A 111,366-nucleotide genomic window follows, 5' to 3' on the forward strand; every position below is an offset into this window, starting at 1 on the left:
CTACGACAAGACCGCAACCAGCTACCTCGCCGGACTCCACCTCGCCGCCATCTTCATCTGGTCGGCGAGATGATCCGGAAGAAACGCCCTAGCCGCCTCACCCGCCGTGCCAACGAGCAACAGACACAGTGAAGTGCGGCATCGGGGGACTGACGCGGGGATGGGCGCGCCGCACGGAGGTTCGTCGTCTGCTCAACCGGTTTTGGAGAGGCAGGTCGCGTCGTGCCTACTCACGACGGGGCGCCGTCCACCTGGTACGGGATGCGGGGGTGGCGGTCCGGGTCCGGGGTGAGGTGGCCGGCGGCCGGGGGGCGGGCGCGCTGGGGGCAGTCGCGGCGTTCGCAGATCGCGCAGCCCAGGCCGATCGGGGTCGCGGCGCGGGGGTCGGTCAGGGCGATGCCCTCCGCGTACACCAGGCGGTGCGCGTGGCGCAGTTCGCAGCCGAGGGCCACCGCGAACTCCGCGCGCGGGGCGTGGTGGCCGAAGCCGCCGCGGGTGATCGTGCGCGCCACCCAGAAGTAGCGCTTTCCGTCCGGCATCTCCGCGACCTGGGTCAGGGTGCGGCCCGGGGCGGAGAACGCCTCGTACACCGTCCACAGCGGGCAGGTGCCGCCGAGGCGGGAGAAGTGGAAGTCGGTGGCCGACTGGCGCTTGGAGATGTTGCCCGCCCGGTCCACCCGCAGGAAGGAGAACGGGACGCCCCGGCGGCCGGCGCGCTGGAGGGTGGACAGGCGGTGGCAGATCGTCTCGAAGCCCACCCCGAACCGCGCCGACAGCAGCTCGATGTCGTAGCGCACCTCCTCGGCGGCGGCGTGGAAGGCGGTGTACGGCATCAGCAGGGCGCCGGCGAAGTAGTTGGCCAGGCCGATGCGGGCCAGCGTCACGGCCTCCGGCGAGGTCAGCTCGGGGGCGCCGCCGGCCAGCAGGTCGAGCAGCGGGGCCTGCTCCAGCAGCGCCAGCTGGGTGGCGAGCTGGAAGGCCCGCTGGCCCTCCGTCAGCCAGGGGGAGAGGAACAGCAGCCCGGCCGACGCGTCGTAGCGGCGGGCGTCGGTGGTACGTCCCGGGGCGGCGCGCAGGACCCGGACGCCGTGGTGGCGCGCGAGGCGGGCGGTGAGCGGTTCGGCGGCGCCGCCGGGGCGCAGTTCCAGGGCGGTGGCCGTGCGCTCCGCCTCGGCGTCCAGCTGCTCGACGTGGTTGTGGTGGGCGTAGAAGAAGTCGCGCACCTCCTCGTGCGCGCCCCCGCCGCCCGGGCCCGGGCCCGCGAGGGCGGCGGCCTGTTCGGCGGCGTCGCGGTAGCGGCGGTGCAGCGACACCAGCGCGCGGGCCACCTCCGGGTGGTCCCGCGCCGCCTCCGCGATCTCCTCGGCGGACGGCGCCGGCACCCCGCACGCCTCGTCCGCGAGCGCCGCGCGCAGCGCGGTCGCCAGCCGGTCCTCGTCGGCGCCGGAGAAGAACTCCGGGTCCACCCCGAACACCTCGGCGATCCGCAGCAGTACGGGCGCGGTCAGCGGGCGCTGGCCCTGTTCGAGCTGGTTGGCGTAGCTGGTGGAGATGCCCAGCGCGCGGGCCAGCTCGACCTGGTTCAGTCCGTGCGCGCGGCGCAGCCGGCGCAGCTTGCCGTGGGCGTAGACCTTGCGGTGGCCGGTGCCGCGGGCCATGGCGCGCCTCCTCCTGATGCGGCAGCAGCTGCGAACGTAGCATCCGCATCGTTCGCAGCTTTCGCCGATTCGCAGCGCGGCGCGGTACGGATTCCGCAGATTGGCCCGCTCGTGCCGGACGCGTTCCCCGGGCAGCATCGGGGACATGATCGACCATCGCGTCCGAGTCCGTCCCAGCGCCGACCGGCTCGCCCCCGAGGACCAGCTCGCCTGGAAACTCGCCGCCGTGGCCACCGCCACCGGCGAGCCCACGGCGGAGGCCGCCGCCATGGCCGTCAACCGGGTGATCGACAACGCCGCCGTCGCCGTGGCCGCCCTGCTGCGCCGCCCCGTCGCCGTCGCCCGCGCCCAGGCCACCGCGCACGGCGCGGCCGGCCCGGGCGCCTCGGTGTTCGGCAGCGGCCTGCGGGTCTCCCCGGAGTGGGCCGCCTGGGCGAACGGCACCGCCGTACGGGAACTCGACTTCCACGACACCTATCTCGCCGCCGACTACTCCCACCCCGGCGACAACATCCCGCCGCTGCTCGCCGTCGCCCAGCACACCGGCCGCACCGGCGCCGATCTGCTGCGCGGCATCGTCGCCGCCTACGAGGTGCACGTCGCGCTGGTGCGCGGCATCCGCCTGCACGCCCACCGCATCGACCACGTCGCGCATCTGAGCGCCGCCACCGCCTGCGGCCTCGGCGCGCTGCTGCGGCTGCCGACCGCGACCGTGTACCAGGCCGTGCAGCAGGCGGTGCACACCACCACCGCCACCCGGCAGTCCCGCAAGGGCGAGATCTCCAGCTGGAAGGCGTACGCCCCGGCCTTCGCGGGTAAGGCCGCCGTCGAGGCGGTGGACCGGGCGATGCGCGGCGAGAGGTCCCCCTCGCCCATCTACGAGGGCGAGGACGGCTTCCTGGCCTGGATGCTGGACGGGCCCGGCGCCGAGTGGACGGTCTCGCTGCCCGCCCCGGACGAGCCGCGCCGGGCGATCCTGGAGACGTACACCAAGGAGCACTCCGCCGAGTACCAGGCGCAGGCCGTCATCGACCTCGCCCGCCGGCTGCGCGAGCGGACCGGCCCGCCGCAGCGCATCCGCTCGGTCGTGCTGCACACCAGCCATCACACCCACCACGTCATCGGGTCGGGTGCGAACGATCCGCAGAAGTACGACCCCGGCGCCAGCCGCGAGACGCTGGACCACTCGGTGCCGTACATCTTCGCCGTCGCCCTGGAGGACGGCGCCTGGCACCACGAGCGCTCCTACGCCCCCGAGCGCGCCCGCCGCCCCGGCACCGTGGAGCTGTGGCGCCGGATCAGCACGGTCGAGGACCCGGAGTGGACCCGCCGCTACCACGACCCCGACCCGGACCGCCGGGCCTTCGGCGCCCGGGCCGTGCTCACCCTGGACGACGGATCGGTCATCGAGGACGAACTGGCCGTCGCCGACGCCCACCCGGCCGGCGCCCGCCCCTTCGACCGCGCCGCCTACCTCCGCAAGTTCCGCACCCTCGCCGAGGGCACGGTCGGCGCGGCGGAACAGGACCGGTTCCTCGGTACCGCCGGGCGGCTGGCCGAGCTGACCGGACCGCAGCTCGCCGGGCTGTTCCCGGAGGCCGGGACGGACCGGATCGCCACGTTCGACGCGACCCTCCCGGAGGGACTGTTCTGATGCTCCTGCACACCCGCACCACCCCCGCCGAACGCCGCCGCGCCCTGCGCGCCCGGCTCGCCGAGCCCCGGCTGCTCGTCATGCCCGGCGCCCTCAACCCGCTCTCCGCCCGCCTCATCCAGGACACCGGCTACGAGGCCGCCTACCTCTCCGGCGCCGTCCTCGCCGCCGACCTGGGCCTGCCCGACATCGGCCTCACCACCTCCGCCGAGATCGCCGCCCGCGCCCAGCAGACCACCCGCGTCACCGACCTGCCGGTCCTCGTCGACGCCGACACCGGCTTCGGCGAACCGATGAACGCCGCCCGCACCGTCCAGCTGATGGAGGACGCCGGACTCGCCGGGCTCCACCTGGAGGACCAGGTCAACCCCAAGCGCTGCGGCCACCTGGACGGCAAGTCCGTCGTCCCGCGCACCGAGATGATCCGCCGGCTGCGCGCCGCCGCCGACGCCCGCCGCGACCCGGACTTCCTGCTGATGGCCCGCACCGACGCCCGCGCCGTGGAGGGCCTGGACGCCGCGATCGACCGGGCCAAGGCGTACGTGGACGCCGGAGCGGACGCGATCTTCCCCGAGGCGCTGGCGGACGAGGCCGAGTTCGCGGCGTTCCGCGCCGCCGTCCCCGTACCGCTGCTCGCCAACATGACCGAGTTCGGCAAGAGCCCGCTGCTGACCACCACCACCCTCCAGAACCTCGGCTACGACATCGCCCTCTACCCCGTCACCCTGCTGCGCCTGGCCATGCGCGCCGCGGAGGACGGCCTGCGCACCCTCGCCGCCGACGGCACCCAGGAGTCCCTGCTGCCGCTCATGCAGACCCGCACCCGGCTCTACCGGCTCCTCGGCTACCAGGAGTACACGGACTTCGACTCCGCCGTGCACGACACCACCCTCCCGCCCGGCACCTGACGCCCCCGGAGGCACCCGCCATGACCCTCACCAGCCCGCCCGGCATCCACCGGGGACTCGCCGGTGTCGTCGTCGACACCACCGAGATCTCCACGGTCATCGAGGACACCAACTCCCTCACCTACCGCGGCTACCCCGTCCAGGACCTGGCCGCGCACCGCTCCTTCGAGGAGGTCGCCCATCTGCTCTGGTACGGCGAACTCCCCGACCCCGGCAGGCTGCGGGACCTCCGGGCCCGCGAACGCGCCCTGCGCCCGCTGGGCCGCACCACCACCGAACTGCTGGCCCGGCTCCCCGAGACCTGCCACCCGATGGACGTGCTGCGCACCGCCGTCAGCCTCTTCGGCGCCGAGGACCCGGCCGAGGAGGACGCCAGCCCGGCCGCCCACCGGATCAAGTCCCTCAACCTGCTGGCGAAACTGCCCACCGTCGTCGCCGCCGACCAGCGCCGCCGCCACGGACTGCCCCCGATCCCGCCGGACGCCGGGCTCGGCTGGGCGGAGAACGTCTTCCACATGTGCACCGGCAGCGTCCCCGAGCCGGAGGTGGTGCGCTGCTTCGAGATCTCGATGGTGCTGTACGCCGAACACAGCTTCAACGCCTCCACCTTCACCGCCCGCGTGGTGACCTCCACCCTCTCCGACCTGTACAGCGCGGTCACCGCCGCCATCGGCGCGCTCAAAGGCCCGCTGCACGGCGGCGCCAACGAGGCCGTCATGCACATGCTGGAGGAGATCGGCGACCCGGACCGCGCCGCCGGCTGGCTGGACGCCGCGCTCGCCGACCGGCGGAAGATCATGGGCTTCGGCCACCGCGTCTACCGGCACGGCGACTCCCGGGTGCCGATCATGCAGGACGCCCTGGACCGGCTGGTGGCCCGCTCCGGCGACCCGGACACCGTCCGGCTCGCCGCCCTGCACGCCGCGCTGCGCCGCGCGATGCTGGAACGCAAGGGCATCCACCCCAACCTGGACTACCCGGCCGGGCTCGCCTACCACCTGATGGGCTTCGACACCCCCGCCTTCACCCCGCTGTTCGTGCTGAGCCGCATCACCGGCTGGACGGCGCACATCACCGAACAGCTCGCGCACAACGCGCTGATCCGGCCGCTCGCCTCCTACGCCGGCCCGGCCCAGCGCCCGCTGCCGGCCTAGCCCGCTGCCGGCCTGAGCAGCCGCCGGGCCAGGTCGCGGCCGGCTCAGGACGCCGCCGGCCGGCGGCGCGGCAGCAGCGGGACGGCCAGCACGGGCAGCGCCGCCAGCACCAGCCACGGCACGGCCGGCGGCAGCCCCGCGTGCAGCAGCGCCCCCGTGGCCGAGCTGCCCACCAGGACCAGCAGCCCGGAGACGGAGGACAGCCACCCCGTGTACAGGCCGAGCCGCGCCGGGCCGGCGAAGTCCGGTACCCAGGCGCGGGCGGCCGGCACGATCAGCATCTGCCCGACCGTCAGCAGCACCACGAAGACCGCCGCCGGGAGGAGCGCCGCCGGCCCCGTCCACCCCGCCGGGCGCGCCACCGCCACCACCGCGAACCCGGCCGCCACCAGCAGCAGCCCGGCGGCCATCGAGCGGCGCAGGTCCAGGCGTTCGCCCACCCGGCGGCTCACCGGCAGCTGGGCGCACACCACCAGCAGCGAGGAGAGCGCGAACAGCCAGGCCAGCGCCGCCTGCGATCCGGTGGCCCGCTCCACCTCGTCCGGCAGGGCGAGGTACAGCTGGTTGTACGCCAGGAGGTAGCTGCCGTACGCGCAGGCCAGCGCCAGGAACCGCCGGTCGCGCAGCAGCACGCGCACCGCGCCGCCGTCCGCGCCGTCCTGCCCGCCGTCCGCCGCCGGGCCCGTCCCACCCGCCGCCTCCCGGCCCGGGGTGTGCCGGGGCATCAGCCGGGCGTGCCCGGCCAGCACCAGGACGAAGACACCGGCCCCGCACAGACAGGCGGTACGGAAGTCCGCGAGCAGCAGCAGACCGCCGAGCAGCGGACCGATGAAAGCCCCGGCCTGGCCCGCCGCCGAGAACAGCGCCAGCACCCGGGTACGCGGCCCGTGCCCCGCTTCCTCCCACCGCACCGCCTGCCGGGCCGCCTCCGACTCCACGGCGGGGGAGAACAGCGCGGCGGCGAACCCGATCAGCAGCACCGCGCCGATCACCGCCGCCGTGGTGTCCGCGTACCCGAGCCACCCGAACCCGGCGATCCGCAGCACACAGCCCGTCAGCACCAGCGGCCGTACCCCGTGGCGGTCCACCAGCCAGCCGCCGACCACGAACAGCCCTTGCTGGCTGAAGGTCCGCAGCCCCAGCACGAACCCGACCAGCCAGCCCGCCATCCCGATCGCCGTGCCCAGATGCTCGGCGAGGAACGGCAGCACGGCGAAGAACCCGACATTGAACGCGAACTGGGTGACGATCAGCAGTTTCGGCAGCGCCGGCAGCCGCCGCCACACCGGCGCCTCCGCCGCCCGCGCACGGCCGTCCGTACGCCGCCGCAGCCGCGTGAACTTCCCGGTCACTGCGGCATCCGCTCCCGCGCCGTGTCCGGCGCGGTGCCGGACGGTGCGGTCCCGGCCGCCGCGGCCCGCACCGCGCGCCGCCTCCGCCACCGCGCACCCGGCGCACCCGCCGCCCCCGGCTCGCCGCGCCGCGCCGCGCCCGCCGCCGTCACCGCCAGCGCGCCCAGCAGCGCCAGCACCGCGGCCGGGGCCAGCACCGCCCACGGCGCCCGTTCCACGTACGGCTGGTTCTCGGACAGCACCAGCCCCCACTCCGGCGACGGCGGCTGCGCCCCGATCCCCAGGAAGCCCAGCGCCGCCAGGCTCAGCGCGATGCCCGGCAGCCGCAGCAGCGCGTGCCGCAGCACCGGCGGCAGCACCGCGGGCAGCAGCACCCGGCGCAGCAGATGGCCCCGCCCCGCGCCCAGCGCCCGGGACGCCGTCACATGCAGCGCCGCCCGCTCCTGGAGCAGCAGCGATCCGGCGTGCGTGGCCAGCGGTGTCCACGCCACGGCGGCCACCGCCACGGCCGGGGTCCACGGCCCGCCGCCCACCACCCCGGTGATCAGCAGCGCGGCCGGCACCGCCGGTACGGCGTTGACCGTCTCCGCCAGCGGCCCCGACAGCCGGGGCACCAGCCCCAGCAGCAGCCCCACCAGCAGCGCGGCGGCACTCACCGCCACCGCCGTGCCCAGGGTGGTCAGCGCGCCGTGCGCCACCCGCGCCAGGACGTCCCGCCCCAGCGCGTCGGTGCCCAGCGGATGCGCCCAGGACGGCGCGGTCAGCCGCAGCCCGGTGTCCAGCGCCAGCGGATCGCGCGGCAGCCCGAGCGCCACGACGGCGGCCAGCACCAGCCCGTACCCCAGCGGCGCGCCCCACCGCCGCCGGGTGCCGCCGGGCCGGTGCGCCGCCTGGAGCGCCCCGTCGCGCAGCGCGGGCCCGATCAGCGCGCCCACCCCCAGCCGCACCAGCGCGGCGGCGAGCGCGGCGAGCGCCACCAGCGCCAGCACGCCCAGCTGGAGCACCGGCAGATCCTGGGCGAGCGCGGCGCGCAGCGTGAGCCGGCCGAGGCCGGGAATGTCGAAGATCTGCTCCACCGCGACCGCACCGCCGGTCAGCCCGACCACGAACAGGCCCAGGTTCGGCAGCAGGCCGGCCACCGCCCGGCGCAGCGCGTGCCGGGCCAGGGTGCCCGGCGGCAGTCCGCGCCCCCGCGCGGCGGGCACCCACTGTTCGGCGAACGCGCCCGGCAGCGCGTCGGCCAGCAGCCGGCCCAGTACCGCCCCGGCGGGCAGCCCGAGCGCCAGCGACGGCAGCACCATCCACGCCGGCCCGTACCAGCCGGACGCGGGCAGCCAGCCCAGCCGCACCCCGACCACCGCGACCAGCAGCGAGGCGATGAGGAACTCCGGCAGCGCGGCCAGCGCCGCGGAGCCGCCGCGCCCGCCGCCACCGGCCCGCCCGCCGGGCCGCAGCCGCGCGCCGCGCCACAGCGGGCGCCCGCAGATCGCCGCCGCCGTGGCGAGGGCGACCACGAGGGCGCCCGCCATCAGCAGCAGCGACACCCCCAGCGCGTGCCCGACCACCGGCGCCACCTCGGTGCCCGATACCCAGGACCGGCCGGCGTCGCCGCGCGCGAGCCCGCCGAGCCAGCGGCCGAGCAGCACCAGCGGGCCGTCGTCCAGGCCGAGTTCGTCGCGGACGGCGCGCAGCGTCTCGGGGTCGGCGGTGCGCTCCAGCGCCCGCGCCTTCAGGACGGTCAGCGCCGGGTCGGTGCGCGAGAGCCACGGCAGCAGCCCGATCGCGCAGACCAGCGCGGCCAGCAGAGCGCCGCGCCACAGCAGTGCCGGGCCGCGCCTGCGCGCGGGTATGCCGCCGGGGTTCCTGGTCGTGGACATGCGCGGCCTCAGCGCCGGGTGCCGGCGCCGACGAGCTCGCGCTCGTACGGGTCGAGGACCACGCCGGTGACCCCGGGGCGGATGCCGGTGACGACCTTCAGATGGACGAGCGGGATCTCCGCGTCCGTCCCCAGGACGGCGGCCTCGGCCCGGATCGCGGCCTGCTGCCGCTGGGCGGGTCCGGCCTCGGCCCGCGCGGCCTCGGTGAGGGCGTCGACGGCCGGGTCGCACAGCAGGGCCGGGTTGAAGCTGCCCTCGCAGGTGTAGCCGCTGGCCAGCACGGTGACCGGGTCGCCGGTCTCCAGCATCATGTTGCGGGAGAGCACGGCGGCGTCGAATGCCCCGGCCAGCAGGTCGCTCTCCAGCTGCGCGTAGCCGCGTACCTCCAGGCGCACCGTGAACCCGGCGCGCTCCAGCTGTTGCTGGACCACCTGGGCGGTCTCCGGCAGTTCGGGGCGGTCGTTGTAGGTGGCGAGGGTGAGGGCGGCGCCGTCCGGCTCCGCCGGGTCGGCGGTGCGTCCGGTGGGCGCTCCGCGCAGCCCGGCCGCCCAGCTGAGGGCGGGCCCGTACAGCCCTTGGGCGGGCTCCGCGTACCCCTCGTAGACGCCGTCGGCGACGGCGGCGGTGTCGATCGCCTCCCGGGCGGCGGCGCGCAGGGCGGCGTCCGTGAAGAGGCCGGTGGAGGTGTTGAGATAGAGGCTGGTGTTGCGGGCGGTGTTGATCTCGTGGACGGTGTCCGGGTCCAGGGCGGGTACCTGCGCGACGGGGACGGCCTCGGCCACGTCCACCTCGCCGGTGCGCAGCGCGTTGGCGCGGGCGGTGCCGTCGGATATGTAGCGGACGTCGACACCCGAGGCGTGCGCCCGGCCGCCCCAGTAGCCGTCGAACCGGTCCAGCGACGCCGCGGTGTCGCCGGTGGTCGTGGTGAGGACGAACGGGCCGGTGGCGGTGCCCGCCGGGTTCACCCGGTCCCCGGTGAACGCGCTCGGCGCGAACACCGCCAGGCTCGGGTTGCTCAGCCGCAGCGGCAGCACCGGATCGGGCTCCTCGGTGCTCACCCGCACCAGGCGATCGCCGGCGGCCTCGGCGGTCAGCCGTATCCCGGAGAGCGCGCCGGGCGGCGGTTCGGCCAGGGCGGCGCGGGTGAGGGAGTCGGCGACGGCCGCCGCGGTGACCTCGGTGCCGTCGTGGAAGGTGGCCTCGCGCAGGGCGAACAGCCAGTCCCGGCCGTTCCCCTCCGCGTACCAGGACTCGGCGAGCGCGGCCACGGCGGTGCCGTTGGCGTCCAGCCGGGTCAGCCCCTCGACGACGCCGAGCCGGGAGAGGTCGTAGGCGTCCATGCCGTACGGGGAGTAGTTCTCGGCGGGCGGGAAGGCGAGGGCGACGCGCAGCCGGGCGCCGCCGCCGGAGCCCGCGCCGCCGTCGTCGCCGTACGGGTCGCCGGGGGCGGCGACGAAGCAGCCGGCGAGCAGCGGGACGAGCAGCAGCGCGGCCGCCGGCCGCAGGCGCGGGATTCTCATGGGCGTGGTGGCGTCTTCCGGGTCGGCGTCGTGCGGGCGCGGAGCGCGCCGGTCACAGCAGGGGGATCTCGAAGTGGACGACGTCGGCGGTGGCGCGGCCCGGCTCGCCCGGGTCGTCCCGCTCGTCGCACACGATCTTGCCGAGGGACTGCCACAGGCCGAGGGCGCCGGGGGAGTGGGGGTGGGTGTGCAGATAGACGGACCGGTATCCGCCGTCCTCGCGCGCGAAGTCCAGCAGCCCGGCCACCAGCCGGGCGGCGAGGCCGCGCCGCCGGTGCTCGGGGCGCACACAGACCCGCCGCAGCTGCGCGGTCTCGCCGGAGGGGTAGCGCTCGGCGAGCCAGCGGGGGTTGGGCGGATGGGCGGGGCCGCGCGCGTCGAGGGCGGCGGTGGCGACGACGGAGCCGTCCGTCCCGTCCACGGCGACCAGCAGGGTGTGCCGGGGAGGCCGCAGGTAGTACGCCGCGGGGTCGATGATGTCGGCGTGCCAGTGCGGCACGTAGCCGGTCCCGAAGTCGCGGTAGACGGCGTCGAGCATCACGGCCCGTGCCGCGCCGAGGTCGCCGTCCGCCGCCGTTCTGATGCTGTATTCGCGCACTTGCGCATCATATGCAGAAGCGTCCGGCGTGCTGCCGGCCGGGTTCAGCCCCGGCGGCGCAGGGTGTCGATCCGGGTGAACATCTCCGCCACGAGCGGGCGCACCCCGGCCCGCAGCTGCGGGCTCCAGGTCTCCTCCGTGTAGTGCCGGTTGCGGTACAGGTACGCGGCGTGCTCCAGCACGGGGCGGTGCTCCGGCGCCAGCTGCTCCAGCGCCCAGCCGGCGGCCTCGTCCTTGGGGCGGATCACGCCGGTGGCGAGGGTGGACCAGATACGGGCGAGGGTGAGCAGGACGTTGCGGGTGTCCTCCTCCAGTTCGCGGATCAGCTCGGGCACGGCCGCGAGGCTCGCCTGGACGAGATCGGCGTGCGGCACCGGGTCGAGCAGTTCGGCGGGCGGCGGCCCGGTGAGCGGGTGGTTCCCGGCGAGGGTCATGGTGAGCACGAGCGCCAGGTCCGGCATCGGGGCGGGGCGCGGCACCTCGCCCGCCCGGTACGCCGCGCGCAGCCACTCGCCGTACAGGAAGTCCCCGGTCGGCGGGAACCGCCAGGGGCGCACCTCGCCCTGGACGACCACCGTCAGCTCGACGGGGCGGACGGCCCGGCTGAGCCCGGAGATCTGCAGCAGCCCGGCCAGCAGCGCGCGCCGTTCGCTCTCGGTGAGGCCGCGCCGGGTGACGGCCAGGACGTCCAGATCGCTGGCGGGCCCCAGGCCCCCGAGGACGGCGGAGCCGTGCAGGTAGCTGCCCAGCAGGTCCGGGCCGAGGGTGTGCCGCAGCAAGTCGGTGGTGCGCTCGATCTGTTCGTTCGACTCCATGGCGGCAGTATCGGGGGGCCGGCGGCGCGCGGGCACCCCGATTTGTCAGGCAAGCGTCTGCTTGCCTAGGGTCGAGGGGTGGCCGACGACATATTCAAAGCCCTGGCCGACCCCACCCGCCGCACCATCCTCGATGAGCTCGCCGAGTCGCCGGGACAGACGCTCTTCGAGCTCTGCTCCCGGCTGGCCATGAAGCACCGGCTCGGCATGTCGCGCCAGGCGGTCTCCCAGCACCTCGCCGTGCTGGAGGCCGCCGGCCTGGTCGAGACCCGGCGGGAGGGGCGCTACAAGTTCCACGATCTGAACCCCGCGCCGCTCCGGCACCTCACCGAACGCTGGACGGGGCCCAACCCCACGGAAGACACCCCATGAGAATCCACCTGACCAGCGTCTTCGTCGACGACCAGGAGAAGGCCCTGCGCTTCTACACCGACGTGCTCGGCTTCGTGAAGAAGACCGAGGTGCCGGTGGGCGACGCGCGCTGGCTCACCGTCGTCTCCCCGCAGGAGCCCGAGGGCACCGAACTCCTGCTGGAGCCGGCCGGCCACCCCGCCGTCGCACCGTACCGGGACGCCCTGGTCAGGGACGGCATCCCGGTCACCGCCTTCGAGGTCGACGACGTGCGCGCCGAGTTCGAGCGGCTGCGCGGGCTCGGGGTGCGCTTCACCCAGGACCCGGTGGAGATGGGCGGCGTCACCACGGCGGTGCTGGACGACACCTGCGGCAACCTCATCCAGCTCGTCCACCAGGAGTAGTCGGTCCGGGGGCCTTGACGCCGCGTAGAAAGCGCTTACGGTGGCGGGATCGCCCGCCGGTACCGGTTGCGGCGTCCGCGCGTCCCCGAGGACCGGTGATCATGAACTGCCGCCCGTCCGGCTCCCTGACCGAAGACCTCCTGCCCGCCTTCCACCAGCGGATGAAGGACGAGCTGACCTTCCCGCTCGCCTGGGGCACCTCCCCGATCCGCGACTTCCCCCGCTGGCGGGAGGCCGCCCGCGCCGAGGTCGAGGCCGCGCTGCTCCAGCCGCGCACCGGCGAGGAGATCCCCTTCGCGCCCGAGACGCTCGACGAGCGGACCACCGGCGGCCTGCGCCGCCGCACCGTGGAGTTCACCCTCAGCCGCTACGGCCGCGCCCGGGGCCTGCTCCTGCTGCCGCCGGGACCGGGGCCGTTCCCCGCCGTGCTCCTCCTGCACGACCACGGCGCCCGGTTCGACATCGGCAAGGAGAAGCTGATCCGGCCCGCCGACGGCGACTCCCGGCTCGCCCCGGCCCTGGAGTGGGCCGACCGGTACTTCGGCGGGCGGTTCGTCGGCGACACCCTCGCCGCCCGGGGCTACGCCGTCCTCGCCGTGGACGCCCTGGGCTGGTCCGAGCGCGGACCGCTCAGCTACGAGGACCAGCAGGCCCTGGCCGCCAACTTCTTCAACCTCGGCTCCTCGCTCGCCGGCCTCATGGCCCACGAGGACCTCCGCGCGGCGGCGTTCCTCGCCTCCCTGCCGGAGACCGACAGCGCCCGCACCGGCGCCCTCGGCTTCTCGATGGGCGGCTACCGCGCCTGGCAGCTCGCCGCCCTCTGCCCGGACCTCCGCGCCGCCGTCGCCGTCGGCTGGATGACCACGCTCAAGGAGATGATGGTCCCCGGCAACAACACCCTGCGCGGTCAGTCCGCCTTCCACATGCTGCACCCCGGCCTCTACCGCCACCTCGACATCCCGGACATCGCCTCCCTCGCCGCCCCGCGCCCGATGCTCTTCCAGGCCGGCGCCGAGGACGACCTCTTCACCCCCGAAGGGGTGGCCCGCGCCCACGCCAGAATGCGCGCCGTCTGGGAGTCCCAGGGCGCCGGCGAGCGGCTGACCACCACCGTCCGGCCCGGCCACGGCCACGTCTTCACCCCGGACATGCAGGACGAGGCGTTCACCTGGCTCGACACCTGGCTCGCCGGGGCGTAGGCGCCGTGTCCCCGGCGCCTACGCCCCGGGACGTACGGCCCCGGCCCGATGCGCACGGGCGCGCCCGGCTGACATAACGGAGCCATGCACCCCGACCTCCCGGACCCGGACCGGCTCCGCGCCTATCTGGAGCGCATCGGCGCTCCCGACCCCGGCCCGCCGGACCTCCCGTACCTGCGCCTCCTGCACCAGCGGCACCAGCGCACCGTGCCGTTCGAAACTCTCAGCATCCACCTCGGCGAGGACATCGTCCTCGACTACGCCGCCCTGGTCGCCAAAGTCGTGGACCGCAGACGAGGCGGTTTCTGCTACGAGCTGAACGGGGCCTTCGCCGCCCTGCTCACCGCCCTCGGCTACCGGGTCACCCTGCTCGCCGCCCGCATCCACGGCGAGCACGGCTTCGGGCCGCCGCTCGACCATCTCGCCCTGCGCGTGGACCTCGACGAGCCCTGGCTGGTGGACGTCGGCGCCGGCCGCTTCGCCGACTTCCCGCTGCGCCTGGCCGAGCGCGGCGAACAGCCCGACCCCGGCGGCGTCTTCCAGCTGACGGAGACCCCTGAGGGCGACCTCGACCTCCACCGCAACGGCGAACCGCACTCCCGGCTGGAGCTGCGCCCCCGGTCCCTGGCCGACTTCACCATGGCCTGCTGGTGGCAACGCACCGCGCCCCAGTCCGACTTCACCGCCTCCCCGACCTGCTCACGCCTCACCGAGGACGGTCGCGTCACCCTGCGCGGCGACCGGCTGATCACGACAGGACCGGACGGCCGCCGGGAGGAGACCCTGCCGGACGAGAGGGCCGTCCTGGCCGCCTACCGCGAGCACTTCGGTATCGACCTGTCCCCGGGCAACCCGGTCACCGGCCGGTACGCCCACGCCGGGGACCCGGCCGCCGCCCGGGAGCTCTGCCCGGCGCGCTGACGAACGGAAAACAGCGGAAGGGCAGCACCTCAGGTGCTGCCCTTTCCTTCGCGGTGCCCCCGGCAGGACTCGAACCTGCGCACACGGCTCCGGAGGCCGATGCTCTATCCGCTGAGCTACGGGGGCTTGGCGGCTGTCTTGCGACACCGAGAACATTACCAGCTCCCGGGAGGGGTCCCGTACCGGGTTGCGCGGCGGGGGAGTTTGGGAAACGGCCGGACGGGGGCGGGGGCACGCGCTTACCCTGGCAGCGTGCCAGGCGCTTCCGGCCGGGTCCTCGTCGTCGACGACAGCCAGGTCATCCGGCAGCTCATCAGGGTCAACCTCGAACTCGACGGCTTCGAGGTCATGACCGCGTCCGACGGCGCCGAGTGCCTGGAGGCCGTGCACCGCTTCCGGCCGCACGTGATCACCCTCGATGTCGCCATGCCCCGGCTCGACGGGCTCGGCACCGTCAGCCGGCTGCGGGTCGATCCGCGCACCGGGCACATCCCGCTCATGCTCGTCAGCGCCAGCGCCGCGCCCGGCGAGGGCCCGCCCGCCGGGGTGGACGCCGTCGTCGCCAAGCCCTTCGAGCCCACCGCCCTGGTGCGTGAGGTACGCCGGCTCCGGGACGAGGGGCGGGGGCCCACCGTGCCCGCTTCCTCTCGTACCCTGGCCAGGTGACCCCCGACCAGCTCTCCCAGGCCCTGCTGCACTGCGTGCGCCGGGCCGCCGGGAGCGGACGGCTGCCCGGTACGGCCGTGCCCGGCCGCATCGTGCTGCGCCGCGCCCCGCACGGGGCCCCCGGGTGGTCCACCGCCGTCGCCCACCAGCTCGCCGGGCCCGCCGGCCGCACCCCGGACGCGATCGCCCGCCTGCTGCGCGACACGCTGCGCGAGGAGACCGGGATCACGGCCGCCGAGGTACGCGACGGGTACCTCACCGTCCGCCTCGACGGCGACGCGGACACCGCGCTGCTCACCGAGCTGATCGCCCGCCCCGCGGCCCGCGTGCTCCCCGCCGATACCCGCCGGGACATCGCCCGCTGGAGCGAGGCCACCGGCGGCGACCCCGCCCGGCTGCTCCCGCAGCGCGCCGCGAACCCGCTCTTCCGCGTCCGCTACGCGCACGCCCGCACCCGGCACGCGCTGCGCTGGGCCGGGCACTTCGGCCTCACCCCCCGGCCCGCCCCGGCCGCCCACCCCGCCGAGCGCCCGCTGCTCGACGCCCTGGGCCAGTGGTCCGTCGCCGGGAACAGCCCGCAGCGCCTGGTCGAGGTGGCCGGCGCCTGGCTGACGGCCGAGGCCGCCCGGTCCACCCTGCCCGTCGGCGACGAGAAACCCGGGACCGCCCACCGCGCGCGGCTGGCCCTCGCCCAGGCCACCGCGACGGTGCTGGCCGGCGGTCTGACCCAGCTGGGCGTCAGCGCCCCCCAGCATCTCTAGCTCGTACCACCAGAGGAACCCCCCCATGAGCCGTTCCGCCCACCCCGCCGGGCCCCGCCACGCCGACGTGCTGCCCGAGGGCCACTACAGCGCCCCGCCCACCGACCTCAACGCGCTGGACCCCAAGGTCTGGGCCCGCACCGTCGAACGCCGCGCCGACGGCGTCCTCACCGTCGGCGGCGTCGGCGTCGACCGGCTCGCCGACACCCACGGCACCCCCGCCTACATCCTCGACGAGAGCGACTTCCGCGCCCGCTGCCGCGCCTGGCGGCAGGCGTTCGGCGACGACGCCGACGTCTTCTACGCCGGCAAGGCGTTCCTCTCCCGCGCCGTCGTGCGCTGGCTGCGCGAGGAAGGGCTCAACCTCGACGTCTGCTCCGGCGGCGAACTGGCCACCGCCCTCGCCGCCGGCATGCCCGCGAGCGCCATCGCCTTCCACGGCAACAACAAGTCGGCCGCCGAGATCCGCCGCGCCGTCGAGGCCGGGGTCGGGCGCATCGTCGTCGACTCCTACGAGGAGATCGACCGCGTCGCCGCCGCCGCCCGCGAGCTGGGCGTACGGCAGCCGGTACTGGTCCGGGTGACGGTCGGTGTCGAGGCGCACACCCACGAGTTCATCGCCACCGCCCACGAGGACCAGAAGTTCGGCCTCGCGCTGGCCGGCGGCACCGCACTGGAGGGCATTCGCCGCGTGCTGGCCGCCGAGGACGGCCTGGAACTCCTCGGCGTCCACTCCCACATCGGTTCGCAGATCTTCGACCTCGCCGGGTTCGAGGTCTCCGCCCGCCGCGTCGTGCAGCTGATGGGCACGGTCCGGGACGAGTTCGGGGTGACCCTGCCCGAGATCGACCTCGGCGGCGGCCTCGGCATCGCCTACACCGCCGGCGACGACCCGCTGGAGCCCGCCGACATCGCCAAGACGCTGCGCGACATCGTCGAGCGCGAGTGCGCCGCCGCCGGGCTGGCCGTCCCCCGGCTGTCCGTCGAGCCGGGCCGGGCCATCATCGGCCCCTCCGCGTTCACGCTCTACGAGGTCGGCACCGTCAAGCCGCTGGAGGGCCTGCGCACCTACGTCAGCGTCGACGGCGGCATGTCGGACAACATCCGCACCGCCCTGTACGACGCCGAGTACTCGGTGGCGCTGGTCTCCCGCACATCCCAGGCGCTGCCCATGCTGGTACGGGTGGTCGGCAAGCACTGCGAGAGCGGCGACATCGTGGTCCGCGACGCCTACCTGCCCGCCGACCTGGCCCCCGGCGACCTGATCGCGGTGGCCGCCACCGGCGCCTACTGCCGTTCGATGGCCAGCAACTACAACCACGTGCTGCGCCCGCCCGTCGTCGCCGTCACCGAGGGCGAGGACCGGGTGATCGTCCGGCGCGAGACCGAAGAGGACCTGCTGCGGCTCGACGTCGGCTGAGACGCCGGCGGAGTCCGCATACTGAACGGGGCGGGGGCTCGTCCCCCGCCTGCATAAGACTGGGAAGCTGCATACGGACATGGAAAGGCGAGGTCGAATCGTGCGTACTCGTCCGCTGAAGGTGGCACTGCTGGGCTGCGGCGTGGTCGGCTCCCAGGTGGTGCGCCTCATGACGACGCACGCCGACGACCTCGCCGCCCGGATCGGCGCCCCGCTCGAACTGGCCGGGGTGGCGGTGCGGCGCCCGGACCGGGTGCGGGACGGCATCGATCCCTCCCTCGTCACCACGGACGCCGAAGGGCTCGTCACCCGCGGTGACATCGACGTCGTCGTCGAGGTGATCGGCGGCGTCGAGCCCGCCCGTACCCTCATCGGCCGCGCCTTCGAGCACGGTGCCGGGGTGGTCACCGCCAACAAGGCGCTGCTCGCCCAGGACGGCCCGGCCCTGCACGCCGCGGCGGCCGAGCACGGCGCCGACCTCTACTACGAGGCCGCCGTCGCCGGCGCCATCCCGCTGCTGCGCCCGCTGCGGGAGTCGCTGGCCGGCGACAAGGTCAACCGGGTCCTCGGCATCGTCAACGGCACCACCAACTTCATCCTGGACCGGATGGAGTCCACCGGCGCCGGCTACGGCGAGGCGCTGGACGAGGCCACCGCGCTCGGCTACGCCGAGGCCGACCCGACCGCCGACGTCGAGGGCTTCGACGCCGCCGCCAAGGCCGCGATCCTGGCCGGGATCGCCTTCCACACCCGGGTGCGGCTGGACGACGTGCACCGCGAGGGCATCGCCGAGGTGACCGCCGCCGACATCGCCTCCGCCCGCCGGATGGGCTGCACCGTCAAGCTGCTGGCCATCTGCGAGCGCGCCGAGGACGGCCGCTCCGTCACCGCCCGGGTGCACCCGGCGATGATCCCGCTCAGCCACCCGCTGGCCTCCGTCAAGGGCGCCTACAACGCCGTCTTCGTCGAGGCCGACTCGGCCGGCCGGCTGATGTTCTACGGGCCCGGGGCGGGCGGCGCGCCCACCGCCTCCGCCGTGCTGGGCGATCTGGTGGCCGTGTGCCGCAACAAGCTCGGCGGCGGGCGCGGCCCGGGGGAGTCCGCGTACAGCCGGCTGCCGGTGAGCCCGATGGGCGAGGTGGTCACCCGCTACCACATCAGCCTGGACGTGGTCGACAAACCGGGTGTACTCGCCCAGTGCGCCATGGTGTTCGCCGACCACGGGGTCTCCATCGACACCGTGCGGCAGACCGGCAAGGACGGCGAGGCGTCGCTGGTGGTCGTCACCCACCGGGCGCCGGACGCCGCGCTGAGCGCCACCGTGGAGGCGCTGCGGGGACTGGACACCGTGCATGATGTGGCCAGCATCATGCGCGTCGAGGGCGAGTAGCGCCCGTTTTTCCGAACAGAGGGAAACAGTGAGCATCTTGGACGCGACCAGCACCAGCCGTCAGTGGCGCGGCGTCATCGAGGAGTACCGCGACCGGCTCCCGGTCACCGCGGCGACGCCCGTGGTCACGCTGCGCGAGGGCGGCACGCCGCTCGTACCCGCGCAGGTGCTGTCCGAGCGCACGGGCTGCGAGGTGCAGCTGAAGGTCGAGGGCGCCAACCCCACCGGTTCGTTCAAGGACCGCGGGATGACGATGGCGATCTCCAAGGCCAAGGAGGACGGCGCCAAGGCCGTCATCTGCGCGTCCACCGGCAACACCTCCGCCTCGGCCGCCGCCTACGCGGTGCGGGCCGGCATGGTGAGCGCCGTCCTGGTGCCGCAGGGCAAGATCGCGCTGGGCAAGATGGGGCAGGCCCTGGTGCACGGGGCGAAGATCCTCCAGGTCGACGGCAACTTCGACGACTGCCTGGACCTGGCCCGCGGGCTGTCGGAGAAGTACCCGGTGGCGCTGGTCAATTCGGTGAACCCGGTGCGGATCGAGGGCCAGAAGACCGCGGCCTTCGAGATCGTCGACATGCTGGGCGACGCCCCCGACATCCACGTCCTGCCGGTCGGCAACGCCGGCAACATCACCGCGTACTGGAAGGGTTACCGGGAGTACGCGGCCACCGGCCCGGCCACCCGTACCCCCCGGATGTGGGGCTTCCAGGCCTCCGGGTCCGCGCCGATCGTGCGCGGCGAGCCGGTGCGCAACCCGACCACCATCGCCACCGCGATCCGCATCGGCAACCCCGCCTCCTGGGGGCCGGCCGAGCGGGCCAGGGACGAGTCGGGCGGCTTCATCGACGAGGTCACCGACCGGCAGATCCTGTCCGCCTACCGGCTGTTGGCGGCGGGCGAGGGCGTGTTCGTGGAGCCCGCCTCGGCCGCCTCGGTGGCCGGGCTGCTGAAGGCCGCCGAGCAGGGCAAGGTCGATCCCGGGCAGCGCATCGTGTGCACGGTCACCGGCAACGGCCTGAAGGACCCGGACTGGGCGGTGGCCGGTGCCCCGCAGCCGGTGACGGTGCCGGTGGACGCGGACGCCGCCGCCGAACGCCTCGGGCTCGCCTAGCCGCGCCGCACGCCGCGCCGCGTGCCCCGGAGACGACACCCCCGCACCCTGTATCGCGTCTGAACCTTCCTTCGATAGGCTGGTATTCAACCCCGTGCAGCGCGATCGCGATACCGGTCGGCCTCCGGGGCATGCCGCACATCTCAGCAAGGAGAGTCATCGAGCGATGGCCCATCCCGCCTTCCGCGCCGCCGCCGTCCGGGTACGGGTCCCGGCGACCAGCGCCAATCTCGGTCCCGGATTCGACGCCCTCGGGCTGGCCCTGGGGCTGTACGACGACGTGGTCGTCCGGGTGGCGGAATCCGGGCTGCACATCGACATCGCCGGTGAGGGCGCCGACACGCTGCCCCGCGACGAGGGGCATCTGCTGGTGCGCTCGCTGCGCACCGCCTTCGAGGCGCTGGGCGGCCAGCCGCGCGGTCTTGAGGTGGTGTGCGCCAACCGCATCCCGCACGGCCGGGGCCTGGGCTCCTCGTCGGCGGCGATCTGCGCCGGTCTGATGGCGGCGCGGGCGGTGACCTCGGGCGGCGAGAGCCGGCTGGACGACACCGCCCTGCTGGAGCTGGCCACCGAGATCGAGGGCCATCCGGACAATGTGGCCGCCTGTCTGCTGGGCGGCTTCACGCTGGCCTGGGGGGAGAGCGGCGCGGTCCGGGCGATCCGCATGGAGCCGTCCGAGCAGGTCGTGCCGGTGGTGTTCGTACCGTCCCGGCCGGTGCTGACCGCGACCGCGCGCGGGCTGCTGCCGCGTACCGTGCCGCACGGGGACGCGGCGCTGAACGCCGGGCGGGCCGCGCTGCTGGTGGAGGCGCTGACCCGGCGTCCCGACCTGCTGCTGCCGGCCACCGAGGACCGGCTGCACCAGGACTACCGGGCGCCGGCCATGAGCGAGAGCATGGATCTGGTGCAGCGGCTGCGCGCGGACGGCGTACCGGCGGTGATCTCGGGCGCCGGGCCGACCGTACTGGCGCTGGTGACCGACGAGGCGGCCGACACCACGGCGCGGCTGGCGGGGGAGGGCTGGACGGCGAACCGGCTGCCGCTGGATCTCGCGGGCGCCAGTGTGCTGCCGCTGACCGGCGCCGCGGAGGCGGACGGGCCGGGCGCGGTCCCCGCCGCCGGGGCTTCCTCCGCCGCCGCCGGATCCGGCCGGTGAAGGACGGCGGGCACGGGATTTCCGTACCGGGAGTGGGGGAATGAAGGCAGTATCCGGTAGTGTTAACCTCAAGTCTGCACGTACCGTCCCGATGGATTTCTCCAGGGGCACGGTATTCCGGGGTCCCTCCCACGGGACCATCCGATTCTTCCGGGAGCCTTCACTCTTCTGCCTGAGCAGCCTGCCGGGCATTCCGAGTCCGCCCCGGGATGGGTGCGGCGTCGTTTCGCGGCGATTCCCCGTGCTTCTCCGTGATTCCCCCGCATCGCACGTTGCATTGATTCCTTCCGCCATGTCGCACCGGCGGAACCACCGCCCGGCCGGCCCGCTCCAAGGGGACCGCAGCCGGACAGCACAACCGGTCGCCGAGCCAGACAGGCCGACGTCCGCTCCAGGGAAGGACCCTTCGTGAGCGACACCACCGATCTGATGGGTGTGAGTGCCGACAGCGCCGGCAAGACCGCCGGTGATGCCACAGCCTCCGCCACGGACGCTCCCACCGCCTCCGCCGCGCCCCGGCGCCGGCGTTCCGGCACCGGCCTCGACGGCATGGTGCTGGCCGAGTTGCAGCAGGTTGCCTCGGGCCTCGGGATCAGGGGCACCGCGCGGATGCGCAAGAGCCAGCTGATCGAGGTCATCAAGGAGAAGCAGGCCGCCTCCGGCGGCGGCGCCCCGGCCTCCGGCGGGGATGCCAAGCCGGCCGAGGCCGCGCCGGCCGCCGCCGAGAGCGGCACCGACAAGCCCAAGCGCCGTACCACCTCCCGGGCGCGGACCGGTGAGTCCGCCGACGGGCAGCGTGAGGCGCAGCGGCAGCAGCAGATCGACATCCCCGGCCAGGCCGAGGGCACCGCGGGCGCGGAGTCCGGCGGCAAGGGCGGCCGTACCGCTCCCGCCAAGGACGCGGAGAGCGCCGGCAAGTCCGAGAACGCCGGCAAGGACGACGCCGCCCAGGGCGGCGAGCGCCCCGCCAAGCGCGAGCGCGAGCGCCGCGGCAAGAACGGCGGCGGTCAGGGCCAGCAGGGTCAGGGCCAGAACAACCAGGGCCAGGGTCAGGGCGGCGGCCGGGGCAACCGGGACCGCGACCGGGACCGGGACGGCGGCGGGCGCGACGGCGGTGGCCGGGGCGACGGCGGCCGGGACGGCAACCGCGACCGTGACCACCGCGGCGGTGACGACGACTTCGACGGCGGCCGGCGTGGTCGCCGGGGCCGCTACCGCGACCGGCGCGGCCGGCGCGGCGGGCGCGACGACTCCGGTTTCAACGAGCCGCAGGTCGCCGACGACGATGTGCTGATCCCGGTCGCGGGCATCCTCGACATCCTCGACAACTACGCGTTCGTGCGCACCTCCGGCTACCTGCCGGGCCCCAACGACGTGTACGTCTCGCTGGCCCAGGTCCGCAAGAACGGCCTGCGCAAGGGCGACCACGTCACCGGCGCGGTGCGCCAGCCCCGGGAGGGCGAGCGGCGCGAGAAGTTCAACGCGCTGGTGCGGCTCGACTCCGTCAACGGCATGGCGGCCGAACACGGCCGGGCCCGCTCTGAGTTCAACAAGCTCACCCCGCTGTACCCGCAGGAGCGGCTGCGGCTGGAGACCGAGCCGGGCCAGCTGATCACCCGGATCATCGATCTGGTCTCGCCCATCGGCAAGGGCCAGCGCGGTCTGATCGTGGCCCCGCCGCGTACCGGCAAGACCACGATCATGCAGGCGGTGGCGAACGCCATCACCCGCAACAACCCCGAGTGCCATCTGATGGTCGTGCTCGTCGACGAGCGCCCCGAAGAGGTCACCGACATGCAGCGGGCCGTCAAGGGCGAGGTCATCTCCTCGACCTTCGACCGCCCCGCCGAGGACCACACCACCCTTGCCGAGCTGGCCATCGAGCGGGCCAAGCGGCTGGTGGAGCTGGGGCACGACGTGGTGGTGCTGCTCGACAACATCACCCGTCTGGGCCGCGCCTACAACCAGGCGGCGCCCGCCTCCGGCCGGATCCTGTCCGGTGGTGTCGACTCGGCGGCGCTGTACCCGCCGAAGAAGTTCTTCGGCGCCGCGCGCAACATCGAGGACGGCGGCTCGCTGACCATCCTGGCCACCGCGCTGGTGGAGACCGGCTCCCGGATGGACGAGGTGATCTTCGAGGAGTTCAAGGGCACCGGCAACATGGAGCTCAAGCTGGACCGCAAGCTCTCCGACAAGCGGATCTTCCCGGCGGTGGACGTGGACGCCTCCGGTACCCGCAAGGAGGAGATCCTGATGGGCAGCGACGAGCAGGCCATCGTCTGGAAGCTCCGCCGGGTGCTGCACGCCCTGGACTCCCAGGCGGCCGTGGAACTGCTGCTGGACAAGATGAAGCAGACCAAGTCCAACGCCGAGTTCCTGCTCCAGATCCAGAAGACCACCCCGACCCCCAACGGTCAGGACTGATCCGGATCCCGGACCCCGGACCCCGTGTGAGGGCCGCATCACCCATTGTGGTGATGCGGCCCTCGCCGTATCGGGTGAAACTGGGGCAATGGCGGATGACACCGCGGACGACGCCCTGCCGCCCGGTGCCTCGGCGCTGGCGGCACGCTCGCGCCGCAGGCGGCGCAGGCTGCGGGTGGCCGCGCTCGTCACCGTCTCGGCGCTCACCGCGACCGCCGCGGCGGGTGTCGCGCTGTACGTCAAGTTCGACGGCAACATCGCCGGGCTCGACATCGACTCCGCGCTGGGCGGCGACCGCCCCGAGGACGCCCCGCACGGCTCGCTGGACATCCTCGTCCTCGGCTCGGACTCCCGGGCCGGGGAGAACGGCGTCTACGGCTCGGACGGCGGCGCCCGCGCCGACACCGCGATGATCGTGCACATCAACGAGGACCACGACGCCGCCACCCTGGTCTCCATCCCGCGCGACACCCTGGTCACCCGGCCCGCCTGCGACCGCCCCGACGGCACCACCGCCCCCGAGGCGCCGCGCACCATGTACAACGAGGCGTACGAGATCGGCGGCCCGGCCTGCGCCGTCAAGACCACCGAGGCGCTGACCGGTATCCGGATGGACCACTACATCGAGATCGACTTCAAGGGCTTCGAGCAGATCATCGACACCCTGGGCGGGGTGCGGATCACCACCCACGAGGATCTGCGCGACCCCGACAGCCATCTCGACCTCGCCGCCGGTACCCACACCCTGGACGGCGCCCAGGCCCTCGCCCTGGTCCGCACCCGGCACGCCATCGGCGACGGCAGCGACCTGGGCCGGATCGAGCTCCAGCACACCTTCGTGCACGCCCTGGCCGAACAGGTCGCCGACATCGGCCTGTTCACCAACCCCAAGAAGCTGTACGACCTGGCCGACGCCGCCACCTCCTCGCTCACCACCGACTCCGCGCTGGCCTCCGTCTCGGCGCTGACCGGCCTGGCGCGTACCCTCAAGAACATCGGGCCGCAGGAGCTCGACATGGTGACCCTGCCGGTCGCCGGCGACGACCGCGACCCGAACCGGGTGGTGCCGCTCGGCCCCGAGAGCGAGCAGCTGTGGGACGCGCTGCGCGCCGACGAGCCGGTCCCCGCCACCCTGAGCGACCGCCCCGACACCCAGCGGATCGCCCCCGGCGGCCCCCCGGCCCCGGACAGCGGGGAATAACGGCCCAGGGCCCCCTCGTTTTGGACGGAGCGGACAGTGCTGGCAGACTGAGCCGCCGGTTCCGGTTCACGGCACGCATCGGGCGTGCCGACCCGGCGCCCTCCGATCAGCAAGGAGAAACCATGAAGCGCGACATTCACCCGGAGTACGTCGAGACCCAGGTCAGCTGTACCTGCGGGGCCTCCTTCACCACCCGCAGCACCATGACCGAGGGCAGCATCCGCGCCGACGTGTGCTCCGAGTGCCACCCCTTCTACACCGGCAAGCAGAAGATCCTCGACACCGGTGGCCGGGTTGCCCGCTTCGAGGCGCGCTTCGGCAAGAACGCCGGGGCCGCGAAGAAGTAGCCCCACCCCGGGCGCCGGGCCCGGCCGACGTACCCTCGCGGACGCGGCCGGACCGGCGCCTTTCCCGTCCCCGCTCTCCCCCGCTGACCCCCGCTGTCCCCCGGGGCCCCTTTTCTCAGGAGCACACGATGTTCGAGGCGGTCGAGGAACTGATCGGCGAACACGCCGACCTCGAACGGCGGCTCGCCGACCCCGCGGTCCACGCCGACCAGGCCAGTGCCCGCAAGCTCAGCAAGCGCTACGCCGAGCTGACCCCGATCATCGCCGCCTACCACTCCTGGAAGAGTTACGGCGAGGACATCGAGACCGCCCGTGAACTGGCCCAGGAAGACCCCGAGTTCGCCACCGAGGTCAAGGAGCTGAGCGCCGCCCGCGAGGCCGTCACCGAACGGCTGCGGCTGCTGCTGGTGCCCCGCGACCCCAGCGACGACAAGGACGTCATCCTGGAGATCAAGGCCGGCGAGGGCGGCGACGAGTCCGCCCTGTTCGCCGGCGACCTGCTGCGGATGTACCTGCGCTACGCCGAGCGCGTCGGCTGGAAGACCGAGCTGATCGACGCCAACGAGTCCGACCTCGGCGGCTACAAGGACGTCTCGGTGGCCGTCAAGACCCGCGGCACCGCCGAGCCCGGCGCCGGCGTGTGGGCCCGCCTGAAGTACGAGGGCGGCGTGCACCGCGTCCAGCGGGTGCCCGCCACCGAGTCCCAGGGCCGCATCCACACCTCCGCCGCCGGCGTGCTCGTGCTGCCCGAGGCCGAGGACGTCGACGTGGAGATCAACCCGAACGACCTGCGCATCGACGTGTACCGCTCCTCCGGGCCCGGCGGCCAGTCCGTCAACACCACCGACTCCGCGGTGCGCATCACCCACCTGCCCACCGGCATCGTCGTCTCCTGCCAGAACGAGAAGAGCCAGCTCCAGAACAAGGACCAGGCGCTGCGCATCCTGCGCGCCCGGCTGCTGGCCGCCGCCCAGGAGGAGGCCGACCGCGAGGCCTCCGACGCCCGGCGCAGCCAGGTGCGTACCGTCGACCGCTCCGAGCGGGTGCGCACCTACAACTTCCCCGAGAACCGCATCTCCGACCACCGCGTGGGCTTCAAGGCGTACAACCTCGACCAGGTGCTCGACGGCGAACTCGACGCCGTCATCCAGGCCTGCGTCGATGCGGACTCCGCCGCCAAGCTCGCGGCGGCGCAGTGACCGTAGGGTGGAAGACGTGACGTCATCATCCGGGTCATCCGCCACCGGGCCGAGCTCCTACCCCCGTTCCCTGCTGCTCGCCGAGGTGGCCCGCGCCACCCAGCGGCTCGCCGACGCCGGGGTGCCCTCACCACGCTTCGACGCCGAGGAACTGGCGGCGTACGTGCACGGCACCGAGCGGCCCCGGCTGCACACCGTCGCCGACGCCGAGTTCGACGCCCGCTACTGGGAGGCGATCGCCCGCCGCGAGGCGCGCGAACCGCTCCAGCACATCACCGGCCGGGCGTTCTTCCGCTACCTGGAGCTCCAGGTGGGCCCCGGGGTGTTCGTGCCCCGGCCGGAGACGGAGTCGGTGGTCGGCTGGGCGATAGACGCGGTCCGCGCGATGGACGTCGCCGAGCCGCTGATCGTCGATCTGTGCACCGGCTCGGGCGCCATCGCGCTCGCGCTGGCCCAGGAGGTGCCGCGCTCGCGCGTGCACGCCGTGGAACTGGACGAGCGCGCCCTGGAGTACGCCCGCCGCAACGCCGAGGGCTCCCGGGTGGTCCTGCACCACGGGGACGCCCTCACCGCCCTGCCGCAGCTGGCCGGGCAGGTCGATCTGGTGATCTCCAACCCGCCCTACATCCCGCTCACCGAGTGGGAGCACGTGGCCCCCGAGGCCCGCGACCACGACCCGCAGCTGGCGCTGTTCTCCGGCGAGGACGGCCTGGACACCATCCGGGGTCTGGAGCGCGCCGCGCACCGGCTGCTGCGGCCCGGCGGCATCGTCGTCGTCGAGCACGCGGACACCCAGGGCGGCCAGGTGCCGTGGATCTTCACCGAGGACCGCGGCTGGGCGGACGCCGCCGACCACCCCGATCTCAACAACCGCCCGCGGTTCGCCACCGCCCGCAGGGTCAACCGATGACCAAGGAGGACGTTCACTGATGGCACGGCGATACGACTGCACGGACGTGGTCGACCGCAAGCACGGGCTGCGGGAGGCGGCGTCCGCCGTGCGGCGCGGCGATCTCGTCGTCCTGCCGACCGACACGGTGTACGGGGTGGGCGCGGACGCCTTCAACGCGAACGCCGTGGGCGCGCTGCTGGAGGCCAAGGGCCGTGGCCGGGGCATGCCCTCCCCGGTGCTGGTCGGCTCGCCGAACACGCTGCACGGTCTGGTCACCGACTTCTCCGAGCAGGCGTGGGAGCTGGTGGACGCCTTCTGGCCGGGCGCGCTCACCATCGTCGCCCGCCACCAGCCGTCCCTCACCTGGGACCTGGGCGAGACCCGGGGCACCGTGGCGGTGCGGATGCCGCTGCATCCGGTCGCTCTCGAACTGCTCAAGGAATTCGGCCCGATGGCCGTCTCCTCCGCCAACCTCACCGGCCACCCGGCGCCCCAGGACTGCGACGCCGCCCAGCAGATGCTGGGCGACGCGATCGCGGTGTACCTGGACGGCGGCCCCACGCCCGACACCGTGCCCTCGTCGATCGTCGATGTCACCCGGCCGGTTCCCCGGCTGCTGCGCGCCGGTGCGGTGAGCGAGGAGGAACTGCGCAAGGTCGTGCCCGACCTGGAGATCTCCCATTGACCGCGCTTGCGGACAGTGGCATACGGCAGCCGGAGCCGACCGAGCCGGCCGGCGGCCTCCGCCCGGTCTTCCGGATTCTGCATGTCAGTACGGGGAATGTGTGCCGCTCGCCGATCACCGAACGGCTCACCCGGCAGGCGCTCGACCAGCGCCTGGGCGGGTTCGGGGATGCCCTGGTGGTGGAGAGCGCCGGCACCTGGGGGCACGAGGGTGCCCCGATGGAGGAGCACGCGGCGCAGGTCCTGTCCGAGTACGGGGCGGACGCGGCCGGGTTCTTCGGCCGTGAGCTGCTGGACGAGCACGTGATCCGCGCCGACCTGGTGCTGACCGCCACCCGCGATCACCGGCAGCAGGTGATCGCGATGGGGCACTCGGCCGGGCTGCGGACGTTCACGCTGAAGGAGTTCACCCGCCTGGTGCGGGCCATCGACGTCTCCACGCTGCCCGCGGTGGGTTCGCCGGAGACGCTGGTGGAGCGGGCCCGCGCGCTGGCCAGCGCGGCGGCGGCGCTGCGCGGCTGGCTGCTGGCGCCGACGGCCGAGGCGGACGAGGTGCAGGATCCGTACGGGTCGCCGATCCCGTACTTCCGCAGCATCGGCGAGGAGATCAGGGCCGCGCTCGATCCGGTGGTCACCGCGCTGACCGGGGTTCCGGGGCCCTGACGGCGGTGCGGCATCCCGAGGACGCGGGCCGGTCACAAGATCGCTCCGGGAGGCCCTTGGGGGCAGCCCGGGCCGGCGGGCATGAGAAGGTGTTGCGCCATGGACGGCGAGACTTCTGGGGCAGCCTGTGCGTGAATATCTCCTGACGCTCTGTGTCGCGGCGGCGGTCACGTATCTGCTGACCGGCCCGGTGCGGAAGTTCGCCATCGCGGCGGGCGCGGCCCCCGCGGTGCGGGCGCGCGACGTGCACCGCGAGCCGACCCCGCGGCTGGGCGGCATCGCGATGTTCGGGGGGCTGTGCGCGGGTCTGCTGGTGGCCTCCCAGCTGTCCAACACCTCCGAGGTGTTCCGGGTCTCGGACGAGCCCAGGGCGCTGCTGTCGGCCGCCGCGCTGATCTGGCTGCTGGGTGTCCTGGACGACAAGTGGGGTGTGGACGCCCTGGTGAAGCTGGGCCTCCAGATGATCGCGGCCGGCGTGATGGTGCTCCAGGGGCTGACGATCCTGTGGCTGCCGGTGCCGGGCGTCGGGGTGGTGGCGCTGACGCCGCTCCAGGGCACGCTGCTGACCGTGGCCATCGTGGTGGTGACCATCAACGCGGTGAACTTCGTGGACGGTCTGGACGGTCTCGCGGCCGGCATGGTGTGCATCGCGGCGGCGGCGTTCTTCCTGTACGCGTACCGGGTCTGGTACGGCTACGCGATCGAGTCGGCCGCCCCGGCCACGCTGTTCGCGGCGGTGCTGATGGGCATGTGTCTGGGCTTCCTGCCGCACAACATGCATCCGGCGCGGATCTTCATGGGCGACTCGGGTTCGATGCTGCTGGGGCTGATCCTGGCGGCCAGTGCGGTCTCCATCACCGGGCAGGTGGACCCGGACGCGATGAAGCTGTTCACCGGCTCGGTGCGCGGCGCGGTGCACGAGATGGTGCCGGTGTACATCCCGCTGCTGCTGCCGCTGACGATCATCGCGGTGCCGTTCGCGGATCTGGTGCTGGCGATCGTGCGCCGTACCTGGAACGGGCATTCGCCGTTCGCGGCGGACCGGGGTCATCTGCACCACCGGCTGCTGGAGATCGGGCACTCGCACCGCCGGGCCGTGCTGATCATGTACTTCTGGTCCGGGCTGATCGCCTTCGGCGTGGTCGGCTTCTCGGTGCAGGGCGTCGGGGCGTGGATCGTGCCGGGCGTGGTGGGGCTGAGCGCGATCGGTCTGGTGGTTCTGCTGCTGCCGCGCTTCCCGGTGCGTACGGCCGGCGGTGGCGGGGGCGGTGCCGCCTCCGTGCCGGCCGCGGAGCCGGCTCCCGAGCCCGGCCCGGCGCAGGCTCCGGCGGCACAGGACACGGGCGGGGAGGCGCAGCCTCCGGCGCCCGCGGAGCCGGGTGCCGTGCCGGAGGCCGGCGGGGAGCGGGACGCCCCGGCGGTGGCCACCGCGACCCGGGTGCGCGGGCTGAACGGGGCCACGGCGGTGGGGGAGCGGCAGCGGTTCGCGCTGCGCCGCAGGATCGACAACCGCAGGTGAGGAGGGCGTCCGCCGCTGTCAAGCGGCGGACGGCATGTTGCCTCTTCCGTGTGAGTTCTTACACGCGAACTGAGTAAAGACCTCATCAAAAAGTTTGTGATAGCGTTCACGAGAACCGGCCCGGTGCACCAGCTGCCCGGGACCGGGACGCACGCTCACTCGTCAATGACGACAGTCGTCCGAAGCCCCGCGGGAGATCAGTTCCCATGCAGTCCAACGACGCCCGGATACTCCGAGGCGCCGCGGTCCCCACTGCCGTGGCCGGAGTCGTGGCCACCGCGGCGGGAGCCTTTCTCGCCGGGACGGAGGGCGCGCTCAGCGTCGCCCTGGGAGTCTTCATCGCCGCCGCGTTCTTCGCGCTCGGCCTGATAGCTCTCGGTTATGTCAACCATCGCTGGCCCGAGTTGTTCTTCGGCGCCGCCATGGTGATATACACCACGCAGATGGGCGTGCTGTTCGTCGTGTTGATACTGCTGCGCGACGCGTCCTTCCTGCACGGGCGTTCGTTCGCCATAGGGGTGATGGTCGGAACGGCCGTCTGGCTGGCCGGTCAGGTGCGGGCCCATCTGCGCCTGAAGATCCCTTACGTGGTACCCGAATCCTCCACGGCGTCCTCCGGCGGTCCGATGTGATCTCGGTCGCTGTGCGGCGGTCCCGCCGAACAGGGGGCGGCCTACGGACGGTCACCGCGGACTGCTATCGTCCCTCGCCGAGAGCTGAGTGGATCGCGGTGTGCCGGCTGTGCGGGACAGCCGGGCGCTTCGCCCTGACTCCCGCCGGGCCGCGCGGACTCCGCACGGACCGGCCTCTCTCCCGCCCCACCCAGTCCAGTGCCGTCCTGTGGCCTGCGGCCACGCCGACACACCGAGGTTGCCGTATCCATGCGTCACGCCGAAGGAGCTCACGGTGATGAATGACCAGGTGCTCGCCTTCGAGACCGACTGTCACCTTTTCCAGGAATGCGGCTTCCCCGCTCCGTCCGTGTGGTCGTTCATCTTCGATCCGATCTTCAGTGTCGGGCCGATCGAGTTCAACAAGGCCATGCTGCTGGCCCTCCTCGGAACGGTGGCGATCCTCAGCTTCTTCTGGGCCGCCTTCGCCAGGCCGAAGGTCGTCCCGGGCAAGCTCCAGATGGTGGCGGAGGCCGGGTACGACTTCGTCCGCAAGGGCGTCGCCCGCGAGATCATGGGCAAGAAGGGCGAGCCGTACGTCCCCTTGCTGGTCTCGCTGTTCTTCTTCGTCTGGGTCATGAACCTGTGGGCCGTCGTCCCGCTGGCGCAGTTCCCGGTGACCTCGGCCATCGCCTTCCCGGCCGGTCTCGCCGTCGTGGTGTGGGTCACCTACATGACGGTCACCTTCAAGACCAACGGCTTCGTCGGTGGCCTGCGCAATCTGTGTGTGCCCAGTGGGCTGCCGAAGGGGATCTACGTGATCCTCACACCCATCGAGTTCATCTCCAACGTCTTCCTGCGGCCCTTCACGATGGCGGTCCGGCTCTTCGCCAACATGTTCGCCGGCCATCTGCTGCTGCTGCTGTTCATCATCGGCACCTGGTACACGCTGGGCACCGTGGTCGGCACGTTCTACTCGATCACGTCGTTCGCCCTGGCACTGGTGCTCACGGTCTTCGAGATGTTCATCCAGGCCCTCCAGGCCTACGTGTTCGTCGTGCTGACCGCCACCTACCTCTCCCAGGCGCTCGAAGAAGCGCACTGAGAGCACGCAGACCCTCACCGACCGACCGCATGACAACCGGTGGACACACCTCCGCCGGCCCACCACAGAGAAGGAACCAACGGACATGTCCGCAGCTTTCGACACCCTGGCCGCCGTCAACGGCAACATCAACACCATCGGTTTCGGTATCGCGGCCATCGGCCCCGGTGTCGGCGTCGGTATCGTTTTCGGTAACGGTGTCCAGGCGATCGCCCGCCAGCCCGAGGCCGCCGGCCTCATCCGGCAGAACATGCTGCTGGGCTTCGCCGTCATCGAGGCGCTGGCGCTGATGGGCTTCGTGCTGGCGTTCGCCCTCAGCTGAGCGACCCATCGAAGCCCTTACCGACGAGAGGTCCACAATCATGATCAACATGGCTGCCGAGGGGCCCCAGAACCCCTTGCTGCCGGTGTGGCCCGAGGTCTTCATCGGACTGTTCTGCTTCGGCATCATCTTCTTCGCCTTCTACAAGAAGCTCCTCCCCTCCATCAACAAGGTGCTGGAGGAGCGTCGCGAGGCGATCGAAGGTGGCATGGAGAAGGCGGAGGCCACCCAGGCCGAGGCCCGTCAGACCCTGGAGAGCTACAAGGAGCAGCTGGCCGAGGCCCGTCACGACGCCGCCCGGCTGCGCCAGGAGGCCAAGGAGCAGGGCGCCGCGCTCATCGCCGAGATGCGCGAGGAGGGCCAGCGCCAGCGCGAGGAGATCATCTCCGCCGGCCACGCCCAGATCGAAGCGGACCGCAAGCAGGCCGCCGAACTGCTCCGTCAGGACGTCGGCCGGCTGGCCACCGAACTGGCCGGCCGCCTGGTCGGCGAGGCTCTCGAGGACCACGCCCGTCAGAGCCGTACCATCGACCGCTTCCTGGCCGAGCTGGAGGAGAAGGCCGCCGCGGCTCCCTCCGGTGACGCCGCCGGGGCGGCACGGTGATCGGCGCCAGCCGGGAGGCCCTGGAGGGCGGCCGGGAGCGGCTGAACGTACTGTGCGACAGTACGGCCACCGATCCCGCCGCCCTGGCCGATGACCTGGCCGCCGTCACCGTGCTGCTGAACCGCGAGGTCTCGCTGCGCCGGGTCCTCACCGACCCGGCCCAGCCGGGCGAGGGCAAGGCGGACCTGGTGGGCCGGCTGCTCGGCGGACAGGTCGGCGGCCCGGCCGTCGACCTGGTCTCCGGCCTGGTCCGCTCCCGCTGGTCCTCCTCCCGGGACCTGGTGGACGCGGTGGAGGAGCTGGCGGACACCGCCGACCTCATCGCGGCCGACCGGGCGGGCACCCTGGAAGCGGTGGAGGACGAGCTGTTCCGGTTCGGCCGGATCCTGTCCGCCACCCCGGACCTGCGGTCCGCGCTCACCACCAAGGACGACCGGTCCACCACCGCCAAGAAGGAGCTGGTCCGCCGGCTGCTGGGCGGCCGGGCCGACCGGATCACCGAGCGGCTGATCGTCCGCCTCGTGGAACATCCGCGGGGACGTAGCCTGGATCAGGGGATCGAGGCGCTGTCCGCCCTGGCGGCGGCCCGCCGTGACCGCTCGGTCGCGGTGGTCACCTCGGCCGTCCCCCTGAGCGACGCGCAGCGCGACCGGCTCGGCCGGGCCCTGGCGAAGCTCTACGGGCGCCAGGTCCAGCTGAACCTCGACGTCGACCCGGCCGTCCTCGGCGGGATCTCGGTCCGCATCGGGGACGAGGTCATCCACGGCACCGTCGCCGACCGGCTGGACGAGGTCACCCGCCGGCTGGCCGGCTGACGCGGCGGGCGCGAGAGCCCGCCGCACCACCAACTCAAGAAGCACGACGAGCGGCCCGAGTTGGGCCGTAGCGCACGAACTTACGGGCCCAACAAGGAGAGCAGGGAACCCAGATGGCGGAGCTCACGATCCGGCCGGATGAGATCCGGAGCGCACTGGAGGATTTCGTCCAGTCGTACACCCCGGACGCGGCCTCGCAGGAAGAGGTCGGGACGGTCAGCGTTGCCGGTGACGGCATCGCGCGAGTCGAGGGGCTGCCCTCGGCCATGGCGAACGAGCTGCTGAAGTTCGAGGACGGCACCCTCGGCCTCGCCCTCAACCTGGAGGAGCGCGAGATCGGCGCGGTCGTCCTGGGCGAGTTCAGCGGCATCGAGGAGGGCCAGCCGGTGCGCCGCACCGGCGAGGTGCTCTCGGTCGCGGTCGGCGAGGGCTACCTGGGCCGGGTCGTCGACCCGCTGGGCAACCCGATCGACGGCCTCGGCGAGATCGAGACCTCGGGCCGCCGCGCCCTGGAGCTGCGCGCGCCCGACGTCATGCAGCGCAAGTCGGTGCACGAGCCCATGGAGACCGGCTACAAGGCCGTGGACACCATGACGCCGATCGGCCGTGGCCAGCGCCAGCTGATCATCGGTGACCGGCAGACCGGCAAGACCGCCCTCGCGGTCGACACGATCATCAACCAGCGCGACAACTGGCGCTCGGGCGACCCGAAGAAGCAGGTCCGCTGCATCTACGTCGCCATCGGCCAGAAGGGCTCCACCATCGCGTCCGTGCGCGGCGCCCTGGAGGAGGCCGGCGCGCTGGAGTACACGACGATCGTCGCCGCCCCCGCGTCCGACCCGGCCGGCTTCAAGTACATCGCCCCCTACACCGGCTCGGCCATCGGCCAGCACTGGATGTACGAGGGCAAGCACGTCCTGATCGTCTTCGACGACCTGTCGAAGCAGGCGGACGCCTACCGCGCGGTGTCGCTGCTGCTGCGCCGCCCGCCGGGCCGCGAGGCGTACCCCGGTGACGTCTTCTACCTGCACTCCCGGCTGCTGGAGCGCTGCGCGAAGCTGTCGGACGAGATGGGCGCCGGCTCCATGACCGGGCTGCCGATCGTGGAGACCAAGGCGAACGACGTGTCGGCGTTCATCCCGACCAACGTCATCTCCATCACCGACGGCCAGTGCTTCCTGGAGTCCGACCTGTTCAACGCGGGCCAGCGCCCGGCGCTGAACGTCGGTATCTCCGTCTCCCGTGTCGGTGGTTCCGCCCAGCACAAGGCGATCCGCCAGGTCACCGGTTCGCTCCGGGTCGACCTCGCGCAATACCGCGAGCTGGAGGCGTTCGCCGCCTTCGGTTCCGACCTGGACGCGGCCTCCAAGGCCGCTCTGGAGCGGGGCAAGCGCATGGTCGAGCTGATCAAGCAGGACCAGTACAACCCGTACCCCACCGAGAACCAGGTCGTCTCCATCTGGGCCGGCACCAACGGTCTGATGGACGACATCCCGGTCGAGGACATCCGCCGCTTCGAGCGCGAGCTGCTGGACTGGCTCGGCCGCGAGAAGAAGGACCTGCTGACCTCCATCCGCGAGGGCGCCAAGATGTCGAACGACACGCTTCAGGCGATCGCCGGCGCGGTCAGCTCCTTCAAGCAGCAGTTCGAGACCTCGGGCGGCAAGCTGCTGGGCGAGGGCTGATCATGGGCGCTCAGATTCGTGTCCTCAAGCGCCGGATCAAGTCCGTCACCGCCACGAAGAAGATCACCCGGGCGATGGAGATGATCGCCGCCTCGCGCATCGTCAAGGCGCAGCGCAAGGTGGCGGCGTCCACGCCGTACGCCGACGAGCTGACCAACGCGGTCACGGCCGTGGCGCACGGCTCGGACGTCAAGCACCCGCTGACGACCGAGGTGGAGCGCCCGCGGCGGGCCGCGCTGCTGCTGATCACCAGCGACCGCGGCCTGGCCGGCGGTTACTCCTCCAACGCCCTCAAGGCGGGGGAGCACCTGACCAGCGAGCTGGTGAGTGAAGGCAAGGAGGTCGACACGTACATCGTCGGCCGCAAGGGTGTGGCGTACTACGGGTTCCGGGAGCGGGCGATCACCGACTCCTGGACCGGCTTCACGGACAACCCGACCTACGCCGACGCCAAGATGGTCGCCGCGCCGCTCATCGAGGCCATGGAGCGTGACACCGACAAGGGCGGGGTGGACGAGCTGCACATCGTCTTCACCGAGTTCGTGTCGATGATGACGCAGACCCCGGTGGAGCGGCGGCTGCTGCCGCTGACCTTCGAGAAGTCGGCGGAGGAGTCCGCGCAGGTCTTCGCCAAGGGCGCGCAGGCGCACGCCCTGTACGACTTCGAGCCCTCGGCGGAGAAGGTCCTCGACGCCCTGCTGCCCCGGTACGTCGAGAGCCGCATCTACAACGCCCTCCTCCAGGCCGCCGCGTCCAAGCACGCGGCCACCCGGCGGGCGATGAAGTCGGCGACCGACAACGCGGAGGAGCTCATCAAGTCGCTGTCGCGGCTTGCCAACGCGGCCCGTCAGGCCGAAATCACCCAGGAAATCACCGAGATCGTCGGTGGCGCGAGCGCCTTGGCCGACGCGACCGCGGGAAGTGACCGATAATCATGACTACTGCTGCTGAGGCGGCCACCGAGACGGCCGCAGCCACGGGTCGGGTCGCACGGGTCATCGGCCCGGTCGTCGACGTGGAGTTCCCCGTCGACGCGATCCCCGACATCTACAACGCGCTCACCGTCGAGGTCGAGGACCCCGCGGTGAAGGGCACCACCAGCACCCTGACGCTGGAGGTCGCCCAGCACCTCGGTGAGGGCATGGTGCGCACCATCGCCCTGGGTCCGGCCGACGGTCTGGTCCGCCAGTCCCCGGTGACCGACACGGGCGCGGGCATCACCGTGCCGGTGGGCGACGTCACCAAGGGCCGGGTGTTCAACACCCTGGGCCACATCCTGAACGAGCCCGAGGCCGAGTCGGAGATCACCGACCGCTGGGAGATTCACCGCAAGGCCCCGGCCTTCGACCAGCTGGAGTCGAAGACCGAGATGTTCGAGACGGGTCTGAAGGTCATCGACCTGCTGACCCCGTACGTCAAGGGCGGCAAGATCGGTCTGTTCGGTGGTGCCGGTGTCGGCAAGACCGTGCTGATCCAGGAAATGATCATGCGTGTGGCGAAGCTGCACGAGGGTGTTTCCGTCTTCGCCGGTGTCGGTGAGCGTACCCGTGAGGGCAACGACCTCATCGAGGAAATGGCCGACTCGGGCGTGCTGCCGCAGACCGCGCTGGTCTTCGGCCAGATGGACGAGCCGCCGGGGACCCGGCTGCGGGTCGCGCTGGCCGGTCTGACCATGGCGGAGTACTTCCGCGATGTGCAGAAGCAGGACGTGCTGTTCTTCATCGACAACATCTTCCGCTTCACCCAGGCCGGTTCCGAGGTGTCCACCCTGCTGGGCCGGATGCCCTCCGCGGTGGGTTACCAGCCGAACCTGGCTGACGAGATGGGTGTGCTCCAGGAGCGCATCACCTCCACCCGTGGTCACTCCATCACCTCGATGCAGGCGATCTACGTGCCCGCCGACGACCTCACCGACCCGGCGCCGGCCACCACCTTCGCCCACCTGGACGCCACCACGGTGCTGTCCCGTCCGATCTCCGAGAAGGGCATCTACCCGGCGGTGGACCCGCTGGACTCGACGTCCCGGATTCTGGACCCGCGCTACATCTCGCAGGACCACTACGACACCGCCATGCGGGTCAAGGGGATCCTCCAGAAGTACAAGGACCTCCAGGACATCATCGCCATTCTCGGTATGGACGAGCTGGGCGAGGAGGACAAGCTCACCGTCAGCCGTGCGCGGCGGATCGAGCGCTTCCTGTCGCAGAACACCCACGCGGCGAAGCAGTTCACCGGCCTGGACGGTTCGGACGTGTCGCTGGACGAGTCGATCGCCGCGTTCAACGGCATCGCCGACGGTGACTACGACCACTTCCCCGAGCAGGCGTTCTTCATGTGCGGTGGGCTGGACGACCTGAAGGCGAAGGCCAAGGAGCTGGGCGTCTCCTGACCGGCACGCCCGTGGTGCGCGCGGAGGCGGGGGGTGCCCCCGCCTCCGGTGCACCGGCCATCTATTCTTCACATATCCAGGGGATGAGGAGCCATCGTGGCTGAGCTGCACGTCGAGTTGGTCGCCGCGGACCGGAAGGTCTGGTCGGGCGAGGCCAGCATGGTCGTCGCGCGCACCACTGCGGGTGACATCGGCATCCTGCCCGGGCACCAGCCGGTGCTCAGCGTGCTGCAGTCGGGTCCGGTGACCATCCGGACCACCGGGGCGAGCGGTGAGGGCACCGTCATCGCGGCGGTGCACGGCGGATTCCTGTCGTACACCGACGGTAAGCTGTCGCTGCTGGCGGAGATCGCCGAGCTGGCCGACGAGATCGACGTCGAGCGTGCGGAGCGTTCCCTGGAGCAGGCCAAGGCGGATGCGGACGCCGCCGCCGAACGGCGCGCGGACGTCCGGCTGCGTGCCGTGGCGGCGGGGCGCTGATTCGCACGACGGACACACAACGGGGCGAGGAGGTCGGTTGAGATGGTCCTCGCGTTGGTTGTGGTCGGCGCCGTGCTGGCGCTGGTCGTGCTGGGACTGCTCGGGTTCGGCGTACGCAGGCGGCTGATCCAGCGGCTGGGCGGTACGTTCGACTGTTCGGCGCGCTTCCGGGCGCCGACCGCGGGGCAGTCCCTGGGCAAGGGCTGGATCTATGGGGTCGCACGCTACAACGGAGACCGGGTGGAGTGGTTCCGGGTCTTCTCGTACGCGGTGCGGCCCCGTCGCGCGCTGGAGCGCGACCGCATCCAGGTCCGCGAGCGGCGGCAGCCGCAGGGCGAGGAGGAACTGGCGCTGCTCTCCGGCGCCGTGGTGCTCTCCTGCCGGCACGACGGGGACGACGTGGAGCTGGCGATGAGCGAGGACGCGCTGACCGGCTTCCTCGCCTGGCTGGAGGCGGCACCGCCCGGCCAGCGGGTGAACGTGGCATAGACCGCTGACGCGGGCCCGCCCGGGGGCCGAAGCCGGGGCGGTGAGCGACCCGAAGGACCCGGCCCAGTACCGGCCGTCGTGCTCCTGGTCCGGGCCGTGGTGGTGCCCGCAGACGTCGGCCGCCCGCGCGCACGGTGGACGGCACACGGCGGGGCACGGCCGGGCGTCCTTCCGGGCGCCGGCCGTGCCCCTGGTGGCGGTGGGTCAGCTCAGACCGGTGTGGATGGCGTCGACGAGGGCGCCGTCCGCGCTGTCACCGGAGAACTCCCAGAAGAAGGCACCGCCCAGGCCCTGGTCCTTGGCCCAGCCCATCTTGTCGGTGACCGTCTGCGGGGTGTCGTAGCTCCACCACTGGCTGCCGCAGTGCGCGTACGCGGTGCCGGCGACCGTACCGGTGGCGGGGCAGGTGGTGGCGAGGACCTTGTAGTCCTCGATGCCCGCCTCGTAGGTGCCCGGCGCGGCGCCGGAGGCGGTGCCGCCCGGTGCCGCCTGGCTCACGCCGGTCCAGCCGCGGCCGTAGAAGCCGATGCCCAGCAGCAGCTTCTCGCTGGGCACGCCCTGGGCCTTGAGCTTGCTGATGGCGGCGGCGCTGTTGAAGCCGTCCTGCGGGATGCCGTCGTAGCTCTCCAGCGGGGAGTGCGGGGCGGTGGGTCCGGTGGGGGCCCAGGCGCCGAAGAAGTCGTAGGTCATCACGGCGAGGTAGTCGGCGTACTCGGCGCCCCGCGCGTAGTCGGCGGCGTCGATCTTGCCGCCGTCGGAGGCGTCGGCGGTGATGGCCGCGGTGACCAGCTGGTCGCCGAAGACGCCGCGGAACGCCTGCATCATGTCGCCGAAGACGGCCGGGCCCGAGGTGTCACAGCTGTCGCCGCAGGCGTTGGGGTACTCCCAGTCGAGGTCGATGCCGTCGAACACCCCTTCCCAGCGCGGATCGTTGACCAGGTTGTAGCAGGACTGGGCGAACCGCTCGGGGTTCTGCATGGCCTCGCCGAAGCCCTTGGACCAGGTCCAGCCGCCGAAGGACCACAGCACCTTGAGGTCCGGGTTCAGCTCCTTGAGCTGGCGCAGCTGGTTGAAGTTGCCGCGCAGGGCGCCGGTGTCCCAGCTGTCGGCCTGGCCGGAGACGGACTCGGCGGCGCTGTAGAAGCGGTCGTAGGCGGCGTAGGAGTCGCCGATCGTACATTCGCCGTTCTGGACGTTGCCGAAGGCGTAGTTGATGTGGGTGATCTTGTCGGCCGAGCCGGAGTCCACGATGTTCTTGACGTGGTAGTTCCGGTCGTAGACGCCCCACTCGGCGAAGTAGCCGAGCTTGACGTCACCGGCGGTGGTGGTCACCTCCTGGGCGGCGGGGGCGGTGGCGCCGGTGTCCTCGCCGGCCTGGGAGGTGGAGGCGAAGGCCAGCATGCCGCCGAGCGGCAGGGTGAGGGCCGCGGTGATGGCGACGGCCTTGCGCTTGGTGCTGCTCAGGGATCGGTGTAGCCCCTTGCTCACGGGTCGCTCCTTGGTGGGGGAGAGGTGGGGGGAACTGACCAGGGAGCGTAGAGAGGTCTGGACCAGTGGTCAATGGGGTCCGTACCAAGGAAAGCCGGGCTTGCGACCGCCTTAAGACGCCGTTGAGGAAGGAGGGTTGGGTGAGGCGGACGGGCCGGGACGGATGTCCGCCTCCTGGGCCAGGACGGCGGCCTGCACCCGGCTGCGCAGGCCCAGTTTCCCCAGCAGCCGGCTGACATGCGTCTTCACGGTCGCCTCGGCCAGCGACAGTTCGGCGGCGATCTGCGCGTTGGAGCGGCCCGCCCCGATCTGCGCGAGCACCTCGCGTTCGCGGGGAGTCAGCGAGCCGAGGGCGGCGGCGTCGGCCGCCGGGACGGACGGTGCCCGGCTGGAGCGGGCGAACTCGCCGATCAGCCGCCGGGTGACGGCCGGGGCGATCATGCCCTCGCCCGCGTGCACGGTGCGCACCGCCTCGATCAGGGTGGTGGCCTCGCTGTCCTTGAGCAGAAAACCGGCCGCGCCGGCCCGCAGCGCGCCGAACACGTACGCGTCCAGGTCGAAGGTGGTCAGCACCAGGACGTCCGCGATGCCCTCCCCGGTGATCTCGCGCGTCGCGGACACCCCGTCCAGACGGGGCATCTGGATGTCCATCAGCACCACGTCGGGGCGCAGTTCCCGGGCCAGCCGGACCGCCTCCACCCCGTCGGCGGCCTCGCCCACCACCTCGATGTCGGCGGCGCTGCGCAGGATCAGCACGAGGCCGAGGCGCACCGCTGACTGGTCCTCGGCGATGATAACCCGGATGGTCACGGGGCGGGGTTCCCTTCGGTGAGCGGGATGCGGGCGAGCACCTGCCAGCGCCCGCCGTCCTCGTCCTCGTGCGGGCCGGCGCTGAGCGTACCGCCGAGCAGCGCGACCCGTTCGCGCATCCCGGTGAGCCCGGCCCCCGAACCCGGCGCCCTCGGACGGCTGCCCGCGTCGCCGGGCGCGGCGTACGGGCTGGTCACCCGCACCGTGAGGGCCTGCGCCTCGCGCCGCAGCCGGACCGCGACCTCGCCGGGCGCGGCGTGCTTGAGCGCGTTGGTGAGGGATTCCTGGACGATGCGGTAGGCGGCCAGTTCCACCGGCGCGGGCAGCGGGGGCCCCTCGTCCGGCCCGGGGTCGGCGGTGATCCGCAGCCGGCCCGCGGCGCTGCGCTCGGCGCGGGCGACCAGCGTGTCCAGCGATTCCAGACCGGGCAGCGCCTCGGGGCCGGTGTCGGGGCCGGGGGTGCGCAGGATGCCGATGAGACGGCGCATCTCGGCCAGGCCCTGGGTGCTGTTCTCCCGGATGACGGTCAGGGCGTCCCGGGAGGCGCCGGGCTCGTCCAGGGTCAGGGCGGCGGTGGAGTGGATGGCGATCGCGGACAGGTGGTTGGCGACCACGTCGTGCAGTTCGCGGGCCATCCGGGCGCGTTCCTCGGTGACGGCCTGCACCCGGTCCATCTCGGCCAGCAGCGCGGTCTGTTCGGCGCGCAGCCGGGCGTGCGCGGCGGATTCCCGGTGGCCGCGCACGATGGCGGCGGTCCAGGCGGGGGTGGCGGTGACGGCGGCGGCCAGCACCCCGAGGATCAGGGCCTGCGGGTCGCGCAGCCACACCAGGGAGCCCACCGTGACGGCCACGGTGAAGGCGACGCTGGCCCGCAGCACCAGCCGGCTCAGCCGGGCGCCGCCGTACAGCACGGCCGCGTACACCGCGTCCGAGTACATCAGCAGGACCGCGAGCAGCCCGCTGAAGAGGCCGTCCCAGATCACCGCGACGGTGCCGATGGCCAGACACCAGCCGGGGGCGCTGCGGCGCAGGAGTTCGGCGCCGCACATGACGAGCAGCCCGGCGAGCGCGAGCGGCGAGTAGGGGCCGACGGTGATCACGGAGAAGATGTCGTAGCCCACGCCGGTCAGTCCGCCGAGCAGTCCGGCGACCGCGATGCCGATGTCGTAGCGGTGAGGGCGGACGGGCGCGGGCATGGAACCATCTCAGCATGCCGGGGGTCTTGTCGGAGAACGCGGGACGGTGTCGTGGCCCGGCGTGAGGGGGAGAGGAAATCATGTTCTGGACCGGGATCGCCGCACTGGTGGTGGCCGGACTGCTGGCGCTGGGCGCCCGCGCCGTACGGCGGCGGGTGCGGGCCATCGTGACGGCCGATCTGCTGACGGTGCGGGAGCTGCGGCAACTGCACCGGGCGGCGGTGGAGGCGGCGGGGGAGGACAGCTTCCGGTACCGCTGCGAGATCGCCGGGGTGGCGCGGCCGAGGAACACCAAGCCGGTGCTCGTGTCGGAGCTGGCCGGGGTGGAGTGCGTGTGGCACCGGCACCGCGTCACCCACCGGTACTGGGAGTGGACCACCGACCGGAACGGCAAGCGGGTGCGGCGTACCCGGGAGCGGGTCGTCGCGGAGCGGACCAGCTCGGCGGCGTTCCGGATCGAGGACGCCACCGGCAGCATGGTCGTCCAAGGCGGCGGGACGAAGGTCGGCGGCGCCGAACGGGTCATGGACGGCTTCGAACGCGGCGGTGGTGGCAGCGGCACGATCGGCTTCCGCCGCCAGGAGTGGGTGCTGCGGCCGGGGCGGGAGATGCACGTCCTGGGGGAGGCGGCCGACGACGGGGGCACCCTGGTGCTGCGCAAACCCGCGGACGGCGGGATGTTCACGGTCTCGACCGAGAACCGGCAACGGCGGATCGAGCGGGAACGCGCCACACATCTGGGGCTGTGGATCGGCGCGCTGGTGACCGCCCCGGTGGGGCCGGTGCTGCTGGTCCTGGCGCTGCTGCGCTAGGGGTAGTGCCCTGTGAGGTTGGGGACGCCCCTGGCGGGCGCCCGGGTTGCCGCCGTCGCCGACCGGTACACCTCCGCGGGACCACGGCGGGCGGCCCGCGCCCGTACACCGAAGTGTGTAGTGCGCAGGGGCGGATCTCCTCACCGGTGACGACGCCGGGGCGCGCGGCGGGCGGCAGGCTGGAGGGGTACGGAGGGAGCCCTTGTGATCGTCTCACTGATCATCGGTGCCGAGATCGCCTTCTGGTTGGTGCTGGCGGCCGGCCTCGCGGTGCGGTACGCGCTGCGCAGGCCCCGGGCGGGTGGCCTGCTGCTGCTGTGCGTGCCGCTGATCGACCTGGTGCTGCTGACGGCCACCGCGCTCGACCTGCGCGGCGGCGCCGAGCCGCAGTGGTCGCACACGCTGGCGGTGCTGTACCTGGGCTTCACGGTGGGCTACGGGCACTATCTGATCCACTGGGCCGACGGCTGGGCGGCGCACCGCTGGGCGGGCGCGCCGCGTCCGGCGAAGCCGCCCCGGTACGGCTGGGCCAGGGCCCGGCACGAGTGGCGGCTGTGGCGGCTGACGCTGGTGGGGATGGGCGTCTCGCTGCTGGTGGCGCAGCTGATGATCTGGCTGATCGACCGCCCGGGGGCGGCCGACACCCTGCGCGGCTCCCAGCTGGCGGCCCTGCGCATCCTGGGCATCCACGGCATCATCGCGCTCAGCTACACGGTCTGGCGGAAGAAGGACCCGGCCGCCGGGGCCGGCCCGGCGCCGCAGCGCCCGGTGGCGGCACGCTGACCGCGCCGCCACCGGCCGGGGCCCGCCGTCAGGCCGCCGGGTGGGGCCGGTCGCGGCGGGCGTCGCGCAGGACCGACGCCCACCAGTGGAGCTGGTCCAGCATCGCCTGCGCGGCGGCCTCGGGTTCCTTCGGCTCCCGCAGCGCGCCGCTCTCGTCGAACAACTGGAGTAGCGGGGGAAGGCGAGGTAGTCGCGGGCGGTGTGGGCCCGCAACTCGTTGAAGACCTGCCGCAGCTGCTCGATGGCCAGCAGGCCGCCGCTGGCCCCTCCCCCGGACTTCGTCCGGGAGGTGCCCCCAGGCCGACGAAGCCGATCGCCTTGTGCTGCCACTCGGTGTAGTGCCAGTCGATGGCGGCCTTGACCGAGGAGGGGAGGCTGCGGTGGTAGTCCGGGGTCACCACGATGAAGGCGTCGGCCTCCCGCAGCCGGCCGGTCGGCTCCGCCATCCCGGCCGGACGTTCCGGGTCCGGCTCGAAGGCGGGGGAGACGGCCGACAGGGCGAGCGGCAGGGGTAGTGCGCCAGATCGGCGGTGGTCACGGTGAAGCCGCCGTGCGCGCGGGCCAGGGCGGTGATCCAGTCCGCCACCCTCGGGCCGGCACGGCCCTCCCGGACGCTGGCGGTGATCACGGTGAGCCGGGGCGGGGTGGTGTGCTGCGCTGTCATGTTCCGACCGTGTCCGCCCGCCGCGCCGCCGGGGAGACCGGGTGGAGACCGGTAGGGACAGGGCCACGCTCCGCGCCGCGCGTTCCTGGTGCGTTCACGGGGTGAGCGAGAACGAGCCGGGCCGTTCTCTGCGGACCCGCCGGGAGGCGGTGACCCCGGCGGACGCCGGACTGCCGACCGGGCCGCGGCGGCGTACCCCGGGGCTGCGCCGATCCGCATCTGGCGCGGCTCGCCGACGAGCTGACGGTGACGGCCGGGTCCCGGTTCACGGCGCGGGAGGCGTCGGTGTCCGGGCCGCCCCGCCCCGCCGGGGTGCTGCGGATGGTGCACCCGGGGCTGGACGGGGAGCTGCGGCTCGCGTACGAGACGCTGGAGCTGCCGGCGGACGACGACCAGCGGCTCCTGGTGTACCTGCCCGCCGACGAGGGCACGGCGGCGCGGCTGGCCGCCCTGTCCGCGGCGGGGGAGCGGCTGCGGGCGGTGTGAGGGTCAGCGGTTCTCGCCCGGCACCCACAGCACGTCGCCGCGCTCCGTGTTGGCGGCCCTGGCCAGGATGAACAGGAGGTCGGAGAGCCGGTTGAGATAGGTGGCGGTCAGCTCGTTCATGGTGTCGCCGTGCTCGGCGAGCGCCGCCCAGGTGGAGCGTTCGGCGCGGCGGACCACGGTGGTGGCCTGGTGCAGCAGGGCCGCGCCCGGGGTGCCGCCGGGGAGGATGAAACTGCGCAGTTTCTCCAGACCGGCCAGGAAGTGGTCGCAGTCCGCCTCCAGCCGGTCGATGTAGCTCTGCCGGACGCGCAGCGGCGGATGTTCGGGGTTCTCGACCACCGGGGTGCACAGGTCGGCGCCGACGTCGAAGAGATCGTTCTGCACCCGGACCAGTACGGCGCCGATCTCCTCGGACAGCTCGCCCAGGGCCAGCGCCGTACCGATGACCGCGTTGGCCTCGTTGGCATCGGCGTAGGCGGCGATCCGCAGGTCCGTCTTGGCGGTGCGGCTCATGTCGCCCAGCGCCGTGGTGCCGTTGTCTCCGGTACGGGTGTAGATCCGGGTGAGGTTGACCATGCCCCGAGGGTAGCGCTCAGGTGTCGTCGCGGCCCGGTAGAATACGGGCAGACGACACAGCCTCCCGGCCGGATTCTCCGGCCGGGAGGCTGTCGTTATGACTGATACCCCTGATGTGACCCTGCGCCGGGCCGGTACCGAGGACTTCCCGGTGGTGGAACGGCTGTGGCTGATGTTCCGCCACGACCTCTCCGGATTCCGGGGCGAACTGCCCGCCCCCGACGGCACCTTCCGCGCCGACCGGCTGCACGCCGCGTTCCGCGACCCCGGCTGGGCCGCGTATCTGACGCTGAGCGGGGACCGCCCGGCCGGCTTCGTGTTCGTCCGGGCTCTGGACACCCCGGTCCGGGTGCTCAACGCCTTCTTCGTGGTGCGCGGCGCACGGCGCGCCGGTGTCGGGACGGCGGCCGTCCGGGAGGTGGTCGCCCGCCACCCGGGCCGCTGGGAGATCCCGTTCCAGGAGGCCAACCGCACCGGGGCGCGGTTCTGGCGCCGGGTCGCCGGGGAACTCGCCGGCCCGGAGTGGACCGAGGAACGCCGCCCGGTGCCGGGCCGCCCGGACGTCCCGCCCGACCACTGGATCGGTTTCACGGCCGGGCCGTGGCCGCTCCGCGAGGGGAGCGGCCACCGGCCGGCTCAGTAGGGCGCGGGGAGGGTGTTCGCGACCGCGTGCCGGGGGAAGACCGCGTCGGTGACCCGGGTCCCGGCCGGGGTGGCCTGCCCGGCGACGGCCGAGGCGGCCCGCGACACCAGCCCGCCGAAGTCCCGGCCGTCCGGCTGCCCGAGGGCCGCGCCGGCGGACTCGGTCACCATGCCGTCGGCCGGCTGGACGATGCCGGGGTCGGCGATCGGCAGGGTGCGCGGGATGTCGTCCGTGCCGGTGGCGAGCGCCGGGGCGGCGCCCAGGGTGAGGGCCGCGGCGGCGACCGCGCCCAGGACACCGGCGCGGAGGCTGGTGTGCGTCATGTGGTGCTCCTTCTCCGTGGTGGGGATGAGACTGCGTCAGTCGTACCCCGGGCCCGCCCGGCCGCGGTCCCCATGTGGGTGCAAGTCGCCCGCAGGGAGGAGGGATGGGACATCTGCGCTAGCCCAGCCCGGTGAGCGGCGCGCGGGTCCGGGCCGCGCGCCGGGCGGTCCGGCGCACCCCTGCCGCACCACCCGCCCCGTACGGCACAGCCCTCCCGGGCGCGGCATCCGCCGCACCAGCGGCCGGGGCGTGATGCGCGTCTCTTCACCCCCACGGGGTACCTGACGGACACTAAGGTCTTGACCCCCGGGAAGCGCGCGCCCCTCGGGGGTCCGTCGTCAAGGATCAAAGGAGATCGCACGTGGCCAGGAACCTCGCCGTCGTCGGAGCCGGACTCATGGGCTCGGGCATCGCCCAGGTCGCCGCCACCGGTGGCTGGACCGTCACCCTGGTGGACACCACGGAGCAGGCGCTGGCCCGGGGCCGCGGCGGGATCGAGGCGTCCCTGGAGAAGTTCGTCGGCAAGGGGAAGCTGAGCGAGGAGGACGCCGGCGCCGCCCTCGGCCGGATCAGCACCGGCACCGCGCTGGACGCCGCCGCCGACGCGGACCTCGTGGTGGAGGCCGTCTTCGAGCAGGCCGACATCAAGCGCGACATCTTCGCCACCCTCGACGGTCTGGTGAAGGACACCACCGTGCTGGCCTCCAACACCTCCGCCATCCCGATCACCAAGCTCGCCGCCGCCACCTCCCGCCCCGAACGGGTCGTGGGCACCCACTTCTTCTCCCCGGTGCCGATGATGGCGCTGTGCGAACTGGTGCGCGGCCGGCACACCAGCGACGAAACCCTGGCCACCGCCCGCGCGTTCGCCGAGTCCGCCGGCAAGACCTGCATCGTCGTCAACCGCGACGTGGCCGGCTTCGTCACCACCCGGCTCATCTCCGCACTGATCGTGGAGGCCGCCAAGCTCCACGAGTCCGGGGTGGCCACCGCCGAGGACATCGACCTCGCCTGCAAGCTGGGCTTCGGCCACGCGATGGGACCGCTGGCCACCGCCGACCTGACCGGCGTCGACGTCCTCACCCACGCCACCGAGAACATCTATACCGAGTCCCGGGACGAGAAGTTCGCCCCGCCGGAGTCGATGCGCCGCATGGTGGACGCCGGCGACCTGGGCCGCAAGAGCGGGCGCGGTTTCCACACCTACTGAACCGGTACGGGCGGGTACGGGCGGGCCGCCGCCGTACCCGCCCACTCACCCCCATGGGTGAAATCGCTTCGGTTCCCTCACGCACGGCAACCGGACGGGGGATAGAAGCCGTCAGGTGGAGAGACAGTTGAAGTCAACACGAAAGCAATTCCGGGGAGTGTTATATGCACATCACAGGCGACCACGCCGAGCTGGTCGTCGAAGGCCGCCTGGACGTCCGCAGTGCCGCGGATGCCCGCTCGGCGTTGCACGACGCCGTCGACTCCGGGCAGGGGGATCTCGTGCTCGATCTGAAGAGTCTGCACTCCTGGGACGCGACCGGTCTCGGAGTGATCATGGGGGTCCACCGCAGGGCCGGGCGGTGCGGTCGCCGGCTCGTACTGCGGGATGTGCCCCCGCAAATGCAGCGGGTGCTGGTGGCCACCCGGCTGCACCGCATCCTGACCATCGCCTCCTGAGCCTCCTCCCGGACCCCGGGAGGAGGCCGCCCCCGGCCGGCCGTCACGGGGTGCCGTGACAGCGGTGACGCCGGTGACCGTGGTGACAGCGGTGACGGATGGGTCACGGGCACGGGGCCGCATACCATGCCCAGGGTGCCGGGCCAGTAGCGTGGAGCCTGCCCGGCGCGTACGCCGTACCCCAACCCACCGCCGCATCCGAGGGACACATGACCATGGAGTCCAGCCAGCCGGCCCCGCACGGTGACCAGCCCGGGGAGCCCGCGGGCACCGGACGGACCACCGAGTTGGTCGCGGGCGACTTCCTGCTGACCATCAACCCGGTGGACGGCAGCGAGATCGCCTCCTGCCCGCCCGGCCGGCGCCCCATATCCCCGCGCAAAGCCCCCCGGGGCACCGGCGGGGACACCGCCCGCGACCCGCTCGCCCCACCGCTGCTGGAGCGGGAGGAGGAACGGCGCCGGCTCTACCGGCTGCTGGCCCGTGGCCGCTCCGTGCGCCTCACCGGCCCGACCGGCACCGGACGCACCGCCCTGCTGGCCGCTCTCGCCCAGGACTGCGCCGAACTCGCCCCCGACGGCGTGATCCGCCTGACCGGACACCGCCGCACCCCCTCCGACCTCCAGCACGAGCTGTACGCCGCCGTACGGCACACCCCCGGCTACCGGCCCGGACCCACCGAACTCCAGGCAGGACTGCGCGAGATCGGCGCCGTCGTCCTCGTCGACGACCTCGAATTCGGCGCCACCGCCCTCGACGAACTGCTGGACGCCACCCCCGAGTGCGCCTTCCTGTTCACCACCGACCCCTCGGTCACCGCGCCCAGCACCACCTCCCGCGTCGAGGAGGTCTTCCTCTCCGGGCTCAGCCGCACCGGCGCCCTGGAACTCCTGGAGTTCGCCGCCGCCCGCCCGCTCACCGACGCGGAGACCGACTGGGCCGCCGATCTGTGGATCGCCTCCGAGGGCAGGCCGCGCCGCTTCGTCCAGGCCGCCGCCCTGCTGCGGGCCCGCGACGTCACCGCCGCCTCGGGCGCGCCCACCGGGCCACTGCCGGACGACGAGATGCTGATCGCGTCGCTGGCCGCCGCCCTGCCGGACGCCGACCGCGGCATCCTGCGCTTCGCCGTCGCACTCGGCGGCGAACTGCCGGGCCCCGAGCAACTGCCCGCGCTCACCAGCGGCGCGGCCACCGGTCACGACCAACTCGCCGAGTCCGGACTGCTCACCACCGCCGGCGGCCGGCTGCGGCTCGCCGAGGGCGTGGGCCCCGCACTCGCCGCCATCGGCTTCGAGGAGGGCGCCGGCGCCCGCGCGCTGGCCGCCGCCCAGCACTACACCTGGTGGCTGGTGGACCCCTCGGTGGACACCGCCCGCGCCGCCGCCGAAGGCGACGTACTGCTGGCCGTCACCCAGGCCACCCAGCGCGCCGGCCACTCGGCCGCCGCCGCCAACCTCGCGCACAGCACCGCCCCGCTCCTGGCCGCCGCCGGACGCTGGTCGGTGTGGGAACGCGTCCTGCGCACCGGCCAGGAAGCCTCCCGCGCGGCCGGAGAGGTGGACCAGCAGGCGTACTTCCACCACGAACTGGGCGTCCTCGCCATCTGCGAGGGCCGGCTGGACCGGGCCCGCGCCGAACTGGAGGCGTCGATAGCGCTGCGCGGCGTCCTCGCCGACGCGGGCGGCGTCACCGCCGGCCGCCGCGCCCTGGCGCTGGTCCGCGACCTGTCGGGACCGCCCGCGCTGACCGCCGGCACCGCCCCCGCCCCGCTGACCGCCGCCACCCCGCCGCTGGGGCTGCCCGCCGCCGCCCCGCGCGAGGACGCGGCGTCCGAGGCCAGCACCCAGGCGATCCCGCGGCACGCCGACCCGGCCGCGACCGGCGAACTGACGGCCGTCCTGCCCCCGCTGCTGCCGCACGGCGAGCCCGGCGGCGACCCGGCGGACGGCTCCGCCGGCCACGGCGGCCGGGCCGGTGGCCGCTCCGGACGCCGCACCATGGTCGCGGCGGGCGCCGGGGTCCTGCTGATCGGCGTGCTGGGAACGGTGGTGGCGCTGGGCATGTCCTCGGACGAGACCCCCGCGGCCCCCGACGACGAGCGCACCACCCGGCCCGTGGTCACCGACCGGGACCGCGAGGTGGAGGAGGACACCCCGGAGCCGCCCGCCGAGCCCGGCACCCCGAGCGCGGAGACGGACCCGGAGACGGAGGAGCCGCCCCCGGAGCCCGAGACCGATCCGGAGACCGGCGAACCGGTGGACCCGTCCACCTCCGGCACCCCGGACAACGGCAACGCCACCGGCAGCCCCGAGCCGCCCCCGCCCACCCCGGACGACCCGGCGAACGGCGGCGCGGCGGACGGCGCCAGCCCGGGCGGAAACGGGGACGGCAACGGCGGGAACGGCCCCGGTGGCAACGGGGGCCAGGACGGTGGCGCGGACAGCAGCACGGGCGAGACCGGCAACGGCGAAACCGATGCCGGCGGTGATGGCGACGACACTGAACCCGGCGACAGCGACGGCGACCAGGACGGCGGCGTGGACGAAGGCGGTGACAACGGGCCGGGCAACACCACCGCCGCCCCGCCCCCGCCCACCGACGACCCCAGCCCCTCGCCGACCGCGACCGGCAGCGCCTGAGCGGCCCGGCCGACCGTACGCGTACGGGGCGGGGCCGCACCGGCCCCGCCCCGTACCCGTACCCGCCGCCGGGCTCAGAACAGCCGCAGCTTGTCGTCCTCGATGCCGCGCAGCCCGTCGTAGTCCAGCGTCACGCACCGGATGTCGCGGTCCGTGGCCAGCACCCGGGCCTGCGGCTTGATCTCCTGGGCCGCGAACACGCCCTTCACCGGCGCCAGATGCGGGTCGCGGTTCAGCAGTTCCAGATAGCGGGTCAGCTGCTCCACGCCGTCGATCTCGCCGCGCCGCTTGATCTCCACCGCCACGGTCGTGCCGTCCGCGTCCCGGCCCAGGATGTCCACCGGGCCGATCGCCGTCGGGTACTCGCGCCGGATGAGGGTCCATCCCTCGCCCAGCGTCTCCATGCGGTCGGCCAGCAGCTCCTGGAGGTGGGCCTCCACCCCGTCCTTGATGAGCCCGGGGTCCACGCCCAGCTCGTGCGAGGAGTCGTGCAGGATCTCCTCCATGGTGATGATGAGTTTTTCGCCTGCCTTGTTCTCGACCGTCCACACGGTGTGACCGCTGCCGTCGCTCTCCTTCAGCGTGCACGGCGGTGACATCCAGTTGAGGGGCTTGTAGGCCCGGTCGTCGGCATGGATCGATACGGACTGATCCGCTTTGACGAGGATCAGCCGGGGCGCGGACGGGAGGTGTGCGGTGAGCCGGCCGGCGTAGTCGACGGAACAGCGGGCAATGACGAGACGCATGGTCGGTCACGCTACCGGGCCGCCAGGGGCGTGCGCGACGTGGTCCCGGGGGCAGGCGATGGCTGGCGGTATGGGAGGGATTCATGGGATCCGGTGAGTGGCCGGTTATGTGCTCGTTCCACTGACGTGTGCGGGTCAGCAGGCATACGGTGGTCCTCAGGGGGCGTCGCCGTCGGGGTACACCTCGGCGCAGACGCGGTGGCGGCGGTGGCGGGGCCCCCGTGTCCCGTTCGCCCGGCCCCTGCCCGGGGCCGCGAAAGGAGAGATACATGTCGCTCGACGTCTCACCGGCCCTGCTTGAGCAGGCCGAGCGAGGCGAGGTCGACGAGGCCGACTTCGTCGACTGCGTCCGAACCTCCCTCCCCTTCGCCTGGCAGATGATCAGTTCCCTGGTGGCACAGCTCAAGGTGGACGGCGGTGAGTTCGCGGACAACACCACGCCGCCGCCCGATGAGCAGGCCCGTGGCCAGCTGCTGCGCGCCCTCGCCTCCGACGCCATCCGCGGTGCCCTGGAGCGGCACTTCGGGGTCCGGCTGGCGTTCCAGAACTGTCATCGGGTCGCCGTGTTCCCCCTCGACACCTCCTCCGACGACCGGCTGGAGAAGTTCACCTCCGTACGCGCCCAGCTGCTCAACCAGTCGCCCGAGCTGCGTGACTGCTGAAGGCCGGCGCCACACGCGGCGCCGCTGACGCGGCCGGTGGCCCCGGTGCTGCCGCTCCTCCCGCGGGTATCGGGAGGAGCGGCACCACCTCCGCGGCCAGCCGCCGCACATTGCGCTCCGTCGACTCCATGCCCCCCGAGCCCTCCACCACGAGCGCGAAGCGCGTGATGCCGGTCCGTTCCGCCGTGGCCGCCAGCCGGTCGGCGCACAGCTGCGGGGTGCCCACCGGGTGCAGTTCGCACAGCAGCTCGGTGTAGTTCAGCGGGTCCCGCATCCGGCGCGGGCTCCCGTCCAGCGTGCGATGGGCCGCGAGCCCCTGCCGCAGCCAGCCGGGCAGGGCCCGGCGCAGCGTCTCGACGGCCTCGGTGTGGGAGTCGCCCACCTGCGCGACCCCGGCCGAGACATGGTCCGCCGAGGCGATGACGTCGCCGTCCACCCCCGCCTCGCGGGCCGCCGTGCGCCACAGCGCCACCATCCCGGCCTTCTCCTCGTCGCCGATGTGCATGCCCAGCAGCATCGGCAGTCCGCGCGCCGCCGCCAGCCGCACCGTGGCCGGGGACGTGCAGGCCACCACCACGGGCGGCCCCGCGCCGCCGGCGAACGGGACCACCGGGACCTGCCGGAACCGGTACCGCTCGCCGTCCGCGCCGACCTCGCTCTCCCGCAGCCAGCGCAGCAGCAGGTCGAGCGACTCGGGGAAACCGCGCTCGTACGCCGCCGCCCCCGTCCCGAACACCTCCAGATCGACCCACGGCCCGCCCCGCCCCACCCCGAGCGTGAACCGGCCGCCGGTCAGCAGGTGCAGCAGCGCGGCCTGCTCGCCCAGCGCCACCGGGTGGGTGGTGGACAGAACCGAGATCGCGGTGCCCACCCCGATCCGCCGGGTGCGGCCCAGCAGCAGGGCGGCCAGGGTCACCGCCGAGGGGCACAGCCCGTACGGGACGAAGTGGTGCTCGGCGAGCCACACCGCGTCCAGGCCGGTCTCCTCGGCCACCTCGGCGGAGCGCACGGCCCGCTGGAGCGCCTCGCCCTCCGGCTGCCCCGGGTACTGGCCGGCGAGTACGAACGTGCCGATGCGCATGGTCCTGCCCTTCGTCCGGGTGGTGCTCGTCCCTGTGGCATTAACGCCTGACACGTGCCAAAGGCACGGTCCGGCGTGAGGTTTTTCCGATGATCTCCCGGCCGGTCGGGGTGCGTAGACTTTTGTCCCCAGCACGGTGCCGATCCACTCCGAGGTGTTGAACGTGTCCCCGCGTCGCAACCGCCCCCGCGGTCCGCAGCAGCCCGCCCGCAGGTCGGGCGAGGACGAGGGCCACCGGTACGGCCTGGAAAGCACCGAGACGTGGCGCGGCGAGGAGTGGGTGGTGCGCCGGATCAGCGGCGGCGCCGCCGTCAAGCACTACCGGTGCCCCGGCTGCGACCAGGAGATCCCGCCGGGCGTGCCGCACGTGGTGAGCTGGCCGCAGGCGGGCGCCGTGGACGACCGGCGGCACTGGCACCGTGCGTGCTGGGAAGCGCGGGACCGCCGGGGCGTGCGGCCCCAGCGGTCCCGTAACGCGCCGCGCTACTAGGGCGTGTTCCGAAAGTGGATCTCGGCCATGCGATGATCTTGGTTCGTGTCGCGTGGAGATCTGACGGGCGGGCAATGGACGGTGCTGGAACCGCTGTTGCCGAAGGGGAAGAAGCCGGGGCGGCCACCTGTGTGGTCACGCCGGCGGCTGAGTCCGGCAGATCTGGGCAGTTGAACTTCCATGCTCACTCAGCCGGCGTGGAGGATCCGAAAGCGATCGGGTTCCGCCGGGTCCCGATCAACGACGTGGATTGGTGTCCAAGCCCATTGCCAAACGCTGATGCCCGGCGTGCGGGAGAACTGGATCGGCCCGCGGGTGCCCTCGACCGCCACGCGCGGCCATGACTCGGCGATGGCCGCCCGGTCCGTGCCGTGGGAACGCAGCACCGCAGCGAGGACGGCGATGGTGTCCCAGCCCTCGAAGGCGACGAAGGAGGGCGCTTCGCCAAGCCGCTCGCGGAGTTCTTTCCCGACGCGTTCACCGAGCGGACCGGGGCGCTCGGGCAGGTAGCGCAGGAACGGGACCCCGGCGCCGTCCTCGCCCAGCGCCGCGGCCCATTCAGCGAACTCCGGTTGTCCGGCCGGAGCGCCGACAAAGATCTCCGCGAGCCGCCGGTCGCCCCGGACTGCCCGGACGATCGGCACCGCCGGCTCCGGATGGCCGACCAGCAGGAGCAGCGCCGTCGCGTCATGGTCGACGAGCGCGTCGCACAGGGCCTCGGGCGTGAGCGTCGCGTCGAGTTCCAGGACGGTGCCGCCGCGGGGAGCGAGGCGGTCGCGCAGGACGCGGGTCCCGGAGGCCCAGTAGACGCTCGGCTGGGTCGCCACGGCGATCCGACGCCGGCCCGCGCGGAGGAGGAAGTCCGCGTAGATCTGCCAGCCGTAGGACTGGGCCGGGGCCAGACGCGCGACCCACTCCGTCGGCTCCTCGGTGAGCGCGTCGAGCACCGCGGACGAGCAGAGAAACGGCACACCGAGGGCGGCGGCTCGGGCGGCGGCAGCGCGGGCGACCACGCTGTGATACTCACCCGCCACGGCGGCCACACCCAGGTGGGCCAGTTCGTCCACGGCCGCCGCAGCCCGCTCCGGATCGGCCGCGGTGTCCCGGACCACCAACTCCAGTGGTCTGCCGTCGATCCCGCCGGCGTCGTTGACCTCGCGAACGGCCAGGTCGAGTCCTGCGAGCAGGTGTCGGCCCGCCTCGACCCAGCCGGGCCGCGTCAGCGGGACGAGAGCACCCAGGCGGATGGATGATCCGTCTGTGTGCTCCGCTCCGGACGGCGATGGTGGCGTGTTCATCGGGTGGCGTCTCCCCTGGGACGATGCGGTCGCGGTCCGCCCGGATCGCGCGCCGGCCGCTGACGGCGCGCGATCATCACGTCCCGCCGAGGCAGGCGCGCCCGGGTGATCATGCCGGTTCATCGGATCCAACACCCGCGCCCATAGGCAACCGAGATTTTGCTCGCTGAGCTGCCAAGCTTCATCGTCGTCGGCACCAGCGAGGGCCTGCACTCAGAAGGTCACTTCCTCTCAAGGCACACCATGGCATGCGTCGAGCGTGACTGCCCGTGGGTGGCGAGGGTGAGGCCGGGCGCGTACGGGTCAACAGCACTCAGGCGTGGACGGCTTTGGCGAGGTGGACCACGCCACCGTCCGCTGCCCCGGGGAGCGGAGCGTACCCCTGACCCTCGTATAGGGAGATGTTCCGGCTGCTGGCGGCGCCGGTGGTCAGGACGATACGCCGGCAATCCCGCCCGGCGGACTCGGCCATGCGGAGCAGCCATCGGCCCACACCGCGTCCGCGCAGGTCGGGGACGACAGCGAGCCGCCCCACGTTCAGGTCGTCGCCGCTGCGACGCGTCCGTACCATCCCGAGAAGCCGCCCGTCCCTCCACAGGCCCGTCGTGCGCCAGTCGGCCAGCCACGCGCGTACCTGGTGGGGCGACTCGTGCAGGGCCGGTATCGCCAGAGTGCCGTTGGAAACGGCTTCGTCCGCCCAGCAGCAGCGCTGCAGCACCGTTACCTGCGGCGCATCGTCCGGGTCGAGGCGCCGTGCGTACGAACCCGTGACGGGACCTGCCACCGCGCGCCCGCGCTCGCGAAGCGGGGTCAGGGCGTGAGCGACCCGGACCAGTTCCGCGAGGAGTCCTTCGGCGGCCTCGCCGTGGGGCGCCCCGGGGTAAAAGCGGCCCTCTCGCGTCGCGTCCGCGATCCGGATCGCGACGGTCGAGCCCAGAGGGACGAGGCGAAGGGTGGTCACCACCTGCTTGGCGTGCTGGACCGCTCGGGTGCCCGCCGAGGTGTTGCCGTAGCTGACGAACCCGACCGGCTTCCAGGCCCACTCGGGGCCAAGACAATCGAGCGCGTTCTTCAGGGTCGCGGGCATCCCGTAGTTGTACTCCGGCGTCACGACGATGAAGCCGTCGGCCTCATCGACCATCGCGCTCCACCGGCGCGTGTGTTCGTGGTGGTAGACGCCGGTCGAAGGGTGTTCCTCCTCGTCCAGAAAGGGCAGCCGCACGTCGCCGAGGGCCAGTGGCACCAGGGTCACATCCAGGGTGAGGGCACTCGGTGCGAGCGTCTCGGTCAGCCAGTCGCTGACCGCCGGGCCGAGCGCGCCGGGACGAGTGCTGCAGGTCAGCACGAGAACACGTATGGATTTCGTTGACACGGAAATGAAGCTAGCTGGTAAGTTGATGACATGTCAATGAAAGCGTCGGGCGCTGCTGTCCGCTGGCTCGGTCCGGAAGAGGAGCACGCCTGGAGGGCATACCGTCGTATGGTGACCGCCGTGCAGGCCCGCACCGCACGGGATCTGGCCGAAGTCGGGTTGTCCGAGGCCGACTACGAGGTGCTCAGCACCCTGTCCGAGCGCACCGACGGCACGAGCACCCTGCGTGAGCAAGCCGCGAAGATGGAGTGGTCCCGAAGCCGATTGTCCCGCCACGCCACCCGCATGGAGACACGTGGACTCCTCCGCCGCGCACCGGACCCGGACGACGGCAGGGGCTGCCTTCTGGTTCTCACCGAGAGGGGACTGGATACTCTCCGGCAAGCGGCTCCCACTCATCTCGCATCGGTGCGGCGCCACTTCGTCGACCAGCTCGACCCCCAAGAGCTCGCGGTCCTCGGCCGCATCGCCGCCAAACTCGTCGGCTACCCGGAGGATTGCCCGTAGGGGACGGCAACCCGAGGCGCGGGCCCGATGGCATCCGCACGCCACGGATCGGACCGAGTTCCGGAACCATACGCGCCCTTTCGAGCTGGGTGCAGCAGGCACAGCCGTTCTCCGGATGCCAGTCGGGCTGCCACCGGACTCGCGGAACCCTTTCGAGACCCTCGGTCGACCGGGCCGGCGGCCGAGCCCCTCCGGTCCGGCGGGTCACCGTCCGCGGGCACCGGATCCGGGACGACAACATCCAGGCGTGGAGGGCCGGCGACCACGGGCCCCTCCGCGGCTGCGGGCGGTCCGCCTCAGGCCTCGGTTACCCGGCGCCGATCAGGTGCCAGCGGTCGCCGAGGACCTGTGGGTCGGCGGCGGCTGGGATCGATACGGCGATCTCTCCCGTGTGATGGGTGATCAGAGGGTTGCGCGGGGTGGGGTTGTAGTGTGCGGACGGCTCACCGGGGACGACCTCGCCGGTTGCAGCCGTGAGGGTCTCACTATGGGCGACAGTGGCCACCACCACAGTGCCGCCGTCCTCGGTGCGCAGCGCCCACGTGTGCTCATGCTCAGGGGTCGTGGCCGTGTAGCTGGCTTCCAGCAACGGGTCCTCAGTGCTGCGCCGTTCCAGGATCTCCTGACCGCCGCCTGTGGTGATCAGGGGTACTCCGGGGCCTTCACCTCCGGTTTCCCACAGGTCCCCGTAGGCTGCGGCGGCGTCCTGGGGCAGGAGTGCGCCGGCGGGATCGTCGGCCGGTGCGGCCTGAGCCAGGCCGTGCTCGTCGATGGCGATCGCGGGCAACTCCTCCATGAGGGGGACCACGGAGACGAGCAGCCAGCTCTCCCCCTCGCCCTGTGCGAACGTCAGCAGCCGCAGGCCGCCGGCGTCCGGGGCTTCGCTCGCCTGGGCCATCCACCAGGTCTCGCCGGCGGGGATGAAGACCTTGGGATTGATGTACTCCCAGTCCTCGATCGGTTCGCGGTCCGCCTCCGGACGCCCGAGGTACTGCTCCAGGTCCGCGAGGGAGCGCTGCAGCAGCGATCCGCCTTCGATCTCTTCCAGGAGGGAGGCGTCGAGGTCGCGATATGCCTGGTTGTTGGCTTGGCTGTAGGCCGTGATCACCTCCAGGGCCTGGGCCTCGGTGATCGCCCCCTGCGGCACTTCCGGGGTCTGCTCCTCGGCGGTGGCCGGGGGCGCGGAGTCGGTGGCGGTGTCCTCGCCGCCCGATGAGCAGGCAGTCAGCAGAGCCAGCGCGGCCGTCGTGCCCAGAAGTGCCCTTGTGCGCGCGAGAGGTCCCATGATCCCTGTCCTATAGGTGCGATGAAACGGTCAACGAGCCAAGACCGGGCGTCGCGGTGCGATGACAGCGGTTGGCGCCGAGGTGAGTTCTCCCCTGTTCACGCCGCAATCGACGAAGCAGGTTCGAGTCCGGGGCGCCAGCGCCGTGGCTGGGCACGAGTGCGAGTGCCGTCACGCCCGCATCAGCGGGGATGCGGGCGTGACGGCCGCTGCGTGGGAGCCGGGCGGTGCGCAGTTACGCGTCGGTGGTCACCAGCTTGGCGTACGCGCCGATCAGCGCCGCCGTCGTGGCCGCCGCGAGGATCGCCAGCAGGCCCCAGCCGGAGATCGGGTCGTCGCCCGAGCCCATCGGCAGACCGAAGAGGGTGGCCAGGCCGTTCAGCGGGGCGTACTCGATGAGGAAGTCGCGCAGCGACTCCATGCTCTCCCCGAACATGAACATCGCGGCGAGCAGCGGCAGCAGCACCAGCGCCAGCATGGTGGTGATGGCGCCGGCCGAGTGCCGCAGCAGCGCGCCGACCGCCAGGCCCAGCACGCCGAGCAGCGAGACGTACAGCGAGACGCCGAAGGTCGCGTCGATCCAGTGCGTGCCGGTGGCGATGACCTCGCCGTTCTCGATCGAGCTCTCCATGTACGAGTCGATGTAGCGGTCGGTGGCCGACTGGCCCGACAGCAGACTCGACTGCGCCAGCCCGCTGAGCGTGGTGGCGAGCAGCGTCATGACGAACGAGACGCCGAAGAACACCAGCACCTTGGCCAGCAGGATCCGTCCGCGCTGCGGGCTGGCGGTGAGGGTGGTGCGCATCATGCCGGTGCCGTACTCGGAGCTGATCACCAGCACCCCGAGGGTGATCACACAGATCTGGCCGAACATCAGGCCGAAGAAGGTGCCGGCGAGCAGCGGCAGTCCGACGTACTCCTCACCGCTGAGCGCCAGCGCGAACAGCGCGCCGATGCCCACGGTCAGTACGAACAGCAACGCCAGCGTCCACACCGTGGAGCGCACGGTGCGGATCTTGGTCCACTCCGACAGGAGGGCGTGCCCCAGGTGCGAGCGCCCCACGGCGGGCGCGGCCGGATACCCGGCCTGCTGCGGTACGGGCTGCGGCGGGCCGTACGGCGGCTGGTGCGGGGCCTGCTGCGGCTGCCCGGGGCCCGGCTGCGGCGCCTGCGGCGGCTGGTACGGGGGCTGCTGCGGAGGCGCCTGCTGGTACTGCGGCTGCGGTGGGGGAGGGGTGGTCATCGGGCGTCCTCGGGGGTGTACGCGGGCTGAGCGGGGGCGGCGTGCTGCGGCTGCGGCAGTCCGTACGGCTGCTGCGGCGGCCCCGCCTGGAACGGCTGCTGCGGCTGCTGCTGCTGGAACTGCGGCGCGGCGGCATGGTGCGGGTCCTGCGTGGAGCGGTAGTCCACCGCGCCCTGCGTCATCCGCATGTACGCCTCCTCCAGCGACGCCGAGTGCGGCGACAGCTCCCACAGCCGCACGTCCGCGCCGTGCGCCAGGTCGCTGATCCGCGGCAGCGGCACCCCGATCACCTTCAGCGCGCCGTCCGGCTCCGTCAGCACCTGCCCGCCGGCCTCCGCCAGCACCCGCACCAGCGTGTCGCGCGCCTGCGCGTCGCCCTCCGGGGTGCGCACCCGGGCGAACCCGGTGGAGTTCTGCGTGATGAAGTCCCGCACCGGCAGGTCGGCCATCAGCTGGCCGCGGCCGATCACGATCAGGTGGTCGGCGGTCTGCGCCATCTCGCTCATCAGATGGCTGGAGACGAAGACCGTGCGCCCCTCGGACGCCAGCTTCTTCATCAGGTTGCGGACCCACAGGATGCCCTCCGGGTCCAGACCGTTCACCGGCTCGTCGAACAGCAGCACCTGCGGATCGCCGAGCAGCGCCCCGGCTATGCCCAGCCGCTGGCCCATGCCGAGCGAGAAGCCCTTGGACCGCTTGCCCGCCACGTCCTGGAGACCGACGATGCCCAGCACCTCGTCCACCCGGCTCGCGGGGATACCGGACAGCTGGGCCAGACAGAGCAGATGCGCGCGGGCGCTGCGCCCGCCGTGCTTGGCGTTGGCGTCCAGCAGGGCGCCGACCTGGCGCGGGGCGTTCGGCAGCCGGTGGTACGGCTGCCCGGCGATGGTGACCGTGCCGCTGGTGGGCCGGTCGAGCCCCAGCATCATCCGCATGGTGGTGGATTTGCCCGCGCCGTTCGGGCCCAGGAATCCGGTCACCTTCCCGGGTTGTACCTGGAAATTGAGGTTGTACACGGCTGTCTTCGCGCCATAGCTCTTGGTCAGGCCGACGGCCTCGATCATGCTGCGATCCCTGCTCGGGTGGGGGTGGTCCCGTCTAAGACCCCACCGGGGCGGTATTCGGTTCCCGCCCGCACCGGATCCGTGTGCGATCAGGCGTCCCGCTTCTTCAGCACCCAGTAACCGGCGAGCAGCGCCGCCACCACCCACAGCAGCATGATGAACATCCCGCCCCACGGCCCGTACGGCCGGTCACCGGTGTCCACCACCGCCATGATCCGCTGCCCCGCCACATCCGGCAGGTAATTGCCCACCCGCCGGGTGGCGTGCACCGTGGAGAGAATGCTGGAGATCATGAAGAAGAACGGAATGAGAATCCCGAACGACAGCATCGGGCTCCGCAGAATCCAGGTGACGCCCATCGCGAACAGCGCGATCAGCCCCATGTAGAGCCCGCCGCCGATCACCGCCCGCAACACGTGCGGCGCGCCCAGCGTCGTACGGTACTGGCCGAGCACCGCCTGGCCGACGAAGAACGCGGCGAAGCTGGTGACCATCCCGACCAGCAGCGCCAGCACCGTCGCCACCAGCAGCTTGGCAGCCATGAACACCCCGCGCCGGGGCACCGCCGTCAGCGAGGCGCGGATCATGCCGGTGCTGTACTCGTTCGACACCACCAGGATGCCGAAGGCGATCATCGCCAGCTGGCCCAGGATCATCCCGGCGAAGCTGGTCAGCGTCGGGTCGAACGTCAGCTGGTCGCGCGCCGGCAGATCCGTGAAGGTGTTCCGCACCACCAGGCTGAGCAGCATGCCCAGCGCGACGGTCACCACCAGCGCCGCCGTCAGCGTCCACACCGTGGAGCGCACCGAACGGATCTTCGTCCACTCCGAGCGCACCACCCGGGCCGTCCGCTCCATGGCTCACGCCCCCTTTCCGCGCCCGGCGTCCCAGCCGGCACCCCAGCCAGGACCTGCCCCGCCGCCCCCGCCGCCTCCGCCGCCCGGGTCCGGCGGGCCGGCCGCCGGGTCGCCGCCGCCCTCGGCGCGGGCCTCGTACTCCACCGAGCCGTGCGTCAGCCGCATGAACGCCTCCTCCAGGGACGCCTGCTGCGGACTCAGCTCGTGCAGCACCAGCCCCTCGCCGGCCACGAGTTCCCCCACCCGGGCCGCCTCGGCGCCCGTCACCTCCAGCGTGCCGTCCGCGCCCTCTGTCACCGCCATCCCGCCGCCCGCCGCCTCCAGCACCGCCCGCAGCCGCCCCGGCTCCGGGCCGCGCACCCGCACGAAACTGCGCGAGTTCTCCCGGATGAACGCCGCCATCGAGGTGTCGGCCAGCAGCCTGCCCTGCCCGATCACCACCAGATGCTCGGCCGTCAGCGCCATCTCGCTCATCAGATGGCTGGAGACGAAGACGGTACGGCCGTCCGCCGCCAGCCGCCGCATCAGCGTGCGGATCCAGTGGATGCCCTCCGGATCGAGCCCGTTGACCGGCTCGTCGAACATCAGGATCCGCGGGTCCCCCAGCATCGCGCTGGCGATGCCGAGACGCTGCCCCATCCCCAGCGAGAACCCCTTGGGCCGCTTGCGGGCCACCGCCCCCAGACCCACCAGCTCCAGCACCGCGCCGATCCGCTCCTCCGGGATGCCGTTGCTCTGCGCCAGACACAGCAGATGGTGGTACGCGGTACGGCCCGGGTGCACCGCCTTCGCCTCCAGCAGCGCCCCGATCGCCCGCAGCGGATCGCGCAGCCGGTGGTACGGCGCCCCGTCGATCAGCACCTCACCCGCGGTCGGATGGTCCAGCCCCAGCATCATCCGCATGGTGGTCGACTTCCCGGCGCCGTTCGGGCCCAGGAAGCCGGTCACGATCCCCGGCCTGACCGTGAACGTCAGATCGTTCACGGCCGTCTTCGCGCCGTACCGCTTGGTCAGACCCGCCACCTCGATCATGGATCGACGCTAGAACGGCGCAGCCGCCGCCGCCCGGTGGGGCGGCGACGGCTGCGCCGTTCGGGTGAGGCGGGCAGCCGCGGGTCAGCGCGACTGCTGGGCGGGCACGCCCTTGCTCAGGCCCTCGTCCTCGTCGTCGTCCAGCGAGACCGCCGCGATCTGGGCACCGGTGAGGGTGGCCAGCATCTCGCGGACGTTGGTCAGCTGGGCGTTGATGCTGTCGCGGCGGTTGGTCAGCGCCGCCAGCTCCCGCTCGGACTCGGTACGGATGCGCTCCGCCTTCGCGTTCGCGTCCGCCACGATGTCGTCGGCCTGGCGGGAGGCCGTCTCCACCGTCTGGCGGGCCCGGCGGTCCGCGTCGGTGCGCAGCTTCTCCGCCTCCAGGCGCAGCTGCTCGGCGCGGTGCTCGATCTCCGCGAGCCGCTTCTCGGCCTTGGCCTGACGGGACGCCAGGTCGCGCTCGGACTGCTCGCGGCGCTTGGCCAGGTTGGTCTCGAAGTCGGTCGCGGCCTGGGCGGCCTTGGCGCGGGTGTCCTCGAAGAGGGCGTCCGCCTCCTCCCGCTTGGCCGCGGCGTTCTTCTCGGCCTCGGCGCGGGTGGCCGCCGCGTCGTCCTCGGCCTTCTCGATGATCCGCGCGCCGTCGTCCTCGGCCTTGGCCTTGCGCTCCTGCGCGTAGGACTCGGCGTCGTTGCGCACCTGCTGCGCGGCGGCCTCGGCCAGCTCACGGTGCTGCTCGGCGGCCCGGCGGGCCTCCTCGCGCAGATCCTTCGCCTCCTCCTCGGCAAGACGCAGGATCTTCTCGACCCGCGCGCCGAGACCGGCGTAGGAGGGCTCGGAATCCGAGATCTGGGCCTGGGCATTCTGCGTTTCGAGGTGAAGCTCCTCGATCCGCTTTTCCAGGGAGGTGATACGGGCGAGCGCGCTGTCGCGGTCCGATACGAGCTTGGTGATCCGGTCGTCCACCTGCCCGCGGTCGTAGCCGCGCCGCACGAGCTCGAAGCCGAAGGGGGAGGAAGTGTCGCTCATGGGGTTCCTGTCGATTCAGACGGGGGTGCGTCAGGTTGTGAATGGGCCTGGGCGTTCAGCAATCCTAGGGGGCGAAGCGGCGTGTCTTCGAGTGGATCCGGGCTTTGGTAGGGAGAATGTTCGCCCCAAACGCTCGAACGAGTGGTGTGGAATTCATCTCCGGTCAGCCCCGGGAGGGTTTTCCGCCGCCGGGACGGGGCGCGGCACCGGCACCGGCGCCCGCGGTGACCGTACCGAGGCCACCCGAACCACCGGAACCCTTACCGCCTTTGCCGCCGCCGGATTTCCCGCCGGCCTTCGCGGCGCCCTTGGGCTCCCCGAAGGAATCGAGCGCGGCGAGCACATCCTGCACGCGGGAGATCTCCGCGTTGATGTCCTCGCGGCGGCGGCTGAGCTTCTCCAGTTCGCGCTTGCTCTCCTCGACGGCCCGGCGCGCGTCCCGCTCGGCGTCGGAACGGATCTTCTGCGCCTCGCGCAGCACCTCGGAGCGCTTGCGCTCGGCGTCCTTCAGCAGACCCTCGGCCTTCTTCACGGCCGCGATCCGGACCTTGCTCGCCTCGGAGTTGGCGTCCGCGACCAGCTTCTCGGCCGCCTGGCGGGCCTCGGCGCGCTGCTCGTCGGCGGCGCGCATGAGCTTGTCGACCCGCTCGCCGGCGGCCCGGGTCTGCTCGGCCGACTCCCGGCGGGCCCGGTCGTGCAGCGCCTCGACCTCCGACTCGACCCGGGTCCGCAGTTCCTCGGCGCGCTCCCGGATACCGGCCGCGTCCCGGCGGGCCTCCTCCAGCAGCGTGTTGGCGTCCGCGCGGGCGCTCTCCACCAGCTCGCTGCCGGTGTCCTGGGCGTCCGAGACGACCCGGGCGGCCTCCTTGCGGGCCGCGGCCACCATGGTGTCGGACTGCTCCTCGGCGGTGGCGCTGATCCGACGCGCCTCCTCCTGCGCCTTGGACAGCAGCTCGTCGGCCTGCGCCGCCGCCTCGTTGCGCTTGCGGGACGCCTCGCGGCGGGCGCTGTCGGCCAGCGCGTCGGCGTCCGCACGGGTCCGCTCGGCGGCGGCCTCCGCCTCCGAGCGCACCCGGTCGGCCTCGGCGATGGCCTCCTTGACGGTGTGTTCGGCCAGCGCCTGGGCCGCTTCCTTCTCCTCCGCGGACTCGCGCAGGACGCGGGCCACCTCGCGCTCGGCCTCCGCGCGGTGCGTGGCGATCTCCGCCGCCGCCTCCTCGCGCAGCCCGGCCACCGAGTCCCGCTCGCGCTGCGCCTTGTGCTCGGCGGCGGCCACCAGCGTCTCGGCGCGCCGCTCGGCGTCGTCCACCTTGGCGCGGGCGGCGGCCAGCAGCTCCTCGCTCTGCTCGCGGGCCTCGGCCCGCTCGCGGTGCGCCGCGTCGTGCGCCTCGGCCAGCAGCCGGTCGGCCTCGGCCCGCAGCCGGGCGGCTTCCTCCTGCGCGTCGGCCAGCGCCTGCGCGGCCTCGGCGGCGGTGCGCTCGGCCGCGGCGGCGGCCCGCTCCCGTACCCGGTCGGCGGCGGCCTCCGCCTCCTGCCGCACCCGCTCGGCCTCGGCGGTGGCCTCGCCGCGCAGCCGCACGGCGTACTCCTCGCCCTCCACCCGGGTCCTGGCGGCGTCGGCGGTGGCCTCGTCCCGCAGCTGCTGGGCGGCCTGCTCGGCCTGCTCGGTCAGCTGGCGGATCCGCTCGGCGGCCTCGGCGCGCAGCCGCTCGGCCTCCGACGCGGCCTCGATGCGCAGCCGCTCGGCCTCCGAGCGCGCCTCGCCCAGCGCCTCCTCGGCGGCGGTGACCCGGCTCTCGGCCTCCTCGCGCAGCCGGTCCAGCTCGCGCTGGGCGGCCTCCCGCTCGGCACGGGTGGCCTCCTTGGTCTCCTCGCGCAGCCGGCGGGCGGCCTCCTCGGCCTCCGTGGTGGTGCGCTCGGCCTGCCCGGTGGCCTCGGCCACCAGCGACTCGGCCTCGGTACGCGCCCGGGACAGCGCCTGCTCGGCCTGGTTGCGCAGCGTGGTGGCGCGCTCGATCGCCTCGGTCCGTACCCGCTCGCTCTCGGCGGTGGCGCCGGCCCGGGTCTCCTCCGCGTCGGACTTGGCCTGCGCCAGCAGCTCCTCGGCGCGGGCGGCGGCCTCCTCGATCTTCGCGGCGGCGTCCCGGCGGGCCTCGGCGCGGATCGCCTCGCCCTCCTCGACGGCCTCCGCCCGCAGCTGCTCGGCCTCGCCGCGCAGCCGCCGCGCCTCCTCCTGGAGCTCGACGGTCTTGGCCCGGTACTCCTTGGTGTCGTCCTGGGCCGCGCCCTTGAGCTGCTCGGCGACGTCGTGCGCCTCGGCGCGCAGCCGGTCGGCCTCGGCCTCGGCGGCCTCGCGCAGCCGCTCGGCCTCCTCGGTGGCCGCCTTGGTGGTCTCCTGGGCCTCCTTGGCGGCCTTGTTCAGCACCTCCTCGGCGGTGCGGGCGGCCTCCGCCAGCTGGGCGGCGTACTCCTCGGCGGCCTTGGAACGGGCCTCCTCGGCGGCCTCGGAGGTCAGCTGCTCCGCCTTCGCCTGCGCGTCGGCCAGTACCTGCTCGGCCTCGGCGCGGCGCCGCTCGGCGTCCCGGGTGGCCTCGGACACCATCCGGGCGACCTCGGCCTTGGCGGTGGCGGAGCGCTGCTCGTACTCGCTCTCGCCGGCCGCCCGCCGCTTCTCGGCCTCCTCGGTGGCCTCGGCCAGCAGCTGCTCGGCGTCCTCCTTGGCGGTGCGCAGCACCGACTTGGCCTGCTCCAGGCGCTCCTCGGCCTTGCGCACCAGCGCGGTGGTCTCGCGGCGGCCGGTCTCCGCCTCCTGCGCGGTGGCGGTGCGCAGCCGCTCGGCGTGCTCGGCGGCCTCCTGGGCCTGGGCGTTGGCCTGGGCCAGCAGCCGCTCGGCGTCGGCGCGGGAGCGGCGCAGCAGGTCCTCGGCCTCGGCGCGGGCGGTGCGCTCCTCCAGAGCGGCGCGCTGCCGGGACTCCTCGGTCAGCCGGTGCGCCTCGGCGCGGGCCTGGGCGATGGTGCGCTCGTGCTCGGCCCTGGTCTCCTCCATGAGCCGGCGGGCCTGGGACTCGCTGCGGGCGCGCAGCTGCTCGGCCCAGGCGACGTTCTCGTTGACGTGGGATTCGACGGTGGAGCGGCGCTGCGCCAGCTCCTCGTCGAGCCGCTGCCGGCGGGCGACCGCCTCGGCGTGCAGCTCGGCCTCCATCCGGGCGCGCGCCTCGGACTGCTCCTGCTGGACGCGCTGGGCGCGGGTGCGTGCCTCGCGCAGCTCGCGCTCGGCCTCCACCCGCATGGCGTCGGCCTGGTGCTGGGCGTTGCGCAGCAGCTGCTCGGCGTGCCCGCCGGGGTCGGCGTAGGCGGGGCGCACCGCCAGCACCCGCCGGACCTCGTGCAGCTTGGCGCGCAGCACCTCGACCTGGTAGCCGAGGTCGTCGGCATGGTCGACCGCCTTCTCCCGCTCCTTCTTCAGCCGTTCCATCTCGGCTTCGAAACGAGAGAGGTGGTCGTCAGCCTGCACGCTGTCGTAGCCCCGCACCGCGCGGTCCCATCCGTCCCCTGGTCGTGGTTAAGGGTGATCCGGTTCCGGCCGCTGTCCGCTGGAGCGTGGAGTGGAGCACCAGTACGGGCCGCCGCCGGTCGGAGTTCTTCGCCGGACAGGGGTGTCGAGAGTGAGCCCCATGCCCCGGCCCGGCCACTCTACCGGCCGGTGCAGCCTGCGTCAGTGGCCCGAGGCCCCTTCAACAGCCTTGGGCGGGACGGCGGTGACCAGTTCTGTGAGCACTCCGTGACAGTCCTTCGGGTGCAGGAAGGTGATCCGGGAGCCCATGGACCCGGCGCGGGGCGTGTCGTAGAGCACCCGTACCCCCGCCTGCCTGGCGGTTTCGGCGTCCGCCTCGACATCGGCGGTGCCGAAGGCGATGTGATGCACTCCTTCACCGTTCTTCGCGAGCCATTTACCGACCGGGCTGTCGGCGTCCAGCGGCTGGAGGAGCTGGATCCAGGAGGCGCCGCCGTCGTCGGTGCCGTTGATGCGCAGCATGGCCTCGCGCACCCCCTGTTCCTCGTTGACCTCGGTGTGGAAGACCTCGAAGCCGTAGGTGGTCCGGTAGAACGCGGCGGTGGCGTCCAGGTCGGTGCAGGCGATTCCGATGTGATCGATGCGCGTCAGCATGGGACCAGTGGATCGCCACGCGCGGTGACCGCGCAACGTGCCCACCGTCACATTTCCGTGACGGTGACCGGCGGGTGGGCGACTGCGTACATTGACAGCACCGTGATGTGAACGGCCGTTCACGCCGGAAGGTTCGCCAGCACATGTTCCCGGGCAAAGGAGCCGCATGATGTCTGCCAACGCTTCCCCCCTCACGTCGGTGATCGTGGCGGGGGCCCGCACCCCGATGGGCCGCCTGCTCGGCTCGCTCAAGGACTTCAGCGGCGCCGAACTGGGGGGCTTCGCCATCCGGGCGGCGCTGGAGCGGGCCGGGATCACCGGCGACCGGGTGCAGTATGTGATCATGGGGCAGGTGCTCCAGGCCGGGGCCGGGCAGCTCCCGGCGCGGCAGGCCGCCGTGCACGCCGGTATCCCGATGACCGTGCCGGCCCTGACCGTCAACAAGGTCTGCCTGTCCGGGCTCGACGCCATCGCGCTGGCCGACCAGCTGATCCGGGCCGGCGAGTTCGACGTGATCGTCGCGGGCGGCCAGGAGTCCATGACGAACGCCCCGCATCTGCTGCCGGGCTCCCGGGCCGGCTACAAGTACGGCGCGGTCGAGGTGCTGGACTCGATGGCCCGCGACGGGCTGACCGACGCCTTCGAGGGCATCGCCATGGGGGAGTCCACCGAGGCGCACAACGACCGGCTGGGTATCGGCCGCGCCGAGCAGGACGAGATCGCGGCGGCCTCCCACCGGCGGGCCGCCGAGGCGCGCAAGAACGGGCTGTTCGCCACCGAGATCACCCCGGTCGCCGTACCGCAGCGCAAGGGCGATCCGCTGATCGTGGACGCGGACGAGGGCATCCGCCCCGACACCACGGTGGAGACGCTGGGCCGGCTGCGGCCGGCGTTCCGGCCGGACGGCACCATCACCGCCGGTTCCGCCTCCCAGATCTCCGACGGCGCCGCCGCCGTGGTGGTGATGTCGAAGGCGAAGGCGGAGGAACTGGGCCTGGAGTGGATCGCCGAGATCGGCGCGCACGGGAACGTCGCCGGGCCGGACAACTCGCTGCACTCGCAGCCCTCGAACGCGATCCTGCACGCGCTGCGCAAGGACGGCCTGGAGGTGGGCGACCTCGATCTGGTGGAGATCAACGAGGCGTTCGCCGCGGTGGCGGCGCAGTCAATGAAGGATCTCGGAATTGGCCACGAAAGGGTGAATGTGAACGGCGGGGCGATTGCCCTGGGTCACCCGATCGGGGCATCCGGGGCGCGGATCGTGCTCCATCTCGCGCTGGAGCTCGCCCGGCGCGGCGGCGGCACCGGCGCCGCCGCGCTGTGCGGCGGCGGCGGCCAGGGCGACGCCCTCATCCTGCGGGTGCCGCGCCGATGAGCGGCGCGGGGGCACGCACCGTGGACGTACCCGATCTCGTGGCCCGCGCCCGGCGCGGCGACCCGCGCGCGGTGGCCCGGCTCATCTCCGTGGTGGAGGGCGGCGCCCCCCAGCTGCGCGAGGTGATGGCGGCGCTCGCCCCGCACAGCGGCGGCGCCTACGTCATCGGCCTCACCGGCTCGCCCGGCGTCGGCAAGTCCACCTGCACCTCCGCGCTCACCACCGCCTACCGCCGGGCCGGGAAACGGGTCGGGGTGCTCGCCGTCGACCCGTCCTCCCCGTTCTCCGGCGGCGCGCTGCTGGGCGACCGGGTGCGGATGAACGACCACGCCTCCGACCCCGGCGTCTACATCCGCTCCATGGCCACCCGGGGCCGCCTCGGCGGCCTCGCCGAGGCCGCCCCGCAGGCCGTCCGGGTGCTGGACGCGGCCGGCTGCGAGGTGATCCTGGTGGAGACCGTGGGGGTCGGGCAGTCGGAGGTGGAGATCGCCTCCCAGGCCGACACCACCGTGGTGCTGCTCGCTCCCGGCATGGGCGACGGCATCCAGGCCGCCAAGGCCGGAATCCTGGAGATCGGCGACGTCTTCGTCGTCAACAAGGCCGACCGGGACGGCGCCGACGCCACCGTCCGCGAGCTGAACCACATGCTCGGCCTGGGCGCGCCGCGCGGCCCCGGCGACTGGCGCCCCACCGTCACCAAGACCGTGGCGGCGCACGGCGAGGGCGTGGACGACGTGGTGGCCGCGCTGGACAAGCACCGGGCGTGGATGGAGGAGCACGGCGAACTCACCGCCCGCCGCACCCGGCGCGCCGCCCGGGAGATCGAGTCCATCGCGGTGACGGCGCTGCGCGCCCGCATCGCCGACATCGGCGGCGACCACCGGCTGGGCGCCCTCTCCGCCCGCATCGTCGCCGGCGAACTGGACCCGTACGCGGCGGCCGACGCGCTGCTGGCGGAGGTGACCGGCCGGTGACGGCACACCCCGCCGCCCCCGGGGAGGCCGGCCCGGCGACCGGGCCGGCCACCCTGCCCGAGCCCGGCTTCCCGCCCGAGGAGTACGCGCAGCGGCTGTTCACCGCCCGCGCCGCCATGGAACGGCACGGGTTCGACGCCCTGCTCGTCACCGCCCCCGAGGACGTCCACTACCTGTGCGGCCTCGACCACCAGGGCCACTTCGCGCTCACCGCCCTGGTGGTGCCGCTGTACGGCAGACCGGTGCTGATCGAACGCGCCATGGAGACCCCCACCGCCCTCGCCCAGACCCACGGCGTGACCCACCACGGCTACGACGACGCCACCGACCCTGCCGACGCCCTGCTGGAAGCGCTCACCCCGCTCCTCCCGGACGCCCCCGTCGTCGGCTACCAGCCCGCCTCGCTCAGCCTGCCGCCCGCCGCCTGGGACCGGCTGCGGACGGCGGCGGGCATCGTCTGGACCGACGGCCAGGACCTGCTCGGCGGCCAGCGCGCCGTCCACACCCCGCGCGAGATCGCTCGCATCCGCGAGGCCGCCCGGCTCTCCGACACCGCCATGGCCGCCGGCCTGGACGCGGCGGGCGCCGGAGCGGGCGAACACGAGATCGCCGCCGCCGTCTACGCGGCCATGCTGACCGCGGGCGGCGACCTGCCCGCCTTCGCCCCGCTGGTCCGCGACACCGGCCGCCTCGACCGGGAACACCTCACCTGGTCACGGCGCCGCCTCGGACCCGGCGACGGCGTCTTCCTCGAACTCTCCGCCGCCCGGGGCCGCTACCACGCCCCCCTCGCCCGGCTCCGCCCCGCCCCCGGCACCCCCGGAGCGGCCCGGGCCGCCGCCACCTCCCGCGCCGCCATGGACGCGCTGTGCGCGGCGCTGCGCCCCGGCGCCACCGCCGAACAGGTCTTCCACACCTGGCGCACGGTCATCGAGACGGCCACCGGCGAACCGTACGCGCGCCACCACTGCGGCTACCTGGTCGGCATCGGCTTCCCACCCGGCTGGATGGGCGGCACCCGCACCCTGCGCCCCGGCAACACCATGGAACTGCGCGCCGGGATGACCTTCCACGTCCAGTCCTGGCTACTGGACACGGCGCTGGGCACCTACGCCTTCTCCGACACGGCCCTGGTCACCGAGGACGCCTGCGAGGTCCTCACCCGGACCCCGCACCCGGGGTGAGCCGCGTTCGCCTGCGCCCCGCGTCGGCGGCCCCGCGCGCGAGACATGGAACACCGGGCCATCAGGGGGACACGCTCCGGGCCCCGTCGGCCGTAGCGAGGCGGGCGAGCAGCTCCGGATGGTCTGCCAGGCCCTTCTCGGCCGCCGACCTGATCACGGACTCCATGAACGCGCGGTCCACGCGGTCCCAGTCGATCGGGCCGAGCGGCGGCTGCGGGTCGTACTCGATGGCGGCCTGGATCGTCCGGGCGGCATCCTCGCCCACCAGCTCGGTGACCAGGTGCAGGGCCATGTCGATGCCCGCCGCCACTCCGGCGGCCGTGAGCACGCGCCCGTCCGCGACCCAGCGCCGGGACACGGGTGTCGCGCCGAAGGCGCGCAGCATCGGCATGGCAGCCCAGTGGGTGACCGCCTCACGGCCCTCGAGCAGACCGGCGGCCCCGAGGATCAGCGAGCCGGTGCAGACCGAGCCCACCACCTCGGCGTCCTGGGCCGCCTGCCGGACGTAGCCGGTCAGCTGTTCGTCCGCGAGGGCGGCGAAGGTCGGGGCACCGCCGCCCGGGACGATCAGGCCGTACGGCGCGGGCACCTGCTCGAAGGTGTGGGAGGCGGTTACGGACACCGGGCTGTCCGTCGGCAGCGGCCGGCGGGCCGCTGCCACCGTGACCGCCTCGAAGCCGAGCCCGAGTCCCTGCAAGCCGCTGATGACCTGGAGCGGCCCCACGAAGTCGAGGGTGGTCAGGCCGGGGTAGAGCACGAACGCGATGGTCTTGGTCGTTGTCATGCCACCAGCTTTGCCGGGGTGAACGGCCGTCGCGCGGACCGTGTCTGGAATCCTGTGATCCCTGTCTTCCGGACGCCAGGAGCCGCTGATGCGCCGTGTGGTCGTGATCGGTTACCCGGACACCGAACTGCTCGACATCTCCTGCCCGACAGGCGTGTTCGACGCGGCCACGCGCTGGGGCGCGAACCCCGGATACCGGGTCGAGCTGGTCTCGCTCGGTGGCCTGCCGGTACGCACGAGCTGCGGCCTCACCCTCGCCGCCGACGCCCTGGAGCGGGTCGGCGGCCGGTTGGACAGCGTGGTGGTGGCGGGCGGGCCGGGGCATCGGACCGCTGCCGAGGACGCCCGGCTGCTCGTCCACCTGCGCCGGCTGGCCGGGCTCAGCCGCCGGGTGGTCTCGGTGTGCACGGGCGCCACCCTGCTGGCCGCGGCCGGCCTGCTGGACCGGCGCCGGGCGACCACGCACTGGACGTGGGCGGCGGAGCTGGCCGCCCGGTACCCGGCCGTGACCGTGGACCCCGCGTCGCTGTTCGTCTCCGACGGCAATGTCCATACCTCGGCGGGCGTCACCAGCGCGATCGACCTCACGCTCGACCTGGTGGAGCAGGACCACGGCCCGGCGCTGGCCCGCGAGGTGGCCCGGTTGCTGGTCGCGTACCTGCAGCGGCCGGGCAACCAGGCGCAGGTGAGCATGCACGTGGCGGCGCCGCCGCCCGACCACCGGCTGGTCCGGGAGGTCTGCGAACACATCACCGCCCACCCGGACGCCGACCTCGACGCTGCCACGCTGGCGCGATTCGCCGGGGTGAGCCCGCGTCACCTCACCCGGTTGTTCGCGGCGGAGCTCGGCACCACACCTGCCCGGCACGTGCGCGCCGTGCGCGCCGAAGCCGCCGCCCAGCTGCTGGCCGCCACCAGCCTGCCGCTCACCGCCATCGCCCGCCAGTGCGGACTGCGAACCACCGAGACGCTGCGGCAGGCCTTCGCCGATCTGTTCGCGACCACGCCGTCGGCGTACCGGCGGGCGGCCCGGCACGGCTGAAGCTGTTGCGCCCGGGCACGGGGCGCCGGCGGCCGACCCGATGCACTGCATCGCCTTCTCCCGCTCGACCGGGTCGTTGCCGGCGATGACGCCGCGGTTGCCGAACCCGAGCCACTGGGAGAAGCGGTTGGCGTCCTTCCGCGATCCCGAGGGCAGCCGCTTCAGCGGCGTGGATGAGGAGATCGCTCCCCCCTCACGGAGATGGCCACCCGCATCAGGTGCCGGAACCGGAGCTCGATCAGGCCCCGGTCGATGCCCCATCGCCCGCGCGCCACCACCGGACAGGTCCTCCCCACCTGGCGTGCGGCAGCCCGTGGTGCCGGCCGTCCGCGCGGAAGCGCGGCACAAACCAGTACGTCCGTGGCGTTTCCCCTGGCACACTGTCCCCCGTGTCCCGTCCCGCACCGCTTCCCCTCCTCCGGGCCGACTGCGCCAGCTGTTTCGCGCTGTGCTGCGTCGCCCTGCCGTTCGCCGCCTCCGCCGACTTCGCGGCCGACAAGCCCGCCGGCCGGCCCTGTGCGCAGCTGCGGGACGACTTCCGCTGCGGCATCCATGAGCGGCTGCGCCCGGCCGGGTACGCCGGCTGCACCGTCTACGACTGCTTCGGCGCCGGGCAGCGCGTCTCGCAGCACACGTTCGGGGGACGCGACTGGCGGGAGGACCCGGCGACCGCCCGCGCCATGTTCGCGGCCTTTCCCGTCGTCCGGCAGCTCCACGAACTGCTGTGGTACCTGACGGAGGCCCTGACCCTGCGGCCCGCCGCCCCGCTGCACGGTGAGGTGCGCCGGGCGCTGGAGGCGACGGAGCGGCTGGCGGCCGGTACCCCCGAGGAACTGCGCGCCACTGAGGTGGCCGGCCACCGGGACGAAGTCAGCGCGCTGCTGCTGCGGGTCAGCGAACGGGTACGGGCCGGGCTTCCGGGCCGCCGCCGCAACCACCGGGGTGCCGATCTCATCGGCGCCCGGCTGAAGGGCGCCGAGCTGCGCGGCGCGAACCTGCGCGGTGCGCGGCTGATCGCCGCCGATCTGCGGTCGGCGCGGCTGTCGCTGGCCGATCTGATCGGCGCGGACCTCCGCGACGCGCGGCTGCACGGGGCGGATCTGCGCGACGCGCTCTTCCTCACCCAGGCGCAGCTGAACGCCGCCCGGGGCGACGGGGCCACCCGGCTGCCCGAAGGGCTCAGCCGGCCCGCCCACTGGCCGGCGGGCTGATCCCGGCCACGGTCAGGGCGAGCAGCCGGTCCGCCTCGGCGGCCGGGTCGCGGTGGTGCTCGGTGGCCAGCGCGATGCCGGTGACCAGGGTCAGCAGATCGGCGATGGTGAGGTCCGGGGCGATCGCGCCGTCCCGGGCGGCGCGCCGCAGCAGGGGGTCGGCGGCGTCGCTCAGTTTCGTGGAGCACAGGGACACGTGCGCCTCGTCGTAGGTGAGGGTGGTGGCCATGCCCCGGGCGGAGGCGGCGTACGCGGTGACGTCGCTCAGCCAGGTGAGCAGCGCGGCCCGGCTGTCCGGGGTGTCGGCCAGCGCGCGGGCGCGGGCGCACAGGGCTTCGGCGCGCTCCTGGAAGACGGCGTCGAGCAGGGCGCGGCGGCTGGGGAAGTGGCGGCGCACGGTGGCCGATCCGACGCCGGCGGCGCGGGCGACCTGTTCCAGGGAGGTGTCGGCGCCGTGGGCGGCGACCTCGGCTTCGGCCACGGCGAGGATCAGGGCGTGATTGCGCCGGGCGTCCGCGCGCTGCTGGGCGGGCATGGTGGGCGCCTCCGGAGGGGGTTTGCCAAGTGGCGGGGTCCTCCGTATCGTACCGAAACGTAAACGGCGGGCCCCGCCGTTTAGCTCTCCGTGCCTGCCCCGAAACCGAGGTGCACCCCCATGCCCAGCGATCCCGCCGCCGGTCCCGCCGCCGCCCCGCACGCCGCCGCCACCGAGCCCGCCGCCGTCGAGCCCGCTGCGGTCGATCCCGCCGCCCCCGTCCTGGTCACCGGCGCCACCGGCCGCCAGGGCGGCGCCACCGCCCGCGCCCTGCTCGCCGCCGGTGTCCCCGTCCGGGCCCTGGTCCGCGACCCCGGCACCGCCCGCGCCCGCGCCGTCGAAGCGCTCGGCGCCACCCTGGTCACCGGCGACCTCGACGACCCCGCCTCGCTGCGCCGCGCCGCCGACGGCGCCCGCGCCGTCTTCTCCGTCCAGATGCCCGACTTCGCCGCCCGGGGCTTCGACGGCGAACTCGCCCAGGGCCGCAACCTGGTCGAAGCCGCCCGCGCCACCGGCGTGCCCCAGTTCGTCCACACCTCCGTCTCGCGCAACGAGGCACCCCAGTGGTCCGGCTGGGCCGCCATGACGCCCTACTTCGCCGCCAAGTCCGGTATCGAGGACGCGGTACGTGCGGCGGACTTCCCCTCCTGGACGCTGATCCGGCCCGCCTTCTTCATGGAGAACTTCGAGCCCGCCATGGAATTCCTCATCCCGCGCGGGGTGGCCGGCGGCCTGGTGAGCGTCATCAAGCCCACGACCCGGCTGTCCCTCGTCGCGGCCGCCGATGTCGGCACCACCGCCGCCGCGGCCGTCGCCGACCCGGTCCGGTTCCACCGGGTGGAACTCGACCTGGCCGGCGACTATCTGCCGATGACCGAGATCGCCGCGATCCTCTCCCGGGTGCTGGACGCCGAGCTGACCGCCCCCGACATGACCGAGGAGCAGGCCACCGCGGCCGGGATGCCGGGCATGGGAGCCTCCCACGAACTGATGAACGTGGCCGGCCAGCCCGCGCGCCCCGCCTTCGCCGAGGCACTCGGCATCCCGGTCACCGGCTTCGCACAGTGGGCGCGCGAGACCCTGCGGCCCACCGCCTGACCCCACGGCACTGCTGTGCGGTACCGGCCGGCGCTGCCGCCACCGCGCGGCACCCGCCGCCGCTGCGGCTGCCGCCACCGCGCAGTATCCGCCGCCGCTGCCGCTCGGTGCCCGCTACGGCTACGGCTGCCGCGCGGCCCCCGCCGCCCCGGCTGCCGTTACGGCATCCGGTCCGTCAACAGCACGCGCGCCAGCTCCACCTGGGGTGGCTCCAGCGCGGCCTTGCCGTCCTCGATGTCCCACAGCGCGTTCTGGAGCACCCGGCCCAGCGTCCACACCGCCGCCCGCCGCCGGTCGAGACCCACCCGCTCGGTCAGCTGATCGAAGCGGCGCAGCACCGTACCGCGCGGGTCACCGCCGGCCGCGACGACCTCCTCCCACCGGGAATCCAGCGCCGGCCACAGGTCGAACCCCGGGTCCCCGGCCAGGGGTTCGGGGTCGATCGCCAGCCACGGCTCCCGGGTACCGGCCAGCACGTTGTCCTGGTGCAGGTCCCAGTGCAGCAGCCGGTCGCCCGCCTCGCCCAGCACCTCGGCCACCGCGTCCGCGCAGACGGCCACCAGCCGCCGCTCGTCCGGATCGGCCAGCGACCGGACGGCGGCGGGGGCCGCGTCCACCATCGCCCCGGCGATATCGGCCAGGCGCCGGATCCCGGGCGGCGCCGGCACGGCCACCAGCCGGGCCAGCAGCCCGCCGAGGATGTCGCACGCCTTCACGTCGTCGTCGAGGGACGACAACGGCCGTGCGGCGTCCAGCCGTTCCAGCAGCAGGGCGCCACTGCCGGCGGCGTCGTGATCGAGCAGCCGGACGATGCCCCGCCCGTTCCAGGCGCGCAGGCCCGGCACCACGGCCGCGTCGTCCTCGCTCGGCCGCTGGATCTTCAGCACGGCGGGCAGCCCGTCGGCGCGGCGCACCGGCAGCACGATCCCGGCCATGCCGTGCCCCACGGCCCCGTCCGGCCGCAGCGTCCACCGCTCCAGCAGCTCCGCGACCAGGCCGGGCAGCGTGTCCGTCCAGGCGGCGTCGTGTGCCGCGCGGAACGCGTCCGGCACGGCGAAGGGAGCAGAGGTGTTCATGTGTGATTCTCCTTCGTGCAGTTCATTCGTTTCCAGGTCACGAAGGAGTGCGCGGAGGCCCCCGGGCGCGGAGGCGGGGTCACCGCACGGTGCCGCCCCCGTCGTCCGTACCGCCGGGGCGGTCCGTACCGTCCCGCACCAGGAGGCGCAGCGCCCGCTCGGCCGGGCCGCCCGGCTCGGCCAGGTAGACCACCAACTGCTGGCCCGGCGCGTCCCGTACGTCGAACACCTGGTACGTCACCTCCAGCGGCCCGGTGCGCGGGTGCCACAGGTGCTTGGTGTCGCTCGTCTTGCCCCGTACGTCGTGGGCGGCCCACAGCCGGGCGAACTCGGCGCTGCCCGCGCTCAGTTCCGCGACCAGGCCGCGCAGCCGGACATCGTCCGGGTCATGCCCCGCGGCCTCCCGCAGATGGGCCACCGTGGTCCGCGCGGTGTACTCCCACCGGGGGTAGAAGGCCGCGCCCGCCGGGTCGAGGAACGTCATCCGGGCCAGGTTGTCCACCCGCGCGAACGGCGAGAACAGCGCGCCGGCCAGGGCGTTGACGGCCAGCACGTCCAGCGCCCGGCTCATCACGAACGCCGGGGTGGCCGGCCCGGCGCCCGCCAGCAGCAGCCGCAGCGCGGGCGACACCGTGTCCATGGGCGGCGCGGGCGGGGCCTGCGGCGCCGTCCCGGCGAGCCGGTGCAGATGCGCGCACGCCTCCGGTTCCAGTCGCAGCGCCCGGCCGAGCGCGTCCAGTACCTGTGCCGACGGGTGCCGTTCGCGGCCCTGTTCCAGCCGGGTGTAGTAGTCCGCGTTCACCCCCGCCAGCACCGCGACCTCCTCGCGCCGCAGCCCGGCCACCCGGCGCAGCCCGTGGCTCGGCATGCCCACCTCGGACGGCCGCACCCGCGCCCGCCGCGCCCGCAGGAAAGTCCCCAGGTGGTTACCCGTCATGCGCCCCAGCCTACCGAGCGGCACACCGCCCTGCCCGGGTGTGGCACACCCAGCCACCGGCCGTCCTGGTCCGCCCTCCGCGCCGCGCCCAGACTCGACCGGGCCGAGGGGCGGTTGGCCCCGAGGAATCCCAGAAAACCCTCCAGCCGACAGGGAGCACCACCATGTCCGAACCCCGCGTCGTCGCGATCACCGGAGCCAGCAGCGGCATCGGCGAGGCGACCGCCCGCCGGCTCGCCGCCGACGGCCACCGGGTCCTGCTCGGCGCCCGCCGCACCGACCGGCTCGCCGCGCTCACCGCCGAGATCACGGCAGTCGGTGGCACCGCCGACTGCCGCCCGCTGGACGTCACCGACCCCGTCTCCGTCCAGGAGTTCGTGGCCGCCGCCCGTGAACTCCACGGCCGGCTCGACGTCCTGGTCAACAACGCCGGAATCATGCCGCTCTCACCGCTGAACGCGCTGCGTACCGACGAGTGGGACCGGATGATCGACGTGAACCTGCGCGGCGTCCTGCACGGCTTCGCCGCCGCGCTGCCCGTGATGGCGGCCCAGGGCGGCGGGCATCTGATCACCGTCGCCTCGGTCGGCGCGCACGAGGTGGTGCCCACCGCCGCCGTGTACTGCGCCACCAAGTTCGCGGTCCGCGCGTTGAGCGAGGGACTGCGCCAGGAGTCGGACGGTTCCCTGCGGGTCACCGTTGTCTCGCCGGGCGTCACCACCTCCGAACTCGCCGACCACATCGGTGACCCGGACGCCCGGGAGGCCATGCGCGCGTACCGGGCCGTGGCACTGCCCGCCGAGGCGGTCGCGGACGCGATCGCCTACGCCCTCGCGCAGCCGCCGCACGTCGACGTCAACGAGATCGTCGTCCGTCCCGCCGGGAGCGCCCAGTGACCCCGGAGCAGCGGCTGCGGCTGCTGGAGGACAAGGAGGCGGTACGGGGCCTGCTGCTGCGCGGCTGGCGGGCGCTGGACGGCAAGGACTTCGCCACCTGGATCGCCGGCTGGACGCCGGACGCGGTGCTGGAGTTCGGGCCGTGGGGCGCGGTGCACGGCCGGGACGCGATCCGGGCCACCGTGGAGGAGGCCGAGGCGGCGTACCCGGCCATGCAGCACCACATCCTCAACCTGCACATCGAGGTGAACGGGGGCGCGGCCACCGGCATCGGGTACATGTGGTTCGTCGCCACCGGCGCCGACCCCGCCGACCCGTACGCGATGGGCGGCCCGTACGACTGGGAGTTCCGGCGCGGCCCGGACGGCTGGCGGGTGGCCCGGCAGCGGCTCGGCGTGTCCTGGACGACGGGCCGCGACCCGCTGCGCAACTTCCCCTGACGGCCGCGGGGGCGAGCGGGGAACCTCCCCTGCTCGCCCCCGGCCCGGCGGATCAACGGATCACCGGATCGCCCGGTCACCGGATCAGGTGAATCACCGGATCTGGCGGATCTGGCGGATCGGGCGGTTCGGGCGGATCACTTGGAGAACGGAACGGCGTCGGCCGGGTCGGTCGTCCAGTTGGTGGCGACGGGCTGGTCCACCAGGACCGGCTCGTCCAGCGGGAAGCTCGCCGGGTCGCTCTCGTCGCCGAGGATGCCGATGATCAGCTGCTCGTACTCCACGCCGTTGTCGTCGCTGGTGGTCTTCGGGGAGATGCCCGCGTAGGCGACGGCGTCGCCGGACAGCTTGATGCTGTCGCCGACGGCGTGGCCGGCCGGGCCGGCGTGGCTCTCCTCGGCGGAGCCGAACGCGGCGGCCGGGTAGGAGCCCTCCAGGTGGCAGGTGATGCCCTCGTTGGCCTGGGCGGTGACCAGGAAGTAGCCGCCGGCCTGGGTCTCCGTGCTCACCGTGAAGGTCAGGTCGGTGGTGCCGCAGGTCTGCTCGACCGGGTTGCCCTCGCCGTCACCGGAACCGTCGCGCCCGGTGTCGCCGTCGGCCGCGTCGTCCTCGGTCGTGTCGCCGGAACCGCCGTCGCCGGCCCCGGCGGAGTCGGAGCTGTCGGCGCCGTTGTCCAGGACCTCGTCCTCGCACGCGGTGAGGGTGGCGGTGAGCGCGGCGGCGGCGGCGATGGCCAGGGCCAGGCGGGCGGAACGGGTGGCACGGCGCGTACGCATCGGAATCTCCATCTGTGAGGGTTTGGGCGGTGTCTTGCTGATGACTCCACAGTAGGGGTGCGGCGATCATCGATTGATTCCGCGCGTGTCCGGGTTCCGTTGCACCGGATGCCCTTTGGGGCAGCCCCTTCGGGCTGTTCCGAGTGCACTTTTGGCCCGTCATTCCTGCAACATTCGAGCGCCGAACTGCGTATGGCCCAGTGAAAACCCCCGCATACCCCCGGGAAAGCCGCATCCGGTGCTGCCCCGATGGCCCACTGGCCGCCACCGGCACCGTACTGCCACCATCGGGGGATGCCGATCCCCCGGGCGGTCGCCGTGGTCGTCGACGGACACCGCGTCCTGGTCATCCAGCGGTACCGGAAGACGCCGCCGGGCGCACGCTGCACCCTGTGCGAGGCCACCGGCCACCATGGCCCCGGCTGCCCAGGCCACCACTACACGCTGCTGCCCGGCGGACACGTCGAGGACGGCGAGAGTTCGCAGGCGGCGGCGGTGCGGGAGTTGCGGGAGGAGACGTCGCTCGACGCCCGGATCGACCGCCTGGTGTGGACCGGCCTCCACTACGACCGTCCGGCCCGCTACTACCTGATGACGGACGTCCGGGGCCGCGCCGTCCTGTCCGGCGAGGAGGCCGAGGCGCACGGGCCGGACAACACCTACCGCCTGCGCTGGGCAGCGCCCGGCGACTTCGCCGCCCTCAACCTCGTCCCGGCCGACATCCGCGCCCCGCTCACGCGCCTGCTGGAGCCGGCGGCGGGGGCCGCGACCGCCGGGGACCGCCCGCGACCGAGCGGGACCGAGCCGGACTGAGCGGGAGTGGGCCGGAACTGAGCGGGACTGAGCGAGGCGGGGCCGGACTGCGCAGGGCCGAGCCGGCCCAGCCAGCCGAGCCGGGCCGCCGGACTGTGTGGACCCGAGCGGGGAGGCGGCTTGCATCTCAAGCCACTGGAGATCCCATAGTGGCGGCCATGAACGACACCGAGCTGTACCCGATCGGCGACGTGGCCCGCCGCACCGGCCTCAGCGTCAGCGCCGTCCGCTACTACGGTGACACCGGGATCGTCCCCGCCACCCGGGTGACGGCGGCGGGCCACCGGCTGTACGACGTCGCCGCGATCGCCCGGCTGGAACTGGTCCGCACCCTCCGCGAACTGGACACCGGCCTCGACGGCATCCGGCAACTTCTCGACGGCGAAACCGATCTGCACGGGCTGCTCGCCGCCCACCTGGAGATCGTCGAACGCCAGGGCCGCGCGCTGCGCGCCCGGCGGGCGGTACTGCGCACACTGCTCAAGCAGCACGGCACTACCGCCCAGGCCGCGCTGCTGCACCGGCTCGCCTCCCTGTCCGACGAGGAGCGCGAACGCATCGTCGACGCCTTCTGGACCGAGGTGGTGACGGACCTCGACCTCACTCCCGGATTCGCCGACCGGCTGCGGACGGCCCGCCCCGTACTGCCGGAGGACCCCACCACCGGCCAGCTCGAAGCGTGGCTGGAGCTGGCGAACCTGGTACAGGACGCGGAGTTCCGCAGCGCGGTGCGCACCGAACTCCGCGACACCTACGGCACGACCGAGGGCCGGTTCGTGACCACCGCCCCGGTGCAGGACTTCATCCACGAGGAGGGCGCCCCGATCATGGAACGGCTGCTTGCCGAACACCGCGCCGGAACGCCGGCCGACGCCCCGCACGTCCAGGAACTGATCGACGCCTTCGTGCGGGCGGTCCCGTGGAACCTGGCTCCGCAGCCCGGCGGCTCCCGCCGCGCACGGCTGGCCCGGCTCTACCGCGAGTACGAGCGACTGCGGACGGAAGCACAGCGGGAAGGCGCGGACCATCCGTTCGCGGCGAACCCCGCCCACGACCGGTATCTGTCCCTGGTCGCCGTCATCAACGGAACGCCTCCCGCCGACGCGGGCCCGGAGGCCCCGATGCCCTTCACCTGGCTGGCGACGGCTCTGAGTACCCCGGCGGAGAGCCGGGCCGGCTGATCAGGCCGGGGCGATTCGGGCGCGCAGCAGGCAGAACTCGTTGCCTTCTGGATCCGACAGTACGTGCCAGGTCTCCGCGCCGGTCTGGCCGATGTCCACGGGCTTGGCGCCGAGCGCCAGCAGCCGTTCCAGTTCGGCGTCCTGGTCGCGGTCGGTGGGGCTGACATCCAGGTGGAGCGGCAGCTTGCCCCGCCGGGGGTCGGTGCTGGGACTGAGCACGAGCGTGGGCTGCGGCCCGCCGAACCCGGCGACGGGCGGCCCGATCTCGATACTGCCGTCGTCCTCCCGCCCGAGTTCGACGTAGCCCAGCACCTCACACCAGAACGCGGCGAGCCGCTCGGCATCGGCGGCGTCGATGACCAGTTCACTAATGCGGCATGCCATGCCGGGAGTGTAGGGAGGGCGGCCGAGCCCCCGGCAAGGCATTTTCCCGGCTCTGGGGTGCCCGCCCCCGCCCGCCCCCCGGCTACCGCCGTGCGGTGGGCGCGGTCGCGAGGAACGCGGTCCAAGCGGCCGGGGAGAGGCGCAGGACAGGTCCGTTCGGGTCCTTGGAATCCCGTATGGCGACCCCGGCGCGCGTGATGATGGCCACCTCAACGCAGGCACCCTCGGGGGTCCCGTTGCTGTAGCTGGACTTGCGAAAGGTGAGGGCTGTCATGTCCTAGATTCCTCGGCGGATGTCGTCGATCAGTTGGAGGGAGTCGTGCTGCGAAAGGCTCAGCCTCGACGTGCGGTCGAAGTAGCCCTGGTACTTGGCGCTCTCCTCCTCATTCTCAACCCACAGAGCCGACGAGATAGTGTCCGCGTAGATGACATCGGTGGCTTCGGACTCAGCGAACGAGAGGATGTGAAACGCACCGCCTGCGCAAGGGTGTGCTCCTGCATGGAAGGGCAGGACCTGCAAGCGCACAGTGGCCAGTTCGGCCATCTCCTGGAGATGGGACAACTGGCGCCGCATGACCTCCGGGCCACCGACGAGCTGGCGTAGCACCGGCTCCCACACCACGGCATACACCTGCAGAGCGTTTTCGCCGTGCAGCCGTTGCTGCCGCTTCTGACGCACCTCGACAATCGGATCGATTTCCTCCGGGTCGGTCCAGTTGCCGTGGCCGACCACCAGAGCACGGGTGTATTCGGGGATCTGCAGCAGCCCGGGGATGAAGGAGAGTTCCCAGCTGCGGATCCGTGTGGCGGCATCCTCCATGGAGATGTACTCGACCAGGGATCCGCTGTTGGGAAAGTGCTGCCACCAGCCCTTTGCTTTCCGGCGCTCCCGGTCCAGCCGGGCCAGCTGCAACAGGTGCTCCAGGGCACCCGGGTCGGTGCCGCCGTAGAAGTCGTACAGAGCCTTGACGTCGGGATCCCGCACCGGCACCCAGCCGCGCTCCATCTTGACGATCTTGCTGGGCGTGGCACTCAACACGTCAGCTGCGTCCTGCTGTTTGAAGCCCGCCGCATCGCGAAGGCGCAGGAGTTCGCTGCCTAGCTTGCGTCCCAGGACAGTTGAGGTCTGGTTGACCTGCTTAACACCTCGACTCACGGTGACAGTCATACCCCTTTCCGTGCAGACCCGTCGACCGGGTTCACTCATTCGAGACGATCGTCTTGAGGAATATTGCACTGGCGACGCTCGCTCATCTACCGTCAGTCATCGACCGCTCACTCTCGTGGAAGGTGTGATCGTCCATGGCTGTTGTCCCCGACCCCATCCCGGCGCTCCGTCAGGACCGCCTCTCCTACAACCCCGTTCCCGGCAGCGTGCGGCTCGCCCGGCGGCGAGCCGCACGGCTGGTGGGGGAGTGGGGCTGCCCCCGGCTGGCGCAGGACGCCGCGCTCGTCGTGTGCGAGCTGGCCAGCAACGCCCTGCTGCACGGCGGCGTGCCCGGGCGGGCTTTCCGTGTCCACCTGATGCTGCTGCCCGCCGTGTTGCGGGTGGAGGTGACCGACGCGCTGGGGGAGCGGCTTCCCGTTGTCCGGCCCGTGGTGGGCGAACCGACCTGCGGGCGTGGACTGTTGCTGATCGCCGCGCTGACCGCGCGGTGGGGCGTCACGCCGCTGGTGGTCGGCAAGACGGTGTGGGCCGAGTTCGATCTGGAGGAGGGCGAAGGCAGTGGGACTGGGTATGTGGTTCGGCCGGCGTGACCGGAGGGCCGACGCGGCGCCGATGTCGCACCGGATGCGGTGCGATCTGTGCCGGAAGAAGTCCGAGCCGAGCGTGGACTTCGGCCAGGTGCAGGACTGGCAACTGGACCACGCCGCCCGTTATCCCGGGCACCGGCAGTACACCGAGACCCTGACCCGGCCCTGGCGTACCGAGCGCAGCGGGACCGGCCTGGAGATCGAGGTCATGACCGTCCAGGGTGACGGCTGGTACCGGACGGGGGAGTGCACGTTGTGCGGGCGTTCGGGGGTGGCGGTCAGCTGGATCGGTTCGGCGCGGGCGGCGGCACGGTTCGCGCACCTCTTCGGGTGCGGGGAGTGCGTGGCGGCGCTGCGGGAACGCGTCGCGCGCGGGCCGGGTTCGCGCGTACACGGCACCGGCTAGGGCGTGTTCCGAAGGTGCTGGTCACAGCCGTGCGTTGATGGCCGCGACCAGCACGGACGCCTCCTGGCGGACGGCGAGCTTGTCGTACCGCGTCACCACCGCGACGAACGGCCGAACATCACGGTCTGCCGCTTCCCGGGGCCTCGGCAGGCCCAGTGTCCTGCCACGTTGCAGGCCGAGGTCAGGACGAGGAGGCCCAGTCCTCGCAGTGCAACTGCCTGGACGTTACGCAGCCGGTTCCGGGGCCGCCGGTGCCAGGGGAGAGCCTGTTGCCTCCTGCGCCGAAAGCGTCTCGTAGACGGTACCGGCGAGGTCGGGCAGCGTGTCCTCTTCGCCGACGGCGCTGTTCACAGCAAGGGCGATGATCATGCCGGTCTCCGGGAAGTACATGTGCAGCACCCGGTTTCCGTACGTGGCCCCCTCGTAGAACCAGACCGTCCCGGCCACAGGATGGATGATCTTCACGAGACCGAGCCCGAAGCCGAAGGGATCGTCGGCCGTGACGCTCTCGATGGGCTTACCTGTCGTCATCGAGACCAGGGACTCCAGCTCGCGCTGCTGTGCCGGGGGCAGCAGTTGACCGCTGTACAGCGCCCTGTCCCAAGTCGTCATGTCCTCCAGCGAACTCACCAGGCCACCCGCCCCCTGCGCCCAGGACAGGGCGAGCGGAGGAACCGACTTGTTGAGATGCTTCGGCAGGTCGGCATGGGTGGAGTACGGCGCCGGCATGCGCGAGGCCGTGCCCGGAGGGCAGTACGGGGGGAGGCAGGTGTCGTTCATTCCGAGCGGTTCGATGATGCGCTCGGCGAGCTGCTCAACGTACGTATCGTGCGACGCTCGTTCGACAATCATCTGCGCGAGGAGGTAGTTCGTATTCGAGTACTCGTACGTTGCGGGACCCAGTGGCAGGCCCTCCACATAGGACATCAGGCGCTCCAGCGTGAAGCGCGTGGACGGACGGGCGTCGAAATCCCGGAGGAACGCCCTCTGCTCGGTGTAGTTGGGGATGCCGCTGGTCATCGACAGCAGTTGCGTGATGGTGACATCGCCCCACGCCGGATACTCGGGAAGCCACTTTCCCAGCTTGTCCCGCATGGACAGCTTTCCCTCGGCCTCCAGTTGAAGCAGCAGCACGGACGTGAACGCCTTGGTGTTGCTGCCGATCTGCCATAGCGCCTCGCTGTTCACCGGCCGGCCACCGCCGTAGCGGAACGTCCCCGCATCGACCGAGATATCAGGTCGCTGATCGGCATAGGTCACCCGAAGGGAGACCGCTGAGAAATGATCCTTGGCGCCCCGATCGTCCAGATATTCTTCGAGGTCGTCGCGCAGGGACGCGGTGACACTGCGCCCGGATGGCTCCACCACCGCGTGCGCGACGGCCGGCCCACTTCCCGACACCATCATCCCCGGAACAAGCGCCGCGGTGACCGCCGCCAGGGCCACGAGGCGCTTCCCTTGCCGACCACCCCGCCGACGAAGCCTGTACCTCATTGTTGCTTTGCCTCCATCGCCTTGCAGAGAACGGGGAACGACGATCACGCTACGCAGCGGAAACCCGGCACGGCATGGGGGTAACCCCCGGCTTGGGGATGGTGCCGGCTCCGTGAGGGAGGGTTGTGCGGCTCGGAAATGCCAAGCGATCCTCGCCCGAGCATGCTGGGATCAACCACCATGAGTGATCATTTTCCCGATGCGGCCGATCTGGCGGACCGGATGGAACGGAACCTGGCGGAACACGCTTGTCACCTGCACCGGAGTACGGCCGGTGCGACCGTCGTGGAGGCCGGTGACCTCCTGATCGCGGACAGCGGTCTGGACGACGACACGTTCAACATCGTTGCGGCGGCCCGCTTTTCCGCCGCCGCCGTGACGGCACGTATCACCGAGACGGTACGGGCTCTGTCCGGTACCGGCCGCCGTTTCTCCTGGTGGGTGGGGCCCGCCTCGACACCGCCGGACCTCACCGACCGCCTGGCGGCGGCCGGGCTGCCCGCGTCCGAGCGTGAGACGGCGATGTGGGCCGAACTGGACGACACCCTGCCATCGCCCGCCGTCCCCGGCCTGGACATCCGGCAGGCGACCACCTCCGGCCAACTCGCCGACTACGCCACGGTTCTGGCCGCGAACTGGGACCCGCCCGCCGAAACCGTCCGCAGCTTCTTCGCCCGGGCCGCCCCGCAGGCGCTGGCCGCGTCCTGCCCGGCCCGGTACCTGGTCGGCTATGTGGAGAACCGTCCGGTCTGTACCGCCGAGGTGTTCCACCACGCCGGGGTCGCCGGTATCTACAACATCTCCACCCTGGCCGCCCACCGCCGGCGCGGCTACGGCGGCGCCATCACCCTCGCTGCTCTCCGCACGGCCCGCGACCGGGATCACCGCGTCGCCGTGCTCCAGGCATCGGCCGATGGCGAGCCCGTCTACCGCCGCCTGGGGTTCCGCCCCTGCGGTCGGTTCACCGAACACGCCATCGCTCCGTGAACGGCCGGATCCACGGGCCGGCCGTCCGCCCTTCCCGGCCGGGCCGGGCCGGGGCGGGAGCAGCCGCTCGCCGGTGGCCGCGCGGCGGCTCGCGAGCGTGTCGTAGCCCCGAGCCCGAGCCCGAGCCCGGAACCACGGCGTCGTGTTCGTGCCCGGCTTCGGCGGTTGGGGCCTCGCTGGGCGGTGTGCCGAGCCCGCCGCACCTGGTGTCGTACCCGGGCGGCCGGCCGGCGCGAGGCGGGCCACGCGGACCGGTTCTCAGCGCCGTGTCGGACTCGGGTGAGTCGTCGCGCCGCCCTGCTGCCCGCGATCGACGGGGGCTCGGTCGCTGCCCGACCGCCGGGTGCGGCCGAGGGCGGTGAGTCCGCCCGCGCGCGTTCCGGCCCGTGTTCAGCCGGCCCGGCGGCGACGCGGCCTGCCTCGGCACCGAAGCGGCGGCGAGGGCGGCCCGGACGCTGTCCACTGCTGGTCCGGGGGATGTCCCGGAGGCGGGGAAGGTGTTCACGCGTGGTCCGGCGCCCAGCGCCCGGTCCGGGCGATGCGGTTCCCGTAGGTCCCGTACGCGCCGGGTGGGCTCCGCCGTCCCGGAGTCAGTGGATGATCGACACGATCCGGCAGGCCGCTTCTGCCAGGTTCCGGTCGCCCTCGACGCGGGCCCGGGCCAGGGCGGTGGCCGGGGTGATGCCCCGGGTGCACAGCCGCCACGCGGTGTCCGCGTCCAGCGCGATCCGGGTGACGGGCGCCCCGGCGGCGGGTTCGGCCAGTGTCCAGCCGTCCGCGAGGGCGGTCGCGGTCCAGGCGCCGCCGGCCGGGCCGTCGACGCTCATCCGGAGCTGCGTCCCTTCCGGGGCGCGGGTGTGCCGGAGGGTGTGGGGCAGGGCGCGCAGGAAGGTGTCGAGTACCACCGCGAGGACGTGTGGATCGGGGTCGGTTTCCTGCCCCACGGCGTGCCGGATCTGCTGGCGGTGGGTCCACAGCTCGGTGAACTCGCGGGCGCTGTCCAGCCACATCGGTGCCGGATCGACCCCGGCCCAGGAGACGCCGAGCGCGGGTGCGGCGAGATCGGCGGTCCGGAAGAGGCCGGCCACCTGTCCGCCGATCAGGTCCAGCGTGTCGGTGAGAGTGGCCGGGCTCAGCCGGGCGCAGGCGTCGACCCACTCCTGGTTCGCCCGGTGGATGAACGCCTCCAGCGTCTCTCCGGGCGCGGGGGCCGGACCGTCCCGGTGGCCGTCGCGGTCACGGGCGAGCCGTCCGTAGCAGTCGCCGAGGAGATGCGCGGCCAGGTCGCGTACCGACCAGCCCGGGACCGCCTCGGCGCGCCAGTCGTCCGGCCGCAGGCCGCGCAGGGTGGCGATCAGCGCGGCGTGTTCGGCGGCGAACAGCGGCCGGGCGTCGATCGGCGCGCCGAGCCGGGAGATCTCGGGTACGGGTCCGGGGCGGGACATCATGGCCCCAGGATGCTGGCCGGGGTGCGGGGCTGCCACGGAATATCCCGCAGGTGCTGCGCGCCGGGCCGGGCCGGGCGCGCAGCACCTGCGACCGCGCCCGGCCCGGGCTCGTACCGGTCAGGTTTCGAGAAGCCCGGGACCGTCCGGCGTGGCTACCGTCGAGGCGACCCGGATCTCACGGAACAGAAGGAGCACGTGGTGCCGAAGGATCCCAAGAGCACGAAGAACGCGAAGGATGCGTCCACGCCGGACGGCTTCTCCGAGCAGGAGCGCGCCGCCATGAAGGAGCGCGCCGCCGAACTGAAGGCGGCGGGACGCCGGGGGCGCGGTGCGGCCAAGGCCGCCGCAGAGGAGAAAGACCTGCTCGCCAAGATCGCGAAGATGCCGGAGCCGGACCGGCAACTGGCCGAGCGGGTGCACGCCCTGGTCACGGAGACCGCGCCGGAGCTGGCGCCGAAGCTCTGGTACGGGCAGCCCGCGTACGCCCGGGACGGGAAGGTGGTGTGCTTCTTCCGCAGTGGGCTGATGGACAAGACCCGGTACTCGGTGTTCGGGTTCAACGAGACCGCGAACCTGGATGATCCGAGCGGCCTGTGGCCCACGTCGTACGCCCTGTCCGAGCTGACCGAGGCCGCCGAGACCACGCTGCGGGAGCTGATCCGGCAGGCCGTCAGCTGACGTACTGGCCGGCGAACTCCGCCGTGGGGGCGATGGGCGTGATGACGTCGATCAGCACGCCGTTCGGGTCGGCCACGATGAAATGTCGCTGGCCGAAGTCCTCGTTCCGCAGGGTCAGTTCCGGGGTGAGCCCGGCGCGGGTGACGAGGCGGTCCCACTCGGCGTCCACGTCCGTGACCTCGAAGTTGAGGAGCAGGCCACGGACCGGGGTGCGGTAGGCGGCGGGCAGGGTCGGGTGGGTGTGGTCGAGGAGCGCGAGTTCGTACGGGGGATCGCCGGGGCGGCGCAGGCTGAGGTACCAGTCGGCCTCGAAGGTGATCTCGAAGCCGAGCAGCCGGGTGTAGAAGTCGCGTGACGCGGCGAGTCGTTCGGTGCAGATCACGGGGTAACAGCTGGTCAGATCCATGGTTCCGCCCTTTCACGTACCATCGGTATGCGAGAAACCTAGTTCGCATACCGCTGGTACGTCAAACGAGGAGCGGCGACGATGGCAGAGCACGGCATCCGGGCCCAGCAGCGCGAGCGCACCCGGCTCACCCTGGTGCGCACCGGCAGGGAACTGTTCGCCGGGTCCGGCTACGCCGCCGTGGGCCTGTCGGCGATCGTGCGGGCCGCCGGGGTGACCAAGGGCGCGCTGTACCACCACTTCTCCGGCAAGGAAGAACTGTTCCGGGTGGTGCTGGAGGAGGTGCAGCAGGAGGTCGGCGCGCGGGTGGCGGCAACGGCCGGGCGGCACCCGGACCCGTGGGACCAGCTGGTGGCCGGCTGCCGCGAGTTCCTGGCGGCGTCCACCGCGCCGGAGATCCAGCGGATCATGCTGGTGGACGGCCCGGCCGTGCTCGGCTGGAGCGAGTGGCGGGCGATGGACGCGGCGGCCTCCGCCCGCCACCTCCGGGACGCGCTGACCACGCTCGTCGATGCGGGCGTTCTTCCCGCGCAGCCCGTCGCCCCGCTCGTCCACCTGCTGTCGGGTGCGATGAACGAGGCGGCCCTGTGGCTGGCCTCGCCCGCCGCCGGGCCCGGTGACCTCGCCGACACCCAGGCCGCGCTCGACCGGCTGCTGCTGGCGATGCGCGACGCCGGGGGCGGGGTGGGGCGGTAGGGGTGGACGGCGGTCCGCGCGGCGGGCGGACTGGCGCGGCCCGGCCTCGGCGCCGCCCGCCCCCCGGTCACACCCCGGCGGACTCGCCCCGCTGGAACTCGCGCGGCACCGTCGCCGGGGTGACCGGCGCCCCGGGCGATCGTTCGTTCTCGCCGTTCTCGCCGTTCTCGCCGTTCTCGCCGTCCCCGCCGTCCGCGTCCCCCTCCCCGGCCGGCGGCGAATCGCACAGCTCCGCCACCGGGGTGTCCGTCACCCGCTGGATCTCCTCGGCGTCGGTGCGGGTGAGCCAGCCGCTCACGCGGCACGCCTCCGCCCGCCAGGTGTCGGTGTCGTCGAGCCGGACGACCGTCACCGTGCCCCTGGCCGACCAGGCCGAGGACGTCGCCTCCCACGGGCCGTACAACAGGGTGTCGCCGGAGGTGGAGGTGGCCAGGAAATCTCCGCCCCGCCCCACGTCCCAGTGCTCGACCGGGATGGCGGAATCGGGCTCGTAGATGCCGACCCGGTCGGCGGCGGCCAGCTGGAAGCGGCCGTCCGGACGCACGGACGGCGAGATCGCGGGGTTGTGGGCGCAGCCGGGGCACACCTCGGTGGGCCCGGAGAGCCGGCGCGGCGGGTCGTCGCTCCCCGGCGCCGGGACTTCCCACTGTTCCCAGGCCGTCCCGGGCCGCACGACCATCAGGTGCCGCTCGTTGTGCGGGTTGTGGAAGATCGCCACGTTGATACGGGCGCCGGTGTCGATGCGCCGTTCCGGCACCTCCCGCCCGGCGGCCAGCTCCACCACCCGCACCTCCGGGCCGCCGTTGGTGACGGAGATGTGGCCCTCGGAGGGGTGGTTGGCGACGCGTAACTGCCCGGCGTGCAGCGGGTCGTCGCTGAGCACTCCGAGATCCGCGAGGTCGACCCGGTCGATCCGCTCCCCGGTGGCCACGTCCCACCGCTCGACCACGGTGCCCGAGCGGGTGATCAGCCGGTCGTCCTGGAAGAACATGTCCACCCCGGGGAGCGAGTTGGGGTGGGGGTCGTCCGGCGGCGCGGTCACCTGGAGTTCCGTGACCTCTTGGAGCGTGGCCGTGTCCCGGATGACGATATGACCCTCCTCGGTCATGAGGTCGGCCATCAGGGTGTCCTCCCGGTCGACGGCCACGACGTCGAACAGCTCCGGCACGTGTGTGGCCCCCCGCCGTTCGACGCGTGCCAGCTCCTCGTACTCCTGCCCGGACGCGCCGATGTCGTACAGCAGCAGGGCGGATCCACCCTCGCCGGGGGACGCGTCGTCGGTCGACCGGTCGCTGTAGGAGAGCATCACCTCCCCGTCCCCGAGGAGCCTCATCGCCCCATGAACGGGCTCGTTCACCACCGACTGCTCCAGCAGGGCGACCGTTTCGTCGGTGGCGACGAGGAAGAAGTAGCGGTCGCCGTCGCGCAGGAGGCCGGGGTGCTTGAGGTGTCCGAAGTCCTCGGTCAGGGCGTTGCCCGGGGTCTGCGGGAGCCGGGTGGCTTCGCCGTCACCGGACAGCGCGTAGACGACGGGGGTCACGGAGCCGTCCGAGACATAGCGGCCGGCCGGGTCGAGCGCCGGTGCTCCCCCGTAGCAGGTCTCCGGGACGACGGTCTGTGTCTCCACACCGGACCGGGCCACATGCAGGGTGTTGTCGGGGTCGCAGACGGCGACGGTTTCCCCGTCGCCCGAGACGGCGGCGCTGGTGATGTCCTCGGCGACGATGCCGAGGAGCTCTCCCGACCGGAGGTCGATGTTCAGCAGGTCGTCGGCCGTCTCCACCAGCACCCGGTCCGGGGTCCGGCTGAACCACACCTGCTCCGACCAGTACGGCTCCGGAAGCGTGACGGGCGGTCGCGCGACGCCCGCGTCCAGGTCCCACCAGTGCAGGGTGTTGTCGTAGGCGGACGCCACCACGACCCGGTCGCCGTCCCGCGAGACGGCGACCGACCGCTGGTCGCGGCTCAGCCCGCTCTCGTCCATCGCGAACTTCTGCCCGGCGATCGTCCGGCCCTCCTCCAGCCGCAGGGCGCCCTCCGTCCCCGGCTCCCCGGGGCGGCTCAGTTCGTGCCAGACGAGGGCGCCGGACAGGGTCACCCATCCCACCCGCCCGCCGTCGGGCGACACGAAGGGGTAGATGGCGTAGTCGTCCCCGAACGGCAGCCGTTCGCGGTACAGCTGCCCGTTCCCGTCCCGGACGAACAGCGTGACCTGCCCCTCCCGGCCGCTGACCAGGATCACCCGCCCGTCGTCGCTGGTGGCGAGCCGCTGTACGCCGCCCCGGGCGCCGGACATCATCACCTCCGTGAAGCCGTAGGCGATGTAGGTCTGCAACAGCGCGTCCTGTGCCTCGCCGGTCGGTGCCCGCTCGTGGGCGGCCAGCGCGTAGAGCGCGGCCAGCGGGGGATCGGTGCCCAGCACGGCGGCCGATTCCGCCGCCAGCGCGCGGGAGTCCGACTCCTGCTGGCGCACGGCGCTGACCCGCGTCTGATAGGCGAACAGCGCTCCGGCGACGACGGCGATCACCAGGGCCGTGGTGAGCCCGGTGACCACCCCGTTCCGTACCCGCCGTTGCCGGCGCAGCCTGCCCCGTCCCCGGTCCAGGAAGTCCGCGTCCGCCGTGTCGATGTCCTCGCGCCGCCCGGCCAGCCACGGTCGCGCGGCCTCCAGGGCGGTGGCGCCCGGCAGGAGGTCGTCGGGGGCGCCGGCCGTCTCCCAGCGCAGCCGGTCCTGGCGCAGCCGTTCGTACCAGGCGAGGAAGTCCCGGTCCTCCTCCGCCCAGTGGCGCAGCCTCGGCCAGACGCTGATCAGCGCCTCGTGCGCCAGCTCGACGCTCTCGCCGTACCGCACGTCCTCCTCGGTGGCGGGCGGCGCGATCACCAGCAGCCGCTGGTCGGCGAGGGCGCGCGCCGCCTCCCATTCGCCGTCGGGCAGTTCGGTGCGGCGGACGGTGCGGCGGATGGGGGTACGGGTGCCGGGTGGCAGCCGGATCAGCCGGGTCAGCAGCCGCCGCAGCTGCCGGGCGGCGTCCTCCTCCGCATCCCCGCCGGGGTCCTCCGGTACGCCCTCGCCGGCCGTCGCCGTGTACCGCCGCCAGGTGTGTTCCGCCCGCTGGGCCAGCGCTCCGTGCACCCCGCCCAGCCGCGCGTACGCCTCCTGGGTCAGCAGCCCGGCCCGCTGCTCGCGCCACAGCTGGTCGAGGGTGAACGCCAGCAGCGGCAGTACCCCGGCCGCGTTCCCCACGTCGGCGACGATCCGGTCCACGAGCCCGTCCTGGTACGCGACGGCCGGCACCCGCCCGACCGGTCCGGTCACCACCTCGCGGATCTGTTCCCCGGTCATCTGCGGCAGCACGAACGTGGCGCCCTGCACGGCGCGCCGCAGCAGCGGCTGTTCCTCGACCTGCGGCAGGAAGTCCACCCGCAGCGTGGTCAGGATCCGCAGCCCCTCCGGCGGTTCGGGGCCGAACAGCAGCCCCAGGGTGGCCGTCGCCTCCTGGCGGGTCAGCAGCTCCTCCAGCTGGTCCACCACGATCACCAGCCCGTCCACCCCCAGGGTGGTGCGGATCTGGTCGATCAGTTCGGGCAGCCGGCCCTCGGCCAGCTCGCGCCGGGTCGAGCGGATCTCGGTGCGCTGGGCGTGCCCGTGCAGCCCGGGGCGGATCAGCGAGGACAGGCCGGCCGCCAGCGCCCCCAGCAGATCGCGGGTGCGCGGCACCACGCAGGTGGCCAGGCCCTCCGCGCGCAGCCGGGGCACCACCCCGGCCCGTACCACCGAGGACTTGCCGCAGCCGGAGGCGCCCAGCACCGTCACCAGCGGATGGCCGAGCACCAGCCGGGTGATCCGTTCGGTCTCCCGGTCGCGGCCGAAGAACGCCTGGCTGTCGTGCTCCTGGTACGCCCCCAGACCGGGGAACGGGGACGGCAGGCCCACCACCTCCCGCAGGGACGGGGCGGCGGCCACCAGGCGGTCGGTGGGGATGAGGAACGCCACCGGGTTGCCGAGGTCGGCGGCGACTACCATGCCGACGACGGCGGCGAGTTCGTCGTCCCACACCGGCGCCCCGCTGAATCCCCGGCGCACCGGGTAGCGGCCGTCGGCGGCCTGCTCGAACTGGAGCCAGCCGTTGCCCTGTTGCTGCCGCAGCACGGCGGCGTGCCATACCCCCTGGTGGTGCCCGCGCGGAAAGCCGAGCGTCCTGGCCCGGTGTCCCCACAGCCGGTCGCCGGTCTCCACCAGCGGCACCGGCCGGGTCCCGGGCAGCGGCGCGGCCACCTCCAGCACGGCCACGTCCGTCCCGGGGTGCCAGTCGCGCACGGTCGCCGGGAAGGGGCCGGGGCCGTGGACGGCCCCGACATCCACCATGACCCGGCTGCCGGGACCCGTCCCCGCGCCCGTATCGAGGACGTGCGCGCAGGTGACGGCGAGCCGGTCGGTCACCAGGAACGCGGCACCGGCCACGGCGCCGTCGGGACGCAGCACCCGCAGGATGCCGCCGGCCAGCGGCGCGGGCTCGTACGCGGTCACCGCCGTACGGGTCGGGCGCGGGCGGGCGTGGGTGCGGTGCCTTCACCGGACCCCGATAACGTACATGCCGTCATATGACAATCCCCCTCTTTCTTCACCCTTCACGGATATGCCCGACGCGCTCGATCGGTACGCGAAACGGCCGATCCTCCATCACATCTGCACGCGGACGGCCCGCGCACCGGACCGGACGGGGCCGCTTGACAGCGGGTGAACGGCCTGTTGGTGACGGTGTGTGTACCGGCAGGGAACCGTTCGCCAGGTGGCTGTGCGGTCGTCGGCCTGTCGGCGATCGTGCGGGCTGCCGGGGTGACCAAGGGCTCGTTGTGCCACCACTTCTGCGGCAAGGAGGAACTGTTCCGGGTGGCGCAGCAGAAGGTCGGCGTGCGGTGGCGGCGCCGGCCGGGCGGCACCCGGACCTGTGGGTCAGTTGGTGGCCGGCTGCCGCGAGTTCCTGGCGGCAGCCGGCCCGGAGATCCAGCGGATCATGCTGATGGACGGTCCGGCCGTGCTCGACCGGCTGCTCCTGGTGATGCGGCTCCCAGGGTCAGTCCGCACCACCGCATTGCGGCCTCACATGGAAACGCGTCGTCGTTTCCATGCGGTAGGACTTCCCCTGGTGCTGATAGGAGATGGCCGCGCCCTCCATGGAGGCATGTCCGGTGGCTTTGATGCCGATGAGGAGGTTGGAAGCCTGGTGACCCTCGATGACGGCCTTCCCGATGTCTTCCCGCAGGCTCCAGTACGAGCCGCCGTCGGACGTCTCCGTGTATTCGGCGGGTGGGTACTCGTCAACGAGGCCGATCAAGGTCGTCGTGGAGGGATCTACGGGCGGTGGAAGTATGACCGCCTCGATCAGTTCCATGTCTTCGGCACCGATCAGCTCCCCGCCTGTGATGGTCACGGGGGCATCCGCTTCGTTCACCAACCAGTCGTGGCCCATGGAGAATATGGCTTCGCCTTCACCCGGACCGCAGACGGAGGCGGCCTCGCCTCCTGCCGACAGAGGGCCGTTCTCGCTGACGGAGCCTGTGCAGCCGCTGGCAGCGACCAGGACGGCCGCCGCCAGCGTCGCCACGCGATGGGGCGCCATGACGTCATTTTAGTCGTGTCCTTGACGAAATCTGATCCCGGCGATGTCTGTCTCGTTGCCGTCCGGTTTCTGGATGGTGCCGATGGCCATCGGTTCGGATGGCAACTCGCGCGAACCGGTCAGCTCCGGAAGCCATGGCTCTTCCGGTTGTGCGGATGGATTGGCATGTGCTGTGCCGCCCATTGCCGGAACGGTGGTCGGGTGCCGCCCTTTCTGTCGGGTGGTGCTCGCGGACGTCCCGTTCGGAGCGCCCTGGCGCCTCCCGGTGAGCATGCTCCTGGGGCCGCTTGACAGCGGGTGAGCGGCCTGTTTGTAATGGCGGGCGTGCCACGTGGCGCCGGCCGGAGAGCAGTGGGCAGGCCGGCAGCCGGGCGAGCACCGTAGTAGAAGGGCTTCCGCCATGAGTTCTCACTCCGCGCCCTGGACCGACTGAGCGTAGCGAGCGGCTGAACCCGCCCCGGCTGTGACCGGGTGCCGGTTTCCCTCCCCACGCGCAGTTCCTTCCCCTTTTCTGTCGCGCGCTCCGACGCGCCACTTCGCCCTGCCGCGCTGCCCCGACGCGGGCGGCGCGGACATCTGCACGCGCCCTGGTGCGCGCCCTTTCTGGAGACACACCACACCCATGTCCTTCAACCAGTCCGTCATCGAGGAGTTCCGGGCACGCGGCGGCAAGGTCGGCGGCCCCTTCGAGGGCGGCGCTCTGCTGCTGCTCACCACCACCGGCGCCCGGTCGGGGAAGGAACACACCACCCCGCTCGGCTACGTCCGCCACGACGGCCGGCTGCTGGTCGTCGGCTCCGCCGGCGGCGCCGACCGGCACCCCGCCTGGTATCACAACCTGCTCGCGCACCCGATGGTGCGGGTGGAGGTCGGCACCGACGAGTACCACGCGATCGCCGTGCCCGCCGAGGGCGAGCGGCGTGACCGGCTGTTCGCCGAGGTCGTCCGGGTGGCCCCCGGATACGCCGACTACCAGGAGCGGACCTCCCGGACCATCCCGGTCGTCGTCCTGGAGCGCTCCGGGCCCGACGCCGCCGACCTGCCGGAGGCGATCGCCGACTTCGGCGCCAAGCTGCTGGAGATCCACGCCTGGCTGCGCGCCCAGCTGCGGGCGGTACGGGCCGAGGCCGCCGCGTACTTCGCCGACCGCGCCGATCGTGAGGACCGCGCCGACCGCGTCGACCGGTCCGTTCCCGGGCTCGGGCTCCGGATCCGCCAGCACTGCCTGGCCTTCTGCGAGTCGCTGGAGTTCCACCACACCAGCGAGGACGCGGGGATGTTCCCGATGCTGGAACAGCACCACCCCGGGCTGCGCGCGGCCATCGACCGGATGCGGGAGGAACACGTCACCGTGAACCGGATCAAGGGCGAACTGCTCGGCCTGCTCGGCGGCGTCCGCGACGCCGACCCGGACCGGTTCCTGGCCGAGCTCGACCGGATGACGGACGAGCTGACCGCCCACCTCGACCACGAGGAGACGGTGCTGCTGCCGGTGCTGGCCCGGATGCCGTTCCCGCCGCTCGCCCGGTAGCACGCGCGGGGGCGGGGCGGCGGAACCCGCGTTCCGCCGCCCCGCCCCGGTTCACCGGCCCCGGCCGGTCAGTCGTCGTCGTTCTCCTTCTCGTACGCGGTGACCTCGCCCGTCGCCACGGCGACCTTCACCTCGTGCTCGTAGCCGTCGCCGCGCAGCTCGATCTCCCAGTGCCGGCCGTCGTCGTCCAGGTCGGCGTCCTTGAACGCGGCGCCGGTGTGCTGCTCGGCGATCAGGATCGCCTCCACGATGTCGATGCCCGAGCTGGGGATGACCTGGCGGTCGTCGTCGTCATCGTCGTCGTCGTTGTCGAGGTGGCTGCGCAGCACCTCGGTGCCGTCCTCGTTGATCTCCACGTCGTACCACTGGCCGTCGGTGCCGAAGATGTCCACCTCCCACACCACCGTGCCGTTGTCCCGGTGGTCCCGCTCCAGGTCGGTGACGAACCCGGGCGCCTCGCTCAGCGCCAGCGCGGTGACCCGGCTGTACCGGCTGTCCCCGTCCTGGCCCTGGCCGGCGTCCTGGCTCTGGTCCCGACCCTGCTCCTGCTCCCGCTCCGCGTCGTCGTCCCGGTCGTCCCGGTCGTCGTCCCGGCCGTCGTCGTCCCGGTCCGAGATGTCCACCGCCGCCGCGGCCTGCTCCGTTCCCCGCAGCTCCTGCTCCCCGCCGCCCGAGCCGGAGGCCAGGGCCACTCCGCCGATCGTGCCGCCCGCGATGACGGCGCCGGCGGCGGCGATGGCGATGAGGGTGTTGCGCTTCATGAGGGACTCCCCGATGTCTTCGTCGTGTGTCGCGCTGACGTTCCGTACCTTCGCGCACCCTTGCTGAAGGCAGCCTGAAGACACCTGAAGTCTTCTTCAGGAACGATTTGCGAAGCTGTTCCCCATGCGCCTGCTGATTGTGGAGGACGAGACGCGGCTGGCCCGCTCTCTCGCCCAGGGCCTGACGGCCGAGGGCTTCGCCGTCGATGTCGTGCACACGGGAACCGACGGACTGCACCGGGCGACCGAGGGCGACTACGACCTGATCATTCTCGACATCATGCTCCCCGGCATGAACGGCTACCGGGTCTGCGCCGCGCTGCGCGCCGCGGGCGACGAGACGCCGATCCTCATGCTCACCGCCAAGGACGGCGAGTACGACGAGGCGGAGGGCCTGGACACCGGGGCGGACGACTACCTCACCAAGCCGTTCTCGTACGTGGTGCTGGTTGCCCGGGTCCGCGCCCTGCTGCGGCGGCGCGGCAGCACCGGCGGCGGCGCGCCCGCGCTGCGGGTGGGCGATCTGGTGGTGGACCGGGTCAAGCGCCAGGTGAGCCGGGGCGGCGCGGAGGTGTCGCTGACCGCCAAGGAGTTCACCGTGCTGGAGCACCTGGCCTCCCGGGCCGGCGAGGTGGTCTCCAAGGCGCAGATCCTGGAACACGGCTGGGACTTCGCCTACGACGGCGACCCCAACATCGTCGAGGTGTACATCAGCGCCCTGCGCCGCAAACTGGGCCCCGGCCTGATCCACACCGTGCGCGGAGCCGGGTACCGGCTGCTGGCGGACCCCCGTGGCTAGCGTCCGGGCGAAGGCGTCGGCCGGGGCCACCGTGGTGGTGGCGGTGGCGCTGATCGCCGCCGCGCTGCTCATGCTGGTGGCGCTGCGCTCGCAGCTGACCGAGCAGGTGGACCTGCGAGCCGAGGTCACCGCCCGGGACGTGGCGGGGCAGCTGGCCACCGGGACGGAGTTCGGGGATCTCGACCTGGACGGCAGCAGCGGCCCGGTGCAGGTGCTGGACGCCGACGACGACCGGCTGCTGGCCGTCAGCCCCGCGCTGGAGGCGATCAGCGGGACGGAGAGCGACGCGGTACGGCTGCCCGACCCCGCGCCCACCGACCCCGGCCGGCCCGGCGACCTCCAGCGCGACCCCGACGACGACGACGATGACGACGACGATGACGATGACGACGATGACGATGACGACGACGCGCGCCGCCTCGGCCCCGGCCAGGTGGACGAGGACATCGACTTCGTCACCGGCGAGGCGACCGTGGCGGGTGCGTCCGGCGCGTACCGGTTCGCCGTCGTGGAGGTGACCACCCCGGCCGGGGTGGAGACGGTGGTGTTCGCCGGCGCGCCGCTGGAGGTCGAACAGGCCGCCGTGGACAGCGTCCGCACCTCCATGCTCATCGGCATCCCGGTGCTGCTCGTCGTGGTCGCCGGCGTCACCTGGCTGGTGACCCGGCGCGCGCTGCGTCCGGTGGAGGGCATCCGGCAGGAGATGGCGGCGATCACCCACTCCACGGATCTCTCCCGCCGGGTGCCGGAGCCCGCGACGCGTGACGAGGTGGGGCGGCTGGCGATCACCACCAACGAGACGCTCGCGGCGCTGGAGTCCTCGGTGGAGCGGCAGCGGCGGTTCGTCGCGGACGCCTCGCACGAGCTGCGCAGCCCGATCGCCTCGCTGCGCACCCAGCTGGAGGTGGGGCAGGCGCACCCGGACCTGCTGGACCTGCCGGGCGCGGTGCACGACACGGTACGGCTCCAGGAACTGGCGGCGGACCTGCTGCTGCTGGCCCGGCTGGACGCGGGCGAACAGCCGGTGGCCGGGCGGCGGGTGGACCTGGCGGCGCTGGTGCGGGAGGAACTGGCCGCCCGGGAGCCGCTGGTGTCCGGCGCGCGGCTCGCGGTGAGCACCGAGCTGGCCGAGGTCACGGTGGCGGGCTCGAAGGGCCAGCTGGCCCGGGTGGTCGGCAATCTGTGCGACAACGCCCTACGGCATGCGGCGGAGAGGGTACGGGTATCCCTCCGCACCGAGGACGGGCGGGCCGTCCTGGAGGTGGCGGACGACGGAACGGGGGTGCCGGAGGATCAGCGGGAGCGGATCTTCGAGCGCTTCGTGCGGCTCGACGACGCGCGCAGCCGGGACGCGGGCGGCGCCGGGCTCGGGCTCGCCATCGCCCGCGACGTGGCGCTGCGCCACCACGGCACGCTCACCGTGCAGGACGCCCCCGAGGGCGGCGCCCTGTTCCGGCTGGTCCTCCCGGTGGGCCGGGAGGAGGGGGACACGTAAGGGGAGGAGCGGTGCGGGCGGGCCCGCGCGAAGGTTCGCGGCCGGTCCCGGTCCCGGTCCCGGTCAGGCCCGCCCGCCGCGCTCGCCGTGCAGGTGCCGCGCGACGGGAGCCAGCGCCTCGTACAGCCCGTCCAGGGAATCGGCCGGCAGCAGATCGACGAAGTGCCGCCGTACCGAGGCCACGTGGTGCGGGGCGACCTGCCGCATGGTCTCCCAGCCGTGGTCGGTCAGCACGGCGAACAGGCCGCGTTTGTCGGAGTCGCAGTGTTCTCTGCGGACCAGCCCGGCTCTCTCCATGCGGGTGATCTGGTGCGAGAGCCGGCTCTTGGACTGGAGCGTGGCCGCCGCGAGATCGCTCATGCGCATCCGGCGTTCGTCGGACTCGGAGAGATTGACCAGGATCTCGTAGTCGTTCATGGTCAGGCCGAACGGCTGGAGGTCCCGTTCCAGCTGGTACATGAGCAGCTTGCTGACGTCCAGGTGGGTGCGCCACACGCGCTGTTCCACCTCGGACAGCCAGCGGGTGCCGGTATCGGTGTCCATAATCCCGAACAATAGCCGCGCGTCCCGACCCCGCCCCCGCCCGGAATGATCGTCAGGGCGGCTGCGAGAATCGCACGCATGGACCTCAAGACCGTCTCCGCCCTGCGACGGCTCCGGCTGGTGTCCGCCCCAGAGGCGATCTCCTTCCTGGTGCTCCTCGTGTGCTCCGTTCTCAAGCGGACCACCGACTTCAACGCCGTGCCCGTCATGGGCGCGGTGCACGGTGCGCTCTTTGTCGCTTACGTCCTGTTCTGGGCGGATGCCTGGAACCGCGCGAAGTGGCCGCTGAAGACCGCCGCCTACTACTTCCTGATGTCGGTGATCCCGCTGGGCGGGTTCTTCGCCGAGCGCAGCCTGCGCCGCGTCGAGGAGGACTCGCTGATCGCGCTGCGCGCCCGCCGCGAGGGCGTCGTCAACGCCTGACGGGCCCGATTTCCCCCGTTCGAAGGACTCCGCCCGGCGCCCCGGGACCGGCACGCGTCAGCGCCGGGCCAGGTAGCCGCGCATCGCCTTGTGGAGCGACCGGTTGACCGCACCCGGCAGCGGTCGCTCCCACTCACCCAGCATCTCCACCGCCTCCCCGCCCGTGCCCAGCTTCCAGCGCAGCAGCCCGAACGCCCGTACGTCCGGGTCCAGGGTCGCCGGTATCCCGCGCATGTCGTACGCCGAGGCCCCCAGCAGATGCGCGTCGCGGATCATCTGCCACTGGAGCGCGTTGCTGGGCCGCACGTGCCGCAGATGGTCGGCCGAGGCCCCCGACTGGTACCACAGGCGTGCCCCGTCCGCCGAGCGCAGCAGGGTGTGGGCGGCCAGCACCTCCCCGTGGTACCGCGCCGTGTACAGCCGCATGCCGCCCTCGGGCTGCTCCTCGTTCAGCACCGCGTACTGCCGCTCGTAGTACTCCAGTGACCGGCCGAGCCGGAAGCCGTCGCGGCGCTCGGTGATCCCCAGCAGCCGGTGGAAGGCCGGCAGATCCCACGGCCCCGACACCTCGGTGACCACGCCCGCCCGCGCCGCCTTCTTGATGTTGCGCCGCCACTCCTGGTTCAGGCCGCTCCACACCTGGTCCAGATCGCGGCCGGCCAGCGGGATCTCGAAGACCAGCCGCGGCTGCGCGTCCCCGCCGCCGCCCCCGCCGCCCGGCTCGGGGTCGCAGCGGCTCCAGCCGGCCGCCCGCAGCCGGTCGGCGACCACCGCCCCGACCGGCTCCACCCGGTCCGGCAGCACCTCGTGCACCGAACGCCCGGGCCCGGTGGCGTCCTTGAGGGTACGGGCGGACCACCGGCGGTACGCCAGCGGCGGCCCCATCCGCACCGCGAACGCCCCGCCCGTCTCCAGATGCGCCAGCAGCGGCTCCAGCCACCCGGCCAGCCGGGGCGAGGACCAGTCGATGACCGGGCCCTCCGGCAGATACGCGAACGTACGGCGCACCCCCGGCGCCTCCCGGTGCAGCACCAGGGCGGCGCCCACCAGCCGCTCCAGCTCGTCGAACCAGCCCAGGCTCTCCGCCGTCCAGCCGTCCTTCACCCGCGCCCAGGCCGGGGTCTGCAGAAAGCTCACCTGGCCCCCGTGCCCGGCGTCGGTCAGGGCACGCCGGCCGCGCAGAAACGCCAGGTGGTCGGCGGCGGGCAGCGGCCGTACCCGCAGCGCGGCGGCGGTGCCCGCCGGCGCCGCCGGACGGGGCGTCGCGGTGGTGATCGCCATGGTCATTCCCTTCCGGATGGCGGGGCGCGCGGCTGCGCTCCGCCCGTTCATCCGGTGTCACGTCCGGGACGGGGGCGAGGTGACAGAGATTTTTCCGACAGGGGTACGAGGCGACGCGCGCGCCCGCCGTCGGGCACAATCCTGAGCTGCGCACACCAGGCGGAGGGGGACCGGTCACCGTGACCGTCGAAGCAGCAGCAACCAGGGGGAACGCGGCGGACGAGGCCGCGCGGAAGGCGCCGCCGCCGCGGCCGAAGAGTTCGCTGGCGCGGGACAGCGCGATCTCCGCCGGGGGGTCGCTGGTCTCCCGGGCCACCGGGTTCGTCCGCAGCGCCATCGTCGTCGCGGCGCTGGGCACCACCCTGCTCGGCGACGCGTTCAACGTCGCCAACACGGTGCCCAACATCCTCTACTTCCTGCTCATCGGCGGCGCCCTGAACGCGGTGTTCGTACCGCAACTGGTGCGGGCCGCCAAGGAGCACGAGGACGGCGGCGCCGCCTACACCGACCGGCTGCTCACCGCCTGTGTGCTGGCGCTGCTGTTCCTGACCGCCGCCGCCGTGCTCGCCGCGCCCTGGCTCGTGACGGCGTACGCCCCCGGCTTCACCGGCGCGCAGCGCGATCTGACGGTGGCGCTCGCCCGCTACTGCCTGCCGCAGGTGCTCTGCTACGGGCTGTTCACGCTGCTCGGGCAGGTGCTGACGGCGCGCGGCCGGTTCGGGGCGATGACCTGGTCGCCGGTGCTCAACAACCTCGTGGTGATCGGCGTCTTCGGCCTGTACATCGCGATCGCCGGCCAGGTCACCGAGGCGGGCGGGATCACCGACGGCCAGGCGATGCTGCTGGGGCTCGGCTCCACCGCCGGGATCGCCGTCCAGGTGCTGGCCCTGCTGCCCGCGCTGCGCGCGGCCGGGTTCCGGTGGCGTCCGCGCTTCGACTGGCGCGGCTCCGGGCTCGGCACCCCGTTCCGGGCGGCGATCTGGACGGTGCTGCTGGTGCTGGTCAACCAGGCCGCGTACTGGGTGGTCACCCGGCTGTCCACCTCCGCCGGGGTCGCGGCGGCGGCCGAGGGCGTCGCGGAGGGCGTCGGTTTCACCGCGTACACCAACGCGTATCTGCTGTGGGTGGTGCCGCAGGGCATCATCACCGTCTCGCTGGTGACCGCCATGCTGCCGCGGATGAGCGCCAAGGCGGCGGACGGCGACCTGGCGGCGGTCGGCCGCGACATCGCGCGCGGGCTGCGCGGCAACGCGGTGATGATCATCCCGGCGGTGCTGGGGTTCGTGGCGCTGGCGCCGCAGCTGATGGGCGTGGTGTTCGGGCACGGGCAGACCACCGAGGGGGACGTGCGCGCGCTGGCCTGGATCCTGATCGCGTTCGCACCGGGGCTGCCGGCCTTCGCCGCGCAGTATCTGCTGGCCCGCGGCTTCTACGCCCTCAGTGACACCCGTACCCCTTTCTTTCTGAACGTGGTGATCGCGGCGATCAACGCTGGCGCGGCCATCGCCTCCTATCTGTGGCTGCCGTCCCGCTGGGCGGTGGCGGGCATGGCGGCCGGGTACGCGCTGGCCTGCACGGTGGGGCTGCTGTGCACGGTCCGGGTGCTCTCCCGCCGCATCGGCCGCTGGCCCGGCACGGCGGGCACCCAGCTCCGGCTGCTGCTGGCCGCCGCCCCGGGCGCGGCGGCGGCGTGGGGCTTCGCGCGGCTGAGCGCGGACCTGCTGGGTCCGGGGCTGCCGGCGGACGCGGCGGGGCTGCTGGGCGGCGGAGTGCTGCTCGGCGCGTCGGTGCTGCTGCTGGCCCGCCCGCTGCGGATCACGGAGGTGGCCGCGCTGACGGCCCGGGTGCGCGGCATGACCCGGCGCGGCGGCTCCCGGCGGCGGGCGTCGTGACGTTCCGGCCCCCGGCACCGCCGGCCATCCGCTCCGGAGGGCGCCGGTGAGCGCGCGCCAGGAGCGGGAGCGGGAGGCGCGGGAGTCGTTCGACACCTACTACGCGGCCTCGGCCACGCGGCTGATCTCCGCCGTGTTCGCGGTGACCGGCAACCTCGCCGACGCCGAGGACGCGGTCCAGGAGGCCTACGCGCGGGCCTGGCTGCGCTGGGACAGGCTGTGCGCCGAGGGCGACCCGGCGCCCTGGATCCGTACCGTCGCGCTGCGGCTGGCCGTCAGCACCTGGCGCAAGGCCCGCAACCGGCTGCGGGCCCAGTTCCGGCACGGCCCGCCGCCGGACGTACCGGCGCTCGCCCCGGACCGGGTGGCGCTGATCGAGGCGGTGCGGGCGCTGCCCGCCGATCAGCGCAAGGCGATCGTGCTGCACCATCTGCTCGATCTGCCCGTGGCACAGGTGGCCCGCGAACTGGGCGCCACCGAGACCGCCATCAGGACCCGGCTCAGCCGCGCCCGCAAAGCACTCGCCGTCCGTCTGGACGGCCCCGCGCCGGACCCGGCCGCCCCGGCCGGGCCCCGGCGCCGTACCCCCACCCACCGGAACCGGAAGGGACTCCCGTCCGCATGAGCGACGACGGCCTCGGCGCAGAGCTCCGGGCCCTGCGCCAGCACCTCGAACCCGGCGTGGCCCCGGCCGGGCCGGCCGAGGTCCGGCGGCGCGGCGAGCGCCGCAGAGCACGGCGGCGCACCGCCGCCGTGACCCTGTCCGTCGGCCTGGTCGCCGCCCTCGGCCTGGGCGGCTGGGCGCTGGCGCCCCGGCCGGGCGGCGAGCCCGTACCCCCGGCCGCCGCCGACCCGTCCCCGCCGGACACCGCGCCCTCGGCGACGCCGCTGCCCGCGCTGCCCCCGGCCGCGCTGCCCGGTGTCTGGCGCGGCTGGGAGTGGAGGCCCGCGGCGCCGGCCGATGCGGCGGAGAACCGGCTGATGACCTTGACCATGCACCGGGACTGCGGCTGGCCGCTGACCGGCGAGCAGCTGGGCGCCGAGAACGGCGCGTCCACCTTCTACACCGAGGAACTGGGCGGCGCCTGGTCCTCCTACGAGGTGATGGAGTTCGCGGACGAGGCGCGGGCCGCGGAGGCGTTCACCCGGCTCCAGGGGAACCGCGAGTACTGCACGCTGTTCCCCTCCGGCGCTTCCGTGCCCGCTCCGGTGCCCCTGGTGGACGGGACCGATGTCGTGCTGTACCAGCAGGTCCTGGAGGCGGACGGGGTGTACGAGGCGGCCCTCGTCGTCGCCTGGCGCGGCGAGCGGGTGGCGGTGCTGCGCACCCTGCTCTCGGTGGGTTCCCCGACCGATCAGCGGATGGACGACGCGGACCGGACACCGGGCGGCGTGCCGGGCCCGCCGCTGGACGGCGAGGCGACCCCGCACGACTGCCTCGCGGTGCTGGTGGCCGACGGGGTCGCCTTCGCCGAGGAGGACTGGACCTGTCCGGCCGAGGACTGAGACGCTGCCGCGCCGGATGTGACCAGCGGGTAGGGTTTTGCTGTGCCGAAGCCGCTCAGCCTGCCGTTCGACCCCATCGCCCGCGCCGATGAGCTGTGGAAGCGGCGATGGGGGTCCGCGCCCGCCATGACCGCGATCACCTCGATCATGCGCGCCCAGCAGATCCTGCTCGCCGAGGTCGACGCCGTCGTCAAGCCGTACGGTCTGACCTTCGCCCGTTACGAGGCCCTGGTCCTGCTCACCTTCAGCAAGGCCGGTGAGCTGCCGATGTCCAAGATCGGTGAGCGCCTGATGGTGCACCCGACCTCGGTCACCAACACCATCGACCGGCTGGTGCGCTCCGGGCTGGTCACCAAGCGCCCCAACCCGAACGACGGCCGCGGCACCCTCGCCTCCATCACCGACAAGGGGCGCGAGGTGTGCGACGCGGCCACCCGGGACCTGATGGCGATGGACTTCGGCCTGGGCGCCTACGACGCCGAGGAGTGCGCGGAGATCTTCGCGATGCTGCGCCCGCTGCGGGTGGCGTCCGGGGACTTCGCGGGGGAGTGAGCCCGCCTCCGGGCCGTCCGGTATGACCCGATAGGCTGCGCCGCATGAAGCAGAGCGTGCTGACCCGCTACCGGGTCATGGCTTATGTCACCGCTGTGATGCTGCTGGTGCTGAGCACCTGCATGGTCTTCAAGTACGGATTCGGCAAGGGTGAGGATCTCACCTTCGTGGTCTCCCAGGCCCACGGCCTGCTGTACATGGTGTACCTGGTCTTCGCCTTCGATCTGGGCCAGAAGGCCCGCTGGCCGTTCGGGAAGCTGCTGTGGATCCTGGTGTCCGGGAGCATCCCGTTCGCCGCGTTCTTCGTGGAGCCCAAGGTGGTGGCCGAGGTGAAGCCGCTGATCGCCGGTGACGACGAGGACGGCGAGGGCGCGCAGGGCGCGGCCGGCTCCCTCAGCAAGGTCTGACCCCGCGCCGGTGCGGTGACCCCCGCGCACCGGCGCATGTCGCTCGACATTTAGTAGGACGTCCAAGTAAATTGGGCTCATGGGTACCAACGCCGATGCCATCGCCGCGGGCCGCCGTCGCTGGCAGGACCGGTACGACGCGGCCCGCAAGCGTGACGCCGACTTCACCACCCTCTCCGGTGACCCCGTCGACCCCGTCTACGGCCCCCGTCCGGGTGACACCTACACCGGCTTCGAGCGGATCGGCTGGCCCGGTGAGTACCCCTACACCCGCGGCCTGCACCCCACCGGCTACCGGGGCCGTACCTGGACCATCCGCCAGTTCGCCGGCTTCGGCAACGCCGAGCAGACCAACGAGCGCTACCGCATGATCCTGGCCGCCGGCGGCGGCGGGCTCTCGGTCGCGTTCGACATGCCCACCCTGATGGGCCGCGACTCCGGCGACCCGCGCTCGCTGGGCGAGGTCGGCCACTGCGGGGTGGCCATCGACTCCGCCGCCGACATGGACATCCTCTTCCGGGGCATCCCGCTCGGCGAGGTCACCACCTCCATGACGATCAGCGGCCCGGCGATCCCGATCTTCTGCATGTACATCGTGGCCGCCGAACGCCAGGGCGTGGACCCGGCCGTCCTCAACGGCACCCTCCAGACCGACATCTTCAAGGAGTACATCGCCCAGAAGGAGTGGCTGTTCCAGCCCGAGCCGCATCTGCGGCTCATCGGCGACCTGATGGAGCACTGCACCCGCACCATCCCCGCCTACAAGCCGCTGTCGGTCTCCGGCTACCACATCCGCGAGGCCGGGGCCACGGCGGCGCAGGAGCTGGCGTACACCCTCGCCGACGGCTTCGGCTACGTCGAGCTGGGCCTGTCCCGGGGCCTGGACATCAACACCTTCGCCCCCGGCCTCTCCTTCTTCTTCGACGCCCACCTCGACTTCTTCGAGGAGATCGCCAAGTTCCGCGCCGCCCGCCGCATCTGGGCCCGCTGGATGCGCGAGGTCTACGGCGCCACCAGCGAGAAGGCGCTGTGGCTGCGCTTCCACACCCAGACCGCCGGCGTCTCGCTCACCGCCCAGCAGCCGTACAACAACGTGGTGCGCACCGCCGTCGAGGCGCTGTCCGCCGTGCTCGGCGGCACCAACTCCCTGCACACCAACGCCCTGGACGAGACCCTTGCGCTGCCCAGCGAGCGCGCCGCCGAGATCGCGCTGCGCACCCAGCAGGTGCTCATGGAGGAGACCGGCATCACCAACGTCGCCGACCCGCTGGGCGGTTCCTGGTACGTGGAGCAGCTCACCGACCGGATCGAGGCGGACGCCGAGAAGATCTTCGAGCAGATCAGGGAGCTGGGCGCCGGGCGCGCCGAGCACCCGATCGGGCCGATGACCTCCGGGTTGCTACGCGGCATCGAGGACGGCTGGTTCACCGGGCACATTGCCGAGGCCGCCTTCCAGTACCAGCGCGCCCTGGAGAAGAACGACAAGCGGATCGTCGGCGTCAACTGCCACACCGGCTCGGTCACCGGCGAGCTGGAGATCCTGCGGGTCAGCCACGAGGTGGAGCACGAGCAGGTACGCGCCCTGGCGGCCCGGCGCGCCGCCCGCGACGACACGGCCGTCCGGGCGGCCCTGGCCGAGCTGGTGCGGGTGGCGCGTACCGACGGCAACATGATCGAGCCGATGCTGGACGCCGTACGCGCCGAGGCCACCCTGGGCGAGATCTGCGGCGCCCTCAAGGACGAGTGGGGCGTCTACACCGAGCCGCCCGGCTTCTGAACGGCCACCCGCCGGCCCGGCCCCCTCTGCCGGCCCGGCCGCGGGTCAGTACGGCCGCTCGCGGGCCAGCACCCGCATGTGCAGGCCCTTGGGCATCAGCGTCACCTTGGCGGCGGCCCGCACCGGCCGGGTGTGGGCCGGGATCAGTCGCCAGCGGGAGATGATCGCGGTCAGGATCAGCGCGGCCTGCGCCATCCCGAAGCGGTCCCCGATGCACTTGCGGGCGCCGGCCCCGAACGGGATGTACGCGCTGCGGTCGGCCGGCGGCGACAGCCAGCGGTCCGGCTCGAAGGTGTCCGGCTCCTTGTACAGCTCGGGCAGCCGGTGGATGAGGTACGGGCTGTACCCGACGGTCGTGCCGGCCGGCAGCACCACCCCGCCCAGCTCCGTGTCGCTGGCCACGGTGCGGGTGGTCATCCACGCCGGCGGGTACATCCGCAGCGATTCCAGCAGCACCCGGTTGGTCATCTCCAGGGCGGTCGGGTCCACCAGCACCAGCGGGGTGTCGCGCAGCGCCTTGCGGGCCTCCTCGTACAGCAGGATGTCGAGATCGGTGCGCTGGGCGAGCAGGTGCAGCGACCAGGAGACGGCGGCGGCCGTGGTGTCCGAGCCCGCGTAGAGGAAGATGATCACCTGGTTGACCAGTTCCTCGTCGGACAGGGAGTACCGGCCGCCCTTGCTGTCCGGGTCGACGGCGTTGGCGAGCGAGGAGAGCAGATCGCCGTGGTCGGTGGTGGCCGCGCGGCGGGCGGTGATGATGTCGAACACGGTGGATTTGAGCCGGTCCAGGGCCCGCCGGTAGCGGCGGTTGGCCGGAAGCGGCAGCCGGTTGAGCACGCCGGGGCTGACCGCGCGCCGGAAGATGCCCTCGCTCAGGGTGATGAAGTCGTCCAGGATCTGGGAGGCGACCTGTGCCGGCAGTGTCCGGGCGAACATGGTCTCCACCGCGACCACCGCCGTCAGCCGGGTCAGCGCCTCGGTGACGTCCACCACCTGCCGGTCCTGCCAGGACTTGGCCAGATCCTCGGCGAGATCCGCGAACGCCACGTTGTACCCCGGGAAGCGGTCCGCGTGGAACGCCGGCTGGCACAGCCGGCGCTGCCGCCGGTGCATGTCGTGCGGGCAGCTCAGCAGACCATTGCCCGCGACCTCACGGCCCCGCTCGAACAGCGGCCCGCCCTTGTCGAAGATGCTGTCGTTCAGCAGCACCTGCCGGGTCAGCGCCGGGTCGCAGACCATCACCACCGAGCGGGTGCCCATCCGGATCCGGACCAGTCCGCCGTGGGTGGGCAGGGACGAGACGAAGTCCAGCGGACGGCGTACCAGCGGCACGGCGTGCCCGAGCAGCGGCAGGGCGCCCGGGGCGAGGGGGAGAGAGGTCACAGCTGTCACGGATGCACCCCTGCTCCACCGGCGGGCCGCCCACACCCCACCGGCCCCCGCGCACGGGAGCATTGCCGGTGGCGCGCGCCCGAGACGTTCACGCCCCTCCTGCGCGGGGCGGGCCGCCGCGCCCCGGTCAGGGCCCGGGCCCGCCGCCCACCGCCCGCCAGGCGGCGGCCAGCGGCCGGGAGCAGAACCGGAACGCCGGGCCGTGCGCGGGCAGTTGCGCCACATAGCGGTCGGCACGCGCCAGCTCCCGCATCGCGTACCCGCGCAGCCGCGCCGCGTCCCAGCCGTCCGGCCAGAAGTCGACGCCCCGGCCCAGGTCCTCGCCCTTGTCCTGGTAGATGTTGACCGCCTGGAGCGCCCGGCCGTAGCCGACGCCCAGGGTGCGGTCCGAGCGGGTGCCGTCGTACCAGCTCCACAGATCGCTCAGCAGCAGGACGAGCGTGCCCGCCACCGCGTAGGTGTACCGGTCCAGATCGCGTTCGGTGTGGATGCGCCAGCCGTGCAGCGCCCAGCCGCCCATCCGTTCGGCCATCGTGGCGAACGTCTCCCGGATGCGGGGCGCGATCTGCGGCGGGGCCAGCTCCGCCCACTCCCCGATGCGCAGGGTGACTTCGGGCAGTTCCACCGAGCAGTCGGCCAGGACGGCCTTGAAGTCCTCGGGGCGGCAGCGCTCTTGCAGGACGGCGCTGATGCCGCACAGCAGAACGTCCTTTTCCTTGGGCGGGAGTTCGGGATGGTCCTCGATCTCATCAATGGCCCGCATGAGCAGATAAGCCGATGAAAGTGCTTCGTTCAGTCCCGCCGGCATCGTGGTCACCGGCACGTACCAGGTGGTGCTGTACTTCCGGATGGCCCGATGCGCTTCCAGCAAAGCAGCGGTCATCGCCCTAATCCCCTACGCAGTCATGGGCACTTTAGCGCCTTCTGGGTCAGCTTGCGTGAAGGGCCCGACAGGTGATGAGTGTGCACGGGGGTGGCGTGGGGACTCCGCGAACCGGCCGCGGCGGGGCCGGAGCCGCCGCTTCACTCTCCGGAGTGGTTTGCGGAAAGGACCGCGGGCGGAAAGGCGTAAGAGTCCGCACTCGCGTTTTCCCAGGAGAAGCCCCATGGCCCTCCCCGGCCCGGCCGCACCGCTCGCCCTGCCCGTCACCGCACGCCACCACCCCGAGGCCGGCCGGTTGACGCGGCACGCCCAGGAGTGGGCCGAGCGTTTCGAACTGATCAACGGGGCGGACGGGGCCGGCCGGCTCGCCCGCGGCGCCCCCGCGCGACTGGCCGCCGCCATGCTGCCGGACGCCGCCCAGCCCGAGGCGGACCTGGCCGCCTGCTGGATGACCTGGACCTTCTTCCTGGACGACGCCTACGAGGAAGGCCCGGGCGGCACCACCACCGCCTGGTCGGCGGTCACCGACACCTTCCGCCCGCTGCTCGCCTGGCAGCCGGCGCCCCCCGGCGCCCCGCCGCTGTTCCGCGCGCTCGGCGACCTCATGGACCGGCTCCGCCGGCACACCTCACCCGCCTGGCAACGCCGCTTCAGCGGCCACCT

General features: G+C 73.0%; 110 protein-coding genes, 1 tRNA gene and 1 pseudogene (1 of these 112 only partly in view). 67 read left to right on the forward strand and 45 right to left on the reverse strand.

The window, feature by feature from the left end:
- Positions 1-230 precede the first annotated feature (230 nt).
- Positions 231-1,658 carry a short-chain fatty acyl-CoA regulator family protein gene (locus tag BM385_RS23425; RefSeq protein ID WP_093844284.1) on the reverse strand — a complete coding sequence of 476 codons (1,428 nt, stop codon included), beginning with the start codon at positions 1,656-1,658 and terminating at the stop codon, positions 231-233.
- Between the two features lie 145 nt (positions 1,659-1,803).
- Here BM385_RS23425 and BM385_RS23430 point away from each other — a divergent pair, with 145 nt between their 5' ends.
- The 3 genes from BM385_RS23430 to BM385_RS23440 are packed head-to-tail and all read left to right on the forward strand — an operon-like array spanning position 1,804 to position 5,374.
- Complete coding sequence (locus tag BM385_RS23430; protein ID WP_093844285.1) at positions 1,804-3,312, forward strand: MmgE/PrpD family protein; 1,509 nt, start codon at positions 1,804-1,806, stop codon at positions 3,310-3,312.
- Positions 3,312-4,220, forward strand: a complete 909-nt coding sequence (gene prpB / locus BM385_RS23435) for a methylisocitrate lyase (protein WP_093844286.1) — start codon at positions 3,312-3,314, stop codon at positions 4,218-4,220. Before BM385_RS23430 ends, prpB begins: the two co-directional genes overlap by 1 nt.
- 20 nt (positions 4,221-4,240) lie before the next feature.
- Entirely contained in the window at positions 4,241-5,374 is a 1,134-nt protein-coding gene (locus BM385_RS23440; RefSeq protein ID WP_093844287.1) for a bifunctional 2-methylcitrate synthase/citrate synthase, read from the forward strand.
- 44 nt (positions 5,375-5,418) lie between these two features.
- Here BM385_RS23440 and BM385_RS23445 read toward each other — a convergent pair whose 3' ends face one another.
- The 5 genes from BM385_RS23445 to BM385_RS23465 all read right to left on the reverse strand — a co-directional run bounded on the left by BM385_RS23445 (position 5,419) and on the right by BM385_RS23465 (position 11,536).
- Positions 5,419-6,660: an MDR family MFS transporter gene (locus tag BM385_RS23445; RefSeq protein WP_254791724.1), complete on the reverse strand. Its 1,242-nt coding sequence runs from the start codon at positions 6,658-6,660 to the stop codon at positions 5,419-5,421.
- A 62-nt stretch (positions 6,661-6,722) separates the two neighbouring features.
- Entirely contained in the window at positions 6,723-8,603 is a 1,881-nt protein-coding gene (locus BM385_RS23450; RefSeq protein ID WP_093844289.1) for an ABC transporter permease subunit, read from the reverse strand.
- Positions 8,604-8,611: 8 nt separating this feature from the next.
- Positions 8,612-10,123, reverse strand: coding sequence for an ABC transporter substrate-binding protein (locus BM385_RS23455; RefSeq protein ID WP_093844290.1), 1,512 nt, complete (start codon positions 10,121-10,123; stop codon positions 8,612-8,614).
- A 52-nt stretch (positions 10,124-10,175) separates the two neighbouring features.
- Positions 10,176-10,721 carry a GNAT family N-acetyltransferase gene (locus BM385_RS23460; protein WP_093844291.1) on the reverse strand — a complete coding sequence of 182 codons (546 nt, stop codon included), beginning with the start codon at positions 10,719-10,721 and terminating at the stop codon, positions 10,176-10,178.
- A gap of 44 nt (positions 10,722-10,765) precedes the next feature.
- Entirely contained in the window at positions 10,766-11,536 is a 771-nt protein-coding gene (locus BM385_RS23465) for an aminoglycoside adenylyltransferase domain-containing protein (protein ID WP_093844292.1), read from the reverse strand.
- Between the two features lie 78 nt (positions 11,537-11,614).
- Between BM385_RS23465 and BM385_RS23470 the strand changes: the two genes are divergently transcribed.
- The 4 genes from BM385_RS23470 to BM385_RS23485 all read left to right on the forward strand — a co-directional run bounded on the left by BM385_RS23470 (position 11,615) and on the right by BM385_RS23485 (position 14,411).
- Positions 11,615-11,908 (forward strand): ArsR/SmtB family transcription factor, encoded by a 294-nt coding sequence (locus BM385_RS23470; RefSeq protein WP_019435860.1) that lies wholly within the window; start codon positions 11,615-11,617, stop codon positions 11,906-11,908.
- Positions 11,905-12,291, forward strand: a complete 387-nt coding sequence (locus tag BM385_RS23475; protein ID WP_019435861.1) for a VOC family protein — start codon at positions 11,905-11,907, stop codon at positions 12,289-12,291. The genes BM385_RS23470 and BM385_RS23475 overlap by 4 nt, the downstream gene beginning before the upstream one ends.
- 101 nt (positions 12,292-12,392) lie before the next feature.
- Entirely contained in the window at positions 12,393-13,490 is a 1,098-nt protein-coding gene (locus tag BM385_RS23480; protein ID WP_254791716.1) for a dienelactone hydrolase family protein, read from the forward strand.
- Positions 13,491-13,574: 84 nt separating this feature from the next.
- Entirely contained in the window at positions 13,575-14,411 is an 837-nt protein-coding gene (locus tag BM385_RS23485) for an arylamine N-acetyltransferase family protein (RefSeq protein ID WP_093844294.1), read from the forward strand.
- A gap of 54 nt (positions 14,412-14,465) precedes the next feature.
- Here BM385_RS23485 and BM385_RS23490 read toward each other — a convergent pair.
- A tRNA-Arg gene (locus BM385_RS23490) sits at positions 14,466-14,537 on the reverse strand.
- 126 nt (positions 14,538-14,663) lie between these two features.
- Here BM385_RS23490 and BM385_RS23495 point away from each other — a divergent pair.
- The 24 genes from BM385_RS23495 (at position 14,664) to BM385_RS23610 (ending at position 38,344) form a co-directional block, all read left to right on the forward strand.
- Positions 14,664-15,077 carry a response regulator gene (locus tag BM385_RS23495; RefSeq protein WP_019435864.1) on the forward strand — a complete coding sequence of 138 codons (414 nt, stop codon included), beginning with the start codon at positions 14,664-14,666 and terminating at the stop codon, positions 15,075-15,077.
- Positions 15,074-15,838, forward strand: coding sequence for an arginine--tRNA ligase (locus BM385_RS28315; protein ID WP_019435865.1), 765 nt, complete (start codon positions 15,074-15,076; stop codon positions 15,836-15,838). The genes BM385_RS23495 and BM385_RS28315 overlap by 4 nt, the downstream gene beginning before the upstream one ends.
- 25 nt (positions 15,839-15,863) lie before the next feature.
- Positions 15,864-17,258 carry a diaminopimelate decarboxylase gene (gene lysA / locus BM385_RS23505; protein ID WP_019435866.1) on the forward strand — a complete coding sequence of 465 codons (1,395 nt, stop codon included), beginning with the start codon at positions 15,864-15,866 and terminating at the stop codon, positions 17,256-17,258.
- 97 nt (positions 17,259-17,355) lie between these two features.
- Positions 17,356-18,648 (forward strand): homoserine dehydrogenase, encoded by a 1,293-nt coding sequence (locus BM385_RS23510; protein ID WP_026047793.1) that lies wholly within the window; start codon positions 17,356-17,358, stop codon positions 18,646-18,648.
- 37 nt (positions 18,649-18,685) lie between these two features.
- Positions 18,686-19,759 (forward strand): threonine synthase, encoded by a 1,074-nt coding sequence (gene thrC, locus BM385_RS23515; RefSeq protein ID WP_026047794.1) that lies wholly within the window; start codon positions 18,686-18,688, stop codon positions 19,757-19,759.
- Positions 19,760-19,925: 166 nt separating this feature from the next.
- On the forward strand, positions 19,926-20,915 hold the full coding sequence (gene thrB / locus BM385_RS23520) for a homoserine kinase (protein WP_093844295.1): 990 nt from the start codon (positions 19,926-19,928) through the stop codon (positions 20,913-20,915).
- A gap of 408 nt (positions 20,916-21,323) precedes the next feature.
- On the forward strand, positions 21,324-23,339 hold the full coding sequence (gene rho / locus BM385_RS23525) for a transcription termination factor Rho (protein ID WP_093844296.1): 2,016 nt from the start codon (positions 21,324-21,326) through the stop codon (positions 23,337-23,339).
- Positions 23,340-23,427: 88 nt separating this feature from the next.
- Positions 23,428-24,540 (forward strand): LCP family protein, encoded by a 1,113-nt coding sequence (locus tag BM385_RS23530; RefSeq protein WP_019435871.1) that lies wholly within the window; start codon positions 23,428-23,430, stop codon positions 24,538-24,540.
- Positions 24,541-24,662: 122 nt separating this feature from the next.
- Positions 24,663-24,887: a 50S ribosomal protein L31 gene (gene rpmE, locus BM385_RS23535; RefSeq protein ID WP_019435872.1), complete on the forward strand. Its 225-nt coding sequence runs from the start codon at positions 24,663-24,665 to the stop codon at positions 24,885-24,887.
- 128 nt (positions 24,888-25,015) lie between these two features.
- A complete protein-coding gene (gene prfA / locus BM385_RS23540; RefSeq protein ID WP_019435873.1) occupies positions 25,016-26,086 on the forward strand; it encodes a peptide chain release factor 1 in 1,071 nt (356 codons plus the stop codon).
- Between the two features lie 16 nt (positions 26,087-26,102).
- Positions 26,103-26,996: a peptide chain release factor N(5)-glutamine methyltransferase gene (gene prmC, locus BM385_RS23545; RefSeq protein ID WP_019435874.1), complete on the forward strand. Its 894-nt coding sequence runs from the start codon at positions 26,103-26,105 to the stop codon at positions 26,994-26,996.
- 19 nt (positions 26,997-27,015) lie between these two features.
- Positions 27,016-27,663 carry an L-threonylcarbamoyladenylate synthase gene (locus BM385_RS23550; protein WP_019435875.1) on the forward strand — a complete coding sequence of 216 codons (648 nt, stop codon included), beginning with the start codon at positions 27,016-27,018 and terminating at the stop codon, positions 27,661-27,663.
- Positions 27,660-28,325, forward strand: a complete 666-nt coding sequence (locus BM385_RS23555; protein WP_019435876.1) for an arsenate reductase/protein-tyrosine-phosphatase family protein — start codon at positions 27,660-27,662, stop codon at positions 28,323-28,325. Before BM385_RS23550 ends, BM385_RS23555 begins: the two co-directional genes overlap by 4 nt.
- Positions 28,326-28,452: 127 nt before the next feature.
- Positions 28,453-29,844 (forward strand): MraY family glycosyltransferase, encoded by a 1,392-nt coding sequence (locus BM385_RS23560; protein ID WP_246337990.1) that lies wholly within the window; start codon positions 28,453-28,455, stop codon positions 29,842-29,844.
- 206 nt (positions 29,845-30,050) lie between these two features.
- Entirely contained in the window at positions 30,051-30,476 is a 426-nt protein-coding gene (locus tag BM385_RS23565; protein ID WP_019435878.1) for a Cg1360 family ATP-synthase-associated protein, read from the forward strand.
- Positions 30,477-30,753: 277 nt separating this feature from the next.
- The gene (gene atpB / locus BM385_RS23570) at positions 30,754-31,560 is read left to right on the forward strand and encodes a F0F1 ATP synthase subunit A (protein WP_019435879.1); all 807 of its coding nucleotides are present in this window, start codon (positions 30,754-30,756) and stop codon (positions 31,558-31,560) included.
- A gap of 85 nt (positions 31,561-31,645) precedes the next feature.
- A complete protein-coding gene (atpE, locus tag BM385_RS23575) occupies positions 31,646-31,882 on the forward strand; it encodes an ATP synthase F0 subunit C (RefSeq protein ID WP_019435880.1) in 237 nt (78 codons plus the stop codon).
- A gap of 40 nt (positions 31,883-31,922) precedes the next feature.
- Entirely contained in the window at positions 31,923-32,486 is a 564-nt protein-coding gene (locus BM385_RS23580) for a F0F1 ATP synthase subunit B (RefSeq protein WP_019435881.1), read from the forward strand.
- Positions 32,483-33,301 carry a F0F1 ATP synthase subunit delta gene (locus BM385_RS23585; protein WP_019435882.1) on the forward strand — a complete coding sequence of 273 codons (819 nt, stop codon included), beginning with the start codon at positions 32,483-32,485 and terminating at the stop codon, positions 33,299-33,301. The genes BM385_RS23580 and BM385_RS23585 overlap by 4 nt, the downstream gene beginning before the upstream one ends.
- Positions 33,302-33,414: 113 nt before the next feature.
- Positions 33,415-34,986 (forward strand): F0F1 ATP synthase subunit alpha, encoded by a 1,572-nt coding sequence (gene atpA, locus BM385_RS23590; RefSeq protein WP_019435883.1) that lies wholly within the window; start codon positions 33,415-33,417, stop codon positions 34,984-34,986.
- A 2-nt stretch (positions 34,987-34,988) separates the two neighbouring features.
- On the forward strand, positions 34,989-35,918 hold the full coding sequence (locus BM385_RS23595) for a F0F1 ATP synthase subunit gamma (protein ID WP_019435884.1): 930 nt from the start codon (positions 34,989-34,991) through the stop codon (positions 35,916-35,918).
- Between the two features lie 2 nt (positions 35,919-35,920).
- Positions 35,921-37,375 (forward strand): F0F1 ATP synthase subunit beta, encoded by a 1,455-nt coding sequence (gene atpD, locus BM385_RS23600; RefSeq protein ID WP_026047797.1) that lies wholly within the window; start codon positions 35,921-35,923, stop codon positions 37,373-37,375.
- A gap of 96 nt (positions 37,376-37,471) precedes the next feature.
- Positions 37,472-37,855 carry a F0F1 ATP synthase subunit epsilon gene (locus tag BM385_RS23605; protein ID WP_019435886.1) on the forward strand — a complete coding sequence of 128 codons (384 nt, stop codon included), beginning with the start codon at positions 37,472-37,474 and terminating at the stop codon, positions 37,853-37,855.
- 42 nt (positions 37,856-37,897) lie between these two features.
- Entirely contained in the window at positions 37,898-38,344 is a 447-nt protein-coding gene (locus tag BM385_RS23610; protein ID WP_019435887.1) for a DUF2550 domain-containing protein, read from the forward strand.
- A gap of 204 nt (positions 38,345-38,548) precedes the next feature.
- On the opposite strand, the gene BM385_RS23615 is transcribed toward BM385_RS23610, so the two are convergent.
- The 3 genes from BM385_RS23615 to BM385_RS23625 all read right to left on the reverse strand — a co-directional run bounded on the left by BM385_RS23615 (position 38,549) and on the right by BM385_RS23625 (position 41,838).
- On the reverse strand, positions 38,549-39,832 hold the full coding sequence (locus BM385_RS23615; protein WP_254791717.1) for a glycoside hydrolase family 18 protein: 1,284 nt from the start codon (positions 39,830-39,832) through the stop codon (positions 38,549-38,551).
- Between the two features lie 111 nt (positions 39,833-39,943).
- On the reverse strand, positions 39,944-40,642 hold the full coding sequence (locus BM385_RS23620; RefSeq protein ID WP_093844298.1) for a response regulator: 699 nt from the start codon (positions 40,640-40,642) through the stop codon (positions 39,944-39,946).
- Positions 40,639-41,838: a sensor histidine kinase gene (locus BM385_RS23625; protein WP_093844299.1), complete on the reverse strand. Its 1,200-nt coding sequence runs from the start codon at positions 41,836-41,838 to the stop codon at positions 40,639-40,641. Before BM385_RS23625 ends, BM385_RS23620 begins: the two co-directional genes overlap by 4 nt.
- 80 nt (positions 41,839-41,918) lie before the next feature.
- On the opposite strand from BM385_RS23625, the gene BM385_RS23630 reads away from it, so the two are divergent.
- Together BM385_RS23630 and BM385_RS23635 are read left to right on the forward strand one after the other, a co-directional pair.
- Entirely contained in the window at positions 41,919-42,650 is a 732-nt protein-coding gene (locus tag BM385_RS23630) for a GIDE domain-containing protein (RefSeq protein WP_093844300.1), read from the forward strand.
- A 204-nt stretch (positions 42,651-42,854) separates the two neighbouring features.
- Positions 42,855-43,433: a hypothetical protein gene (locus BM385_RS23635; protein ID WP_093844301.1), complete on the forward strand. Its 579-nt coding sequence runs from the start codon at positions 42,855-42,857 to the stop codon at positions 43,431-43,433.
- A gap of 28 nt (positions 43,434-43,461) precedes the next feature.
- Here BM385_RS23635 and BM385_RS28475 read toward each other — a convergent pair whose 3' ends face one another.
- Together BM385_RS28475 and BM385_RS28480 are read right to left on the reverse strand one after the other, a co-directional pair.
- A complete protein-coding gene (locus tag BM385_RS28475; protein WP_380980641.1) occupies positions 43,462-43,596 on the reverse strand; it encodes a hypothetical protein in 135 nt (44 codons plus the stop codon).
- Positions 43,597-43,783: 187 nt separating this feature from the next.
- A pseudogene (locus BM385_RS28480) lies at positions 43,784-43,879 on the reverse strand (NAD(P)H-dependent oxidoreductase); the annotation flags it as partial.
- A 464-nt stretch (positions 43,880-44,343) separates the two neighbouring features.
- On the opposite strand from BM385_RS28480, the gene BM385_RS23645 reads away from it, so the two are divergent.
- A complete protein-coding gene (locus tag BM385_RS23645; RefSeq protein WP_254791718.1) occupies positions 44,344-44,583 on the forward strand; it encodes an MmyB family transcriptional regulator in 240 nt (79 codons plus the stop codon).
- A gap of 3 nt (positions 44,584-44,586) precedes the next feature.
- Here the strand turns inward: BM385_RS23645 and BM385_RS23650 are convergent, their stop codons facing one another.
- The gene (locus tag BM385_RS23650; protein WP_019435893.1) at positions 44,587-45,159 is read right to left on the reverse strand and encodes a cob(I)yrinic acid a,c-diamide adenosyltransferase; all 573 of its coding nucleotides are present in this window, start codon (positions 45,157-45,159) and stop codon (positions 44,587-44,589) included.
- A gap of 97 nt (positions 45,160-45,256) precedes the next feature.
- Between BM385_RS23650 and BM385_RS23655 the strand changes: the two genes are divergently transcribed.
- Positions 45,257-45,802 (forward strand): GNAT family N-acetyltransferase, encoded by a 546-nt coding sequence (locus BM385_RS23655; protein ID WP_037756656.1) that lies wholly within the window; start codon positions 45,257-45,259, stop codon positions 45,800-45,802.
- On the opposite strand, the gene BM385_RS23660 is transcribed toward BM385_RS23655, so the two are convergent.
- Complete coding sequence (locus tag BM385_RS23660; protein WP_019435895.1) at positions 45,796-46,125, reverse strand: hypothetical protein; 330 nt, start codon at positions 46,123-46,125, stop codon at positions 45,796-45,798. The genes BM385_RS23655 and BM385_RS23660 overlap by 7 nt on opposite strands.
- A 362-nt stretch (positions 46,126-46,487) precedes the next feature.
- Between BM385_RS23660 and BM385_RS23665 the strand changes: the two genes are divergently transcribed.
- The 3 genes from BM385_RS23665 (at position 46,488) to BM385_RS27345 (ending at position 50,433) form a co-directional block, all read left to right on the forward strand.
- Positions 46,488-47,336 (forward strand): 3-hydroxyacyl-CoA dehydrogenase family protein, encoded by an 849-nt coding sequence (locus BM385_RS23665; RefSeq protein WP_019435896.1) that lies wholly within the window; start codon positions 46,488-46,490, stop codon positions 47,334-47,336.
- A gap of 164 nt (positions 47,337-47,500) precedes the next feature.
- Positions 47,501-47,794: an STAS domain-containing protein gene (locus BM385_RS23670; RefSeq protein ID WP_019435897.1), complete on the forward strand. Its 294-nt coding sequence runs from the start codon at positions 47,501-47,503 to the stop codon at positions 47,792-47,794.
- Between the two features lie 215 nt (positions 47,795-48,009).
- On the forward strand, positions 48,010-50,433 hold the full coding sequence (locus BM385_RS27345) for an ATP-binding protein (protein ID WP_175543090.1): 2,424 nt from the start codon (positions 48,010-48,012) through the stop codon (positions 50,431-50,433).
- A gap of 74 nt (positions 50,434-50,507) precedes the next feature.
- On the opposite strand, the gene nucS is transcribed toward BM385_RS27345, so the two are convergent.
- Positions 50,508-51,179: an endonuclease NucS gene (gene nucS, locus BM385_RS23680; protein ID WP_019435898.1), complete on the reverse strand. Its 672-nt coding sequence runs from the start codon at positions 51,177-51,179 to the stop codon at positions 50,508-50,510.
- A gap of 269 nt (positions 51,180-51,448) precedes the next feature.
- Here nucS and BM385_RS23685 point away from each other — a divergent pair, with 269 nt between their 5' ends.
- Complete coding sequence (locus BM385_RS23685; protein WP_019435899.1) at positions 51,449-51,841, forward strand: SCO5389 family protein; 393 nt, start codon at positions 51,449-51,451, stop codon at positions 51,839-51,841.
- Here BM385_RS23685 and BM385_RS23690 read toward each other — a convergent pair.
- Entirely contained in the window at positions 51,810-52,922 is a 1,113-nt protein-coding gene (locus BM385_RS23690) for an LLM class flavin-dependent oxidoreductase (protein ID WP_019435900.1), read from the reverse strand. The two genes, BM385_RS23685 and BM385_RS23690, sit on opposite strands and share 32 nt — an antisense overlap.
- 163 nt (positions 52,923-53,085) lie before the next feature.
- Between BM385_RS23690 and BM385_RS23695 the strand changes: the two genes are divergently transcribed.
- Entirely contained in the window at positions 53,086-53,412 is a 327-nt protein-coding gene (locus BM385_RS23695; protein WP_175543091.1) for an Rv1322 family protein, read from the forward strand.
- 188 nt (positions 53,413-53,600) lie between these two features.
- Here BM385_RS23695 and BM385_RS23700 read toward each other — a convergent pair whose 3' ends face one another.
- The gene (locus tag BM385_RS23700) at positions 53,601-54,710 is read right to left on the reverse strand and encodes an ABC transporter substrate-binding protein (RefSeq protein ID WP_019435902.1); all 1,110 of its coding nucleotides are present in this window, start codon (positions 54,708-54,710) and stop codon (positions 53,601-53,603) included.
- Between the two features lie 313 nt (positions 54,711-55,023).
- Positions 55,024-56,082, reverse strand: a complete 1,059-nt coding sequence (locus tag BM385_RS23705; protein ID WP_026047800.1) for a GNAT family N-acetyltransferase — start codon at positions 56,080-56,082, stop codon at positions 55,024-55,026.
- Between the two features lie 30 nt (positions 56,083-56,112).
- Here BM385_RS23705 and BM385_RS23710 point away from each other — a divergent pair, with 30 nt between their 5' ends.
- The gene (locus BM385_RS23710) at positions 56,113-56,589 is read left to right on the forward strand and encodes a MarR family winged helix-turn-helix transcriptional regulator (RefSeq protein WP_026047801.1); all 477 of its coding nucleotides are present in this window, start codon (positions 56,113-56,115) and stop codon (positions 56,587-56,589) included.
- Between the two features lie 307 nt (positions 56,590-56,896).
- Here the strand turns inward: BM385_RS23710 and BM385_RS23715 are convergent, their stop codons facing one another.
- The 8 genes from BM385_RS23715 to mce all read right to left on the reverse strand — a co-directional run bounded on the left by BM385_RS23715 (position 56,897) and on the right by mce (position 67,264).
- Positions 56,897-57,874 carry a DUF8094 domain-containing protein gene (locus BM385_RS23715; RefSeq protein WP_093844304.1) on the reverse strand — a complete coding sequence of 326 codons (978 nt, stop codon included), beginning with the start codon at positions 57,872-57,874 and terminating at the stop codon, positions 56,897-56,899.
- A gap of 235 nt (positions 57,875-58,109) precedes the next feature.
- Positions 58,110-59,117, reverse strand: coding sequence for an ABC transporter permease (locus tag BM385_RS23720; RefSeq protein WP_093844305.1), 1,008 nt, complete (start codon positions 59,115-59,117; stop codon positions 58,110-58,112).
- Complete coding sequence (locus BM385_RS23725; RefSeq protein WP_093844306.1) at positions 59,114-60,181, reverse strand: ABC transporter ATP-binding protein; 1,068 nt, start codon at positions 60,179-60,181, stop codon at positions 59,114-59,116. The genes BM385_RS23720 and BM385_RS23725 overlap by 4 nt, the downstream gene beginning before the upstream one ends.
- A gap of 89 nt (positions 60,182-60,270) precedes the next feature.
- A complete protein-coding gene (locus BM385_RS23730; protein ID WP_019435908.1) occupies positions 60,271-61,038 on the reverse strand; it encodes an ABC transporter permease in 768 nt (255 codons plus the stop codon).
- 3 nt (positions 61,039-61,041) lie between these two features.
- The gene (locus tag BM385_RS23735) at positions 61,042-62,070 is read right to left on the reverse strand and encodes an ATP-binding cassette domain-containing protein (protein ID WP_093844307.1); all 1,029 of its coding nucleotides are present in this window, start codon (positions 62,068-62,070) and stop codon (positions 61,042-61,044) included.
- A gap of 84 nt (positions 62,071-62,154) precedes the next feature.
- Positions 62,155-63,096: a coiled-coil domain-containing protein gene (locus tag BM385_RS23740; protein WP_019435910.1), complete on the reverse strand. Its 942-nt coding sequence runs from the start codon at positions 63,094-63,096 to the stop codon at positions 62,155-62,157.
- Positions 63,097-63,259: 163 nt separating this feature from the next.
- On the reverse strand, positions 63,260-66,628 hold the full coding sequence (locus tag BM385_RS23745; RefSeq protein WP_093844308.1) for a polarized growth protein Scy-related protein: 3,369 nt from the start codon (positions 66,626-66,628) through the stop codon (positions 63,260-63,262).
- Between the two features lie 183 nt (positions 66,629-66,811).
- Entirely contained in the window at positions 66,812-67,264 is a 453-nt protein-coding gene (mce, locus tag BM385_RS23750; protein WP_093844309.1) for a methylmalonyl-CoA epimerase, read from the reverse strand.
- 166 nt (positions 67,265-67,430) lie between these two features.
- On the opposite strand from mce, the gene BM385_RS23755 reads away from it, so the two are divergent.
- The 3 genes from BM385_RS23755 to BM385_RS23765 are packed head-to-tail and all read left to right on the forward strand — an operon-like array spanning position 67,431 to position 70,797.
- Positions 67,431-68,639, forward strand: coding sequence for an acetyl-CoA C-acetyltransferase (locus BM385_RS23755; RefSeq protein ID WP_175543092.1), 1,209 nt, complete (start codon positions 67,431-67,433; stop codon positions 68,637-68,639).
- Positions 68,636-69,613, forward strand: a complete 978-nt coding sequence (gene meaB / locus BM385_RS23760) for a methylmalonyl Co-A mutase-associated GTPase MeaB (protein ID WP_019435914.1) — start codon at positions 68,636-68,638, stop codon at positions 69,611-69,613. Before BM385_RS23755 ends, meaB begins: the two co-directional genes overlap by 4 nt.
- Positions 69,610-70,797: a M24 family metallopeptidase gene (locus BM385_RS23765; protein WP_093844310.1), complete on the forward strand. Its 1,188-nt coding sequence runs from the start codon at positions 69,610-69,612 to the stop codon at positions 70,795-70,797. Before meaB ends, BM385_RS23765 begins: the two co-directional genes overlap by 4 nt.
- Positions 70,798-70,858: 61 nt before the next feature.
- On the opposite strand, the gene BM385_RS23770 is transcribed toward BM385_RS23765, so the two are convergent.
- Positions 70,859-71,581: a DJ-1/PfpI family protein gene (locus BM385_RS23770; protein ID WP_093844311.1), complete on the reverse strand. Its 723-nt coding sequence runs from the start codon at positions 71,579-71,581 to the stop codon at positions 70,859-70,861.
- 88 nt (positions 71,582-71,669) lie between these two features.
- On the opposite strand from BM385_RS23770, the gene BM385_RS23775 reads away from it, so the two are divergent.
- Entirely contained in the window at positions 71,670-72,623 is a 954-nt protein-coding gene (locus BM385_RS23775) for a GlxA family transcriptional regulator (RefSeq protein WP_093844312.1), read from the forward strand.
- 389 nt (positions 72,624-73,012) lie between these two features.
- Entirely contained in the window at positions 73,013-73,834 is an 822-nt protein-coding gene (locus tag BM385_RS23780; RefSeq protein ID WP_093844313.1) for a pentapeptide repeat-containing protein, read from the forward strand.
- Here BM385_RS23780 and BM385_RS23785 read toward each other — a convergent pair.
- The gene (locus BM385_RS23785) at positions 73,803-74,369 is read right to left on the reverse strand and encodes a TetR/AcrR family transcriptional regulator (protein WP_019435921.1); all 567 of its coding nucleotides are present in this window, start codon (positions 74,367-74,369) and stop codon (positions 73,803-73,805) included. The genes BM385_RS23780 and BM385_RS23785 overlap by 32 nt on opposite strands.
- 120 nt (positions 74,370-74,489) lie before the next feature.
- On the opposite strand from BM385_RS23785, the gene BM385_RS23790 reads away from it, so the two are divergent.
- Positions 74,490-75,467 (forward strand): NmrA/HSCARG family protein, encoded by a 978-nt coding sequence (locus tag BM385_RS23790; RefSeq protein ID WP_254791719.1) that lies wholly within the window; start codon positions 74,490-74,492, stop codon positions 75,465-75,467.
- 158 nt (positions 75,468-75,625) lie between these two features.
- On the opposite strand, the gene BM385_RS23795 is transcribed toward BM385_RS23790, so the two are convergent.
- Both BM385_RS23795 and BM385_RS23800 read right to left on the reverse strand, forming a co-directional pair.
- A complete protein-coding gene (locus tag BM385_RS23795; protein WP_093844314.1) occupies positions 75,626-76,543 on the reverse strand; it encodes an aminoglycoside phosphotransferase family protein in 918 nt (305 codons plus the stop codon).
- Between the two features lie 79 nt (positions 76,544-76,622).
- The gene (locus BM385_RS23800) at positions 76,623-77,480 is read right to left on the reverse strand and encodes a helix-turn-helix domain-containing protein (protein WP_093844315.1); all 858 of its coding nucleotides are present in this window, start codon (positions 77,478-77,480) and stop codon (positions 76,623-76,625) included.
- Between the two features lie 164 nt (positions 77,481-77,644).
- Here BM385_RS23800 and BM385_RS23805 point away from each other — a divergent pair, with 164 nt between their 5' ends.
- Positions 77,645-78,376 carry an SDR family oxidoreductase gene (locus BM385_RS23805; protein ID WP_093844316.1) on the forward strand — a complete coding sequence of 244 codons (732 nt, stop codon included), beginning with the start codon at positions 77,645-77,647 and terminating at the stop codon, positions 78,374-78,376.
- On the forward strand, positions 78,373-78,816 hold the full coding sequence (locus tag BM385_RS23810; protein ID WP_093844317.1) for a nuclear transport factor 2 family protein: 444 nt from the start codon (positions 78,373-78,375) through the stop codon (positions 78,814-78,816). Before BM385_RS23805 ends, BM385_RS23810 begins: the two co-directional genes overlap by 4 nt.
- 137 nt (positions 78,817-78,953) lie before the next feature.
- Here the strand turns inward: BM385_RS23810 and BM385_RS23815 are convergent, their stop codons facing one another.
- Positions 78,954-79,592, reverse strand: coding sequence for a DUF4232 domain-containing protein (locus BM385_RS23815; protein WP_019434396.1), 639 nt, complete (start codon positions 79,590-79,592; stop codon positions 78,954-78,956).
- Between the two features lie 294 nt (positions 79,593-79,886).
- Between BM385_RS23815 and BM385_RS23820 the strand changes: the two genes are divergently transcribed.
- Positions 79,887-80,405: an NUDIX hydrolase gene (locus BM385_RS23820; RefSeq protein WP_093844318.1), complete on the forward strand. Its 519-nt coding sequence runs from the start codon at positions 79,887-79,889 to the stop codon at positions 80,403-80,405.
- A 158-nt stretch (positions 80,406-80,563) separates the two neighbouring features.
- Complete coding sequence (locus BM385_RS23825) at positions 80,564-81,586, forward strand: MerR family transcriptional regulator (RefSeq protein WP_093844352.1); 1,023 nt, start codon at positions 80,564-80,566, stop codon at positions 81,584-81,586.
- On the opposite strand, the gene BM385_RS23830 is transcribed toward BM385_RS23825, so the two are convergent.
- The 3 genes from BM385_RS23830 to BM385_RS23840 all read right to left on the reverse strand — a co-directional run bounded on the left by BM385_RS23830 (position 81,587) and on the right by BM385_RS23840 (position 83,138).
- Positions 81,587-81,970 (reverse strand): VOC family protein, encoded by a 384-nt coding sequence (locus BM385_RS23830; RefSeq protein ID WP_093844319.1) that lies wholly within the window; start codon positions 81,968-81,970, stop codon positions 81,587-81,589. It abuts the gene before it with no gap.
- 82 nt (positions 81,971-82,052) lie between these two features.
- A complete protein-coding gene (locus BM385_RS23835; protein WP_093844320.1) occupies positions 82,053-82,244 on the reverse strand; it encodes a DUF397 domain-containing protein in 192 nt (63 codons plus the stop codon).
- Positions 82,245-82,247: 3 nt separating this feature from the next.
- Positions 82,248-83,138, reverse strand: coding sequence for a helix-turn-helix domain-containing protein (locus tag BM385_RS23840; RefSeq protein WP_019434391.1), 891 nt, complete (start codon positions 83,136-83,138; stop codon positions 82,248-82,250).
- A gap of 134 nt (positions 83,139-83,272) precedes the next feature.
- Here BM385_RS23840 and BM385_RS23845 point away from each other — a divergent pair, with 134 nt between their 5' ends.
- On the forward strand, positions 83,273-83,728 hold the full coding sequence (locus BM385_RS23845) for an ATP-binding protein (protein ID WP_019434390.1): 456 nt from the start codon (positions 83,273-83,275) through the stop codon (positions 83,726-83,728).
- On the forward strand, positions 83,697-84,131 hold the full coding sequence (locus tag BM385_RS27350; protein ID WP_175543093.1) for a DUF7848 domain-containing protein: 435 nt from the start codon (positions 83,697-83,699) through the stop codon (positions 84,129-84,131). The genes BM385_RS23845 and BM385_RS27350 overlap by 32 nt, the downstream gene beginning before the upstream one ends.
- 225 nt (positions 84,132-84,356) lie before the next feature.
- Here the strand turns inward: BM385_RS27350 and BM385_RS23855 are convergent, their stop codons facing one another.
- Complete coding sequence (locus BM385_RS23855) at positions 84,357-85,577, reverse strand: serine hydrolase domain-containing protein (RefSeq protein ID WP_254791720.1); 1,221 nt, start codon at positions 85,575-85,577, stop codon at positions 84,357-84,359.
- 270 nt (positions 85,578-85,847) lie between these two features.
- Between BM385_RS23855 and BM385_RS23860 the strand changes: the two genes are divergently transcribed.
- On the forward strand, positions 85,848-86,612 hold the full coding sequence (locus BM385_RS23860) for a GNAT family N-acetyltransferase (protein WP_093844322.1): 765 nt from the start codon (positions 85,848-85,850) through the stop codon (positions 86,610-86,612).
- A gap of 590 nt (positions 86,613-87,202) precedes the next feature.
- Here the strand turns inward: BM385_RS23860 and BM385_RS23865 are convergent.
- Positions 87,203-88,060: a maleylpyruvate isomerase family mycothiol-dependent enzyme gene (locus BM385_RS23865; protein ID WP_093844323.1), complete on the reverse strand. Its 858-nt coding sequence runs from the start codon at positions 88,058-88,060 to the stop codon at positions 87,203-87,205.
- A 195-nt stretch (positions 88,061-88,255) separates the two neighbouring features.
- Between BM385_RS23865 and BM385_RS23870 the strand changes: the two genes are divergently transcribed.
- Positions 88,256-88,738 carry a DUF1801 domain-containing protein gene (locus BM385_RS23870; RefSeq protein ID WP_019434385.1) on the forward strand — a complete coding sequence of 161 codons (483 nt, stop codon included), beginning with the start codon at positions 88,256-88,258 and terminating at the stop codon, positions 88,736-88,738.
- On the opposite strand, the gene BM385_RS23875 is transcribed toward BM385_RS23870, so the two are convergent.
- A complete protein-coding gene (locus BM385_RS23875) occupies positions 88,731-89,144 on the reverse strand; it encodes a VOC family protein (protein WP_019434384.1) in 414 nt (137 codons plus the stop codon). The two genes, BM385_RS23870 and BM385_RS23875, sit on opposite strands and share 8 nt — an antisense overlap.
- Positions 89,145-89,225: 81 nt before the next feature.
- Between BM385_RS23875 and BM385_RS23880 the strand changes: the two genes are divergently transcribed.
- Positions 89,226-89,840, forward strand: coding sequence for a TetR/AcrR family transcriptional regulator (locus BM385_RS23880; RefSeq protein WP_093844324.1), 615 nt, complete (start codon positions 89,226-89,228; stop codon positions 89,838-89,840).
- Between the two features lie 67 nt (positions 89,841-89,907).
- On the opposite strand, the gene BM385_RS23885 is transcribed toward BM385_RS23880, so the two are convergent.
- The 3 genes from BM385_RS23885 to BM385_RS28065 all read right to left on the reverse strand — a co-directional run bounded on the left by BM385_RS23885 (position 89,908) and on the right by BM385_RS28065 (position 95,644).
- Positions 89,908-94,368, reverse strand: a complete 4,461-nt coding sequence (locus tag BM385_RS23885; protein WP_093844325.1) for an nSTAND1 domain-containing NTPase — start codon at positions 94,366-94,368, stop codon at positions 89,908-89,910.
- Between the two features lie 547 nt (positions 94,369-94,915).
- Positions 94,916-95,461, reverse strand: coding sequence for a hypothetical protein (locus BM385_RS28060; protein ID WP_254791721.1), 546 nt, complete (start codon positions 95,459-95,461; stop codon positions 94,916-94,918).
- A 9-nt stretch (positions 95,462-95,470) separates the two neighbouring features.
- Positions 95,471-95,644 (reverse strand): hypothetical protein, encoded by a 174-nt coding sequence (locus tag BM385_RS28065; RefSeq protein ID WP_246337998.1) that lies wholly within the window; start codon positions 95,642-95,644, stop codon positions 95,471-95,473.
- Positions 95,645-96,083: 439 nt separating this feature from the next.
- Between BM385_RS28065 and BM385_RS23895 the strand changes: the two genes are divergently transcribed.
- Entirely contained in the window at positions 96,084-96,992 is a 909-nt protein-coding gene (locus tag BM385_RS23895; protein WP_093844326.1) for a nitroreductase/quinone reductase family protein, read from the forward strand.
- Positions 96,993-97,060: 68 nt separating this feature from the next.
- Here BM385_RS23895 and BM385_RS23900 read toward each other — a convergent pair whose 3' ends face one another.
- Positions 97,061-97,753, reverse strand: a complete 693-nt coding sequence (locus tag BM385_RS23900; protein WP_093844327.1) for a PepSY domain-containing protein — start codon at positions 97,751-97,753, stop codon at positions 97,061-97,063.
- A gap of 124 nt (positions 97,754-97,877) precedes the next feature.
- Here BM385_RS23900 and BM385_RS23905 point away from each other — a divergent pair, with 124 nt between their 5' ends.
- A complete protein-coding gene (locus BM385_RS23905) occupies positions 97,878-98,552 on the forward strand; it encodes a response regulator transcription factor (protein ID WP_019434378.1) in 675 nt (224 codons plus the stop codon).
- Positions 98,545-100,047, forward strand: coding sequence for a sensor histidine kinase (locus tag BM385_RS23910; protein ID WP_093844328.1), 1,503 nt, complete (start codon positions 98,545-98,547; stop codon positions 100,045-100,047). Before BM385_RS23905 ends, BM385_RS23910 begins: the two co-directional genes overlap by 8 nt.
- 63 nt (positions 100,048-100,110) lie before the next feature.
- Here the strand turns inward: BM385_RS23910 and BM385_RS23915 are convergent, their stop codons facing one another.
- Positions 100,111-100,590 carry a MarR family winged helix-turn-helix transcriptional regulator gene (locus BM385_RS23915; RefSeq protein ID WP_019434376.1) on the reverse strand — a complete coding sequence of 160 codons (480 nt, stop codon included), beginning with the start codon at positions 100,588-100,590 and terminating at the stop codon, positions 100,111-100,113.
- Between the two features lie 78 nt (positions 100,591-100,668).
- Between BM385_RS23915 and BM385_RS23920 the strand changes: the two genes are divergently transcribed.
- Positions 100,669-101,013 carry a DUF3817 domain-containing protein gene (locus tag BM385_RS23920; RefSeq protein ID WP_093844329.1) on the forward strand — a complete coding sequence of 115 codons (345 nt, stop codon included), beginning with the start codon at positions 100,669-100,671 and terminating at the stop codon, positions 101,011-101,013.
- Positions 101,014-101,070: 57 nt separating this feature from the next.
- Here the strand turns inward: BM385_RS23920 and BM385_RS23925 are convergent, their stop codons facing one another.
- Positions 101,071-102,300, reverse strand: a complete 1,230-nt coding sequence (locus BM385_RS23925) for a lipid II:glycine glycyltransferase FemX (RefSeq protein WP_093844330.1) — start codon at positions 102,298-102,300, stop codon at positions 101,071-101,073.
- 173 nt (positions 102,301-102,473) lie between these two features.
- Here BM385_RS23925 and murJ point away from each other — a divergent pair, with 173 nt between their 5' ends.
- From murJ to icmA, 6 genes are all read left to right on the forward strand, one after another.
- On the forward strand, positions 102,474-104,186 hold the full coding sequence (murJ, locus tag BM385_RS23930; protein WP_093844331.1) for a murein biosynthesis integral membrane protein MurJ: 1,713 nt from the start codon (positions 102,474-102,476) through the stop codon (positions 104,184-104,186).
- A 46-nt stretch (positions 104,187-104,232) separates the two neighbouring features.
- The gene (locus BM385_RS23935) at positions 104,233-104,811 is read left to right on the forward strand and encodes a SigE family RNA polymerase sigma factor (protein WP_093844332.1); all 579 of its coding nucleotides are present in this window, start codon (positions 104,233-104,235) and stop codon (positions 104,809-104,811) included.
- The gene (locus BM385_RS23940; protein ID WP_093844333.1) at positions 104,808-105,692 is read left to right on the forward strand and encodes a hypothetical protein; all 885 of its coding nucleotides are present in this window, start codon (positions 104,808-104,810) and stop codon (positions 105,690-105,692) included. Before BM385_RS23935 ends, BM385_RS23940 begins: the two co-directional genes overlap by 4 nt.
- A gap of 42 nt (positions 105,693-105,734) precedes the next feature.
- A complete protein-coding gene (locus BM385_RS23945) occupies positions 105,735-106,244 on the forward strand; it encodes a MarR family winged helix-turn-helix transcriptional regulator (protein WP_019434371.1) in 510 nt (169 codons plus the stop codon).
- A 44-nt stretch (positions 106,245-106,288) separates the two neighbouring features.
- The gene (locus tag BM385_RS23950) at positions 106,289-106,651 is read left to right on the forward strand and encodes a DUF3817 domain-containing protein (RefSeq protein ID WP_051131155.1); all 363 of its coding nucleotides are present in this window, start codon (positions 106,289-106,291) and stop codon (positions 106,649-106,651) included.
- Between the two features lie 79 nt (positions 106,652-106,730).
- Positions 106,731-108,428 (forward strand): coenzyme B12-dependent isobutyryl-CoA mutase large subunit, encoded by a 1,698-nt coding sequence (gene icmA, locus BM385_RS23955; RefSeq protein ID WP_093844334.1) that lies wholly within the window; start codon positions 106,731-106,733, stop codon positions 108,426-108,428.
- 45 nt (positions 108,429-108,473) lie between these two features.
- Here icmA and BM385_RS23960 read toward each other — a convergent pair whose 3' ends face one another.
- Both BM385_RS23960 and BM385_RS23965 read right to left on the reverse strand, forming a co-directional pair.
- Positions 108,474-109,820 carry a cytochrome P450 gene (locus tag BM385_RS23960; RefSeq protein ID WP_254791722.1) on the reverse strand — a complete coding sequence of 449 codons (1,347 nt, stop codon included), beginning with the start codon at positions 109,818-109,820 and terminating at the stop codon, positions 108,474-108,476.
- Positions 109,821-109,947: 127 nt separating this feature from the next.
- On the reverse strand, positions 109,948-110,703 hold the full coding sequence (locus BM385_RS23965) for a squalene/phytoene synthase family protein (RefSeq protein ID WP_037756093.1): 756 nt from the start codon (positions 110,701-110,703) through the stop codon (positions 109,948-109,950).
- 223 nt (positions 110,704-110,926) lie between these two features.
- Here BM385_RS23965 and BM385_RS23970 point away from each other — a divergent pair, with 223 nt between their 5' ends.
- Positions 110,927-111,366, forward strand: partial view of a terpene synthase family protein gene (locus BM385_RS23970; protein WP_093844336.1) — the beginning only. It continues 580 nt past the right edge of the window; the window shows 440 of its 1,020 coding nt (coding positions 1-440); it begins with the start codon at positions 110,927-110,929; its stop codon lies off the right edge, out of view.

Source organism: Streptomyces harbinensis (assembly GCF_900116145.1).
Classification (GTDB): domain Bacteria; phylum Actinomycetota; class Actinomycetes; order Streptomycetales; family Streptomycetaceae; genus Streptomyces; species Streptomyces carpaticus.

Coding starts and splice junctions, on each gene's coding strand:
- BM385_RS23425 (WP_093844284.1), bottom strand. CDS start 1,658: ATGGCCCGCGGCACCGGCCACCGCAAGGTCTACGCCCACGGCAAGCTG.
- BM385_RS23430 (WP_093844285.1), top strand. CDS start 1,804: ATGATCGACCATCGCGTCCGAGTCCGTCCCAGCGCCGACCGGCTCGCC.
- prpB (WP_093844286.1), top strand. CDS start 3,312: ATGCTCCTGCACACCCGCACCACCCCCGCCGAACGCCGCCGCGCCCTG.
- BM385_RS23440 (WP_093844287.1), top strand. CDS start 4,241: ATGACCCTCACCAGCCCGCCCGGCATCCACCGGGGACTCGCCGGTGTC.
- BM385_RS23450 (WP_093844289.1), bottom strand. CDS start 8,603: ATGTCCACGACCAGGAACCCCGGCGGCATACCCGCGCGCAGGCGCGGC.
- BM385_RS23455 (WP_093844290.1), bottom strand. CDS start 10,123: ATGAGAATCCCGCGCCTGCGGCCGGCGGCCGCGCTGCTGCTCGTCCCG.
- BM385_RS23465 (WP_093844292.1), bottom strand. CDS start 11,536: ATGGAGTCGAACGAACAGATCGAGCGCACCACCGACTTGCTGCGGCAC.
- BM385_RS23475 (WP_019435861.1), top strand. CDS start 11,905: ATGAGAATCCACCTGACCAGCGTCTTCGTCGACGACCAGGAGAAGGCC.
- BM385_RS23480 (WP_254791716.1), top strand. CDS start 12,393: ATGAACTGCCGCCCGTCCGGCTCCCTGACCGAAGACCTCCTGCCCGCC.
- BM385_RS23485 (WP_093844294.1), top strand. CDS start 13,575: ATGCACCCCGACCTCCCGGACCCGGACCGGCTCCGCGCCTATCTGGAG.
- lysA (WP_019435866.1), top strand. CDS start 15,864: ATGAGCCGTTCCGCCCACCCCGCCGGGCCCCGCCACGCCGACGTGCTG.
- thrB (WP_093844295.1), top strand. CDS start 19,926: ATGGCCCATCCCGCCTTCCGCGCCGCCGCCGTCCGGGTACGGGTCCCG.
- BM385_RS23530 (WP_019435871.1), top strand. CDS start 23,428: ATGGCGGATGACACCGCGGACGACGCCCTGCCGCCCGGTGCCTCGGCG.
- rpmE (WP_019435872.1), top strand. CDS start 24,663: ATGAAGCGCGACATTCACCCGGAGTACGTCGAGACCCAGGTCAGCTGT.
- prfA (WP_019435873.1), top strand. CDS start 25,016: ATGTTCGAGGCGGTCGAGGAACTGATCGGCGAACACGCCGACCTCGAA.
- BM385_RS23550 (WP_019435875.1), top strand. CDS start 27,016: ATGGCACGGCGATACGACTGCACGGACGTGGTCGACCGCAAGCACGGG.
- BM385_RS23565 (WP_019435878.1), top strand. CDS start 30,051: ATGCAGTCCAACGACGCCCGGATACTCCGAGGCGCCGCGGTCCCCACT.
- atpB (WP_019435879.1), top strand. CDS start 30,754: ATGAATGACCAGGTGCTCGCCTTCGAGACCGACTGTCACCTTTTCCAG.
- atpE (WP_019435880.1), top strand. CDS start 31,646: ATGTCCGCAGCTTTCGACACCCTGGCCGCCGTCAACGGCAACATCAAC.
- BM385_RS23580 (WP_019435881.1), top strand. CDS start 31,923: ATGATCAACATGGCTGCCGAGGGGCCCCAGAACCCCTTGCTGCCGGTG.
- atpA (WP_019435883.1), top strand. CDS start 33,415: ATGGCGGAGCTCACGATCCGGCCGGATGAGATCCGGAGCGCACTGGAG.
- BM385_RS23595 (WP_019435884.1), top strand. CDS start 34,989: ATGGGCGCTCAGATTCGTGTCCTCAAGCGCCGGATCAAGTCCGTCACC.
- atpD (WP_026047797.1), top strand. CDS start 35,921: ATGACTACTGCTGCTGAGGCGGCCACCGAGACGGCCGCAGCCACGGGT.
- BM385_RS23610 (WP_019435887.1), top strand. CDS start 37,898: ATGGTCCTCGCGTTGGTTGTGGTCGGCGCCGTGCTGGCGCTGGTCGTG.
- BM385_RS23625 (WP_093844299.1), bottom strand. CDS start 41,838: ATGCCCGCGCCCGTCCGCCCTCACCGCTACGACATCGGCATCGCGGTC.
- BM385_RS23630 (WP_093844300.1), top strand. CDS start 41,919: ATGTTCTGGACCGGGATCGCCGCACTGGTGGTGGCCGGACTGCTGGCG.
- BM385_RS23650 (WP_019435893.1), bottom strand. CDS start 45,159: ATGGTCAACCTCACCCGGATCTACACCCGTACCGGAGACAACGGCACC.
- BM385_RS23655 (WP_037756656.1), top strand. CDS start 45,257: ATGACTGATACCCCTGATGTGACCCTGCGCCGGGCCGGTACCGAGGAC.
- BM385_RS23660 (WP_019435895.1), bottom strand. CDS start 46,125: ATGACGCACACCAGCCTCCGCGCCGGTGTCCTGGGCGCGGTCGCCGCC.
- BM385_RS23670 (WP_019435897.1), top strand. CDS start 47,501: ATGCACATCACAGGCGACCACGCCGAGCTGGTCGTCGAAGGCCGCCTG.
- BM385_RS27345 (WP_175543090.1), top strand. CDS start 48,010: ATGGAGTCCAGCCAGCCGGCCCCGCACGGTGACCAGCCCGGGGAGCCC.
- nucS (WP_019435898.1), bottom strand. CDS start 51,179: ATGCGTCTCGTCATTGCCCGCTGTTCCGTCGACTACGCCGGCCGGCTC.
- BM385_RS23685 (WP_019435899.1), top strand. CDS start 51,449: ATGTCGCTCGACGTCTCACCGGCCCTGCTTGAGCAGGCCGAGCGAGGC.
- BM385_RS23690 (WP_019435900.1), bottom strand. CDS start 52,922: ATGCGCATCGGCACGTTCGTACTCGCCGGCCAGTACCCGGGGCAGCCG.
- BM385_RS23700 (WP_019435902.1), bottom strand. CDS start 54,710: ATGAACACGCCACCATCGCCGTCCGGAGCGGAGCACACAGACGGATCA.
- BM385_RS23710 (WP_026047801.1), top strand. CDS start 56,113: ATGTCAATGAAAGCGTCGGGCGCTGCTGTCCGCTGGCTCGGTCCGGAA.
- BM385_RS23715 (WP_093844304.1), bottom strand. CDS start 57,874: ATGGGACCTCTCGCGCGCACAAGGGCACTTCTGGGCACGACGGCCGCG.
- BM385_RS23720 (WP_093844305.1), bottom strand. CDS start 59,117: ATGACCACCCCTCCCCCACCGCAGCCGCAGTACCAGCAGGCGCCTCCG.
- BM385_RS23725 (WP_093844306.1), bottom strand. CDS start 60,181: ATGATCGAGGCCGTCGGCCTGACCAAGAGCTATGGCGCGAAGACAGCC.
- BM385_RS23730 (WP_019435908.1), bottom strand. CDS start 61,038: ATGGAGCGGACGGCCCGGGTGGTGCGCTCGGAGTGGACGAAGATCCGT.
- BM385_RS23735 (WP_093844307.1), bottom strand. CDS start 62,070: ATGATCGAGGTGGCGGGTCTGACCAAGCGGTACGGCGCGAAGACGGCC.
- BM385_RS23740 (WP_019435910.1), bottom strand. CDS start 63,096: ATGAGCGACACTTCCTCCCCCTTCGGCTTCGAGCTCGTGCGGCGCGGC.
- mce (WP_093844309.1), bottom strand. CDS start 67,264: ATGCTGACGCGCATCGATCACATCGGAATCGCCTGCACCGACCTGGAC.
- BM385_RS23755 (WP_175543092.1), top strand. CDS start 67,431: ATGATGTCTGCCAACGCTTCCCCCCTCACGTCGGTGATCGTGGCGGGG.
- meaB (WP_019435914.1), top strand. CDS start 68,636: ATGAGCGGCGCGGGGGCACGCACCGTGGACGTACCCGATCTCGTGGCC.
- BM385_RS23770 (WP_093844311.1), bottom strand. CDS start 71,581: ATGACAACGACCAAGACCATCGCGTTCGTGCTCTACCCCGGCCTGACC.
- BM385_RS23775 (WP_093844312.1), top strand. CDS start 71,670: ATGCGCCGTGTGGTCGTGATCGGTTACCCGGACACCGAACTGCTCGAC.
- BM385_RS23785 (WP_019435921.1), bottom strand. CDS start 74,369: ATGCCCGCCCAGCAGCGCGCGGACGCCCGGCGCAATCACGCCCTGATC.
- BM385_RS23790 (WP_254791719.1), top strand. CDS start 74,490: ATGCCCAGCGATCCCGCCGCCGGTCCCGCCGCCGCCCCGCACGCCGCC.
- BM385_RS23795 (WP_093844314.1), bottom strand. CDS start 76,543: ATGAACACCTCTGCTCCCTTCGCCGTGCCGGACGCGTTCCGCGCGGCA.
- BM385_RS23800 (WP_093844315.1), bottom strand. CDS start 77,480: ATGACGGGTAACCACCTGGGGACTTTCCTGCGGGCGCGGCGGGCGCGG.
- BM385_RS23805 (WP_093844316.1), top strand. CDS start 77,645: ATGTCCGAACCCCGCGTCGTCGCGATCACCGGAGCCAGCAGCGGCATC.
- BM385_RS23815 (WP_019434396.1), bottom strand. CDS start 79,592: ATGCGTACGCGCCGTGCCACCCGTTCCGCCCGCCTGGCCCTGGCCATC.
- BM385_RS23820 (WP_093844318.1), top strand. CDS start 79,887: ATGCCGATCCCCCGGGCGGTCGCCGTGGTCGTCGACGGACACCGCGTC.
- BM385_RS23825 (WP_093844352.1), top strand. CDS start 80,564: ATGAACGACACCGAGCTGTACCCGATCGGCGACGTGGCCCGCCGCACC.
- BM385_RS23830 (WP_093844319.1), bottom strand. CDS start 81,970: ATGGCATGCCGCATTAGTGAACTGGTCATCGACGCCGCCGATGCCGAG.
- BM385_RS23835 (WP_093844320.1), bottom strand. CDS start 82,244: ATGACAGCCCTCACCTTTCGCAAGTCCAGCTACAGCAACGGGACCCCC.
- BM385_RS23840 (WP_019434391.1), bottom strand. CDS start 83,138: ATGACTGTCACCGTGAGTCGAGGTGTTAAGCAGGTCAACCAGACCTCA.
- BM385_RS23845 (WP_019434390.1), top strand. CDS start 83,273: ATGGCTGTTGTCCCCGACCCCATCCCGGCGCTCCGTCAGGACCGCCTC.
- BM385_RS23860 (WP_093844322.1), top strand. CDS start 85,848: ATGGAACGGAACCTGGCGGAACACGCTTGTCACCTGCACCGGAGTACG.
- BM385_RS23865 (WP_093844323.1), bottom strand. CDS start 88,060: ATGATGTCCCGCCCCGGACCCGTACCCGAGATCTCCCGGCTCGGCGCG.
- BM385_RS23875 (WP_019434384.1), bottom strand. CDS start 89,144: ATGGATCTGACCAGCTGTTACCCCGTGATCTGCACCGAACGACTCGCC.
- BM385_RS23880 (WP_093844324.1), top strand. CDS start 89,226: ATGGCAGAGCACGGCATCCGGGCCCAGCAGCGCGAGCGCACCCGGCTC.
- BM385_RS28060 (WP_254791721.1), bottom strand. CDS start 95,461: ATGGCGCCCCATCGCGTGGCGACGCTGGCGGCGGCCGTCCTGGTCGCT.
- BM385_RS28065 (WP_246337998.1), bottom strand. CDS start 95,644: ATGGGCGGCACAGCACATGCCAATCCATCCGCACAACCGGAAGAGCCA.
- BM385_RS23895 (WP_093844326.1), top strand. CDS start 96,084: ATGTCCTTCAACCAGTCCGTCATCGAGGAGTTCCGGGCACGCGGCGGC.
- BM385_RS23900 (WP_093844327.1), bottom strand. CDS start 97,753: ATGAAGCGCAACACCCTCATCGCCATCGCCGCCGCCGGCGCCGTCATC.
- BM385_RS23905 (WP_019434378.1), top strand. CDS start 97,878: ATGCGCCTGCTGATTGTGGAGGACGAGACGCGGCTGGCCCGCTCTCTC.
- BM385_RS23915 (WP_019434376.1), bottom strand. CDS start 100,590: ATGGACACCGATACCGGCACCCGCTGGCTGTCCGAGGTGGAACAGCGC.
- BM385_RS23920 (WP_093844329.1), top strand. CDS start 100,669: ATGGACCTCAAGACCGTCTCCGCCCTGCGACGGCTCCGGCTGGTGTCC.
- BM385_RS23925 (WP_093844330.1), bottom strand. CDS start 102,300: ATGACCATGGCGATCACCACCGCGACGCCCCGTCCGGCGGCGCCGGCG.
- BM385_RS23940 (WP_093844333.1), top strand. CDS start 104,808: ATGAGCGACGACGGCCTCGGCGCAGAGCTCCGGGCCCTGCGCCAGCAC.
- BM385_RS23950 (WP_051131155.1), top strand. CDS start 106,289: ATGAAGCAGAGCGTGCTGACCCGCTACCGGGTCATGGCTTATGTCACC.
- icmA (WP_093844334.1), top strand. CDS start 106,731: ATGGGTACCAACGCCGATGCCATCGCCGCGGGCCGCCGTCGCTGGCAG.
- BM385_RS23965 (WP_037756093.1), bottom strand. CDS start 110,703: ATGACCGCTGCTTTGCTGGAAGCGCATCGGGCCATCCGGAAGTACAGC.